The sequence below is a fragment of the Embleya sp. NPDC005575 genome, from assembly GCF_040605455.1.
In the GTDB taxonomy this organism is placed as follows: Bacteria; Actinomycetota; Actinomycetes; order Streptomycetales; family Streptomycetaceae; genus Embleya.
The window spans coordinates 1-81,623 of sequence record NZ_JBEXCV010000022.1 but is presented as its reverse complement, the minus strand read 5'-3'; the positions used below and the strand labels follow the sequence as shown (position 1 = coordinate 81,623).

Below are 81,623 nucleotides of genomic sequence, written 5' to 3'. Positions count from 1 at the left end.
CCCGCGGCCGCCGGCGCGTCGGGCGCCCCGCCGCCGGCGGCGATCCCCGTGACCGGCGACGTGACCGGGCTCGACCTGCCGATCGCGGCCTACCTGCCGACCCGGGAGCAGCGCGCCCGGCGGGCCTCGGCCGAGGCGGTGCTGATCCGCGACTGCCTGGCCCGGCTGGGCCTGACGTACCAGGCGCCGCCGGCCGCGGACGGCGGACCGGTGTTGAAGTCGCGCACCGAGCGCCGGTACGGCGTGGGCGACCCGGTCGAGGTGGCCACGTGGGGCTTTCGGCCGCCGGGCGCCGTCGGCGGCGGTACGGACAAGCCGAGTGCGCCGGCCCCGAGCCGGGAGCTGGCCGTGGCGCTGTACGGCGCGGCCGGGGCGGACGGTGTACCACCGGCGCCGAACGAGGGCATCGATCGGCCGGGGCCGGGCTGTCTGGGCGAGGCACGGTTCGCGCTGGGCGTGGATCCGGCGCTGGAGCGCGCGGCGCTGCCGAGTCGGCTGGACGTGGAGTCGTTCGAGCGCTCGCGGGCCGATCCTCGGGTGCGGGGGGTGCTGGCCCAGTGGTCGGCCTGCATGCGCGCGAAGGGGTTCGACTACCCCGACCCGTTGGCGGCCGGCGGCGATCCGGCCTGGGACACGCCCGCGCCGAGCGCGCGCGAGATCGCCGCGGCGAGCGCGACGGTGGCCTGCAAGGCGGAGCACAACGTGGCGGGCACCTGGTACGCGGTCGACGTCGCCTACCAGCGGCAGGCGATCGAGCGTGAGGCGGCGGCGCTGACGCGGGTGCGGGCGAACGAGGAGGAATCCGCGCGCCGGGTCGCGGCGGTCCTGAGCGGCTGAGCGGGCGGCCGGCACCGGGCCGACGCCATCCGGCGGATGGCGCGAAACCGACGCTCAGCGCCCGACCAGGCGGGTCCGCGCACGGTACTCGGGCACCGTCGCCATCGGCGGCCGCTCCCGGGCCGCGACGTCGTGCGTGCGCAGCCGGAAGCCCTGCTCGTCCCGCTCGAACTGGGTCAGTGCGGTGCTGAGCTCGATTGGGTGCGCGCCCGTGGGGCCGCGGCGCAGCCGGCGCTCGACGGCCTGGAGTATCTCCGCCGCCATCCGGCCGAGTCCGGCCTCGTCCTGGTGGCTGTGCCGGCGCACGCCCACGTCCACCTGGGCCATCGCGTCCAGGCCGACCAGGCGCAGGGTGTCCACGAGCATCGCGGTCTCGATGCCGTAGCCGCACGGGAAGGGCAACTGTTCCAGGAGCGAGCGCCGGGCCGCGTACTCGCCGCCCAGCGGCTGGACGAAACCGGCCAGCTCGGGCCAGTGCAGGTTGAGCAGCGGGCGCGCGACCAGCTCGGTGACCCGGCCACCGCCCGCGGGCACGATCGTGTCGCCGATCTCCAGCGGCCGGTCGTACATGGCCTTGACCAGTTGCACCGAGGGGTCGGTGAGCAGCGGGCCCAGGATGCCGGTGACGAAGTCCGCCGAGAAGTCCTTCAGGTCGGCGTCCACGAACGCCACGATGTCGCCGTCGGTGACCAGGAGTGAGCGCCACAACACCTCGCCCTTGCCGCGCACGGTAGCCAGCGCGGGCAGGATGTCGTCGCGGTGCACGACCCGTGCGCCCGCGTCGGCGGCGACCTTGCCGGTGTCGTCGGTGGATCCGGAGTCGACGACCACGAGCTCGTCCACCAGCGGCGCGCGCTCGATCAGCTCGGTCCGGATCACCTTGACGATGTCCCCGACGGTCGCCGCCTCGTTCAGCGCGGGCAGGACGACGCTGACCCGGGTGTCGCGTTTGGCGTCAAGAAGCGTGTCGACGGGCCAGTCCGCGGCGACGGAGGACCGTCGTCGAAGCCAGGCGCTCACCTCGGGCTGCACGTTCGAAATCCCCTGTCGTCGCCGGTGTTCCGGCCTCGGTCGCGGCCACCCTTTATCGTCTCGCGAGGTGGACCGGATGATCGACGCGGCACCGGTTCGGTTACAGTCGTCGTCACCGGTTACGACGATCGCACGTCGGGCCGGACAAACGCGGACCGGCCACCCGGCGAAGGGTGTGTCCACCGCCATAGCAGCTCATCCAGAGGGGCAGAGGGAACGGCCCGTTGAAGCCCCGGCAACCATCCGATCGTCATTCCTCGTGACGCGCTTTCGGCGCGAGCGAGCACCGGCGGGTCGGACAGGTGCCAAGTCCGGCCCGTGGGACCCCACGGGTAAAGATGAGGACAGAAAGGCCCTCGCCATGGCGACACCCACCGCCACCCGCTCCACCGACGCCACCTCCGCCTCCTTCGGTCCGGCCGCCGCGCTGTCGTGTCGCGAGTGCGGCGAACGCACCGAACTCGGCCCGAAGTACGCTTGCGAGTCCTGTTTCGGCCCGCTCGAGGTCGCCTACGACTTCGGCACCGTCACGCGGGAGCAGATCGAGGCCGGCCCGCAGAACATCTGGCGGTACGCGCCGCTCCTGCCGGTCGCCGCGGACGTCGCGTCCCGGCCCAACCTGAACCCCGGATTCACCAAGCTCGTCCGTACCGAGAACCTGGGCCGTGCGCTGGGCATTCGAAACCTGCACGTCAAGGACGACTCGGGCAACCCGACGCACTCCTTCAAGGACCGCGTGGTCGCGATCGCCGTCGAGGCCGCACGCACCTTCGGCTTCACCACCCTCTCCTGCTCCTCCACCGGCAACCTGGCCGGCGCGGTGGGCGCCGCCGCCGCTCGGGCGGGCCTGCGCAGCTGCGTGTTCATCCCGGCCGACCTGGAAGCCGGCAAGGTCGTCACGGCGGCCGTCTACGGCGGCGAGCTGGTCGCCATCGAGGGCACCTACGACGAGGTCAACCGGTTCTGCTCGGAGCTGATCGGCGACCCGGCCGGCGAGGACTGGGGCTTCGTCAACGTCAACCTGCGGCCGTACTACGGCGAGGGTTCCAAGACGCTCGCCTACGAGATCGCCGAACAGCTCGGCTGGCGACTGCCGGAGCAGATCGTCATTCCGATCGCGTCCGGTTCGCAGCTGACCAAGATCGACAAGGGATTCCGCGAGCTGATCGCACTCGGCCTGGTCGAGGACGCGCCGTACAAGATCTTCGGCGCGCAGGCCACCGGGTGCTCCCCGGTGGCCGCCGCGTGGAAGGCCGGCCACGACGTGATCCGTCCGGTGCGCCCGGACACGATCGCCAAGTCGCTCGCGATCGGCAACCCGGCCGACGGCCCCTATGTGCTGGACGTGTGCAAGCGCACCGGCGGCGCGGTGGAGGACGTGACCGACGCCGAGGTGGTCGAGGCGATGAAGCTGCTGGCCCGTACCGAGGGCATCTTCGGCGAGACCGCCGGCGGCGTGACCGTCGGCTGCCTGCGCAAGCTGCTCGCGTCCGGCGCGCTGGACCCGGACGCCGAGACGGTCGTGCTCAACACGGGCGACGGCCTCAAGACGTTGGACGCGGTCACGCCGACCACCGGCGCCACCGCGACCATTCGACCCACTCTGGATTCCTTCCGAAAGGCCGGCCTGGCATGAGCGTCTCCGTTCGCATCCCGACGATCCTGCGCACCTACACGGGCGGGGCGGCCGAGGTGTCCGTCGAGGGGGCGACCCTCGCCGAGGTCCTGGATGCCTTGGAAAAGGACCACACCGGAATTCGCGCGCGCATCCTCGACGACGAGGGCAAGCTGCGTCGCTTTGTGAATCTGTACGTGGACGACGAGGATGTGCGCTTCGCGGACGGTCTCGCCACGGCCACCCCCGACAAGGGAACCGTTTCGATCATCCCGGCGGTCGCCGGCGGTTGCTGACGCGATAGGCCGACGGTCCCGATCTTCATCGACCGGGACCCGAAACGGAACCGAGAAATCCGCTGCCCGACAGCCCGGGCAGCGGATTTCTTCGTCACCACGGCGTTGGTGGGTTACACGTGTTTAACCGGGTCCATTTCCCGACTTTGACGGCGACGCGTCGGTAAACCCGTGGTCGGGATCACATCCGTTATGTGTGAAAAGTCGCCTTCCTGGCGGATTGAAATACAGCTTTCCTGGCGACTCGCGAAGAATGCGAACTTTATTCACTCGGGAATTCTCGTCCGATTGACCTGTTGCTCCGGGCATCCGTCCGGATACATTCAGCCGCGGTCGTAGCGGAAGGCCGGGTCCTTCTGGATACGAACCCGGAGCTGCGGCGTGCAGTATCCGTGAAAGGGCCAGTAACAGGGGAGTTAGGAATGGCTCAGGGCGCCGTCAAGTGGTTCAACGCGGAGAAGGGGTACGGCTTCATCGCGGTCGACGGTGGTGCGGACGTTTTCGTCCACTACAGCGCGATCCAGATGGACGGGTACCGGACGCTCGAGGAGGGGCAGCGAGTCGAGTTCGAGATCTCGCAGGGGCAGAAGGGGCCGCAGGCCGACATGGTCCGCGTCACCGCCTGAACCAGGGGGCAATCCGCTCCTCTGCTTGAAACGGTCCACACCACGGACTGCACGACACACCGCAACACACATCATGTCCGATCCCCCGACCCCTGCCGATCCCTCGTCGGATCGTCGGATCGGGTTCGATCGGTGACCGGGGCCCGGCCTTCCCGCCATGCGGGGGCCGGGCCCCGGTCGTTGTGCGTCCGGGGCCTCGTGCGGCCGATCACGGTCGGTCGGGCCCGTCGACGCCCCCCGCCGCGTGCGACACGCGCGGGTGTGCGCACGGACGGGTCGGGACCCGCCGTTGCGCTTGCACTCGGCATGGCCGAGTGCTAATCATTGGCGTTAGCACTCTGGATGTGAGAGTGACAGAAACGGACCGAGCCGGTGAGGCTCGACGCCCGTGAGGGAGGGATCCTCGCGGTGGTCGAGTCGTCCGTCGCGGGCGCCAGTGCGGTCCGGCACTCACCCCCGTTCTGGGAGGACTTCACCACATGGCCAAGATCATCGCGTTCAACGAGGAAGCGCGCCGCGGCCTCGAGCGCGGGATGAACCAGCTCGCCGACGCCGTCAAGGTCACGCTGGGCCCCAAGGGCCGCAACGTCGTGCTCGAGAAGAAGTGGGGTGCGCCCACCATCACCAACGATGGTGTGAGCATCGCCAAGGAGATCGAGCTCGAGGACCCGTACGAAAAGATCGGTGCCGAGCTGGTCAAGGAGGTCGCGAAGAAGACGGACGACGTCGCCGGTGACGGTACGACGACCGCGACCGTCCTCGCCCAGGCGCTCGTACGCGAGGGCCTGCGCAACGTGGCCGCCGGCGCGAACCCGATGGCCCTCAAGCGTGGCATCGAGAAGGCCGTCGAGGCCGTCTCCGAGCAGCTGCTCGCGCTCGCCAAGGACGTCGAGACGAAGGAGCAGATCGCCTCCACCGCCTCGATCTCCGCCGCTGACCCCCTGATCGGCGAGATGATCGCCGAGGCCATGGACAAGGTCGGCAAGGAAGGCGTCATCACCGTCGAGGAGAGCAACACCTTCGGTCTCGAGCTCGAGCTCACCGAGGGCATGCGCTTCGACAAGGGCTACATCTCGCCGTACTTCGCGACCGACATGGAGCGCATGGAGGCCGTCCTCGAAGACGCCTACGTGCTCATCGTCAACTCGAAGATCACCTCGGTGAAGGACCTCCTCCCGCTGCTGGAGAAGGTCATGCAGTCGGGCAAGCCGCTCATGATCATCTCCGAGGACGTCGAGGGCGAGGCCCTGGCCACGCTCGTCGTCAACAAGATCCGCGGCACCTTCAAGTCCGTCGCCGTCAAGGCTCCGGGCTTCGGCGACCGTCGCAAGGCCATGCTCGGCGACATCGCCATCCTCACCGGTGGCCAGGTCATCTCCGAGGAGGTCGGCCTCAAGCTCGACACCGCGGGTCTCGAACTCCTCGGCCGCGCCCGCAAGGTCGTCGTCACCAAGGACGAGACCACCATCGTCGACGGCGCCGGTGACTCGGACCAGGTCGCGGGTCGGGTCAACCAGATCCGCGCCGAGATCGAGAACTCCGACTCGGACTACGACCGCGAGAAGCTCCAGGAGCGCCTCGCGAAGCTGGCCGGCGGCGTGGCCGTGATCAAGGCCGGTGCCGCGACCGAGGTCGAGCTCAAGGAGCGCAAGCACCGCATCGAGGACGCGGTGCGCAACGCGAAGGCCGCCGTCGAGGAGGGCATCGTCGCCGGTGGTGGCGTGGCCCTGCTCCAGGCGTCCACCATCGCGTTCGACAAGCTCGAGCTGGACGGCGACGAGGCCACCGGCGCGAGCATCGTGCGCCTGGCCGTCGAGGCCCCGCTCAAGCAGATCGCGGTCAACGCCGGCCTCGAGGGCGGCGTGGTTGTGGAGAAGGTGCGCAACCTGACCCCGGGTCACGGCCTCAACGCCGCGACCGGCGAGTACGTGGACCTCATCGCCGAGGGCATCATCGACCCGGCGAAGGTCACCCGTTCCGCGCTGCAGAACGCCGCGTCGATCGCCGCGCTGTTCCTGACCACCGAGGCTGTCATCGCCGACAAGCCGGAGAAGAACCCGGCCCCGGCCGGCGGCGCTCCGGACATGGGCGGCATGGACTTCTGATCCGCTGAGGATCGGTCGACCTGACGCACGGTCAGTGGTTTGAGCGAGAGGCGGTCCCCTTCGGGGGGCCGCCTCTTTCGCGTCGTAACCAGGGCCTTCCGGCGCTGTTCGAAACGTTCGCGGATGAACTCCATTGGCAACTGCGTCGGGCCGCTCCCGTTGGATGCGGTGCGTTTCAGCATCTCGGTGTGGAGCGGCGGATCGGTCGTCATCCCCGAGCCGTTCGGGATCGAGCTGGACACCTCGGGTTTGCCGCCGAGGTGATATTCGCCGGCATCGGCGGCCGCTCGCTCGTAGGCTCGTAACGCGACTCCGGGAACTACGCGTTCCTTCCGTCTTGGTGTACAAACACTTTCGAAGTGTTTGGGGTTCGAATCCCTGTCCGGGACCCGTGACCTGCCCGGAGTCGCATGCCATTGCACCCGGGGAACTGCGCGTTCGTACAGAGCCGTTTCCCAAGGGTTGGAAGCGGTCCCACGGCTCGTCCAGGGACCCACACCGGACCCGCGACATGCCCCGGGTGCCCACGGGGGAGCCTTTCGATGACCGAGATCACGCGCGCCCTGAGCGCCGAAAACCCGGCCCGCGCCGAGGCCGCCGCCACCGTCGTCCGCTTTCTGGACGTCGCCGTGGCCGCGACCGGGCGGGCCTCCTTCTACAACACCCGCGACGAGCAGCTCGCGCTGGAACGGGACGCCCACCGCGCGATGGCCGCGCTGGATCGTCGGCTGTACGCGGGTCTCGTGTGCTCCCCTGGAGCCACCGACCGCAGTCGACAGCTCGGCGTGCTCCAGCTGCTCGATACGCCCGCACACGAGGACGACGGCACCGCCGTGTACAACGCGGTCGCCACGCTGACCGTGCCGCGCCGGCTCAAGCTGTTCGGCCTGCTGGCCGAGCGGCGGGTGAACAACGCTCGGGTACGCCGGCTGATCCTGCGCACCGTGCTCGGCTCCGGCTCGCTGGAGCTGTGGTCGGTGCGCTACCGGGACAAGCTCGCCGGCGCGCTGCGGCACGCGTGGGGCCTGCGGCTGAGCGGCATCCTGCGCTCGATCCTGACCAAGCGGCTCGGCGGCGCGGAACTCGATCCGAAGGAACGACGCATCCTGGCCCGCGAGATCGACCGCTGGGCGGCCGATCCGGCCCTCGCGCACGAGTGCGTCGCGTTCGTGCTCGGCGCCGACGGCCCGTACACGCTGCCGCTGCCGCTCGCGTATCGGGCCGCCCGCACCGACCTGGCCGCGGGCGCCGCGCTGCCGTACGAGACGCTCGAAGGGCTGCGCGGCCGGTTCCACCCGGACGAGAAGCCCGCACGCGCGCTGGAGCTGACCGCCGATCGACTGACCGTCGGACAGCGGCTGGCCGGGCAGCGGCAGGCCGAGCGCGCGGGCGTAGCGGTCGAGGTCGACCTCGACCGCTACGACGCGGTCCGGCTGTACCTGTACGCGTACGCCACCGGAATGACCGACGACGTCGCTGCGGCGCTGGATCGGCGGGCCGCCGCCGGTGCGGCCGGGCTCGACCTGGCCGGCCGCCGGATCGCCCTGGTGCTGGACGGGTCCGCCTCGATGCGCGGCGGTACCGATCAGCCGCTGCGACCGATCGCGACCGTGCTCGCGCTGCGCGACGCGTTGCGGGCGGCGGCCGGGCAGTGCCACGAGGTGTGGATCGGCGGCGTCCCGGACGGCCGGCTCGTGCGGCCCGCCGGGGCGACCGCGGCGGCCGAGGGCCTGGTCGCCGCGCTGCGCACCGGGCCCGAGCTGATCGTGGTGATCGGCGACGGCTACGAGAACGCGCCCGCCGGGCGGTTCGCGCAGGTGCTCGACGCGGCCCGCACGCTCGGCATCGCGGTGCCCGTGGTCCAGCTCTCGCCCGTGCTCGCGGCCGAGGCGGCCGGCCTGCGCGGCTACGCGCCGGACCTGCCGCTTGCTCCCGTGCATCGTCCCGAGGCTCTCGAACTCGCCTGGTGTCGGCTGATGTTGACCATCGACCCGGCCGCCGCCGTACCCGCCCTGCTGCGCCTGGCCGACCTGGAGGTGACCGGATGAACACCCTCACCCATGCCCCGCTGCCGATCGGCGACCTGCTGGCCGGCTGCACCCTCGGTCGGGTGCAGAGCGTCGGCCGGATGCAGGTGCTGCCGCTGCTCGGCGACACGTGCGACGCGCCCGCCGTCACGCTCCCGACCGATCTGTGGATCGGCACGAGCGGCTACGGCACGCTCACCTTCGTCAACCACACGCCGAACGTCGCGCTGGTCCCGTGTCACCTCGCGGTGATCGTCGAGCACAGCGCGCAGGACCACGCGATGCCGCGGGCCGCCCTGGTCGAGCCCTCGGACCGACTCGCCTTCGACGCGGCGATGTGCGTCCAGCAGACCCAGTCCGGCCTGATCACCGAGGCGGCGCAGCCGCTCGCGGTGCTGCCGCTCGCGCTGCGCGCCGCCGCCTCGGCGAGTGCGGACGCGGACGGGTACAGCCGGCTGTGGCCGGCCGTCCAGCGGTTCAACGCGTCCTCCGGCCTCGCCGAGACCGGGAACCTGGTGCTGTTCCTCAAGCACTTCGCGGTCGAGCTCGAACGTTTCGTCGCCGAGTTCGAGTGCGTCGAGGACCAGGTGGGCGCGGTGGTGCTGCTCGACGGCGAGATCGCCGGGATCGAGCGGGCACCTTCGCGGGCGTACTGGTCGGCGATGTGGGAGCCGCTGATCAGGTTCTGCTACGGCGCGGAGGCGGTTCGCTACGGTCTGCACGACCCGGGGGATCCGCCGCCGAGCCGAACCGTGCTGAACCTGCCCGGCGGCGACGGGGCGGCGGCCGGTGATCCCTACGACGTGCTCGCCGAGGCGCTGCGGGCCGCCGACGCCGAGGAGCAGCGGCGCGCCGAGCGCACGCTGGACGACGCCGGCGCCCACCCGGTGGCACCGGCCCCGGAGCACACGCACGCCGGTGTCACGGTGGGTCGGGTCGAGAGCGAGCGGTTCGTCGGCGCGTATGCGATGGGCGGCGATCGGCCGGTCTACGCGTCGTTGACCGCGCGCTCGTTCGGCGGCTGAGTCCGGGTGAGGCCGCCGAGCGGGGCGATCACCTCGGCGTCTCGTTCGCAGACCCAGTGCGGGTCCTCGCCCAGCTCGGGTTCGAGGTAGAGCGGGTGGTCGTCGTGCCGTGGGCACGACGGCCACACCGTGCCCTGTTCGGTAAGCGCCTCCTGGACGTCCTGCCCGATCAGTCCGGGGACGTACGCGGCGCCGTCAGGCCACTGCTCGACCCACCACTTGCGCTCGACCAGGGCGTGCTCTACCACGGTCACGGTCTCGGGGGTCTCGACGCCGTGCGTGCGCAGGTCGGCCAGGACCAGGGCGCGGGCGGTCAACAGGGCGACGTCGGTCGGATCCTTGCTCATGGTCGACAAGTGTGCGCGATCGCGGCGTATACGAGAATCGAGCGTGTGGCACTTCTCATCGATCCCCCGGCCTGGCCCGGACGCGGGCGGCTGTGGTCGCACCTGGTCAGCGACGTCTCGCATGCCGAGCTGCACGCGTTCGCGCGCGAACTCGGCGCACCCGAACGCGCGTTCGATCGGGATCACTACGACGTCCCGGCCGACCTGTACACCCGGGCGCTGGCCCAGGGGGCGGAGCCGGTCTCCAGTCGGGAACTGGTGGTCCGGCTGACCGCGGCGGGCCTGCGCCGGCGCAAGCGGTACCGACCACGCTGACCGGTCGGGGGCGGGTCAGGACTGCTGGCGCGGGATGGTGCCCTCCAGCCGCTCCAGCTCGGCGCGCATGTTGTAGCGGGCCGCCTCCTCGTACCGGGCCGCGCCCAGCCGGGTGTGGAACAGCCGGGGCAGCGACATCAGGTCGCGCAGCACCGCGGCGCGGGCGGCCCGGAACGCCTCGTCCGGGACGAACGCGTACTCCTCGCGGACCGCCGCCGTGTACGCCTCGTAGCGCTCGCGGTCGGCGGCCAGGATGGCCAGGTCCGCGTCGCACAACACGTGCGCGTTGTGATCGGATTCGCCGGGCGCGTGCTCGGCGGTCACCCGGACCAGGCGCACCGTCTCGGCCACCAGGGCCGGGGCCACGCCCGCCTCGCGCAGGCCGCGTTCGGCCAGCCGCGCGCTGCGCTCCTCGTTGTCGGCCCGGGCCGGGTCGTAGACCGCGTCGTGGAACCACGCGGCGAGCATGACGGCGTCGACGTCGTCGGCCTCGTAGGCCAACTCGCCGATCAGGTCGAGCACGGTGCGCAGATGGTCGGTGTCGTGATAGCGGCGGTGCGGCTCGGCGTAGCGCGCCAGCAGGCTCTCGACGACGGCGCCGGCCTCGGCGTGCTCACCGACGAGCCGGGCCCACTGGTCCCGCAGCGTCACAGTCGCGGACTCCTGGATGCGTTCCACCCGGCCAGCATGGCAGAACGAGCGAGCGAAGCCGACCACCAACCGGTCCGACACACGCGGTTCACTCGTATTGGATGCCGATCGCACGGCGATCACTTGCCGATCGACCGGCAACGGCCGACGCGGCCAGCGGCCCCGGGAGCGGGCGCGCGTGCAGCACGATCAGTCCGGACACCGCGCGGGTGAGCACCACGTAGAGCCGGCGCAGCCCCTGGGCCTCGGCGTCGACGATCTCGGCCGGTTCGGCGACCGCGACGTGGTCGAACTCCAGACCCTTGGCCAGAGACGCGGGCACCACGCTGATCCGGGCCTGTTCGGCGTCGCCGTCCGCGCCCAGGACCCGGTGCGCGACGCCGCCCGCGCGCAGCGCGGTGGCCACCTCCGGCACCCGCGCGTCGGCGCAGATCAGGCCGATCGAGCCCTCGTGGTCGAGCAGTTCGACCGCCGCCTCGGCGGATCGCGCAGCCAGTGCGTCGGCCTCGACCGGACGCAGTTCCAGTGCGCCCGCCGCCTGCCGAACCGAGGACGCGGGTGCCAGGCCCGGCGCGATCAGCGGCAACAACCGACTGGCGAACTCCAGGATCTGCAGCGGCACTCGGAAGCCCCGGGTCAGCTCCTCGATCCTGGCCCCCTCGTGTCCCAGGTGATGCAGCGTCTGCCGCCAACCGGGGGTGGCCCACGGCGTGGTGCCCTGCGCGATGTCGCCGAGCACCGTCGCCGAGCCGGTGGAGCAGCGCCGGCCCACCGCGCGCAACTGCATCGGGGACAGGTCCTGCGCCTCGTCGATCACCACGTGTCCGTAGCCACCGGTGCGGTAGAGCAGGTCGGCGGTCTCGTCCACGAGCACCGCGTCGGCCACGGTCCAACGCGCGGATCCCACCCCGCGCGGCGGCGTGGCCCAGCCGATCGCGGCCTGTTCCTCGGCGGTCAGCACGCCGTCCGCGCACGCGGCCCGGAAGTCGGCGTCGCCCAGCAGCCGGAAGACCAGCTTGAGCGGATCCACCGCCGGCCACATCGCGTCCACCGCCGCCTTGACCGGTCGGCTGCGCGCGACCGCGTCCTGGACCCGGTCGTCCGGGGACTCGCCGCGCTCCTCCATCTTGGTCAGCAGCGCGTGTGCGATGCGTTGCCGGAGCATGTCGCGGGCCGCGCCGTAGCGCACGTCGCGCGTGCGCAGCGCGGCGACCAGTTCCTCGACCTCGTACACCGCGAGCCGCCAGGTGCGCGAGTCGCGGACCACGGCCACCGACTCCGTCGGCGCCCTCAGTCCCGACCACACCGCACGGCGCAGCACGTCGGCCATCCGCGCGTCGCCCTTGATCGTGCCGGACACCGCCTCGTCCAGCGCCCGGACCTTGATCTTGGAGGTGCGGGTGACCAGGTCCTCGACGGTGGTCTGACCGACCTCGATCTCACCGAGGGCGGGCAGCACCTGCTGGATGTAGTCGAGGAAGGCCCGGTTCGGGCCGACCACCAGGGTGCCGCTGCGGGCGAGGCGGTCCCGGTAGGCGTACAGCAGCCAGGCCACGCGGTGCAGGCCGACGGCGGTCTTGCCGGTGCCGGGCGCGCCCTGTACGCACAGCGTGTGGCCCAGATCGGAACGCACGATCTCGTCCTGCTCGGGCTGGATGGTCGCCACGATGTCACGCATCGGGCCCATGCGCGGGCGCTCGATCTCCGCCGCGAGGATGCCACTGGCGGTGTCGACCTCGTCCGGGTCGGTCAGGTGCTCGTCCTCGAACGCGGTCAGCTCGCCGGTCGTCCAGCCGAAGCGGCGGCGCAGCTCGACACCGAGCGGTTCGGCCCGGTTGGCGCGGTAGAACGCGCGGGACAGCGGCGCGCGCCAGTCCACCACCATCGGGTCGCCGAGTTCGTCGTGTACGTGCCGACGGCCGATCCAGAAGGATTCGACGGGCTTGCTCGGGTCGGCGCTCACCTCGACCGGTTCGGCGTCCTCGACGCCGTCGGCGAATCGGCCGTCGACCCGGCCGAAGAACAGCGGTGAGCCGGCGTGGTCGGCCAGTGCGGCGATGCGCTTGGCGATCAGGTGCTGGGCGGTCTCGTTGGCGACGGCGGTGGCGCCGACGTCACGCAGGTCGAGCGCCTCGGTCTCCTCGCGCATCCGGCGCAGCGCGGCGCGGGAGGCGTCCAGGTAGGCGCGTTCGACGGCGAGCGCGTCGGGAGTGGGCAGGGCGGAGCCGGTGGTGGCGGGCGCGGACATGTCTCTCCGGTTCGTGGCGGCGACAATTCGGAGCCCGGCCGTGTGCGATGCCACGTCCTGGTGCGCCCCTGCGGAGGGCGCGAGCCGGGTGCCCGAAGGCGGCGGCCCGCGCGGCCCACCGGTGCCGGGCGCCGAGGACGATTCCCGATCACTGCACTGGGTGGGGCAGCGGAACCAGCGAGCCTAGGCCAGTCCGCCTCTGCCATCAACTCCCTTTGCCGGGCCATGCTCGGTCGCGGGCGCGGAACGGGCCGGCGCGGACGCCCGACGGGCCGGGCGGACGCGGTGCGGCAGGGGCGGTGCGGCAGGCGGGGTGGAGCGGGGGCGATCGCCGCGTTGCTGCTGGACCCGCGGGCACGCTTCGCGGTCGCGGCGGCGATCCCCGAACCGTGCGCGGGAAGTTCGGGGATCGCCGGCGCGTCCCGACCGTGCGCGCGTACGTCCGGGCCAACCGGCGGCCGGGTGTGCGGACGGTGCCCGGCGGCACGGTCCCGTCGGATCCGTCGAACCGGACCTACCCGGCCGATTCGACGTGGTCGGCGAGGGCGGTGAGCAGATCGGCGACGCCGTCGGGGCCGGCGACGACCAGGTCGGCGCGTTCGGCGAGGGCGTGCACCTCGGCCGAGCCGCTGCACACGGTGAGGCCGGCGGTGCCCTGGTCGCGCACCTCCTCGACGGCCTCGAACGCGGCGAGGTCGCCCAGGTCGTCGCCGGCGAACAGGACCGAGCCGGCCTGCATCTCCTTGAGGAAGCCGGTCAGCGCGCGGCCCTTGTCCATCCCGCGCGGGCGCAGTTCGAGCACGTAGCGGCCGGGCTCGACGGCCAGGTCGTGCCGCGCCGCAAGCTCGCCGAGCGGGTCGCGCAGCAGCGCGAGCGCGGCGTCCGGGTCCGGTGCGCGGCGGGTGTGCACGGCGAGCGCGCTGCCCTTGTCCTCGACCCAGGTGCTGCTCCACAGGTCGAGCGTCTGGAGCAGGCCGGGCAGTGCGAGGCGTACCTCCTGCACCCCGCGCGGCGGCTCCGGCGCGCTGACCCGGCCGGTCGCCGCGTCCCAGCGCTCCAGGCCGTAGTGGCCGAGCACGACGAGGCGTTCGAGTCCGGGCACGCCGCGAAAGCGGCCGTACTCGACGGCGACCGCGGCCGGGCGGCCGGTCACGATCACCACCGCGGCCAGGTGCGGGGTCAGTCGAGACAGCGCGGTCACCGCGCGCATGTCCGCGCGCGCCTGGTCCGGGTGGTCGACGATCGGAGCCAGGGTGCCGTCGAAGTCGAGGGCGACGACGGCTCGGGCCGGCTCACCGAGCAACGCGGCAAGGCCCGCTCGGCCGGCCGGCGTGATGGGTTCGGGCAGCGTGGACCGGTTCGTGGTCATGGCGTCCAACCTACCCAGTGGTCAGTGAACCGAGCAGACGGTCGGCCAGCGGGACCACCTGGTCGTCGACCACGATCACGGTGAGTCGACGCTGCGGGATGCCACCGAAAACCGGCTTGATCCGGCCGATCCCGGGCAGTGCGGCGGCCAGCGCGCGGGCCTGTCTCTCCTGCCCGGCGGGGTGGTAGACGGTGGTGGCCGAGACCGAACCGCGGAACACGTCCGTTCCGGTGACCTCCCAGCCCGCCGCCTCCAGCCGCCGGGCCATGCGCTTCGCCAGCGCGGGCACCTTGCTCTGATCGAGGAGCACCACCTTGCCCTGCGCACCCCGAGGCGTCGCGGGTGCTCGGGCGGGCGGCACCGGGCGGGCCGGTGCGGCCACGCTCGCCACCGGCGCCGGCCCGGACGCGTGCCGGGCACGGTCCGCGGCCACCCGGGAGGCGGGCTCGCCCCGGCCGATCGTGAGCACGCCGGCCGCGACGCAGATCGCCAGCAGCACGGCCACCGGGATCAGGCCGCGCCGCGAGCGCTCCCACACGGGTTCGACCTGGGCCCGCAGCCCGCCGATCAGGTCGCGCCCGGCCGCCGCGCAGTCCGAGTCCGCCTCGGGTTCCTCGGCCTCAAGGCCCTCGTTGAGGCCCTCGTTGGTCCAGATCAGGCCGTACCGACCGAAGCCGTCGAAGACGTCGTACTCGTCCCTGCGGCGCGAGAACACCGGGGCCGCCCCTCAGCGCCCGGGACGACGCACGGTGGATCGGGCCTGCTGCCGGGCCTCGCGCAGCCGCCGCAGCCGCTGGACCAGCATCGGATCGTGCTCCAGGGCCTCCGGCCGGTCGAGGAGTGTGTTCAGCACCTGGAAGTAGCGAGTCGCGGAGAAGCCGAAACGATCGCGCACGGCGCGTTCCTTCGCGCCGGCGTGCTTCCACCACTGGCGCTCGAATTCGAGGATGTCCCGGTCCCGGTCGGACAGCCCGCCCGTGGGAACCCCTTCGGGCGAGCGCGCCGCGGCGCCCTGCCCGGGAATCACGGGCGACTCGGGCCGCGCGTCGTGTTCCTCGCCCATCGGTCACCCCTTCGGTACCTCACCCGGGCCCGTCGACCCGCCTTCGGCATTGTGCCCGCCCGCGCCGACGGACCACCGCACCGGCGCGGTGATTCGCCGGAAAAGCCCATGCATCACCCGCGGGAGGGGATCGGCGGGGGGACCTATATGCTCCGCCGCATGTCTACTTTTGCCGTCCATATCCCCGCCGCCGAACTCGAAGCCGACCCGCTCGACCCGGCCCAGATCGTCTCCGGCACGCCCGAGGTCTCGGGCAAGGTCCTGTGGGAATCCGAGGACGGCAAGCAGATTCGCGGCATCTGGCAGATCACCCCGGGCGTGGTGACCGACACCGAGGCCAACGAGCTGTTCGTGGTCGTCTCCGGTCGGGCCACGATCGAGATCCGCGGCGGCACGACGATCGAGGTCGGCCCGGGCGACGCGTGCGTGCTCCAGGAGGGCGACGAGACGGTGTGGACGGTGCACGAGACGCTGCGCAAGGCGTACCACATCACCCTGCCGTAGCCGCCGGATCCGGACGCGGCGAAGCCCACAGGCCCCGAGACCTGTGGGCTTCGCGCTCCTTGGAGTCGGCCGGACCTACTTGACCGACCCGGCGGTCAGACCCGACACGACGTGCTTCTCGATGTAGGCGAACAGGATCACCACGGGCACGATCGCCACCACCGAACCGGCGAACAGGTACTGCCATTCGACCCGGTAGGCGCCCAGGAAGCTGTTGATGCCGACCGTGAGTGGTTGCTTGTCCGGCGTGGTCACCAGCACCAGTGCGACGGTGAACTCGTTCCACGCCGCGATGAAGGTGAAGATCACCGCCGTGACGATGCCGGGCATCGCCAGCGGCAGGGTGACCCGACGCAGTGCCCCGAGACGGGAGGCACCGTCGATCATCGCGGCCTCCTCCAGCTCGACCGGGATCGCGCTGAAGTAGGCGGTCAGGATCCACACCGAGAAGGCCAGGTTGAACGCGCCGTTGACGAGCACGAGCGCCCAGTACGAGTCGAGCAGATCCAGGATGTAGAACTCCCGGTACAGCCCGACCAGCAGTGACGTCGGCTGGAACATCTGGGTGACCAGCACGAGCAGCAGGAAGACGCCCCGGCCGCGGAATCGCTTGCGCGCGGTGTAGTAGGCCGCGGGCAGCGAGACCACCAGCACGAGCAGCGTGGACATGCCGGCGACCAGCAGCGAGACCTTGAGGTTGTCGCCGAGTGTGGACTTGTCCCACACGTCGACGAAATTGGCCCACTCGAACTTCGACGGCACGTAGCCGTCGCTGGTCAGTTCGTCCTTGGGTCGCAGGGCGGTGATCGCCATCTCGACGTAGGGCAGGACGAACACGATCGCGATCACCCAGGCGAGCGCACCGAACCACAACTGCTTTTGGCTGTACTTCGAACCCCCGCGCACGGACTTCTTGCGCCCGGGACGATTCCCGCCGCCCGATGTGCCCGCAGGCTGCTTCGCGGCGGCGCCGGCGCCCGGCTTGCGGCCGGCGGCGGTGCTCGTGCTCATCGGTCGGTCTCCTTGTTACGGCTGACAACGAGGAAAAACGCGACCAGGATGATGATCATCGCGAAGTTGGCCACCGACATCGCGGCGCTCTCCCCGATGTCGGACGCCTTGAGCTGGTACATGAACACCGTGGTCGTCGCGGTCTCGTAACCCGGACCACCGTTGGTCATCGCCCAGATGATCGGGAACGAGTTGAAGACGTTGATCAGGTTGATCACCACCGCGACCAGGATCGCGGGCTTGAGCAGCGGCAGCGTGATCGACAGGTAGGTGCGCCACGTGGACGCGCCGTCTATCTTGGCCGCCTCGTACACCTCGCCGGGCACCGTCTGGAGTCCTGCCAGCAGCGTGTACGTGGTGAACGGCAGCGAGACGAAGACCGCGACCGCCATCATCCACGGCATCGCCGTGGAGGGCCTGCCGAGCCAGTCCTTGCCCGCGTCCATCAGGTGCAGGTCGACCATGAGCGTGTTGATCGCGCCGTGGGTCTCGTGCAGCATCCACTTGAAGACGACGGCGGTCATGAAGACCGAGGCCGCCCACGGCACGATCATCGCCCAGCGGGCGAACCGCCGGCCGGGGAAGTGCTGGTTGAACAGCTGAGCCAGGAACAGCGACAACACGAGCGTGATGGCGACGACCACCAGCACCCAGACCACGGTGTTCCACAGCACGGCCACGAAGTCCGGCTCGTCGAACAGCTTGGTGTAGTTGTCGGTGCCGTTGGATCCCACCACGACGCCGGTGCGGCGGATGCGCTGGAAGGAGCTCCAGATCATCACGACGACGGGCCACAGGACCACGACACCGATGAGGAGGACGGCCGGGCCGATCCACGGCAGCGGGGCCAGCGCCTTCTTGACTCTGGTGACGACGGTAGGCGCTCTGCGTACGGCGGTTTCGGCCACGGGGCCGTCCTCCTCCTTCGGTACTCGGACGTATCTGTGGTGCGTCAGCTCTTCTGCTGCGCGACCGCCGCTTCGGCTTCCTTCTGGAGCTGGTCCAGCACGTCCTTGGGCGACTTGCCGGAGACCGCGCTACCGAGCTGCTCCTTGATCTTGGGCGAGAGCACGTCCCACGCGACGTCGTTAAGCGGGTAGAACTTCGCCTTGGGCAGCAGGTCGATGTACGGCTTGAGACCGGCGTTGGCGGGGTTGGCCGTCATCTTGGCCATCACCGACTTGGTCACCGGCGGGAAGCTGTACTGCTCCTGGAACTTGATCTGCTGGTCGGTGCTGAACGCGTGGTCCAGGAACGCCTTGATCTGGTCCTTGTGGCCGTTCTTCTTGAACGCCATCATCCAGTCGCAGACCCCGAGGGTCTCGTTCAGCGGGCCCGTCTTGCCGGCGATCGGCGCGGTCGCGTACTTGAGGTTCGGGTAGTCCTTCTTCAGCGTGGCGATCATGGTGGGGTTGCTGTTCACCATGCCGACGCTGCCGCCGTAGAAGTCCGTGTAGACGTCCTTGCGGTTCTTGGTGCCGGGGTTCGACTCGGTCAGACCGCCCTTGACCAGGTTGTCGTTGACCCAGTTCAACGCCTCGACGTTCTGCGCGCTGTTGACCGTGTACTTGCCATTGGTCTGGTAGCCGCCGCCGTTGCCCAGCGCCCAGTTCATGAACTCGCCCTGGGCCTCCTCCTTGCCCAGCGGCAGACCGAAGGGCGTCGGCACCCCTGCGGCCTTGAGTTTGGTCGCGGCGGCCTTGAGTTCGTCCCAGGTCTTCGGCGGGTCGGTGATTCCGGCCCTGGCGAACAGATCGGTGTTGTAGATCAATTGCCGGGTGCTGGAGGTGAAGGGAATGCCGTACTGCTTCCCCTTGACCGTCGCGGCCGGGGTGAAGGAGTCCACGAAATCGGCCTTGGTGGCGGGCGACATGACGTCGTCGACCGGGTAGAGCAGGTCGTCGACGACCTTGTCCGCATAACCGCCGGTCTGCAGAAGGTCGGGCATGTCGTTGTTCTGGATCATGGTCGCGACCTGCTTGTCGATGTCATCCCAGTTGATGACCTGCAGGTTCACCTTGATCCCGGGGTTCTTCTCGTTGAAGGACGAGATCACCCCGTTCCAGTACTTCTGCATGCTGCCGTCGCCGCTGCCGTAGTCGGCCACGACCAGCTTGATCGACCCGTCGCCGTTGTCCTTCTTGTCGTCCGAGCCACCACACGCCGACAGAAGCAGTGCGGCCGACAGTCCTGTCGCCGCCAATGCCATCTGGTGCCGCTTCATCGCAGTACCGCCTTCATGCCTTCGGGAAAACAGGACCGTTGGTGAGGGTTTGGTCGCACTAAACCCATGCACGTGCTTGCGCAAAACTGTTCGCAACGCAGATTTGAAGAAAACTCTTGAGCAGCATCGAGCATTTTGCGGACTCGCCGTGTCGGCAGTCAACACCTCGCCGGAAGAAAGGTCTACACCAATCTTCGGATTCGGAGGAGAGATCGAGGAAGTTTGCAGAGCAATTCGTTACCCACGCGGGCGCGCATGGAGAAGAACCGGCACCAAGGGCGCCGGCTCGATCCCGCGAATGGTCCATCGAGTTGGTTGATCAACAAGTACGCGAATGCCCCGAACGCGCGGACGCGCCCGCCGGGAAGGCGGGCGCGCGGGGTCCGGGCAGGTCGTGCGCGACGGCCGGATTCAGACCCGGATGACCCGGACGCCCGCATCGGAGAAGGCCGCCGCGGTCCCCTCCGTCGCCGAGGTGTCGGTGACCAGGACGTCGATCCGATCCAGCGGGCAGATCCGGGCAAACGCTCGGCGGCCGAGCTTGGAGGAGTCCGCGGCCACCACCACCCGGCCCGCGCCGGCGGCCATCAGCTGGTTGATGCTGGCCTCGCCCTCGTGGTGGGCGCTCGCGCCGTGCTCGACGTCGATCGCGTCGACGCCCAGGATCGCCACGTCCAGGGCCACCTCGCGCAGGATGCCGGTGGCCAACGGGCCGATCAGTTCGTAGGACTGGGTGCGCGCCACACCGCCGGTGACCACGATCTTCACGTGCCGGCGCACGGCGAGTTCGCCCGCGATGTTGAGCGCGTTGGTGACGATCGTGAACGCCTGCGCGTTCGAGTCGCCCTCGGTGTGCAGGTCGGCTCGGGCGACCAGGGCGCGGGCCACCTCGGTCATCGTGGTGCCGCCGTTGAGCCCGATCGTCTCGCCCGGCTTGACCAGCGCCGCGGCGGCCTGCGCGATGCGCTGCTTCTCGGACGCGTGCCGGGCGGTCTTGTAACGCAGCGGCAGGTCGTAGGAGACCGCGTGCGCGACCGCGCCGCCCCGGGTGCGGGTCAACATCTGCTGCTGGGCGAGCTGATCCAGGTCGCGGCGGATCGTCGCGGGTGAGACGTCCAGCTCCGCGGCCACGTCCTCGACCTCCAGCCGGCCGTGCTTGGCCAGCAGCTCCAGGAGCGCACCCCACCGCTCGTAACGGCTCACCCGTGACCTCCCGCCGTGTCCGACAGCCCTGTCCGACTCGCGTCGGATCGTTCGGGACATCCTCGCGGGCGCCCCGCACGTGTCGAGCATCGGGGTTTCCGGGAACCGCCGCTCACTCGACGATGCTGTTGCATGTTCATGTTTTCAACTGCTATCCAGTGAGCACAAACGCGCATTCTCGGATCCACCCGCCCTCGGGCTCACAATCTGCCCCATCTACCAGACTTGAGACGCCGATGCCGCACGTGAACACCCCGCCGTCCGAATTGTCCGGCGCGGACTGCGTCGTCGCACTCGATGTCGGCGGCACCGACATCAAGGGCGGCGTGGTCGACGCGGGCGGCAACCTCGTCTACGGCGAGCGGCGGCCCACCGGCCGGACCGCGGGCCCCAACGCAGTGGTCGCGGGCATCGTCGACTTCGCCGCCGCACTGCGCGAGCGGGCGGTCGACCTCGGTGGCGTGCCGCGGGCGGCGGGCGTCGTGGTGCCGGGGATCGTGGACGATCCGGCGGGGGTCGCGGTGTGGTCGGCCAGCATCCAGTGGCGCGAGGTGCCGCTGCGCTCGCTGATCGCGGACCGGCTCGGCCTACCGGCTGCTTTGAGCCACGACGTGCGCACCGGCGCGCTGGCCGAGGGCCGGCTCGGCGCGGGACGCGACTGCGACAACTTCCTGTTCGTGGCGATCGGCACCGGGCTCGCCTCGGTGCTCGTCCTGAACGGTCGCCCCTACCCGGGCGGACACGGACAGGCGGGCGAGATCGGCCACATCACCGTGCGTCCGGGCGGCGGCAGATGCACGTGCGGGGCGGTCGGCTGTCTGGAGGCGCACTTCTCCGGACCCGCCATCGCGCACGCGTTCGCGGAGGCCGCACCGGGCGACGACCCGCCGCTGAGCGCGGCCCAGGTGGTCGCCCGGGTGGCGGCCGGCGACACGGTCGCGGCGGCCGTGTGGGGCCAGGGTCTGTCCGCGTTCGCGGACGGCCTGCTCACCGGTCTGGCGCTGTACGACCCGAAGTTGCTGGTGATCGGCGGCGGGCTCTCCCTCGCCGGGGAACAACTCTTCAACCCCTTGCGGACGTTGCTCGCCGAGCGCGCCGTGGTCCAACACGTGCCGCCGCTGGTGACCGCGGCGCTCGGGGACGAGGCCGGTTGCCGAGGCGCCGGCCTGATCGCGTGGGACACCTTGGAGGTGCGCGGGTGACGGTACTCGGCAATGCGCGAGTGGTGCTGCCCTCAGGGGTGGTCGAGGGCGCTTCGGTGGGCGTGGTCGGTGATCGGATCGCCTTCGCGGGCCCGGGCCTGCCGGCCGGTCCCGAGCCGGTGGTCGACGTCGCGGGCGGCTGGATCGTGCCCGGCTTCGTGGACATGCACGTCCATGGGGGCGGCGGCGGTTCGTACACCTCCGGCGATCCCGACGAGGCGCTGCGGGTGGCCGAATTCCATCGCTCGCACGGCACCACGACCACGGTCGCGAGCCTGGTCACCGCGTCCCCGGCGGACCTGCTGCGGATCGTCTCCGAGCTGGCCCCGCTCGTGCACGACGGCCGGCTGGCCGGGCTGCACCTGGAGGGCCCGTACCTGAGTGCGGCCCGCTGCGGCGCGCACGATCCGACCCAGTTGCGCGCACCCGACCGGGACGAGGTCACCGCGCTGCTGAAGGCGGGCAGCGGCGCGATCCGGATGCTCACGTTGGCCCCCGAACTGACCGGCGGCGTCGAGCTGGTGCGCCGACTGGCCGACGAGGGGGTGATCGCCGCGGTCGGGCACACCGACGGCACCCACCGTGAGACGCGCGCGGCGCTGGCGGCGGGCGCGAGCGTGGCCACCCACCTGTTCAACGCGATGCGCAGCGTGCACCACCGCGAGCCGGGACCGGTCACCGCCCTGCTCCAGGACAGTGACGCGGTGGTCGAGTTGATCAACGACGGCGTGCACCTGCACTCCAGTGTGGTCAACCTGGCGTACGCGAGCGCGGGCCCGGACCGGGTCGCGTTCATCACCGACGCGATGGGCGCGGCGGGTATGCCGGACGGCGTGTATCCGCTGGGTGTGATGACCGTGGACGTGGTCGACGGCGTGGCCCGGCTGGCCGACGGCGACTCGATCGCGGGCAGCACGCTGACGCTGGACCGGGCGCTGCGCAACGGCGTCGCGGGCGGCCTGCCGATCGCCGACGTGGTCCGCTCGTTGTCCGCGACTCCCGCCCGGGCACTGGGCATCGCCGACCGGGTCGGCACCCTGGAGCCGGGCAAGCGGGCCGACCTGGTGGTGCTCGACGACGCACTGCGGGTGCGCGCGGTGATGGCCGGCGGCACGTGGGTGGACCACCGCCGACCCTGATCGCCGAGCTCCGGCCGCCTCGAAGTAAAGGCGGCCGGGCCTCAGTTGGGCGGGTAGCGCTTGGCCCAGGAGGTCTCGCCGGCCTCGGGGCCGTGCAGCGTGGTGCCCTGCGTCATCTCCATCGCGAAGTCGTCGGCCAACTCCAGGATCGCGCCGCGACCCTCCAACTCGGCGACCAGGTCGGCGGGCAGCACGGTATCGCCGTGCATCGCGCCCAGCAGGTTGCCGCAGATCGACCCGGTCGAGTCGCTGTCGCCACCGTGATTGACCGCGAGCAGCAGCCCGGTGCGCATGTCCGGCGCCACCAGCGCGCAGTACAGCCCGATCGACAGCGCCTCCTCGGCCGTCCAGCCCTGGCCCAGTGCCTCCACCCGCTCCGCCGACGGCACCCCGGTGCGCACCGCGGCCAGCGCCGCCTCGATCGCGCGGGCCGTCTCGGTGTGCTCGGGACGGGCCTTGACCAGATCCAGCGCCACCCGCACGCCCTCCTCCAGCGGCGCACCCTGCATGACCGCGTGCACGATCACCGCGAACGCGCCCGCCGAGAGGTAGCCGGTAGGGTGACCGTGCGTCAGCACCGCGCATTCCACCGCGAGTTGGAAGACCAGCTCGGGACGCCAGCCGACCAGCAGGCCGAACGGCGCCGAGCGCATCACCGCCCCGCATCCCTTGGAATCGGGGTTCTTGGGCCGCTCCAGCGTGCCCATCACGCTCTCGTCCTCCAGACCGCGCAGACAGGCGGACCCGGGCGCACGCGAGCTGTACAACCACTCCTCGCGGACCAGCCAGCCCTCGTCCTTGCGCTCGTCCGGCCCCCACTCGCTCTGCGTCGCCTTCCAGCGCAGATACGCGCCGTGCAGGTCGGTCGGCGGATGCCAGGCCCCGGTGTCGCGCCGCACGTGCGCGCGGATCAGGCCCTCCACCGTGAACAACGTCATCTGCGTGTCGTCGGTGATCGCGCCGTGCCGGTGATACGCCGTCACATAGCCCACGACGCCGTCGGCGCCGTGTTGTGCGCGGATCTCCGCGAGACTGAGGAACTCGATGCCCGCGCCGAGCGCGTCACCGATCGCGCCGCCGACCAGGCACCCCCGTACCCGTGCCCGAAAGTCCTGCAACCGGTCTCTGGACCACAGTGCGGCCATGTGTGTTCTCCCTCCCCCGACACCCCACCGCAGCGTACCGGCGGCGGGTCACCCAGGGGTCGTACACGCGTCCGGCATCGTGTGGTCAAGGTGTTCTCGGCCGGCGGGAAGCGGGAGCGGGCCCGATCGGCCGGCGTCGTCCGCGCGGGCCCGGGGACGACGTGCCGTCCCCGGGGCCACGCGTGCTCAGTTGGTCAGGATCGGGAGCATGATCTTCTCGACCTCGGCGTCGTGGCGACGGGCCACCTCCTGACGCTCGGCGCTCACCTCGCCGTAGGTGGTCGTGCGCTGTCGGGCGCGCCGGCCGAGCGAGGCGGCCATCGCCTCCAGTTCGGCGATCGACTTCTTGGAGCCGTTGTCGGCGCCCGCCATCCGGGAGATGGTCTCCTCCATGAGCGTGCCGCCCATGTCGTTCGCACCGCCTTCGAGCATCAGGTTGGTGCCCTCGACGCCGAGCTTGACCCAGCTGGTCTGAATGTTGTCGATTTTGCCGTGCAGCAGGATCCGGGCCATCGCGTGCACGGCCCGGTTGTCCCGCAGCGTCGGGCCCGGGCGGGCGATGCCGGCCAGGTAGACCGGCGCGTTGGTGTGCACGAACGGCAGCGTGACGAACTCGGTGAAGCCGCCCGTCTCGTCCTGGATGCGGCCGAGCAGGCGCAGGTGGCCCAGCCAGTGCGAGGGCGTGTCCACATGCCCGTACATCATCGTCGACGAGCTGCGGATGCCCAGCTCGTGTGCGGTGGTGACCACCTCGACCCAGGTCGCCGCGGGCAGCTTGCCCTTGGTCAGGATCCAGCGCACGTCGTCGTCGAGGATCTCGGCGGCGGTCCCGGGAATGGTGTCCAGGCCCGCCTCCTTGGCGGCGGTCAGCCAGTCGCGGATGGACATCCCGGTCCGGGTCGCGCCGTTGACCACCTCCATCGGCGAGAACGCGTGCACGTGCATGTCCGGTACGCGCTTCTTGACCTCGCGCGCGATGTCGAAGTAGGCGCTGCCGGGCAGATCGGGATGGATGCCGCCCTGCATGCACACCTCGGTCGCGCCGACCGCCCAGGCCTGTTCGGCCCGCTCGCCCACCTGGTCCAGGGAGAGCGTGTACGCGTCCGCGTCGGTGCGCCGCTGGGCGAACGCGCAGAAGCGGCAGCCGGTGTAGCAGACGTTGGTGAAGTTGATGTTGCGGTTGACGATGTAGGTGATCGCGTCGCCGTTCACCGCACGCCGCAAGTCATCGGCGATCCGCGCGAGTTCGTCCATCGCGACGCCGTCGCAGTGGAACAGCGCGAGGGCTTGGTCGTCGGTCAGCCGGCTCGGGTCGGCGGCGGCCTGGCCGAGCGCCGCCTTGACGTCCGAGTCGAGCCGGACCACCGATCCCGTGGCGCTGTCGGCGACCTGTTCGCGCAACGACTCCCAGTCGCCGTACACGTTGTCGAAGTCGTCCCGGCGGTCGGTGGTGCGGCCGGTGGTGTCGATGCTCACGTGCAGGTCGGTGCGGCCGGTCGCGGCGGCGAAGATGTCCTCGGGCTCCTGCCAGGGCAGCCCTTCGGGGCACTTGCCCTCGATCGCGAGCCCGGTCCGCGGGTCGGACAGCGCGCGCACGTGCGGCAGCACCCGCGGGTCCACCCACGGCTCGCCGCGCTGGATCACCTCGGGGTAGACGTTGAGCCGCTCACGCAGCGTGAAGCCCGCTTCGGCGGTCCGCGCCGCGAGGAACTCGATCTGCGGCCAGGCGAGTTCGGGGTTGACGTGGTCGGGAGTCAGCGGCGAGACACCGCCCCAGTCGTCGATGCCGGCCGCGATCATCAGCGCGTACTCCTCGCCGATCAGGTTCGGCGGGGCCTGCACCCGGACCTTGGGGCCGATCACGATCCGGGAGACGGCGATCGCAGCGGCCAGCTCGACCAGGTCGGCGTCCGGCGTCGAGCGCATCGCGGTGTCCGGCTTGGCCCGGAAGTTCTGCAGGATGACTTCCTGGATCGAGCCGTACTGCCGGGCGACCTTGCGCATCGCGAAGATCGACTCGGCCCGCTCGGTCATGTTCTCGCCGATGCCGATCAACAGGCCGGTGGTGAACGGGACGTTCGAGCGTCCGGCGTCCTCCAATACCCGCAGCCGCACGGCCGGTTCCTTGTCCGGCGAACCGTGGTGCGGGCCGCCGGGCTCGGACCACAGCCGGGTCGCGGTGGTCTCCAGCATCATCCCCATCGACGCGCTGACCGGCTTGAGCCGTTGGAAGTCGGTCCAGGAGAGCACCCCGGGGTTGAGGTGCGGCAGCAGACCTGTCTCCTCCAGGACCCGGATCGACATCGCCCGCACGTAAGCGAGCGTGTCGTCGTACCCGTGCGCGTCCAGCCACTCGCGCGCCTCGGGCCAGCGGTCCTCGGGCCGGTCGCCGAGCGTGAACAGGGCTTCCTTGCAACCGAGCGCGGCGCCGTCGCGAGCGATCTTCAGCACCTCGTCGGGGCTGAGGAACATCCCGTGGCCCTCGCGCCTGAGCTTGCCGGGGACGGTGACGAAGGTGCAGTAGTTGCAGCGGTCACGACACAGCCTGGTCAGCGGGATGAACACTTTTCGGCTGTACGTGATCACCCCGGCGCGGCCGACCGCCTCCAAGCCGGCGTCGCGCACCCGCGCGGCCGACCGACTCAGGTCCGCCAGGTCCGCGTCGCGCGCGTGCAGCAGCACGGCCGCTTCCGAGACGTCGAGCATGACCCCGTCTCGGGCTCGCCGCAGCGCTCGCCGCATCGAACTCTCGGTGGGACGTCCCTCGTTGGGGGTCGGGGTCATGCGACACCTCACTGTCGTCGCTGTTGCTCGGGCTGGATCGGCGGGCCGACCGCACCTTGTACGCTCCGTCCAACCGACAAACGGGAGCCGACGCGACGTCGCCCCCCGAACAGACCAAGGGTAGGCGCGCTCGATCGAGGGCATTGCGACTCGTGTCGCACGTCACGTGGCCGGCGGGCGACCCGATCGCAAGTCGTCGGCCGTTACGGCAACAAGCCGGTGACCCGGGCCAAGGCCTGCCCGGTGACCTTCGCAATCGCCTCGAAGTCGTTGTCGTCGTGCAGCAGCGCCAGACGGTGCCGCTCGGCAGTCGCGGCGATGATCAGATCACTCGGCCCGGGCGCACGATGCGAGCCGGTGTGCATCAGCTTTTGCTGCACGGTCCGAGCTCGCCGAATATCGCGCTCGTCCGTCTCGTACGGCAAGTAGGCATTGCCGAGCCAGTCGTCCCAGTCGGCGGCCTCGCTCGGACTGCGAGCGCTCCGCAGGATCTCCAGTTCGGACATCGGGCAGATGCCAACGAGTCCCGCGTCAATGGCGGCGTGCCACGGCAACACGAGGTCGGTGTCCCGCAACAGGCGCCACACCGCACTCGTGTCGATCAGGTAGTCGGCGACGATCAACTGCGGTAGTTCCTCTTGTCGCTCAGGAACTCCAGGTCGATGCCACCCTCGGCTGCCGATCGCTGCATGTCGGCCATCGCCTGGCGACGCCGGCGACGCATGGCGACCTCTCGCAAGGCCGTGTTCACCGTGTCCTTCTTGGTCTTGGTGCCAAGCAGGACCATGGCCTCTGCCAGTGCCTCATCGTCTATATCGATCACAGTGTTGGTCATACATACCTCCCGTATATATCCCATACAGCATAGGAGACACTCGGGCAATTCACCCGGTATTCCCGAGGGATCACCCCAACGGGGACAGCCGGGTTCCGGGTTTCCGAACCGTCCACCGATGCGAACGGATCTCCGCCCGGACATGGAGCGGCGGCGTACGGGAGGACCCCCGCACGCCGCCGAGTCTTGCGGTGGGTCAGACCGAGACGGTGACCGTGTCCTTGCCGGAGCGCAGCAGCGTGCCGTTGGCGGCGCCGGTGGTCCGGCCGTCGCGCACGGTCTCCACGCCGTTGACCCGAACGCTGACCACGCCGGTGGACTCGCTGGTCAGTCGCGGGCTGTCGCCCGGCAGGTCGTGCATCAGCCGGGCCGGGCCGGAGCCGACGGTGGCCGGGTCGAACAGGACCAGGTCGGCGTGGAAGCCCTCGGCGATCCGGCCGCGGTCCTTGAGGCCGAACAGTTCGGCCGGCTCGGTGGTGAGCATCCGCACCGCGCGCTCGAGCGAGACCAGCTTGCGGCCGCGCAGCATGTCGCCCAGGAAGCGGGTGGTGTAGGTGGCACCGCACATCCGGTCCAGGTGCGCACCGGCGTCCGATCCGCCCAGGATCACGTGCTCGTTGTCCCACACCTGCTGCCGCAGGTCCCACGACGCCTGATCGTTGTCGGTGGGCATCGGCCACAACACCGTGCGCAGATCGTCGTTGATGCAGATCTCCACCAGCGTCCAGAAGTCGTCCTGGCCGCGCTCCTTGGCGATGTCCGCGACCACTCGGCCGGACAGGCCCTTGTTGGCCTCGGAGTAGGTGTCGCCGATCACGTAGCGGCCGAAGTCGGCGAGCCGGCGGAAGACGCCCGCCTCGGGGCTGTCCGCGTTGCGCAGCATCTCCGCGCGCACGTCCGCTTCGCGCAACTTGGCGATGCGCTCGGGCACCGGCAGCGACAGGATCGGGCCCCAGCCCGGGATCAGGTTGAGCGCGCAGTAGGTCAGGAAGGACATGTTCATCGGGACCAGGACCGGCATGGTCAGGATGACGATCCGCCCGCCCGCCTCCTTGGCCTTCTCCGACGCGTAGATCTGGCGCGGCGCGCGGTCGGGCGCGGCGGCGTCGACGGTGAGCACGTTCCAGTTCATCGGCCGACCGGCCGTCGTGGTCATCTTGACCAGCAGGTCGATTTCCTCGTCCGAGAACTTGTCCAGACAGCCGGCGACGATGACCTCCAACTGGGTGCCCTCGTGCTTGCCGACCTCCTCGCACAGCGCCAGGATCTCGGCCGGCGTCGCGGCCCGGGACGGGACCGGGTTGCCGTCGCCGTCGGTGTGGTTCGACTGACCGGTGGAGAAGCCGAGCGCGCCTGCCTCCATCGCCTTGCCCAGTTCCACCACCATCGCCGCGACCTGTTCGGGCGAGGCCTCCTTGCCGACCGAGTCGGTGCCCATCACGTAGCGGCGGATGGCGCAGTGCCCGGCCATGAAACCGGCGTTCACCGCGATCCGGCCCTCCAGCTTGTCCAGGTACTGGGCGAACGTCTCCCAGCTCCAGTCCACGCCGTTCTCCAGCGCGGGCAGCGCCATGCCCTCGACCTTGGCCATCATCCGCCGGGTGTAGTCGGCGTCCTCGGCCTTGAGCGGCGCGAGCGTGAAGCCGCAGTTGCCGCCGATGATCGTGGTCACGCCGTGGTTGACCGAGGGCGTGGCGTACGGGTCCCAGTGCAGTTGAGCGTCGTAGTGGGTGTGCGGGTCGACGAACCCGGGAGCCAGGATCAGGCCCTCGGCGTTCTCGGTGCTCGCGGCCTCTTCGGTTATGCCGCCGGCGGGGGTGACGGCGACGATCCGCCCGTCTCTGATGCCCACGTCACCCAGGAAGGACGGCGCGCCCGTCCCGTCGACGACGGTGGCTCCGGTGATGACGTGGTCCAGCATGGCGAAGCTCCTTCTGCCCTCGGTGTTGCCCGCGAGCGCGGCCGACCGCATGCCTGCGCATGCCCGGCCCCGCCCACCCACGAAACTGATGGTACGTCAGATGTACCAGCTCGCCAGGGGTCCGCGCGGGATGAGACGGGACTCACCCGAGTCATGCCACTGTGGCATATCTCGATGGCGGATCGGGACGGCCCGCAAAGGCTCGAAACCGCTCAGAAGAGCTTCACACCCGCCATCCAACCGCCGTCTACCACGATGTGGGTGCCCGTCATGTACGAACTGTCGGGGCTCGTCAGGAACAGCGCGGCGGTCGCGATCTCGTCCGGCTCGCCGATTCGGGCCAGAGGTATGCCGCCGAACACCTCACTCACCGGGTCCGGCTCACCCGGCGCCGGGGTTGGTGCGGTCAGGCCGTCGATGTCGCCCGGGTTGGTCATCGGCGTACGGACGCCGCCTGGGCAGATCGCGTTGACCCGGATTCCCGGTCCGGCCTCCAGAGCGGCCACTCGGGTCATCGCGAGCACCGCGCCCTTGGTGGAGGCGTACGCGACCAGGCCCTCCATGCCGGCCAGGCCGGCGTAGGACGCGATGTTCACGATCGTGCCCGGGCCACCCGCCGCGCGGATCGCGGGCAGTGCGGTCTTCATGCCCAGGAACGTGCCGAGCTGGTTCACCTCGACGATGCGCAGGTATGCCGCTCGGGACATCTCCTCGATCGGGTCGAAGGCCAGGATCCCGGCGTTGTTGACCAGCCCGTCGAGCCTGCCGAACGCCCCGACGGCGGCCTGCACCGCGCGTTGCCAGTCGTCCTCGTCCGACACGTCCAGGTGTACATAGCGGGCCGCGTCGCCGATCTCCTTCGCCGCCGCCTCGCCCGCCTCGTCGAGGATGTCGGCGAGTACGACCCGGGCCCCCTCGGCCGCGAACAGGCGGGCCTCCACGACCCCCTGACCACGTGCCGCGCCGGTGATCAGGACCACCCTGCCGTCCAGCTTGCCCATGCGAACTTCCCTTCGGAGAACGGAGACTGATGGAGCGTCAGCGCAAGGTGTGCGGTGCGTGTGTGCACGTTGAGCGTGCGGTGCACGTTGGGCGCGTTGGGCGCGTTGGGCGCGGGCGGTGCGCACGGTCTGCGTAATGCGCTCGTGCGCGATGTACGTGTCGTGCGCGTCGCGTCGTGCGGGTGATGCCCGCGGGTGCGCGCCGCGCCGCGATCAGGAGAGGTTCGGCGCGACCTCGGCGGCGAACCGTGCGATCTGGTCGAGCAGCTCGGCCAGGTCACGGCTGCGGAAGCGGACCTGGATCTGGTTCGCGCCCTGCTCGCCGTACCAGCGCAGCGACTCGGCGAGCTTGTCCGGGCTGCCGGCGAGGGTGTTCGCCCCGACGTCCCAGCCGGCCTCGCCGACGTAGAGAATCTCGGTGATGGCGCCGATGTCCAGGCGCTCGTCGGCGCGGCCGACCTCCTCCTGGTAGCGCCGCAGTTCGGCCAGCTGATCGGGGTAGGTCGCCCGCGGGCTGCCCTGCGGCAGCCAGCCGTCGCCGTACTTGGCCACCCGCTTGAGCGCCGCGCTCGCCGAGCCGCCGATCCAGATCGGCGGACGGGGGGTCTGCACCGGACGCGGCAGCGCGCCCATGTCCTCGACCTGCCAGCGCTCGCCCGCGAAGGTCACGTACTCGTCGCGCAGCGCGAGGTCGAGCAGTTCCAATGCCTCGTTGAGCGCCTTGCCCCGGGTCTTGAAGTCCACCCCGAGCATCTCGAACTCGGCCTCGACGTGTCCCGCACCCGCGCCGACGATCGCCCGGCCCTTGGAGATCCGGTCCAGCGTCGCGAACGCCTTGGCCGACATCATCGGGTGCCGGTAGGCGAGAACCGACACGTGACTGATCAGTCGGATCCGCTCGGTGATGCCCGCGAGCCAGCCGAGCGTGGTCATCGTGTCCCACCACTCGGTACCCATCGCGCCGGCGTGGCTGCGCGGGATCGCGGTGTGGTCGCAGACCGCGATGTACGCGAAGCCGGCCCGGTCACAGGCCTGCGCGATCGCGGCCAGCTCGTCCGGTCCCGAGGTCTCCTCCCATGCCTCCGCGTACAGCTTGCTCTGCGACTGGATGGGCAGCTGCATGCCGACGTGCAGGGTGCCCGGGGGCAGGATCGCGGCCATGAAAGTGCCTCCGAGGGATCGAGGGAGATCGTTGGACTGTGGCGAACGCGTGTCACATACTCCGATCTAACGGGTCGTCAGACAAGGCCGAAGTACCGCTCCTGGAGGAACCGGACCGTGATCAACACCACCGACCCAAGCGTCGACGAGGCCGAGGTGCGGATGCGGCTGGAGATCGAGGAGGCCACCGGCATCGCGGTGCTGACGCTGTGTCGACCGGACAAGCTGAACGCGTGGAGCTGGGAGGCGACGCGACAGTTGGGCATCATGGCCGACCGGATCCGCTTCGACGAGCGGGTCCGGGTGGTGCTGCTGCGGGCCGAGGGGCGCGCGTTCTGCGCGGGCATCGACGTCACCGCGCCCGGCGGCGCGATCACCGGCCGCTCCGGCGCCGAACGCACCCGCAACTACTACGAGGGCCTGCGCTGGGTGCACGAGCGCTTTCGCACCTTCGCCCGGTTGCCACAGCCCGTGGTCGCCGCCGTCCAGGGATACTGCCTGGGCTTCGGCTTCGAGCTCGCGTTGATGGCGGACATCCGGATCGCGGCCGACGATGCCAGGTTCGCGCTGCCCGAGGCGCAGATCGGCGTCGCGGTGGACGCGGGCGGCGACATCCGGATCGCCCGGGAGGCGGGCGCGGGCTGGGCCAAGCTGCTGTCGCTGACCGGCCGCCGGATCGACGCGGCCCTGGCCGAGCGCCTGAACCTGGTCCAGGAGGTGGTGCCCGTGGCCGACCTGGACCGCGCCGCACGAGCCTTGGCCGAGGAAATCGCCGCCAACGCCCCCTTGGCCGTCCAGGGCATCAAACGCAGCATCGACACCTTCGCCGACGCCAACCTGGACACGGCCCTGGGCCTGACCGCGATGTCCGCAGCCCTGACCCTGGTCTCCGACGACTCGGTAGCAGGCTACGCAGCCAAAGCAGCCCGCAAATCAGCAGACTTCGAGGGCAGGTAACTCCCCGCCCCAACCGGATTCGCCCTCAAACGCCGGCCGGACCAACAGCCCGGCCGGCGCATGAGGCCACCCAGCCCCGCCGGCGCTTGAGGCGAACCCAGCCCGGCCGGCGCATGAGGCCACCCAGCCCGGCCGGCGCATGAGGCCACTCAGCCCGGCCGGCGCATGAGGCCACCCAGCCCCGCCGGCGCATGAGGCCACCCAGCCCCGCCGGCGCTTGAGGCGAACCCAGCCCGGCCGGCGCATGAGGCCACCCAGCCCCGCCGGCGCTTGAGGCGAACCCAGCCTGGCCGGCGCTTGAGGCCGCTCAGCCCGGCCGGCGCTTGAGGCCAAAAGCAACCCCAACGCCCCGCCCTCAACGACGCGCCGCCTCCTCCGCAGCCCGCGCCCGAAGCTCGAACTTCAACACCTTCCCACCCGGATTCCGCGGCAACTCGGTGACGAACTCCACCGCCCGAGGCACCTTGTAGTTCGCCATCTCCTGCCGGCAGAACGCGATGACCTCCTCGGCCGTGACCTCCGCCCCCGGCCGCAGCAGCAGGTACGCCTTGCCCACCTCGCCCATCCGCGCGTCCGGCACACCGACCACCGCGGCCTCCGATATCGCCGGGTGCCCCGCGAGCACCGACTCGATCTCCGCCGGGTAGGCGTTGAAGCCGCCGACGATGAACATGTCCTTGATCCGGTCGGTGATCCGCAGGTTGCCCTGCTCGTCCAGCACGCCCACGTCGCCCGTGTGCAGCCAGCCGTCGGCGTCGATCGCCTTGGCGGTCTCCTCCGGGTCCTCGAAGTAGCCCTTCATCACGTTGTACCCACGCACCCACACCTCGCCGGACTCGCCGACCGGCGTCGGCTTGCCGTCCGCGTCCGTGGTGATCACCTCCACGCCGGGAATGGCCCGCCCGGAGGTGGACGAGATGACCTCGGCCGAGTCGCCCTGCCGGCACATGGTGGCCGTGCCACACGACTCGGTCAGCCCGTACGCGGTGAGCACCGAGTCGAAGCCCAGTTCCTGCGCCATCCGGGTGACCAGGGACAACGGCACCGCCGCCGCGCCGGTGACCGCGAGCCGCAGCGAGGACAGGTCGTACTTGCCGGCCCCCTCGCGCGCCACCGCGTCCAGGAGCGAGGTGTAGATCGTCGGCGCGCCCGGTAGCACGGTGACCTTCTCCTGCTGGATCACCGCCATCGTGGCGTCCAGGTCGAAGACCGCCTGCGGAATCATCGTGGCGCCCTTGATCAGGCTCGCGATGATCCCCGCCTTGTACCCGAAGGTGTGGAAGAACGGGCTGACGATCAGGTACCGGTCGCCCTCGGTGACGCCGACCACCGACGCCCACGTGTCGAACACGCGCAACGTCTGCGCCTGGGTGGTCATCACGCCCTTGGGCTGCCCGGTGGTGCCGGAGGTGAAGATGATGTCGCCGATGTCGTCGGGGGTGACGCTCGCCTTGCGGGCGTCCACCTCGGCGGCGGAGATCCGGTCGCCGCCGGCCAGGAAGTCCCCCCACGCGACGCAGTCGTCCGGCGCGGTGTCGGCGAGCACGACCACCCGTTCCAACTCGGGCAGGTCCGCGAACGCCCGGCCCTCCGCCGCCCCGCCGGCCGCCTGGCGAAGCATGCCGACATAGGACGAACCGAGGAACGTGCCCGAGACGAACAGCAGCCTGGCGTGCGTCTTGGCCAGTACGTACTTGGCCTCCGCACCCTTGTACCGGGTGTTCATCGGCACCACGACCGCGCCCGCGGTCAGCGCACCGAGCGCGGACACGATCCAGTCCAGCGAGTTCGGCGCCCAGATGCCGACTCGATCGCCCTTGTCCACACCCGCCGCGATGACGGCACCGGCGGCACGCCGGACGCGGTCCCGCAGTTCCGCGTAGCCGACCCGTACATTGCCGTCCACCACGGCCTCACGGTCACCGAAGCGGTCCGCCGCACTGTCGACGAGAGCAGGGATGCTCCCCCACTCAAGGTCCCCTTGCATGATCGCTCCCGGAGAGGCCAGAGGTTGATTGAACCTGACGGTACGTCAGATCATGGCGGCCTGGGAAGCGGCATCACGGCGATCGAGACGCAGACCACCGCGACGTGGTGGTCACCGATGATTGAGGGCTGAGGCATGCGCAAGTTCGAGACGCTGGGCTACGAGCAGGAGAACGGCGTCGCGTGGGTGACGTTGAACCGGCCGAACCGGCACAACGCGTTCGACATCACCATGATCGACGAACTGCACTCGCTGTGGCGTGAGCTGCGGCACGACGACGACGTGCGGTGTGTGGTGCTCACCGGCGCGGGCGACAAGGCGTTCTGTACCGGGATCGACCGGGGTGTGGACATCCCGCAGCCGTCGTCGCCGTACATGATGGACGACCCGATGCTCAAGGTGGGACCGAAGTTCTCCGACCTGTGGAAGCCGGTCATCGTCGCGGTGAACGGGATGGCCTGCGGCGGCGCGTTCTACCTGCTGGGCGAGTGCGAGTTCGTGATCGCGGCGGAGGAGGCGACCTTCTTCGACCCGCACACCACATACGGCATGGTGTCCGGCTTCGAGTCGATGCACCTCGCGCAGCGCATGCCGCTCGGCGAGGTCATGCGGCTCACCCTGCTGGGCAACGCCGAGCGGATGAGCGCCAAGCGCGCCTACGAAACGGGATTGGTGTCCCAGGTGGTACCGGCCGCCGAGTTGCTCGACACCGCCCGGTGGGCCGCCGAAACCATCGCCTCCTACCCTCCACACGGCGTCCAGGGCTCGGTGCGCTCCATCTGGGCAGCCCGCGACCTCACCCGCGCCCAGGCCCTGAGCATGGCCCCCCACATGATCGAACTGGGCAACCTCGACTGGTCCGACCAGGCCGGCCTCTTCCAGACCCGCACGAAGGACTACCGGGTCCGCTGACCGCGCCGAGGGCCCCGACCCACCGAGGTGGGTCGGGGGCTCGGTCGGACGACGGCCGCCTCTTGCGTCGTCCGGGTCTCGGGTGTCAGTACGAGGGCGTCGTGGGCGCCGGCGCGGCGCCGAGCAGGTCGGCTGCGACGCGGTCGCGGTGTTCGCCCGCGTCGCCCCACGCGGCGCCCAGTGCCCAGGCGCGCTTCATGAACAACTGGAGATCGTGCTCCTCGGTGTAGCCGATCGCGCCGTGCACCTGGAGGCAGTTGCGGGCCGCCAGGTCGGCCGCCTCGCCCGCGTAGATCTTCGCCATCGACACGTCGCGGTCCGCCGAGGGCAGGTCGCGGGCGAGCGAGTAGGCCGCACGCAGCACCACCGGGCGGGCGAACTCCAGCTTGATCAGCACGTTGGCCAGGTGGTGCTGGACCGACTGGTGGGTGCCGATCCGCACGCCGCGCTGGACCCGCTGCTTGGCGTAGTCCACCGTCATGTCGAGCATCCGCCGGGTCAGCCCCAGCAGTTGCGCCGCCGCGCCGAGCGCGCCGCGGTTCGCCGCGCGGGCCAGCGCCCGCTGTGCGCCGGAGGCCACCAGGGTCTTCGGGGTCGGCTGGAAGCCGACGGTGTAGAGCTTGCGGCTGCGGTCGACGGAACGTTGTGCGGTGAGCTCGCAGTCGCCCGGGGTGGTCACATGCAGGTCGCCGTTGGCCAGCCCGATCACCAGCACGTCGGCGGCGGCCGCCTCGACCGCGAGCCGCCGGCCGGGCAGCAGTACCGACGCGGTGGCCCGACCGGCCGCGATCTCGGCCAACCACCCGGCGTCGGCCGCGAACTCGGCGAGCAGGCCGACCGCGACCGCCGATTCGAGCAGCGGTTCGGGCAGCGCGGCGTAGCCGGTCTCGACGAGCACGGCGGCCAGTTCCTCGTCGCCCATGCCCAGGCCGTCGTGCTCCTCGGGGACCACGATGCCGGTCACGCCGACCTTGGCGAGTTCGGCCCAGCGCGCGGAGATCGCGCTGTCGGCGGCCCACGCGGCGCGTACGTCCGTGCCGGTGCACCGGTCGGCGAGGAAGTCGCGGACCGTGTCGCGGAACAGTTCCTGGTCTTCGGTGTATGCGAGGCGCATCGTCGGAATCCTTCTACTTCGCTCGGGGCAGGCCGAGGATGCGTTCGGCGATCGTGTTCCGCTGGATCTCGTTGGTGCCGGCGTAGATCGGGCCGCCGAGCGCGAAGAGGTAGCCGTCCAGCCAGCCGCCGTCGCCGTCGTCCAACTCACCCGCCTCGCCGAGCAGGCGCAGTGCGGTCGCGTGCAGCTCGACGTCCATCTCGGACCAGAAGACCTTGTTGATCGAGGAATCCGCGCCGATCGCGCCGCCCGCCTGGAGTTTGGTGACCGTGCCGAAGGTGAAGAGCCGGTACGCCTCGGCGTCCATCCACGCGCGCACCACCGCGTCCCGCTCGGCCGGGCGTGGGTCCTGCTTGTACAGGTCGATCAGCTTGTTCGCGGGCGCCACGAAGCGGCCCGGGCTGCGCAGGTTGAGGCCGCGCTCGCTGCCGGTGGTGGCGATCATGATCTTCCAGCCCTCGTTCACCCCGCCGAGTACGTCGGCGTCCGGTACGAAGACATCGTCCAGGAAGACCTCGGCGAAGCCCGGCTCCCCGTCCAGCTGTGGGATCGGCCGTACGGTCACGCCCGCGGCGGCGAGGTCGACCATGAAGTAGGTCAGGCCGCGGTGCCGCTGTGCCTCGGGGTCGGTGCGGAACAGGCCGAACAGGCGGTGTCCGTACGTGCCGCGCGAACTCCAGATCTTCTGCCCGTTCAGCAGCCACCCGCCGCGCTCGTCGTCGCGGTCGGCGCGCGAGCGCACGTTGGCCAGGTCGGAGCCGGCCTCCGGCTCGGACCAGCCCTGGACCCAGATCTCCTCGCCGGAGGCCATTTTCGGCAGGTAGCGGTCCTGCTGCTCCTTGCTGCCGAATTCGAAGACCGTCGGCGCGAACAGGAAGATGCCGTTCTGGCTGACCCGGCCCGGGGCGCCGGCGCGGTAGTACTCCTCCTCGAAGATCAGCCATTCGGTCAGGCCGGCCTCGCGGCCGCCGTACTCCTTCGGCCAGGACACCACCGCCCAGTGCGCGTCGAAGAGCTTGCGCTCCCACGCCTGGTGAGCCAGGAAGCCCTCCCGCGTGTCCATCGACGGCAGTGGTTCGGCGGGCACGTTGGCGGTCAGCCAAGCACGCACCTCCCGGCGGAACTCCTGCTCCTGCTCGGTGAATTCGAGATCCACTGGGCGACTCCCTCGACGGGTGTGAGACCGAGGACACACAGGTCGAAACCCGGTCGGACACGGGTAGCATAACTGACGGGTCGTCAGGTTAACCGTTCCATGCGGTGTGGCGACACCGTGGGCGGCGTGCGATCGGACACGCGGGCGAGGGAAATCGTCAGTCGAACAATCGAGGATCAAGGGGGCCCCAGTGGCCGAGGCATACATCGTCGACGCGGTCCGCACGCCGGTCGGCCGCAAGAAGGGCAGCCTGGCCGGGGTACACCCGGCCGACCTGGGCGCCCACGCGATCAAGGCCCTGGTCGAGCGCAGCGGGATCGACCCGGACGTGGTCGAGGACGTGGTGTTCGGCTGTGTGGACACCATCGGCCCGCAGGCCGGCGACATCGCCCGCACCGCGTGGCTGGCCGCGGGCTACAGCGAGGCGGTGCCCGGGGTCACCATCGACCGGCAGTGCGGCTCGTCGCAGCAGGCGATCCACTTCGCGGCGCAGGGCGTGATGTCCGGCACCCAGGACGTGGTCGTGGCCGGCGGCGTGCAGAGCATGAACCAGATCCCGATCGGATCGGCGATGACCTCGGCCGTGCCGCTCGGCTTCTCCGACCCGTTCTCCGGCTCGAAGGGCTGGGCGGCGCGCTACGGCGACGAGCCGGTCGACCAGTTCCACGGCGCCGAGCTGATCGCGAAGCGGTGGGACATCTCCCGCGAGGAGATGGAGCGCTTCGCGCTCGCGTCGCACGAGCGCGCCCTGCACGCGATCGACAACGGGTGGTTCGAGAAGGAGATCGCGCCGATCGACGTGGACGGCACGCTGGTCTCGGTCGACGAGCCGCCGCGCCGGGGCACCACGCCGGCGAAGATGGCCGAGCTGAAGGTGCTGATGGAGGGCGGCCGGATGACCGCGGCCGTCGCGTCGCAGATCTCCGACGGGGCGGCGGCGCTGCTGATCGTCTCCGAGCGCGCCCTGAAGCAGTACGGCCTCACCCCGCGCGCCCGGATCCACCACATGAGCGTGCGTGGCGCGTCCCCGATCGAGATGCTCTCCGCCCCGATCCCGGCCACGGAGTACGCCTTCGCCAAGTCCGGCTTGGGCATCGACGACATCGACGCGGTCGAGATCAACGAGGCGTTCGCGCCGGTGGTGCTGTCCTGGATGAAGGACATCAAGGCCCCACACGAGAAGGTCAACCCCAACGGCGGCGCGATCGCCCTGGGCCACCCGCTCGGCGCCACCGGCGCCCGGTTGATGACCACCCTGCTCCACCACCTGGAGCGCACGGGAGGCCGCTACGGCCTGCAGACCATGTGCGAGGGCGGCGGCCAGGCCAACGTCACCATCATCGAACGCCTGGGCTGACCCGGCGTCGGACCTCGCGAGGCGAACCCCGAAGGGCGCGATCACCGGGTTCGGTGGTCGCGCCCTTCGGGGTTCGCGGACGGCGGTGGCGCCGTGCGATCAGAGTTGGCGCTGGTAGACGTGCGGCTCGTGGTCGGTGGGGTACTGCGGCGCCGCGTGCTGCGGGGCGTGGATGCGCGGGATCCGGCTGGGCCACCAGTTGGCCCTGCCCAGGAGCGTCATCAGCGAGGGCAGGATCACGATGCGGACCACGATCGCGTCGATCAGGACCGCGGCGGCCAGGCCGATGCCCATCTGCTTCATGTCCAGCATGCTCAGCGTGCCGAAGACCACGAACACCGAGACCATCACGAGCGCCGCGCTGGTGATCACGCCGGCCGAGCCGGTGATGCCCTTCTCGACCGCGGCCTTGGTGGACATCCCCTGCATGGCCGCCTCGCGGATCCGGCTGACCACGAAGACGTGGTAGTCCATCGAGAGGCCGAACAGGACCACGAACAGGAACAGTGGCAGCCAGGAGATGATCGCGCCGCTGGAGTTGAAGTCCAGGATCCCCTCGGCCCAGGTGTGCTGGAAGACCACGACCAGGAAGCCGAAGGAGGCCAGCGCGGAGAGCAGGTTGATCGCGATCGCGGTGAGCGCGACGACCACCGAGCGGAAGGTCACCGACATCATCACGAAGGTCAGCAGCAGCACGAAGCCGATCACCAGCGGCAGCTTGTCCTGCACATGGTCGGCGAAGTCCTTGTTCTCGGCCGTCTCACCGGAGACCGCGAACTCCGCGCCCGCCACCTTGCCGACGGTGTTCGGCAGCACGCTCTCGCGCAGTTGCTTCAGCGCGGTCTTGGCTTCCTCGGAGCTGGAGATGTGCGGGGTGATGACGTCCGCCTTGAACGCGCGCCCGTCCTTCGAGACCAGCACCTCGACCGGGTCCTGGGCGAACAGCGGGTTGTCGCGGGTCTGCGCGACCGCCTTGTCCAGCGCGGCGCGGGTCTCCTTCTCCTTGCCGAGCGGAGCCAGCGCGAGCAGGTTGTACGGGTTGTGCTTGCTCGGGTAGGCGTCGGTCATCCGGTCGTAGGTCTGCATCGTGGACATCGAGCGCGGGAAGTCGTCGCTGGAGGTGTTCTGCAGTTTCATCCCGAAGGCCGGCAGGGCCAGCGCGCCCAGGGCGAGCACCGAGACCGCGAGGGTGATCGCGGGGTGGTTCAGCGCGGGACGCAGCAGCGCCTTCCACACGCGCGGCTCGCGGTCCTCGCGGGCGGTCAGCCGCCACAGGATCGGGATTCGCGGCCGGTCGATCCGGTTGCCCAGCTTGGCCAGCAGCGCGGGCAGCACGGTGAGCGAGCCGATCATGGCGACCGCGACCACGATGATGCCGCCGGTGGCCAGGCTGGAGAAGACCGCGTCGTCGGCGATGTACATGCCGGCCATCGAGACGGCCACCGCAATCGCGGAGACCACCACGGCGTGCCCGGAGGTGGCGGCGGCGATCTCGATCGCGTCGATCCGGCCGCGGCCCTTGGCCCGCTCCTCGCGCTCACGCTTGACGTAGAAGAGCGAGTAGTCGACGCCGACCGCCATGCCCATCATGGTGATCACGCTGGAGACGGTGCCCGAGTCCGGGAAGACGGCGGAGGCGAGGCCGTACAGGCCGATCGAGGCGCCGACCGCCGAGATGGCCAGCAGCACCGGCACCGCGGCCGCGATCATCGCGCCGAACGCGACCATCAGGATGATCAACGTGACCGGCAGGCTGAACAGTTCGGCCCGACCGAGGTCCTTGCCGATCTGGTCCTGGATGCCCTTGCCGATCGACGCGTCGCCGATCTCCTCGACCCGCAGCTCGGGGTGCGCCTTCTGCACACTCGCCGTCGCCTTCAGCAACGGGTCGATGTGGTCCTGGGCCTTGTCGGCGGATCCCTTCATGGTGAGCGGGACCAGCAGCGCGCGGCCGTTGCCGGCCGGGACCGGCGCGGCCACGTCGGCCACCTCGGGCAGCGCCCGCAGCTTCGTGGTGACCTCGGCGGCGACCTTGTCCGCCGCGGCCCGGTCCAGCGTGCCGTTCTTGGCGGTGATCAGTACGTTCTCGCTCGCCGCGCCGTCGAGGCCGTACTGCCGGGAGATCTCGTCGGCCCGGCCGGACTGGCCGGTGCCCATGTCCGCCGCGGTGGTCTTCTCGGTGCCCACCATGCCCCCGACGACCAGGCAGATGGCGACGAAGGCGATCCACATGGTGATCGCCCGCCACGGGTGGGTGGCGCTCCATCGTGCGACGCGAACAGTCGCCGGCTGCTTGGTCATCGTCAGGTCCCCTCGTGATCCACTGTGTCCCGCTGACAGTTCGAGTCTGTCGGCGCGACGGTCGCGGAACACTGCGTCGAACCCCCGATCAGGGGTGGGTCCAGCCCCACCCCTCGGGTGCGTGCGGACGCAGCGGGGACCCGGCGCGGACGCGGCGCCGGCACCGCCCGGAAGGGGCGATGCCGGCGTTCGGGTAAGGCGCGGAGCGGTCAGACCCGGGCGGACTCCAGGTCGTGGAGGATCCCACTGGCCTGCTCGGTGATCCGGGTGATCAGCTCGGCGCACGAGGGCAGGTCCTCGATCACGCCGACCACCTGGCCCGAGGCCATCACACCCAGGTCCGGACGCCCGTCCACCATCGCGGCCTTGAGCAACATCGGGGTGTTCGCCGCCATCAGCACCTGCGGCCAGCTCAGCCCCTGCGACTTCTTCATCGCCAAGCCCTCGCGGACCATGTCGGTGAGCTTGGTCCCGCTGAGCTTTTGGAACCTCAGCGCGTTGGCGATCGAGCGCGGATAGCGGGCGACCACGGAGCGCTGTTCGAGCCTCTTGACGAAGTCGGTGGCCAGCACCCGGTGCGGGACGCCGTCGACCTCCTTGGACACGACCGTGCCGTTGACATCCGTGGCGAGATAGACGTCCTTGACCGCGTTGCCCACCGGGCTGTCCGAGGTGAGCAGGAAGCGGGTGCCCATCGCGATCGCGTCCGCGCCGTACGCCAGCGCGGCGACCAGACCGCGCCCGTCGAAGAAGCCGCCGGCCGCGATCACCGTGACGTCGCTGCCGCGCAGTACGTCGGTCACCTGCGGCAGCAGCAGCGTGGTCGGGATCGAGCCGGTGTGCCCGCCGCCCTCGCCGCCCTGCACGATCACACCATCGACGCCCCACTCGGCGACCTTCTGCGCGTGCCGCTTGGCGCCGATCGATGGCACCACCAGCATGCCCAGGTCGTGCGCGCGCTTGATCAGGTCCTTCTTCGGCGCCTGTGCGAACGAGGCGACCCCGATGCCCTCGCGGCCCATCAGGTCGATCCGCTCGGCCGCGTCCGGTGCGTCCGCGCGCAGGTTGACCGCGAACGCCTTGGTGGTGCTCTTCTTCACCGCCGCGATCGCCGCGACCAGTTCGTCGTAGGTCATCGTGGCCGAGGCCAGGATGCCCAGACCGCCGGCCTCGGCGGTGGCCGCGACCAGCCTGGGGTAGGACACGTAGCCCATGCCGGTCTGCACGATCGGGTAGTCGACGCCGAACTTCTCGGTGAACCCGTTGCGCAGCGCCGGGTGCAACCCGCCCTCGGCGCCGGTCACGCGGGCACCTCGCGCAGCCGCATCCCGCGCGGGTCCAGGACGTCCCGGATGATCCGCAGTTCCTCGCCCGAGGGCACCCGCGAGGTCGGCACGTCGGCCGGGATCACCAGCTCGAAGCCGGTCGCCTCGACGACCTCCTCGACGGTGACGCCCGGGTGCAGCGAGCGCAGCCGCATGACCTTCGCCTCGGTCTCGAAGTCGAGCACACACAGGTTGGTGACGACCCGTCGGACCTCGTGGAAGCGTCCGGCCGAGCCCACCGCGGCGGCCCGGTCGTACCCGACGCAGGAGACCATGTCCACCTTCGGCGTGAGCACGCGCGCCGAGTGCTTGGGGATCCAGTAGCTGGTGGTGTGGTTGATCGTGTTGCCCGGCCCGCCGCGCGAGCCCAGCACCTGGCGCTTGGGTTTGGCCCAGTCGCCGATCGCGGAGATGTTGGCGTTGCCGTGTGCGTCGATCTGCACCGGGCCCATCATCACGTGCCGCCGACCCGAGGCGAGCACGTCCAGCACCTGGCGGTAGGGAATCCAGCCGACCACGGCGAACTCGTCGGGTCGGGCGCCCAGTCGGGCGTCGCCCTCGAAGAAATACGACTCCCCGTTGGAGAGCATCAGGTCCGGCTCGAACGTCGCACGGGCCAGCCGGGCGCCGATCGTGGGCACGGCACCCATGGGGCTGCCGATGATCTCGCCGTCGCCGCGGAAGCAGTCCGCGACGGCGGCGACGCACACGTCGGCCCGGGTGGCCTCGGTCAGGGTCTCGGTCACTTGGCCGTCTCCTTCTTGAACTCCTCGACGGCGGCCTGGTATGCCGCTTCGCTCTCGACCTTGAGGAATCGCTGCTCGAACGCGGCCCATGCCTCGGGGTCGGCGGCAGCGGTGACATACGCCTTCTGGAACGCCTCGTCCCGGCCGTACTCCGGCGGGCACTCGGTGAAGTGCGCGCCGTTCGGCGCCTCGACCACGCCGTGCGTCATGTACCGGTGCACGGTCAGCGTGTGCACGCAACCGGCCGCCTTGAGCAGTTCCTCGCTCGGCACGATGCGCTCGGCCGAGACGTACGCCTTCTCGGCCGCGAGGCAGAACAGGTCGTCCATGAACTGGTCCGGGCCGGTCAGCGCGGCATTGCCGCGCTCGTCGGCGACATTCGCGTGGATCAGCGCGACGTCCAGGTTCAGGGCCGGCATCGCGACCAACGTCTCGTCACCGTACGGCGATTCGATCGTCTTCAGGTGCGGCGAGACCTTGAGGATGTCCGAGCCCAGACCCGCGCGGGTGGGCAGGAACGGCAGCCGCTGGGCGGCGGCGCGCAGGCCGGTGAGGAACATGCCCTCGTCGTACTCCACCGCCTCGACCAGGCCGTTCTCCCGGACGTGGCGGAAGTTGGGCTCCAGCGGGATCGAGTCGAGCGACACGAACGCGTAGACGAGTTTGCTCGCCTTGCCGGCCCGGGCCAGCAGCCCGACGTCGGGGCCGCCGTAGGAGACGACCGTCAGATCCTTGAGGTCGGATCGCAGGATGGCCCGGACCAGGGCCATCGGCTTGCGCCGCGAACCCCACCCGCCGATGCCGACGGTCATCCCGTCGGAGAGCTGTGCGACGACCTGATCGGGCGTCATGCGCTTGTCAGCCATGGATGGTTGCTCCGTCTCTGCTTCGAGGTGTCCGCATCACTTGAGGGTGCCCGCTTCGCGGCCCTCGGTACTGTGCTCGCCCGGGGGCAACCCCCGGACCCCCGGCAGGGAGGCGGTGGCGCTCACTTGGAGGTGTCCGCTTCGCGGCCCTCGGTGAAGGCGTCGCGCAGTTCGTCCGACACGCCGGTCAGGTTCAGTTCGAACGTGAAGCCCTGCTCGTAGCGGTACGAGCGCTTGACGTCGACCGGGTCGATGCCGTTCAGCGACGCCTTCGCGGCGCGGATGACGGTCGGGCTCTTCGCGGCGATGGCGCGAGCCACCTCGAACGCGGTCTCGACCAGCTTGTCCCGGTCCACCAGCTTGTAGATCGAGCCGTACGCGTGGAGTTCGGCCGCGGGGGCGTTCTCCGACGTGTAGACCATCTGTCGCATCCGGTGTTGCGGAACCAGCCGGGCCAGGTGGGTGGCCGCGCCGAGCGCGCCGCGGTCCACCTCGGGCAGGCCGAAGAACGCGTCGTGCGACGCGACGATGATGTCCGCGTTGCCGACCAGACCGATCCCGCCGCCGACGCAGAACCCGTGCACCGCGGCGATGACCGGCACCTCGCAGTCGTACACCGCGGCGAACGCGTCGAAGCAGCCCTTGTTGGCCGCGACCAGCGCGTCGAAGCCCTCGGTATTCGACATCTCCTTGATGTCCACGCCGGCGTTGAAGCCGCGACCCTCGGCCCGGAGCACCACGGCCCGGACCTGCGGGTCGCGGCTCGCGTCGCGGAGTCGGTCCGCGAGCTCGAACCAACCGGCGACGGTGAGCGCGTTGACGGGGGGTGCGTCCAGCACCACCTCGGCGATGCCCTCACGCACCTCGTAACGGATAGCCATGGCAACCAGATCCATTCGGCCGCGTGCGTCGGATCGGCCGGCGACGTCCCATGTACCGGCGGGTGCGGCCGACGCGGCCGTCCGGTCGTGAGAGGCACATCACCACCCGATCTGACTGATCGTCAGATTTCTGCCACCATAGTTGACCCCGAGCGACCCACGCCAGACGAAGCGAGCGTGGCGCCCACGACACCGCAGCCCGTCAGGAGCAGGCCATGACGTCCTTGCCCAACCCGCTCGACATGAGCGGACGCGTCGTACTCGTCACCGGTGGCGGCAAGGGCATCGGACGGGGCATCAGCGAGCGTTTTCTGGCGGCCGGCGCCGACGTGGTGGTGTGTTCACGCCGCGAGCCGGAGACGCTGCCCACGGCCGGCGCACGCACCGCGCTGTACACCCCCGCGGACGTGCGCGACCCCGACACGGCCTTCGCCGCCGTGGAGTTCGTCGAGGAACGCTTCGGCCGGCTGGATGTGCTGGTGAACAACGCGGGCGGCGCGCCGCAGACCGACGCGGCCACCGCGTCGCCGCGGTTCTCCAAGGCGATCATCGAACTGAACCTGCTCGGCCCGCTGTATTTCGCGCAGGCCGCCCACCGCTTGATGCACCGTCAAGAAACCGGCGGGGTGATCGTGAACATCTCCAGCGTGAGCGGCGTGCGCCCCTCGCCGGGCACCGCGGCCTACGGCGCGGCCAAGGCCGGAATGAACTCGCTCACTCGCTCGCTGGCCGTCGAATGGGCACCGAAGATCCGGCTCAACTCCGTGATCGTGGGCCTGGTCCGGACCGAACAGGCGCACCTGCACTACGGGGACGAGGCGGGCGTGCAGCGTGTGGCGGACACGATTCCGCTCGGTCGGATGGCGGACCCCTCGGACGTCGCGGACGTGTGCCTGTTCCTCGCGTCGCCGATGTCACGGTACGTCAGCGGAGCGGAACTGCTCATGCACGGTGGCGGGGAAATGCCCGCTTTCCTCCGTGCGGCGGACAGCGAGACCGATCATGCGCCCGTAAACTGACGGCATGACAGGACAAGTTCGCACCGTCGACGGCCGCGTCGCCGGGCGACGCGGACAGGCGACGCGGCAAAAGCTGCTCGACTGCCTCCGCGAGATGCTCGACACGTCTCCGTACCGGGACGTCAAGGTCATCGACGTCGCCCGTATGGCAGGCACCTCTCCCGCCACCTTCTACCAGTACTTTCAGGACGTCGAGAGTGCGATCCTCGAAATCGCGAACGACATGGCCAAGGACGGCCAGCGTCTGAAGACTCTCGCCGAGGACCAGAACTGGGCCGGCAAGGGCGGCTTCGCCGCCGCCGAGGCCCTGGCCGACGGCTTCCTCGAATTCTGGCGGGACTACGAGCCGATCCTTCGCGTCGTCGACCTGGCCTCGGCCGAGGGCGACAAGCGCTTCTACAAGGTGCGTCAGAAGATTCTGACGGCGGTCACCGGCTCGCTCACCGAGGCCATCGAGAACATGCAGGCCAAGGGCAAGGTCGGCGACGAGGTGCAGCCGAACGCCATGGCGGGCACCCTCGTCGCGATGCTGGCGGCGGTGGCCGGGCACCAGAAGGGCTTCGAATCCTGGAACATCAAGATGAAGGACGTCCGTCCGGCGCTGTCCACGCTGGTCTTCATGGGTGTCACGGGGAAGAAGCCCCCGACGCGTTAGCACCACCCTGCCCCGGACGCCGGACGGCCGACATCGAGCCCGTCCGGCGTTCGAGGACACGCCTTTCTAGATCCCGGCCAACTCCGCGATGCGCTCGCGCTGCGCACCCCGGTCACCGAACAGGTGCGCGGACGTGATGGCCCGCTTCAGATACAGATGGCAGTCGTACTCCCAGGTGAAGCCGACGCCGCCGTGCAGTTGGATCATCTCCTCGGCGACATGGCGGTACGCGGCGGTCGCCGTCGTCATCGCCAGCGGTGCCATCACCGCCAGTTCGCCGGGCGTCGCAAGTCCCGCCGCCTCCGCCTCCGTGGCCGCCCACGCCGCGTAGTACAGCGCCGAACGGGCCGTCTCGACCTCGACATACAGGTCCGCGCAGCGGTGCTTGATCGCCTGGAACGAGCCGATCGGCCGGCCGAACTGCACCCGCCCCTTGGTGTACTCGACGGTCGCCTCCAGGCAGCGCGCCGCACCGCCGACCGCCTCCGCGGCCACCGCGATCTCGGCGAGCGCCAGGACCCGCTCCAGGGCCGCGTCCGCGCCGGGGGTGCCCAGCAGCCTGGCGGGGGTGTCCGCGAAGGTCAGCCGGGCCTGCTTGCGGGTCTGGTCCAGGGTCGGCAGCGCCGTCCGGGTCAGCCCGGCGGCATCCTTGTCCACGGTGAACAACGCGAGGTCGCCATTGACCCGTGCCGCCACCACGATCAGATCCGCGATCAAGCCGTCGATCACGTGCGTCTTGACGCCGTCCAGGCGCCACCCGTCGCCGTCGGCCCGCGCGGTCGTCTCCACCGCGCGCACGTCCCGACGCCCCGGCTCGGCCAGCGCGAGCGCGCCGAGCGTGCCGCCCGCCGCGATGCCCGGCAGGTAATCGGCCCGCGCACCCTCGTCGCCCGCGTGCACGAGCGCGTACGCCGTCAGCACCGACGACGCCAGGAACGGTGAGGGGAAAAGCGACCGGCCCATCTCCTCCAGGGCCACGACCAACTCGGTGAAGCCGAAACCGACCCCGCCGTACTCCTCCGGAATCGCGAGACCGGCCAGCCCGGTCTGTTCGCACACGCGCCGCCACACCGTGGCGTCGTAGCCCGTCTCGGTCGCCATCACCGCCCGGACGGCGGGCGAGTCGCTGTGCTTGTCGAACACGTCCCGGAGTGCTCTGCGGATCTCCTGCTGCTCATCGCTGAACTCGACGTCCACGTACCGCAACTCCTTGGCACTCATGTCGTGCGGGTCGGGACGGTTGCCCGACCCGAGTTCCGGTCGGCCCCATTGACGATCCGGCAGCCCGCGAGCACCAGTATCTGACACACCGTCATACCCTTGGAACATTGCTTTCGTCACACCTCCGAAACGTCGCCTTACCCCGGGCGTGTCGTGTTGTGTGGCATACACCACCCCCACGCCGATACTTCGCGCGCAGGCCGAAGGGACCCGTTGTGACCGTTCTCGCCCAGGTGCTTCGTGAGGCCGCCCGACGCTTTCCCGAGCGCCGGGCCCTCGTGCACGGCGGAAGCGGGTTCACCTACGGCGGGCTGGACGCGGTGACCGATCAGGTCGCCGCCGGGCTGGCCCGGCGCGGTGTCCGGCCCGGCCACCTGGTCGCACTCGTGCTCCCGTCCGGGCTCGAGTATGTGGTCGCCTACACCGCGTTGGCCCGGCTCGGCGCGATCACCACCGGCGTGGGACCGCGCTACACCCCCACCGAGCGCGCCGCGATCCTGGACCGGGCCGCGCCGGACCTGGTGCTGGCCACCGAGGACCTGGCAGAGGGCATCCCAACCGGCCCCGAACACATCCGCTGCGTTCCGGCCGCCGGCGCGCACGACGTCTGGGCCGAACTTCGGCGCGACGAGATCCCGCCCGCGCCACCGGTGACCGGAGACCGGGACCCGGACCTGCCCGAGACGGTCGTGTTCACCTCGGGCACCACGGGCACCCCCAAGGGCGCCCTGTTCACGTCTCGGCAGATCACCGCGATCACCGCGATGGACACCGGCGGTCGCTGGGGCGAGGGCGGTCCGCAACTGATCGCCACCGGCCTGCCGCACGTCGGCTTCATGACCAAGCTGGCCGGCTACCTCAAGATGGGCGCGACCCTGCACCTGCTCGGCCGCTGGCGGGCCCAGGACGCACTGCGCCTGGTCGCCCGCGAGAGGATCCCCTACCTCGGCGGTGTGGCCGCGCAGGTCTCCCTCCTGCTCGGCCGACCCGAGTTCGACCGCTACGACCTCACCCACGTACGCGGACTGATCGTCGGCGGCGGGCCGTCCCCCGCCCCGCTCGTGCACGAGGCCCGGACCCGATTCGGGGCGGGCTACTCGATTCGCTACTCGTCCACCGAGTCCGGGGGGTTGGGCACGCTCACCGCGTTCGACGCCCCCGACTCGGAGGCGCTGCACACGGTCGGCCGTCCCCGACCGGGCACCGAACTGGAGATCCGCCACCCGCGGACCGGCACCGTCCTGCCGGTCGGCGAAGAGGGGCAGATCTGCCTGCGCTCGCCCGCCGTGATGGCGGGCTACTGGCGCGACCCCGAAGCCGGCGCCGCCCTCGACGGCGACGGTCGGCTGCACACCGGCGACCTCGGCCGGATCGACGAGACCGGCTGCCTGCGGATCACCGGGCGGATGACGGAGATGTACATCCGCGGCGGATACAACGTGTATCCGCAGGAGGTGGAAGCGGTGCTGCTCGACCATCCCGACGTGGCCTCGGTGGCGGTGGTCCCTCGACCCAGTCGGGTGATGGGCGAGATCGGCGTCGCGATCGTGGTGTCACGTGCAGCATCCGAGCCGTCACTCGCCGCATTGCGCGAGTTCGCGGCCTCGCGGCTGTCCGCACACAAGCTCCCCGAAGCGATCCGGATCGTTCCGGAGCTGCCGCTCACAGGGATGGACAAAGTGGACCGCAGATCCTTGACCGAACGCGAGAAGTCTTTCGGGGACGTTTAGTAACCGCGCGATGACCAGCCGATATCCGCAACATGTTTGACCAAGTCAGCAAATGTCCAGGTGATCGGACAGATGCGTCGGGACCGGGCCGGTGAGACAGTGGACAGCCCTGACGTCCCATCAGCAAGCTAACTGACTAACCGTCAGCTCGATTCCAGTGTCGATCGGATCTGGCGGCGACGAAAGATCGAAAAAGGGACGGGCGCGATGATGCTTCACGACAGCAGAGGACACCACTTCCCGGGGCACACTCGAACCAGCGTCACCGTGAACGCGGATCCGTCGGCCGAACTCGACGTGACCGGCCGACCACTCGCGCTCCGCCCCGCCGACCTGGACCGCTTCTTCCGACCTCGCACGGTCGCCGTGATCGGCGCCTCGGACACCGAGGGCCGACCCGGCGCCCGCATCACCGCGCAACTGATCGCGTGGGCCGATCGGGTGGGCGCGCGGTTGTTCCCGGTCAACCCCAAGCACGAGCGCATCGCCGGCCGACCGTGCTTCGCGGACATCTCGGCCGTGCCCGAGCCGGTCGACCTCGCCGTCGTCCTGGTCGGCGATCCGGCCGAGGTACTGGAGCAACTCGCGGGCGCCGGCGTGAGTTTCGCGGTCGTGTTCGCGGCCGGCTTCGCCGAGGCGGGGGCCGCCGGAGCCGCGGCCCAGGCCCGGCTGGCCCAGCTCACGTCGGGCGGCTCGCTGCGCCTGCTCGGGCCGAACACCAACCTCAACGCGTTCGAGGAGTTCCGCACCGACCTCGAAGGCCCCTCGATCGCGCTGATCACCCAGAGCGGGCACCAGGGTCGCCCGGTCTTCGCCGCCCAGGAGATCGGCATCCGGGTGTCCCACTGGGCCCCGGTCGGCAACGAGGCGGACCTGGAAATCGCGGACTTCGTACGACACTTCTCCGATCAGGAGGAGGTCGGCGTGATCGCCGCGTACGTCGAGGGGTTCAAGGACGGCCGCACCTTCGCGCTGGCGGCCGACCACGCGGCGCGGCAGGGCGTACCGGTGGTCGTGGTCAAGGTCGGGCGGACCGAGACCGGCGCACGGATGGCCCAGTCGCACACCGGCAAGCTGACCGGCGGCGACCGCACCGCGTCGGCGGTGTTCCGCCAGTACGGGGTCACCCGGGTCGACGGCCTCGACGAACTGATCGACACGTCCCAGCTGTTCGCGCGCACCAGGACCCCGCTCGCGCAGGGGGTCTGCGTGTACTCGATCTCCGGTGGCACCGGCGCGCACATGGCCGACCTCGCCGCCGCCGAGGGCCTGACGGTGCCTCAGCTGGACCGGTCCACGCAGGAGAGGCTGCACGCGTGGATACCGCCGTATCTGACCGTGTCCAACCCCGTGGACAACGGCGGCCACCCGGCCGGCGACGAGCGTGGCCGCAAGATCATCGACGCGATCCTGGCCGACCCCGCGATCGGCGTGCTGGTGTGTCCGATCACCGGCGCGTTCCCGCCGATGAGCGACCGCCTCGCGCAGGACCTGGTGGACGCCGCAGAGGCGAGCGACAAGGTGGTCTGCGTGGTCTGGGGCTCGCCGGTGGGCGACGAGAGCGCCTACCGCGAGATCCTGCTCAAGTCGAACAAGGTGGTGGTCTTCCGCACCTTCGGCAACTGCGTGCGGGCGTTGCGGGCGTACTTCGACTACCACCGCTTCCGCACCCAGTACTCGTCGCCGTTCGAGGACGTCCCGCGCACCGCGTCGGCGGCCGCGGCGAAGGCCAAGCGGCTGCTGTCCTCGGGCAAGCCGCTGTCCGAGCACTCGGCGAAGCAGCTGCTGCGCACGTACGGGATCCGGGTGCCGCGCGAGCAACTGGTCACCTCGGCCGCCGCCGCGGTGCGCGCGGCCGGGCTGATCGGCTATCCCGTGGTGATGAAGGCGTGTGGCCCGCAACTGCCGCACAAGAGCGACCTGGGCCTGGTCAAGCTGGGCCTGCGCTCGGCGAGCCAGGTGCGGGACGCGTACCGCGAGATCACCGACGCGGCCAAGGAGGCGGGCGCGGGTCGACTCGAAGGCGTCTTGGTGTGCCAGCAGGTCGATCGCGGCGTCGAGATGGTGGTCGGCATCTCGCACGACGACCTGTTCGGACCGACCGTCTCGGTCGGTCTGGGCGGCATCTTCGTCGAGGTCTTCGACGACATCGCGATCGGGGTGCCGCCGTTCGGTGCCTACGAGGTCAAGCGCATGCTCGGCGAACTCCGCGGCCTCAAGTGCCTCCAAGGCATGCGCGGCCAACCGCCCGCCGACCTGGACGCACTCGTCGACGTGGTCATGCGGGTGCAGCGCATGGCGCTCGAACTGGGCGACGAACTCGCCGAGTTGGACATCAACCCGCTGATGGTGATGCCCCGCGGCGGCGGCACGGTCGCACTGGACGCGTTGGCGGTGGCGCGGTAGGGCCGGCCTCCGGCCGGGTTGGCCTCAAGCGCCGGCCGGGCTATTGACAGCCCGGCCGGTGTTTGAGGCCAACCCGAGTCGACCAACGCCCACATCGGACGAAACCCTTCAGCCCGGCCGGCGCTTGAGCCAACCAACCCCAGCAAGGAGCCGACACACATGACCATCAACACCGAGCAGGAACTGCTCCACCGCATCGAAAACGGCGTGCTCTGGCTCACTCTGAACCGCCCGCAAGCCAGCAATGCCATCACCTGGGCTCAACGCGAACTCCTCATCGAGCTCCTCACCGAGGCATCCGCCACCGAATCGGTCCGCGCAGTCGTCCTCACGGCCGCGGGCCAAAAGCACTTCTGTACCGGCATGGATCTCCGCAGCTCCCCCGGCACCAAGTCGCTGCTTGCCGCAGCCGCCGAGACGCCGGACGACGACGCCGCGCCCAAGCCTCCGACCCGGCCCACCGGCTACGCCACCCGGATGATGAAGACCGGCGTACAGCGCCTGACCAACGCCGTCCTGGACTGCGAGAAGCCGGTGATCGCGGCGGTCAACGGCACCACCGCCGGCTACGGGATGAGCCTCGCGCTCGCGTGCGACCTGGTGATCGCCGCCGACAGCGCCCGCTTCATCCAGATCTTCACCCGTCGCGGCCTGGTGCCGGACGGCGGCAGTGCGTACCTGCTGCCGCGCCTGGTCGGCCCGCAGAAGGCCAAGGAGCTGATGTTCTTCGGCGACGACCTGCCCGCCGCCGAGGCACTGCGGATCGGCGTCGTGAACAAGGTGGTCGCCCCCGACGAGCTGGAGGCCGTGGCCAGGGAGTGGGCCGAGCGGCTGGCGGCCGGGCCGACCCGGGCGTACGCGTTCACCAAGCAACTCGTGAACCGTTCGCTGGAGAGCGACCGGGTGGCGGCCTTCGACGAGGAGGCGCAAATCGTTGAACTCAACATGACCTCCCGCGACGCCAACGAAGGAGTGGCCTCCCTCATGGAACGCCGCAAGCCGGAGTACTACGGCTGGTAGCCAAGGCCCCTCCCGCGGACGCCGACGAACCACCGCCACGGCCCGCCGACGGGCGGATGTGCCTTGCACCACAAGGCAACTGACGAGTCGTCAGATGTGACGAAGGACCCCCTCTCCTTTGATTGACGCAAGGAAATCGGGTGACGTAGCGTCACAGACCCGACGCCCCAAGACACCTGCGAGGAAGTCCACCATGGGCCAGATCGACGCAGCGAGCACGAAGCCCGCGGATCCCGCGGCCATCGCCCTGCCGGAGGGTGAAGGCATCGTCGAGGCCGCCACGTTCCGGCACGTCCTCGGTCACTTCGCCAGCGGCGTCACGGTGATCACCGCGCTCGACGGCGACACCCCGGTGGGTTTCGCCTGCCAGTCGTTCGCGTCGCTCTCGCTGGACCCGCCGCTGGTGACCTTCTTCGTGGCGAAGACGTCCACCACGTGGCCGCGGATCCGGCCGGGCGGCCGGTTCTGCGTGAACGTGCTCGCCGAGGACCAGGAACAGCTCTGCCGGGGCTTCGCGGTCAGCGGCGCGGACAAGTTCGCCGGCGTCGCACACAGCCCGGCGCCGACCGGTTCGCCGAAGCTGGACGACGTACTCGCCTGGATCGACTGCACACTGGAGAGCGTGGTCGACGGCGGCGACCACGAGATAGTGATCGGCCGGGTCCAGGCCCTGGACGCGCCGCGGGTGGAGTGTGCTCCGTTGCTGTTCTACAAGGGCCGGTTCGGCCACCCCAGCGCCAACGCGTGACGCCGATCCGGACCCGGGCCGAGGCCGGGTCCGGATCGGTGCCTGCCGCGTCCGCTCAGTGCGCGCCGGCGCCGGTCAGTGCCCTGACCTCCAACTCGGCGAACTTGCGATCGTCGTCGTCGGTTCGGCGACGCCGTGCGGACATCGCGCCGATCGCGGCACACGCGAAGCCGACCGGGATCGAGATGATCCCCGGGTTCTCCAGCGGAATGGGTGCCGGCGTCGTACAGCTGAACAACGCCGTCGCATTGCCCACGTCCTTGCGGTCCTTCGACACGTTGCAGTCGTCGGCCTGCTTGGCGCTGAGCTGCTTGATCGCCGGCTTGGTGTCGGTGGCCCCGCCCCAGCAGATCGGCGACAGCGCGACCACCAGGACCGAGGTGACCAGGCCGCCGTAGATGCCGAACACCGCACCGCGCGTGTTGAAGTTCTTCCAGAACAGCGAGAACACGATGGCCGGCAGGTTGGCCGAGGCAGCGATCGCGAACGCGAGCGCGACCAGGAACGCCACGTTCAACTCGCGGGCGAACACCGACAGGACGATCGCCGCCGTGCCGATCACCAGCGCCGCGATCCGGGCGACCTTGACTTCCTCGGCGTCCGTGGTTCGGCCCTTGCGGAACACGTTCGCGTACAGGTCGTGCGCGAACGACGAGGACGAGGCCAGCGTCAGGCCCGCCACCACGGCCAGGATGGTCGCGAAGGCCACCGCAGCGATGAAGGCGAGCATCAGCGCCCCACCGGTGGTGCCCGCGCCGCCGCCCAGGTGTTCGGCGAGCCGGGTCGCGGCCGTGTTGCCGGTCGGGTCGGCCTTCTTGATCTCCTTGCTGCCGATCAGCGCGGCCGCGCCGAAGCCGAGGATCAGCGTCATCAGGTAGAACACCCCGATGATGCCGATCGCCCAGGTGACCGACCTGCGCGCGACGCGGGCGTTGGGCACGGTGTAGAAGCGCACCAGGATGTGCGGGAGGCCGGCCGTACCCAGCACCAGCGCGAGTCCGAGCGAGATCAGGTCGATCTTCGACCAGCCGTCCGTGGCACCGTACTTGAGCCCCGGCTGGAGGAACGACTCGCCCGAACCGGACTTGCTCGCCGCGGTGCCGAGCAGGTCGGCGATGTTGAAGTGGAACTTCGCCAACACCCACACGCACATCACGAACGCGCCGACCATCAACAGTCCGGCCTTGACGATCTGCACCCAGGAGGTGCCCTTCATGCCGCCGACGGTGACGTACACGATCATCAACGCGCCCACCGCGGCAATGACCGAGATCTGCGCGGTGTCGCTCTTGACGTCGAGCAGGAGCGAGACGACCGAGGCCGCGCCGACCATCTGGGCCAGCAGGTAGAAGATCGACACGACGATCGTGGACACGCTCGCGGCCATCCGTACCGGGCGTTCGCGCATGCGATTCGCGAGTACGTCGGCCATGGTGAACCGGCCGGAGTTGCGCATCGGTTCGGCGACCAACAACAGGGCCACCAGCCAGGCGACCAGGAAGCCGATGGAGTACAGGAAACCGTCGTAGCCGGACAGCGCCAGAATGCCGGCGATGCCGAGGAAGGACGCGGCCGACATGTAGTCGCCGCCGATCGCCATGCCGTTCTGGAGGGCCGAGAACGAACGGCCACCGGCGTAGAAGTCCGACGCCGTCCGGTTCTTGCGACCGGCCCAGAAGGTGATGCCGAGGGTCACCACGACCAGCACGGCGAACATCGCGAAGGTCCAGCCTCGATTGCTGGACTTCGCGGCGAGTTCGAGAGAAAGGTTCACGCTTCGAGTTCCTCTCGCAGTTCGGTGGCGACGCGGTCGAGTCGGGTGCGCGCGAATCGTGAATAGGCCCAGGCGATCACGAACGTCGAGACGAACTGGAGGAGCCCGAACACCAGCGCGACGTTGATGTGGTTCATCACTTCCTTGGCCATGAAGTCGCGCGCGTAGGCGGACAGCACCACGTACAGCAGGAACCACGCGAGGAATGCGGCGGTGACCGGGAAGATGAAGGATCGCTGGCGCTTCTTGAGTCCCCCGAACCTCGGATCCTGTTCCATTTCCAGATATCCGGTGCGGTCGTCGACGTACGGAGCGCGCGGGGCCGGGACGGAGGCATCCCTGCTCTTGGACGCGAGGTCGGACTCGGATTCGGGCTCGGGAGGACGATCGTGCGGGTCGACGTGCGGAGTCGGCATGGGGCGGTAGGGCTCCTCTCCAGCGGACACCCCGCGCGTGGCCCGAGGCGCCGATCGGGTACCTGACCGCGGTCCGTGGGACCTGGGGCCGCAGCGGAGCGAGTTTAGAGGTGCCGCCGGGACGCGCGGAACCTATCCGATCAACTGAAAGCGGGACTGACGGGTTACGCGGATAACCCACGATTTCCCACCCACCACGGAATTGATCAAAACCGCCCACGAGTTCATCATTCTCGACCGAACCACCGTCGAAGTCGCCCGTACAAGTCCGCTACGACCAATCCTCACCACACCCGAAGCAACTCGATCACCACCGCTCCGGGCCGGATTCGCGCCTGACGCCGAATCCACGCGCACTCGACCGGCCGGGTGGCCCTACATACATGGCCACGATCCATGAGGCCGCGCTCCGCATCGAGGTTGGCGGTCGCACCGTTCTGCGCGAACAACTCGCGCACCTCCTGCACTTGGCGGACAAGCGCAACATCACCGTCCGGGCCATTCCGTTCTCCGCAGGAGCGTTCCCCGGCTCCGGTCAGTCCTTCCTGTACGCCTATGGCGAGGTGCCGAGCCTGGACACGGTCCAGCTGGATCGCACCAGCGTCGCCGAGTTCCTACACACGAGCACACAGCTTCGCAAGTTCAGCCTCCAACTCGACCAGATGGAGCGGATCGCACTCAGCGAATCTCGGACACGCGATCTGATCCGGTCGATCATGCAGCAGCTCTAGGAGCGCACGTGCCTGACATCACCTGGGAAGACCCCTTCTGCCAGGACTCCGGAAACTGTTTCCGCCTCGGCACTGACACGGACGGAAACGCCTACATCGCCGTCAATGGCCGGGAAGACCACTACCTCACCGACACCATGGACGCTCTCCACACCCTCATTCGCGACATCAAAGCCGGCAAAGCCGACCACTTGCTCTAGGGCCGTCGGAGCTTGCCGGATCGCGCCGTGAGGCGTCCCACGTCCGCTCGTGGGCCGAACACGCACCACCGCACGCCATCCGGCGGTCAGCCGATCCGAAGGAAACGGCCTCCGGCGTGTAGCGAAAGTGCCGACGGGAGCCCGAGCCATGTACGCGAAGAATGGCGCAACCCCGTGGCGTTCGGCGTCGAGATCGGGAAGGCTCACGCGCATGGTCTCGGTATTGCAGAACGTGGCGATCGACTGTGCGGATGCCTACGAGCTGGCTCGGTTCTGGAGCAGTGTGACAGGCCGTCCGCTGCATCCGGAGGACAGACCGGGTGACCGGGAAACTCAGGTGCTGCTGCCGGACGGCCCGGTGCTGTACTTCAACCAGGTGCCCGAGGCCAAGACGATCAAGAACCGGATCCATCTGTGCTTGCGCCCTGAGACCTCGCGCGACCTGGAGGTGGAACGGCTGCTGGGCCTCGGTGCCACCTTTGTCGCCGATCACCGCAATCCCGATGGCTCGGGCTGGGCAATCCTCGCCGATCCCGAAGGCAACGAATTCTGCGTCCTGCGCAGCGAGTCCGACCGAGCGACCACGAGTTCCTGAGACACGACCCAACAAGCCTCGGGGTGCGTCCGGTCGTGCCGCGAGCCGCTCCGGGGCAACGGATCACTCAGCCCAGGGGAGAGGGATCTTCGCGTCGCTGCCGGGCATCATGGCCTTCCCGCCGACCACCATGCAGACCAGTGCCTCGGCCGGACCACCGGTCGCTTTGAGTCGGCGAACGACGCCCGCCGGGACGATCACCGCCCGGCCGGCCTCGACCTTCTCGCTTCTGCCGTCGACCGTGACCTCGAATGCGCCGGACAGCGGCATCCAGACCTGCTCCCGGTCGATGATGTGCACAGGGGTGGAGATGTCGGCGCCGATCTCCACCCGCCAGGTGCTCACCTCCGCACTGCCCTGGCTCGGCCCGGCAAGCGCGAACATCGCAGCCGCGGCGGTCCTGGTGGTGCGCTCCTCGGTCTCACCGACGACGTACATGATTCCTCCAGTGTAAACCAGCTTTACTCATCGTGAGTAAAGCTGCTTTGGATAGGTGTGTCAACATGGATCGATGGAGATCGAAGACCCGCTCGAACGCGCAGAGCTGACCTTCCTGCTCGGGATGGCCTTCCAGCTGGTCCTCTCCGAGTTCGTGAGCCGCCTGGACAGCGCCGGCTACTCCGACCTGCGCCCGATACACGGGCTCGTTTTCCAGGCGCTGTACGGACCGGGCTCGACCAGCAGCGAGCTGGCCGAGCATCTGGGCGTGACCAAGCAAGCGGCCGGCCAGATCGTCGACGACCTGGAGAAGCGTGGCTACGTCCGGCGGACGCCACACCCCGAGGGCGGACGGCGCAAGCTGATCGTGCTGACCGACAAGGCCCTGGAGCACCTCGCGGTGGCCGGGCGCATCCTGCACCAGCTGGAGGCCCAGCTGACCGAGCAGCTGCACGCGGCCGGCCGCGAGGTGCCGCGTGCCGAACTCGCCGGGATGATCCGCGGTCTCGCAGGTGCCTCGGTGCCACCCCTCCGCCCCATCTGGTGATGCCTGGCCGAACTGCCGACCGATGAGCGCACCAGCCCGCGAGGCTGCCGGCTAGTCGCCGTCCGGCCACATCCGCGGCGGTGCGGCCTTGGCCAGGTACGCCTCGGTCTCGGCGCGGTTCAGGACCGCTTCGAGGGTGAGTTCGCCGGTGATGTGCGGGTGGAAGCGGCCCGCGTTCCAGGTCCTTTCGTACGTCGGCGGGTCCAGTACGAGCACGCGCTCGCCGTCCACGACCGGGATGTCCGCGGGCAGCCCTCGCTCCAGAGCCACGCGCCGTCCACACCTGCGACCCGCAGCGTCATCCGCCGCAGGGCTGCCTCGACCCGTCTTGCCGCAGCCCGGAAGCGGCCCGTGGGCGGCCTCAATTGAAGGCGTCGACATACACGGAACACTTTCCGGAGCCCAGCGTCTGCACCATGGCCGTGGTGTTCCATACTCGCGTATCGCCAACGGCGGTCGTAGCACCCGCCTCCGGTCGCCAGCCATGGCTCTCGGCGAATCTGCGGACCTTGTTGTCGATGCTGTCCACGGCAATCGGAACCGTGAGTTTCGCGGCTGACATGATGGCCGGAACAGAATTACACGGAACCTGATAGGAAAGCTGCAGAAGCGTTCCCATCATGTTTCCCTTGACATAGTAGCGAACATTGCCCGCATCGGCCGGCAGGGTGGCGCCGGTCAGCTTCAGAGATTCCTTCAGGGATATATCGCTACTCCCGGGATAAGCACGGGAATCATGATGAGAGGGCGACCAAGGATGCCGAACATAGAGATACACGGCCCCGAGCGTCACCCCGCCGAGGACCAGCATGCCGACCAGGAAGGCGAGCACCAGGAAGAGAAGCCTGCGAACGCCTGCCGTGGCCACACTCGTGGCGCCGGGGGAGTTCACGGAGTCGGGGCCGGAGCGGCGTAGAACGTCGTACTGCCCACGATGTCGAAATCGTGGGCCAACCCGGTCTCATTGAGACGAGCCAAGTCGTTCTGCGGGACGCCTTCGATGTCGTTTCTGTGCCCGCCACCCTCGGGATTACCCCAGTTGTATCGCTTGTAGATGTCGACTCGGACCTGCCCGACCGGTTGACCATCGACCATCGTGATATCCGACCCGACTATCCGATATTGATAGCCGTTCATCGTGTAATAGAAATCCTGCAGCTCGCGCGGCACTTTGCCGTTCTGCATGTCATTCGCCACCGTACCGCTCTTCCAGCCGGTATCAAAATTCCCTGCCGCCCCGTTGGCCCTCAAGGTTTCATTGATCGTCTGCTGGAAAGCGGGGTTGGCGTTCACGAATTCACTTGCATCGAACTGGACATCCTGCCCGTTCCCCTCGAGCCAATTCTTCATGTAGCTCGCCGCGCGATCATTGTCGAAGTACGCGTCCTGGCCTGCCACCATCGCCATGGCGGCCAAGCGCGTTGCCTGGTCCTTCGCGGTGGGATCGCTCACGTCGAACTCGCGCTTGGGACCCAGGTCTTCGGCGCTGGCCGGCGGCTTCGTGAAGTACGGCGGGATGAGCTTCGACCCCGCCGGGGTCATCGTATCCGCGTCCGGAAGATGGTCGGCGAAGCCGCGGATCTGCTTGGCGAACGTCCCTGCGGATTCGTCGTGTTGCTTCTTCAGGGCCTCGGCGGCCCCGATGATCCGGTCGAGTTCCTCCTCGGCCTGGTTCACCGCCTGCTTTGCGATGTCATGGCGCTTGAAGAGGTCTTCCCGCTCCCGGCCCGATCGAGCGACGATGTCGGTGAACCCGATGTCCGCATCGGGATCGGCCTTCGCCTGCTTCAGCCGCGCCCGGGCCGCGACGGCCTGGGCCTCCAGACTCGTCCGGGAGCGCTGGTACTCCGTCAGGAGGTACGACCATTCGCCGAGTGTGTGCTCGACCCCGGACAGGGCGTCGTGCATGGTCCAGACGTCCGGATAGATGTGCTGAACGGCGTCGTGGCACAAACCGCCGGCCAAACCGGTCCAGGCCCCGGCATCACGCAGAGTGGTCTCCAACTCTGCTCGCACGTTGCCCAGTTGCGTCGCCGCTTGACGTACCTTCTCAGCCAGCGCACCGAGTGCCGGCACCAATCCCGGAGCCGGATCGAAGCGCAGTCCGGGGAACTCCTTCGATGCGGAGCTCATCCGAGCACCTCACCGATCCGGCTCGGCGCGGGAGCCGTGGGCGAGGCACCCGACGGCGTGGCCGAGCCGGTGGGGTCCAGAACGGCGCGCAGCGAGGATTCGACACCCCCCGGCGATGCGGCGGCCGGCTGACCCGGTGCGGGGGCGCCGCTCGTGAACCGAGCCATGGAGGTGGCCACATGTTGCTCGGTCACGCCGTACATGGACTTGGAGTTCTCCACCACGGCTCGGAATTTGGCGATGTCGCCCCGGAAATCCTTGACCCGTTTCTCCCACTTCCCATTGAAGTGGTCGCATGCCTTGTCGAGATCCTTGTGCCCGGTCCGGATCGGGCCGGTCTCGTGCAGCGCGTCGAGCGCCGCGTCCGTGGCACGGGTCGAGCCGTCGAACGCGGCTATCAACGCGTCCAGCCACCCGAAATCCACCGAAAACCGTTCTGCCATCACACATCCCCCGGTCAGTGCGAAGAGCCGATTGTATCCCGTCGATTGCAGAGGGCAACAAGATCCGATCGGGAGAGGTACGGACTCCGTACGCCAAAGCGCGCCCCTCGGCGTGAGGAGCGCGCTTCGACCGGAAGATGATCCAACGAATACTGCGTCAGAAGACGAAGACGCCTCGCGCGATCTTGCCCGCCTCGGCGTCCTCGACCGCGTGGTGGAAGTCGTCCAGGGCGTAGGTCCGGGTGACCAGTTCGTCGAGCTTGAGGCCGCCGGTCTTGTACAGGTCGGCGTAGCGCGCGATGTCGTACTGCGGGCGCGACGACCCGTAGCGGCAGCCCATGATCGACTTGTCCAGGAACATCGAGGACACGTGGAAGGACGCCTCGGCGTCCGACGGCGCGACGCCCAGGATGATCGCCTGACCGGCCCGCCCGAGCATGTCGATCGCGTTGCGGATCACCGCGACGTGCCCGACGCACTCGAACGCGTGGTCCACACCGCCCGGCACCAGGGCCTGGACCGCCTTGACCGAGTCCTCGACCGCACGCGCGTCGACGAAGTCGGTCGCGCCGAACTCCCGCGCCACCTCCTCCTTCGCCGGGTTCGCGTCCACGGCCACGATCCGCACCGCGCCCGCGAGCTTCGCGCCCTGGATCACGTTGAGGCCGATGCCGCCGGTGCCGATCACCGCGACGGTGTCACCGGGTTGTACCTTTGCCCGGTTCAGCACCGCACCCACGCCGGTCAGCACACCGCACCCGATCAGCGCGGCGGACGCGAGCGGGATGTCCTTGGGGATCTTGACCGCCTGGACGCCCTTGACCACGATCTGCTCGGCGAATACCGACAGACCCGCGAAGTTGTAGACCGGCTTGCCGCCGCGCGTGAACGGCTGGTTGAGCTGGCCGAAGCTCTTGGCACACATGGTCGGCCGGCCGCGGTCGCACTCGCGGCACGCCCCGCACGAGGCCAGCGTGGACAGGGCCACGTGGTCACCGGGCTTCACGTGCGTCACCAGCTCGCCGACGGCCTCCACGACACCGGCGCCCTCGTGCCCGAGGACGACCGGGGGCGGGAAGGGAATGGTGCCGTTGATCACCGAGATGTCGCTGTGGCACAGACCGGCCGCGCCGATCTTGACCAGGACCTCGTTGGCCCCGGGTGCACGCACCTCGAGGTCGTCGACGACCGAGGCTTCCTTGCCATCGAAAAGAACGCCCTTCACCGGTTCCTCCTCCATCGGAAAATGGGCTGACGAGCCGGGGCGCTCGACGGCTTACCGGCCGGACCGGCTCCGGAGCTCAAGCGCGCACGCGTACCCGCGCGGCACTCTAGCCCGGAACTGATGAGCAGTCAGCCGGTTGTGACAGTCCTCTCGTCACCCCCCGAAACCACCTCTGAGCCGCCCGTCGATCACACACGTGTCGCATCGACGGACGGTTCACCACCCGTGCCACCGGGGCGACTTCACGCCCCGCGCGGCACCCCGGCGGCATCCAGGATCCGATGCATGGCCTCGACCGGAAGCGCCGGATTAAGCGCCGCATCCGGCCCGAGTTCGGCATCGTCCAGCAGTACAAGCAACCGATCCACCGGCACCGCCGGATGCCGAGCGAGCGCGGCCCGCACACGCCGCTCCGGATCCGCGAGCAACCCGACCACCACATCCACCGGCGCGTCCGGATCGCGCAGCACAAGCTCGCGCATGCCGGAATCCGGGTCGTCCGCGAACCGCGCGAGCCCGTGCGTCGGAAAGCCGGGACGCCAGGTCAGCCGACTCCGATGCCGACCACGGAAGTCCCGATACGCCCTCAACAGCAACTCCGGCGCGACACCCGCCTGGTGACGACAGGTCAGCACCCGCACCCCGAGGTCGGAATCAACCGCCAGGGCATCGCGCGACTCCGCCGAAAGCCCGACCGAGCCCGCCGCGATCCGTCGCAGCCCGGGATGCGCCGAGCGCGCCCACTCGTCCGGCGTACCCGCGGGGGGACGTGGCGAGTACCGAATCGCGTCGTCCAGGTCCTCCACCGCCGGCACCTCGTAGTCGATCGCCGCCCGCTGATCCTCCGTCAATTCCGGTCGGATCGACACCCGATAGCGCACGCGCGGATCAAGATCGCGCGCCAGAACGGCCACCAGATCGGCCGGGAGATGTGGATTCCCGGCGGCGTAGTACCGGTAATGCGGCGGGGCTTCGCCCCAAATGATCCGCTCGGCGTCGGCGCGCGTGAGCAGGCGGTTGTAAATGGCCGACTCACTGCCTCGGTTGGTCGGTGTCCAGTCGATGTCGGTCAGGCATCGGCGTACCTCGATCGCTTTCCTTCTGGCCCGTCCACGGACCCTGCGCACCGGGTCGAGCGTCAGAGCCACCCGATCGGCAAAGGGGAGGTTCTCCCACCATTGGCAGGCCGTCAACCGCAGTTCAGCCTCCGGCCGGGTAACAAACGATCGGTATATGTGCTGCGGCGTGTCGCCGGAGGACAAGAGCAACTGCAGCACCTCGTCGCGGGTCAACATCTGATCGCCAAAAGCGCTCTCCGCCGACATCGCATGCGAAAGAAACCGCGCGTAGCCGTCATCCGGCAGCGGACGCGGATCCCCGTCCGGATGGCGTTTCCCGTCGACCGTACGCGCAGCCACCACCCGGTCCGGATCGGCGACCAACCGCGACCGCTGCACCGGATCCACATGCGGATTACCGCCCAACGCCATCCGCACCCGGCGATCGGGGTGCCCGACCATCACCTCGATCACGTCCTGCGGCAAGGCCGTCGCCTCGGCAAGCCCGTTGCAGGCCACCCGCCCCAACTCGCCCGTCAACGCCCGTAACAAAACCTCCCCCGGTACCGCCGGATTCCCGAGCACACCCGCAACCAGCCCATCGATCCCCGACATCGCCCGTCACCCCCGGCCCGGGACGCCCGTCGCGTCCAGGATTCGGTGCATCGCCTCGATCGGGAGGGACGGGTTGCGGGCCGCGTACGGCGCGAGTTCGGGATCGTCCAGCATCGTGAGCAGGCGTTCGACCGGCACCGCCGGATGTTGCGCGAGTGTGGTGCGTACGCATCGCTCCGGGTCGGCGAGCAACCCGACCACCACTGCGGCCGGCGCCTGCGGGTCGAGCACGACAAGCTCGCGCATGGCCGGGTCCGGGTCGTCCGCGAAGCGGGCGAGCCCGCGCGTGGGGAAGCCGGGCCGACAGGTCAGTCGCCACCGATGGCGGCCTCGGAACTCCCGGTACGCACGCAACAGATCCTCGGCCGGCACGCCGGGCTGGTGACGGCACGTCAAAACCCGTACGCCCGGGTCCGGATCGCCCAGCAGCGCATCCCGCAGGTCCTGCGGCAGCCCGGGAGCGCAGGCCGCCTGCCGCCGCCGCACCGGGTGCGCGGAGCGCGCGTAGTCGACGGGCGATTGGGATCGGGCCAGGTACGGATACCACGCGACCTCGTCGAGGTCGGTCAACTCCGGCACCCGATAGTCGATCGCGGCGCGCTCCTCCTCGGTCAGCTCGGGCCGAAGCGAGACCATGTCCCGGACGTCCGGATCCCCGTCCCGAGCCAGCACGGCCACCAGGTCCGGCGGCAGGTGCGGGTTCCCGGCCAGCGCGCTGCGGTAGTGGGCCGGGCAGTCGTTCCCTCGAACCACCCGCTCCATCGCCTCCCGTTCCACGAGCCGGCTATTGAAGACCCAACTGTGGCCCCAGTTCTCGGGATTCCAATCGATATCGATGCCGGTGTGGATCTCCGCGTCGTCCTCGGCCACCTGCCGAGCCTCCGCGCGCACGTCCGGGTCCGGGTCGCTCGCCAGCGCGGCCCGATCCTCGGCCGACAGGCCGCCCACGAACCGGGCCGCGAACCGGCGCAGCCCCGGCTGGGGATGCCGGGCGAGAGCCTGTCGCAACCGATGCGGCATGCTTTCGCACCGACTCATCTCCTCCAACAGCCGCAGTTCATCCCAGGGTTGGTCCTGCCGCGCGACGTTCGCCCATTGCCGACCGGCGAAGAACGCCGCGTAGGCGGCGTCCGGCAGCGGTCTCGGCTCGCCGTCGGGGTGCGTCCGGTATCCGAAGAGATTGGCGAGCACCGCCCTGCTCCGATCGTGAACCAGCCGGCCCCGTTGCTCGGCATCGATGTACGGATTCGCGGCGACCGCGGCCCGCACACCCTGATCCGGGTGCACGAGCATCACCTCCACCACGTCCCGGGGCAGGCCCGGCGCGGCGCGAAAGGCCCGCCGCAGTTGTTCGTCCTCGGCGCTCAGGAGCACCCGAAGCAGCACCGCGCTCGGTACCGCCGGATTCTCGATCACGCATTCCGCGAGAGATCGTGTCCCGAACATTCAGTCCCCCATCACCCCACACGCCGAAGGAACAGCCTGCCGGCTCGGGCCGTTTCGGAACTTCGGTTCATCCGCCTCAAGCGGTGTGCGGCGTGAAGACGACGGTCGATGTGTCCCCGTCCAGGGCGATGTTCAACGATGCGTCGAGCGCCTTCGCCAGGCGGGCGAGCAGCGGGAGGGTCGGCACCGTGCCGCCGAGTTCGAGCTTGGAGATCTGCGGCTGCGTCATATCCGCCCGCTTGCCGAGCTCGCTCTGCGAGATGCCCAGTTCGGTACGCCGGTCATGGACCGCTTGGCCGAGAACCGAAGCCATGCGGATCTCCACGCGCATGGCCTGGACCTCGGGCGATTCGGTTTCGCCGGCCACAAGCCTCCAGTCCCGGGTGAGTTTCCAGCGTGTGTGGCTCATGAGGATTCTCCCTTCGCGCGAGGATCATCCATATATTCAAGTATATGGTCTGGCGTCCGAAGCGCGGCGGCCCGCGGAGATGCCGACCTCCGCGGGTGGTGGCGCGACACCCGCGCTACCCGAGTTCGGTGGGGCGCAAGTGGCCGATGTGCCGCGGCAGCCCATGTGCGGACGAATCGTGATCCCGGCGACGAAATCGATGTCCGAAGGGTGTTGACGCCTCGTCCGACACTGATCACCCTGAGTGTGGCGGTCGTTCGCGAGGGGACGACGAGGCGCCCGGGAAGTGCCCCGGGTTTCCTCGACGAAGTGGGACCGTCATCGTTCCGGGCCTCGTCGCGGTGCCCGGAGCGCACGCGGGCCCGGGGCAGGGCGATCCTGTCCGGGGCCCGCACGCCGTCCGATCCACGCGTGTTCGAGGGCCGCGCCCGACCCGGGCCGGATGCCGACCCGATCCGCGCCGCCCCGGACCACCCGCGACTACTTGATCGCCACCGGGTTCACCGGCGTGCCGACACCGCCCACGAAGGGCTCCGGCGATGCCTCCAGGAAGAACTCGTACACGCCGTCCGCGGCGCAGTCCTCGGACAACTCCTCCAGGTTCCAGTTCTGCCCCTGGAGCATGCCCATCTCCACCAGGTGCAGCGCGTGCACGGCCATGAAGCAGTCCTCGATCTCCGGCGGGAAGACCTCGAACGTCACGGTGTCGTTGGCCACCGCCGCGACGTCGCGCGCGTGGAACCACTCGGGCGTGCGCACCGACAGGCCCGGGCCGTAGAAGTACATGTCCTTCTCGCCCGCGAAGTACTGCCGGATCTGCCCGGTACGCACCAGCACGATGTCGCCCGCGCGCACCTTCACGTTGCCGAAATCCTCGGCCACTTCCAGGTCCGCAGGGGTCACCGCGTACTCCGGCGGCAGGATGTCCACACCCTTGGCCCGGGCCACGTCCAGCAGCACCCCGCGCGAGACCAGCGTCTTCACGTTGTGGATGCCCAGCTTGCGCGCGCCGTCCTCCGCGGTGACCGTCTCCTTGGCCGAGTGGCCGTTGTACAGCCGGTCGTCGTACGTCGCGTGGGTCAGCCCGTCCCAGTGCGTGCCCGCCTGAATGCCCATCACCACCGAGTCGTCGCTGGTGGCCACCGTGCCGGGGCCGAAGACCTCGTGGTTGACCAGGAACGTGGTGCGCTTGGGGTTGTCCCGGCCCGGGATCATCCCGTTCTGGATGCCGTCCTCGCGCAGCTCTACGGCCAGCGAGAAGCGCTTTCCGGTGCGCACGCAGCCCGCCGCGGCCTTGACCACATCGGCCGTGATCAGGTTGACCGTCCCGATCTCGTCGTCCTGGCCCCACCGGCCCCAGTTGTTCACGCGTGCGGCCAGTTCATGGAACTCGGGGGGCAGCGACATAGGGGAGCCTCCTCCAGGCGGTGGTGACACGTGCCGATGGGCACGAAGTACCGACAGGCGCACTCTCGGAATCCGACGACCGCGCTGTCAAGTGCTGTCAAGAACTGTGCATGGTGCTGTGTGCTGCGGCACTCTACCCAGGAAAACTAACGGATCGTCAGATAATGTCGAGAGGGCGTTCTCACAGGCCGCGCACCTTGCGTCCGCAAGGCTGCGAGGCTGCGCACGCCTGCGCGGGTCCCCCCGCACAGGCGGCCGAAGCAGGCGTTCGAAGCGGCCCCGGCCGCAGCGACCGCGGAGCGCGCCACGACCGACCCGACCTGGGCCTCGGCCCTCGATTTCCGGGGCCTACCGACGAGGCCACCGACAAGGAGCGGACAACACATGGGTGACTTCCTCACGGGCAAGGTAATCGCGGTCACCGGCGCCGGCCGGGGCATCGGCCGCGCCGTCGCCCTCGCCGCCGCCGCACACGGCGCCAAGGTGGTCGTGAACGACTACGGCGTCGCGATGGACGGCAGCGAGCCGACCAGCGAGGTCGCCGACGCCGTGGTGAAGGAGATCGAGGCGCTCGGCGGCGAGGCCGTCGCGGTCGCCGACTCCGTGGCCACGATGGAGGGCGGCGCCCGGATCGTGACCGCCGGCGTCGAGAAGTGGGGCCGGATCGACGGCGTCGTCACCGTCGCGGGCAACCTGCGCGAGCGCATGTTGTTCAACATGACCGAGGACGAGTGGGACAGCGTCATCGCGACCCACCTCAAGGGCACCTTCACCGTCGTGCAGGCCGCGTCCAAGGTGATGAAGACCCAGGGCTTCGGCTCGATCGTCGGCTTCACCTCCGGCGTGTACGCGCTCGGCTCGGTCGCCCAGGCGAACTACGCCGCGGCCAAGGGCGGCATCGTCTCGTTCGTGCGCTCCGCCGCGCTGGGCCTGAACAAGTACGGCGTCAACGCCAACTGCGTCGCACCGGTGGCCCGGACCCGGATGTCCGAAGGCGTCCCGCAGACGCTCAAGGAGATCGGCGACCCCGAGGACGTCGCCGAGCTGGTGGTCTTCCTGCTCTCCGACCACGCCAAGAACATCACCGGTCAGGTGTACACGACCGCCGGCCCCAAGATTGCGCTGTGGGACCAGCCGCACGAGATCAAGACGATGTACGCGGCCGACCGCTGGACGGCCGAGGAGATCGCCGAGAAGCTGCCCACCCAGATCGGCCAGGACCCGATGCCGGTGCTCGCGCAGCTCAAGGAGTACGCGGCCGCCGCGGCCAAGAAGAAGGCCGCCGAGGCCGCTGCCGCCGCCGGCAACTGACCCAGCCCTCGGCACGCACCACGCGCGCGGGGTCCGGTGACCGTGACCCCGCGCGCGTGGCCGCCGACCCTCGGAAGACGAGATTGGACACGCGGTGGATTTCCGGTACAGCGCCGAGGACGAGGAGTTCCGGGCCGAGGTCCGCGAGTGGCTCCGGGAGAACCTCTCCGGTGAGTTCGCCGCGGCCGTCGGTACCGGCGGTCCCGGCAGCGAGCACGAGCACTTCGAGATCCGTCGGGCCTGGGAACTGCGCCTGGGCGAGGGCGGCTGGATCGGCCTGGACTGGCCCAGGAAGTACGGGGGTCGCGAGGCGTCCCTGATGCAACAGGTGATCTTCGGCGAGGAGTACGCCCGTGCCCAGGCGCCCGGCCGGGTCAACCACATGGGCGAGAACCTGCTCGGCCCGACCGTACTCGCGTTCGGCACCGACGAGCAGAAGGCCCGCTTCCTGCCCGCCATCGCGCGTGGCGAGGAACTGTGGTGCCAGGGCTACTCCGAGCCGGGCGCCGGCTCCGATCTGGCCAATTTGCGCACCACCGCGACCGTCGACCCCGAGTCCGGCGACTGGCTGATCACCGGCCAGAAAGTGTGGACCTCGCTCGCACACGAGGCGAATTGGTGCTTCGTGCTGGCCCGCACCGACCCCGCCTCGCAGCGGCACAAGGGCATCACCTTCCTGCTCGCGCCGATGGACCAGCCCGGCATCGAGGTCCGCCCGATCGTCCAGCTCACCGGCACCAGCGAGTTCAACGAAGTGTTCTTCGACAACGCCCGGGCCGGCGCCGAGCACGTGGTCGGCGAGGTCGGCGCGGGCTGGGGCGTGGCGATGGGCCTGCTCGCGTTCGAGCGCGGGGTGTCCACGCTGGCCCAGCAGATCGGCTTCGAGATCGAGTTGGACCGAGTGGTCGCCGAGGCGAAGGCCAACGGCTCGATCGAGGACCCGGCACTGCGCGATCGACTGCTACAGAGCTGGATCGACCTGAAGGTGCTGCGCTGCAACGCGCTGCGCACGCTCGGATCGCCCGACCCCGGCGCGGCGTCGGTGGCCAAGCTGGTGTGGGCCGGCTGGCATCAGCGCCTGGGCACGCTCGCGATGGACGTGGCCGGCGTCGAGGCCACCCTGGCGGCCGAGGCCCCGTACGAACTGTCCGCCGCACAGCGCCTGTTCCTGTTCACCAAGTCCGACACCATCTACGGCGGGTCGAACGAGGTGCAGCGCAACATCATCGCCGAGCGCGTCCTCGGCATGCCCCGTGAACCGCGAGGAGACGCCAAGTGAGCCCCACCCCCGCCCCCGCCTACGTCGAGGGCCACGGCCTGCTGGCCGGCAAGACCGTGCTGATCACCGCTGCCGCGGGCACCGGGATCGGCTTCGCGGCGGCCAAGCGCGCCGCCGAGGAGGGCGCCGTGATCGCGATCAGCGACAAGCACGAGCGCCGACTCGGCGAGGCCGCCGACGAACTCGCCAAGCTGATCGGGTCCCGGCCGCTCGCCGTCCCGTGCGACGTCACGGTCGAGGAGGACGTACAGAACCTGATCGACACGGCCGCGCGCGAACTCGACGGCATCGACGTGCTGATCAACAACGCCGGGCTCGGCGGCGAGGCCAACCTCGTCGACATGACCGACGCGCAGTGGGACCTGGTCATGAACGTGACCCTGAACGGCACCTTCCGCTGCACCCGGGCGGCGCTGCGGCACATGCAGCCGCGCGGCAAGGGCGTGATCGTCAACAACGCCTCGGTGCTGGGCTGGCGAGCGCAGAAGGGCCAGGCGCACTACGCCGCGGCCAAGGCCGGCGTGATGGCGCTGACCCGCTGCTCGGCCGTGGAGGCAGCCGAGTTCGGCGTCCGGGTCAACGCGGTCGCGCCGAGCATCGCGATGCACGCGTTCCTGGCCAAGGCGTCCTCGGAGGAGCTGCTCGAAGAGCTGTCCTCGCGCGAGGCGTTCGGCCGTGCCGCCGAGCCCTGGGAGGTCGCGAACGTGATGGTCTTCCTCGCCTCGGACTACTCCTCGTACATGACCGGTGAGGTCGTCTCGGTCAGCTCGCAGCGCGCCTGACGGCACGGCGCGCCCGACGGCACGGCGGCCTGAAGCACGGCGGGCCCCGAGGACACGCCGGGCCCGACGACACCGCGGGTCCGACGGCACAACAGCGCCAACCCACTCACCTGCATGACGGCGCGTCATCTCGCCAACACCGCGCGCCAGAGCGCATCCTGACGACACATCACCCTCATGCGGCGGCTCGATCGGGCCACGCACGGTGGCCTGACGCGTCGTCAATACCGGCGCCTGGGCCCGGGTATCAGTCCCCGCAGGGACCGACCCGGGCTTTCGCGCGCATCGGCCCGACCGGGCCCATACGCACCGGACCGATCCGGCCGCCCGCGGCTGCCGCGGGCGAGGAAATCGAGGATGTCGGGGAGCAGTTCGCCGACCCGATACGGCGGCCCCTCGGCGTCACCGTCGACCGGCTCCGGATGGTCCGCGTCGTCCGGCTCGTACGCCGACCACTCGACCTCGCACCATGGGTGTTCCCGACCACATTGCGGGCAAGCATTTCCGCTCATGTCCACCTACGATAGGTGGTCGATCGCGGACGCGCCGTAACTTTTCCGGACTTGTCCAGAACCGGTCCGTCGGTCGCGCCCGGACCGCGCCCGGCGCGCACGCGGGAGCGAGACGGGGCCCACACATCTATTGCCGACCGCCACTCGAAATGAACCCGGGCCGGTGTTACTTTGATCTGACTAACCGTCAGGTTCTGTGCCGGCTGCCTCACCTGCACGTACACAGGTGAGGCTGCCGGCATGGGCGCGCCCCGAAAGGCGACCCGTGGACTTCGACTTCTCCCCCGACCAGACCGCGTTCAGCGAGACGGTCGAGCGGTTTCTCGACGCCAATCCCGACCCTGAAGTGTTCGATGTCACCCGGGAGAACATGGCCCAGGTCGTCGACACCCCCGCCCGCCGCGCATACATGCGCAAGATGGCCGACCAAGGCTGGCTCGGCATCACCTGGCCCGAGGAATGGGGTGGCCAGGACGGCGACGGGGTCTACGAATACCTGCTCAACGAGGCCCTGGCCGGCCGCGGTGGACCGCAGATCGGCAAGGGCGTCGGCATCATCGGCAAGACCCTGCTCGCGCACGGCAGCGACAAGCTCAAGGCCGAGTTCCTGCCGAAAATCCTGAACAACGAGGTCGAGTTCGCGGTCGGCTACAGCGAGCCCGAAGCCGGTTCCGACGCCGCCTCGATGAAGCTGCGCGCGGTCCGCGACGGCGAGGGCTGGCGGCTCAACGGCCAGAAGACCTGGACCACCTCCGCGCACTTCGCCGAGTGGTACTGGGTCGGCGCGCGCACCGATCCCGACGCGCCCAAGCACCACGGCATCACGCTGTTCCTGGTGCCGATGGACCACCCGGGCATCACCGTCCGAGGCATCTGGACGATGGGCGACGAGCGCACCAACGACGTCTTCTTCGACGACGTCTGGGTCTCCGACGAATACGTGGTCGGCGAGCTGAACAAGGGCTTCCAGTACATCTCCCAGGCACTGGACCTGGAACGCTTCACGATGTTCTCGTTCGCCCCCATCCAGCAGCGGCTGAACGTGCTCACCGAGTACGTCAAGGAGGCCACCCGCGACGACGAGCCGCTGCGCGAGGACCCGATCGTGCGCAAGCAGCTCGCCACGCTGGTCACCGAGGCCGCCGTCGCCCGCCTGCTCGGACTGCGCGTGGTGGCCGCCGCGTCCGGTGGCGGAAAACCGCCCACGGTCGAGGCGTCCGGCTACAAGCTGTACGCCACCGAGTTGTCCAAGCGGCTCGCGAACGCGTCGATGGACATCGCCTCGCCGGGCACCCAGCTGCGGGTGGGCACCGAGGACGCGCCGATGACCGGTCGCGCCGACTCGACCTACCGGTACACCGTGCTCGACACCATCGGCGGCGGCACCTCCGAGGTGCAGAAGAACATCATCGCCCGCCGCGGTCTCGGCCTTCCCAAGAACTTCTGACGGGGCCGCGGTCATGTTCGGAGAGTTCCTGGAAGGCGTCACGGTATTGGACCTCGCGAGCGTGGGCCCCGCCGCCCGCGCCTCGCGCTGGTTGGCGGACTACGGGGCCGAGGTGATCAAGGTCGGCCCGGTCCCGGCCAAGAGCGGCGTGCAGATCGCGCCGCCCTACTACTCGTACAGCGCGCATCGGCGGATGAAGCGCGTGCTGGTCGACATGAAGGCACCCGAGGGCCGCGAGGCGTTCCTGACCCTGGTCGAGGGCGCCGACGTGGTGATCGAGAGCTTCCGCCCGGGTGTGGTGGACCGGCTGGGCATCGGTCCGGAGGCGGTCGCGGCGCGCAACCCACGAATCGTCTACTGCTCGACGTCCGGCTTCGGCCAGGACGGTCCGCACGCCCAGCAGGCCGGACACGACCTGAACTACCTGGGCGTGGGCGGCTTCCTGCACATGTCCGGCCCCGGCGCGGACGGCGGTCCACCGATCCCGGGCGCGACCGTGGCGGACAGCGCGGGCGGCGGGATGCACGCGGTCATCGCGATCATGGGCGCGCTGTTCCGCCGGCAGCGCACCGGCGAGGGCGCTCGCCTCGATGTCTCGGTGGCCGACGGCATGCTCGCGCTGATGGCGCTGGGCGTGGACGAATACCTGGCCACCGGCGTCGAACCGGAGCCCCGGCACGGCATCCTGACCGGCCGCTACGCGTGCTACGACACCTACCGCGCGCGGGACGGCAAGTGGCTGGCGGTGGCCGCGATCGAGGGCCGCTTCTGGGCGAACCTGTGCCGGCTGACCGGGCTGGACAAGTGGGCCCCGCGTCAGCTCGACGACGACGCGCAGGACGCGATCCGGGCCGATCTGGCGGCGGCCTTCGCCACCCGTGACCGGGACGACTGGGTGGCCGAGCTGGCCCCCGCCGACACTTGCGTGTCGGCGGTGCTGTCCGTACCGGAACTGCTGGCCGACCCGCAGTACCTGGCCCGCGGCGCCTTCGCCACCGCCGAGCACCCGGTCCAGGGCGAGTTCCGCCAGGTGGGCCCGGTGCTGGCCGGCCAGCAGGCGCCCACGGACCCGTACCCGGTCCGCGAATCCGGGATCACCGACACCGACGAGCTGCTCGCCGCGGCCGGGCTGGGCCCGCACCGCATCGCCGAGCTTCGCGCTTCAGGAGTGGTCGCATGACGGCACAAGACACCGCGCTGCCCGAGGATGTGGCCGCGCTCATCGGCAAGTTCCAGTACGAGAAGCGGGGTGACTTCCCCGCCGAGCGCGGCTACATCTGGACCTCGTGCGCGTCGGTGCAGAACGGCAACCCGCTGTTCTGGGACGAGGCGGTCGCCGAGGAACTGACCGGCGGCCCGATCGCCCCGCTGAGCCTGCTGTCCGCATGGGCCCGCCCGCACTACTGGGCACCCGGCGCGGAGGGCGAGCAACTCTCCCTCCAGGTGCACTTCGACCTCAAGATCCGCTTCGAACTGCCCGAGGCGATCATGACCGACAACACCAACGTGTTCTACGAACCGGTGCGCCTCGGCGACATCGTGACGTCGCGTCAGGTGCTCCGGTCGGTGAGTGCGGAAAAGCGCACCAAGCTCGGGATCGGCCGCTTCTGGGTGATCGACGTCGAGTACCACAACCAGGACGGCGCCCTGTTGGGCACCGAGTCCTACACGGGCTACGGCTACCGGCGGGAGGCCACCGGATGAGCGACCTGATCCTCGATCAGCTGGCCAAGGGCGACGCGCTGCCCACGTTCGGCGTGGACGTCACCGCGACCACGGTCATCCTGGGCGCACTGGCCAGCCGTGACTGGCGGCCGATGCACCACGACTACAAGTTCGCGGTCGAGCGCCAGGGCGTGCAGGACATCTTCCTGAACACCCCGAACCAGGCCGCCTGGTTCGAGCGCTACCTCAACGACTGGACCGGCCCCAAGGGTCGGATCGGCCGGATGGTGTTCCGGATGACCAAGCCGGTCTTCCCGGGCGACCACATGCTGCTCACCGGCACGGTGGACGACGTCTCGGTGGACGAGGCCGGTTGCGGCTGGGTCCGCGCCGAGATCTCGCTGACCGTGGACGGTGCGGCCCGCACCACGGCCACCGCGCGAATCGCGTTGCCCACCACCCCCGACGACAACCCGTGGGACCGGCGCGGCGAGCGCTGGAAGCCCTAGAGGAGACGCGCGATGGACCTCGATTTCACCCAGGAACAGGACATCCTCCGGGAGACCGTGCGCGGCCTGACGGCTCGGCACGCCGACCTCGGTGTCGTTCGCGAGCTGGAGAACGACCCGGTCGGGTACCCCAAGGACTTCTGGAAGAAGCTCGGCGAGTCCGGCCTGACCGGCCTGACGCTGCCCGAGAAGTGGGGCGGGTCGGAGATGACCACGCTCGACGCGGCCGTGGTCTACGAGGAGTTCGGACGTTCGCTCGCGCCGACTCCGCACTTCGTCAGCTCGGTCCTGGTCGGCGGCGTACTCGCCGCGGCCGGGTCCGACGACCAGCGGCAGAAGTACCTGCCCGGCATCGCGGCCGGCAGCACCATCGCGAGCGTGGCGTGGCTGGAGCCGGACCGCGGCTTCGGCGGCAAGGGCGTCGCGCTGGCCGCCCGCGCGGACGGTGACGGATACCTGCTGTCCGGCACCAAGCGGCACGTCGCCTACGCGGCGGCGGCCGACGTGCTGCTCGTGCTCGCCCGCACCGGCACCGCGGGCACTCCGGGCGACCCGGCCCAGGGCGTCTCGCTGTTCCTGGTCGACCCGAAGACGGCCGGGGTCACCCTGACCCAACAGACCACGATCGCCTCGGACACCCAGTACCGGGTCGACCTGGCGGACGTGCGCGGCGAGTTGGTCGGCTCGGCCGGAGCCGGCTGGCCGATCTGGTCGGATGTGCTCCACGACGGCCTGATCCTGCTCGCGGCCCAGGCCGTGGGCGGCGCCAAGCGCGCGCTGGAGATCACCGTCGAATACGCCAAGCACCGCAAGCAGTTCGACAAGCCGCTCGGCGCCTTCCAGGCGATCGCGCACAACCTGGCCGACGCCTCGACCGCCGTGGACGGCGCCGAGACCCTGGTCTGGGAGGCCGCCTGGTCCCGGGACAAGGGCCGCGACACCGCGCGCCTGGCCCCGATGGCCAAGCTCTTCGCAGCCCGCACCTACCGCGAGGTCACCGACCTGGCGGTGCACGTGCACGGCGGCATGGGCTTCACCCTGGAATGCGACGTACAGCTGTACTTCCGCCGCGCCAAGTCCCTCCAGCTCAACTGGTGGGACGACCGCTACCTGGAGGACCTGATCGCGGCCGACGTCCTCGACAAGGGCTGAGCCCAACACCAGGCACCACGGCACCACCCGAAGGCGGCTCCCGGCCCACTCGCCGGGGCCGCCTTCGTCGTGGGGGGACGACTCCGGGCGCTCCCGTGGTCGGGCAACAGACCGCTGTCCACAGGCGGGACACCCGCGTCGATCCGTGTACCCGCACCCCCCGCACCCCGGCTCGAATACCACCGGCCCGGGACCCCACCACCCCGAGCTGCGCACCCCGACGACCCACCCCCAACCCACCCGACCGCGTAGCGGACGAGCAACCCGGCGCGCAGCGAACGGACCCACCCCGGCCGCGAAGTGGACGAGCACCAAAACCCCGACCCACCCCCAACCCCCTCCGCCCGCGCAGCACACCGCACCCGCCGTCGATCACTCGAAAGAGGGGTTTCGAGGCATTCGTCCGAACGTGTCGCCCCGGCGTCGACACCCTGATGCCATGGGCAACTCTCGGCGTTCGGTTCGGTGCGCGGCGCGGTGTCTGTTGGTGGCGGCGTGCGTCGGCCTGCCGGCCGTGGCCGGCTGCGCCGACGCCTTCGCCGACGAACGCGTCACGGTGACCGTGCAAACCGGTTCCGGACCGACCCCGCCCGTCGGCCCACGCACGGAGGTGGACGTCGGCCGGGTGCATGTGGTGTACCAACCCGGGGTGCTGACCTTCGTCCGGCTCGGCGACGACGTCGCGGTGATCGTGCGTCCGGGCTGCGGATGCCCGACCTGGTCGCCGCCGCCCACCGCCACCCGGCCACCCTCGCCACCGCGGCCACGCCCGCCGGCTCCCGCACCGGCGGTGACCAAGGCGACCGAACGAGCCCCCGTCGCGCCGCCCCCGACCCGGCCGCCGCCGGCCGTGCCTGCCCGCCCGTACCTGCCCGTCGTCTTGGACTCGCTGCCCAAGCCTCCGAGCGTGCCCCCTTCCGAAATCGAACGGCCGCCCGCCCCACGGCCGTTGCGTATCGTCGCCGCGCCACCCGACGACGACGATCCGTCATCCCCCGGCTTCGCGGACGGGATCGGACCGGCTCTGATCGTGTCGATCCTCCCCGCCGCGCTCGCGGCCCTGCTGCCCCATCCCGGCAGAAGAGGAGTGCGCTCGTGATCACCTGGACTCTCGGCGCCCTGCTCGGCGCCGGCATCGCGGCGGGAGCCCTCGTCCTCCTCAGCCGCGGCGAGAGCACCAAGGCGAGCGGATTCGACGGTCAACTGCTGTCCTTCTGCGGCGGAGCCGTGCTGTCCTCCTTCGTATTGCTGACGAGCTTTCAGATCGTCGGGACGTGGGAACTCCGGTCCGCGGTTCGCCAACACGCGAGCGACGAGGCGCGCGTGCTCACCAAGACCTACGCGGCGGCCGGCAGGCTTCCGGCGCCGGACCGCGAAGCGGTCCGCACCGGGCTGCGCGACTACACCCGCACGGTGATCGACAAGGAATGGCCGGCGATGGCGGACAAGCACGACACCCCGCTCGCGTGGCGGCAACTCGACCTGCTCGCGGCCCGCGTCGCCGCCGTCTCCGCCACGGCGCACGACACGGCCGTCGACACCGAGGCGGCCGTGGCCGACCTGTACGTCAAACGCCACGTACGGCTCGCCGATCCGGGCGCGATCACCCCGATCGTGCTACCGGTCGCCATGATCGTCGCCGGCGTGTTCGCGATCGTCTTCCCGGCGCTGGTCGGCCCGACCACGGATCGCCGGCACGTCGTCGCACTGGCCTTCGTCGGCGCGATCGTCGCCTTCGGCATCCTGTTCGTCCTGCAACTGCGCAACCCGTACACCGACCCGCTCGCCGTACACCCGAGCGCCTTCCGCGCCGCCTTGACCCGCTACACCCAACTGAGCTGACCTTCGACGCACGCCGAGCATCCCGACTCCCCGGCCGCCCACCGTCCCGAAACCGTCGACCGGAACCGGTCTATCCGACCGGGGGCTTCAGCTCGATCGGCTTGTCGAGTTCGGCTGTGGGAAGGGGATGCGACGACAGGGCGCATGGATCGGATCGATTCGCGGGTGGGGAGGGTCCGCGCGTGCGTAGGGTGGATGCGAGACAGGCGAGGGACGCGCGGTGATCACCGGCCCCGGCTGCCGGGGCGTGGGGGCGGACGGTGGAGGGCTCCGTATCACGCGGCGCAGGTGAAGGCCGACCACGACCCGCCAGGAAGCGGAGCTGGAAGTCTGCCGATTCGACTGGAAGCTCGTCTCTGCTCGGCACATAGGGCACGAAGTCACCGGCAGGCTCCGAGACGTGCAGCGGGACGTTCCGCAGTTGCTCGCCGATCAGACGTGCGGTCTGCTGAGCTCGGGGCAACGGACCGTGGTGAACGGCGGCGAAGGGGACGTGCCGAAGCCGTCGGCCCAACAGCACGGCCTGCCGACGGCCGCCCTCCGTCAACCCACTCTCGTCCGGCAACGCCTCGCCATGGCGGACGAGATAGGAGTATTCGGCAACGTCCTACAGCGACCACTCACCGAGTTCCTCGCTGAACCGCAACCCCCGCTCCGTCCGAGCCGGCCCGGATCGTCCGGCCGGACCCCTCACCGCGCCGCGTAGTGCAAAAGCACGACCCCGTTCCCGAAGGCCCGGGTCTCCACGAGCCGCAGGTCGGTCGTCCCATCCGTCGGCCGGAACATCGGCCTGCCGCGCCCGATCAGCACCGGATGCACGTAGACCCGGTATTCGTCGATCAGGTCGAGTCGCCTGAACGTCGCGGCCAGGTCGGCGCCGCCGAGCACGAGATCCCCACCCGGCTCGGCCTGGAGCGCCCTGATCTCCTCGACCACCACGTCCCGCTTGATCGTGGTGTTCCAGTCCGCACGCTCCAGGGTCCGGGAGAACACGATCTTCGGCATGTCCCGCCAGATCCCGGCGAACTCGACCATGACCGGCGTACTCGCCGGATCCGCATCCGCCGTCGGCCAGAAGTCCGCCATGAGCTGATGGGTGACCCTCCCGCTGAGAAACGCACCCATCGTGCCGAGCCACTCATTGAAGTGCCGATGCAGCTCGTCGTCGACCAGGTGCCAGCCGATCTCGCGGTTCGGCCCCTCCATGAAGCCGTCCAGGGACACCGACATGGAGAAGACGATCCTTCGCATCCCACGCACCTCATCGAACTCGTCCGAGACCGGGCGGCCTCCCCCGAACGACTCCCCACGGCCCGCACCGGTTATGCCGCCCCCGGTCGTACGTGACCCTGGGTGGCGCCGATCCACCCGACCGAGTCGGGCACAGAATGTCGGGTCCGACAAGCGTGCCCCTTCCTAACGTGGTGCTCACAAACAAAGGAAGGAGTCCGTGGTGCTGGAGCGGTTGAACCAGGCGCTGGATCACATCGAGGCGCATCTCGACGAACAGCTCGACATCGGCGAGTCGGCCCGGATCGCGGCGACGTCGCAGTACCACTTCCGCCGGCTGTTCTCCGCGCTGGCCGGGATGCCGCTTTCGGAGTACGTGCGACGCAGGCGGCTCACGCTGGCGGGTGCCGAGGTGCTCGCCGGCGAGCGAACCCTGTTGGAGATCGCGGTGCGCTACGGCTACACCTCGGGCGAGGCGTTCGCCCGGGCGTTTCGCGCCGTGCACGGCGTGGGTCCCGGCGAGGCTCGGCAGACCGGTGCGGCGCTGTACTCCCAGCCACGGATGTCCTTCCGTCTCATCGTCGAAGGAAGCAGCAGCATGCGATATCGAATCGTGCGCAAGGACGCGTTCCACGTGGTCGGCAAGAAGGCCCGTGTCCCACTCGTCCACGAGGGCGTGAACCAGGCGATCGCCGAGTTCGTCCAGGGCATCGCCCGGGAGACGACCGACCGCATCAAGGCCCTGTCCGACCAGGACCCGGACGGGATCGTCGCGGTCACCGACGACCTCGACCCCAGCCGCGCCGAGGGCACCGAACTCGACTACTACCACGCCGTCGTGACGAGCACTCGGGTCCCCGTACCCGAGGACCTCGACACGTTGACCGTCCCGGCCGGCACCTGGGCGGTGTTCGAGAACTCCGGCCCCTACCCGCAGGCACTCCAATACCTGTGGCGCGACATCTTCACCCAGTGGTTCCCGTCCAACCCGTACCAAACCCGCCCGGGGCCGGAGATCCTCCGGGTTCGCCCGTCGCAGGACGCCACCACGGCGGACGCGGCCTTGTGGATCGCGGTGGAACCAAACGCGTCCTGACCCGGGTTCGTCGGTGGGACCGCAGGGCGATGCCAAGGGACGGTGTTGCACTGCCGGTATGCCCGGCGATCTCGTGTCGACCCGGCCACCGGTCGGGCCGACAGTCGAGCGGAACACGTGTGGCGGGGCGGTGTGTTACCGAGCCGTGGGTGGGGACGGCGGTTGGGTCGCCGGCCGGCAGGGCTGTTGTAACACTCTCCTTCGGGGCGCCCTGTGATGGCTGTGACCAGGGAAAACGCGGTGTTGTCGGGGTATCGGGCGGGGCGGGTCGGGGTGGTTCTCGTTCCTTCTCGTGACCATGTCACCGGTCTGCGACAGCGGTGTCGTGGTGCGACGACTCGGGTATCGCCCGGGCCGGCGGCTTGGCCATAGTGGTGGGGCAGGCACCGAGGGGCCGAGAGTGTTTCGGCTCCAACCACCAGCTAGCAAGGGGTCGTTCATGTTCCGCAACCGTCGCACCGCCCTCCTCGTCTCCGCAGCCGTCCTCGGCGGCGCGATGTTGACGACGGCGTGCCAGGGCACGGACTCGAACTCGAACTCGAACGCGGGGGCCGCGCAGGGTTCCTCGTCCGTCGCACCGCCGGCCGCCCCGCCCGGGGCGTCGACCACCGGCGGCAACGCGGGAGGCAGCGGAGGCGGCGGCGGGACCGAACCCGCCGGGAAGGTCTCCTCGGGGAAGGACTCCGCCGGGAAGAACTCCGGCGGACAGAGCGCGACCACCGGAGGCGCCGGCGGCGCGGGCGACAACAGCTCGATCGGCAAGTGCCGCACCGACGACCTCAGGGCCACCGCGCAGGACGCCACCATCGGCGGCGACAACGAACTCACCGTCATGGTGACGTTCAAGAACATCGGCCACAACTGCACGATGTCCGGATTCGCGGGCGTGGACCTCCAGACCGCCAAGGGGCCCCTGTCCGCGAAGCGCGTCGGCGCCCCGGCCGATGCGTTCGTCCTCAAGAGCGACACGTCGGTGTCCTTCGGCGTCACCTACCCCAGCGGCGCCACCGGCGACTACGGCGTCGCGGTCACGGGCCTCCAGGTCACCCCGCCCGGAGAGACCAAGACCATCACCCTGCGCTGGCCCGGGACCCCCACCGTGCCGGTCATCGACGGCGCCGGCTCCCCGATCAACGTCGGCCCCATCGGCAGCGCCGGCCAGGGCGGCTGACCCACACGACTCGGCAGACCGATGAAAACCTCGGGCGCGGCCCCACCACGTGAGTGGTGGGGCGCGGCCCCCCCCCCGCCCGGGTGGGTATGTGGCCCGGGTG

The 81,623-nt window shown here is 69.9% G+C and carries 77 protein-coding genes, 1 pseudogene and 1 riboswitch; of the genes and pseudogenes, 37 read left to right on the top strand and 41 right to left on the bottom strand.

Translation table 11 applies throughout. The features are described 5' to 3' along the window. A partial coding sequence (locus ABZS54_RS10760; RefSeq protein ID WP_355533276.1) for a hypothetical protein occupies positions 1-837 on the top strand: 837 nt, incomplete at its 5' end. A 54-nt stretch (positions 838-891) separates the two neighbouring features. Here the strand turns inward: ABZS54_RS10760 and ABZS54_RS10755 are convergent. After that, positions 892-1,869, bottom strand: coding sequence for a glucosyl-3-phosphoglycerate synthase (locus tag ABZS54_RS10755; protein ID WP_355533275.1), 978 nt, complete (start codon positions 1,867-1,869; stop codon positions 892-894). A 192-nt stretch (positions 1,870-2,061) separates the two neighbouring features. After that, a riboswitch (SAM riboswitch) is annotated at positions 2,062-2,214 on the top strand. A 16-nt stretch (positions 2,215-2,230) separates the two neighbouring features. Between ABZS54_RS10755 and thrC the strand changes: the two genes are divergently transcribed. From thrC to ABZS54_RS10720, 7 genes are all read left to right on the top strand, one after another. Continuing rightward, positions 2,231-3,505, top strand: coding sequence for a threonine synthase (thrC, locus tag ABZS54_RS10750; protein ID WP_355533272.1), 1,275 nt, complete (start codon positions 2,231-2,233; stop codon positions 3,503-3,505). Then, on the top strand, positions 3,502-3,780 hold the full coding sequence (locus ABZS54_RS10745) for a MoaD/ThiS family protein (RefSeq protein WP_355533269.1): 279 nt from the start codon (positions 3,502-3,504) through the stop codon (positions 3,778-3,780). Before thrC ends, ABZS54_RS10745 begins: the two co-directional genes overlap by 4 nt. A 422-nt stretch (positions 3,781-4,202) precedes the next feature. Continuing rightward, the gene (locus ABZS54_RS10740) at positions 4,203-4,406 is read left to right on the top strand and encodes a cold-shock protein (protein WP_020557826.1); all 204 of its coding nucleotides are present in this window, start codon (positions 4,203-4,205) and stop codon (positions 4,404-4,406) included. A 479-nt stretch (positions 4,407-4,885) separates the two neighbouring features. Continuing rightward, positions 4,886-6,511: a chaperonin GroEL gene (gene groL / locus ABZS54_RS10735; RefSeq protein ID WP_355533265.1), complete on the top strand. Its 1,626-nt coding sequence runs from the start codon at positions 4,886-4,888 to the stop codon at positions 6,509-6,511. Between the two features lie 123 nt (positions 6,512-6,634). Then, on the top strand, positions 6,635-6,775 hold the full coding sequence (locus tag ABZS54_RS10730) for a hypothetical protein (protein WP_355533263.1): 141 nt from the start codon (positions 6,635-6,637) through the stop codon (positions 6,773-6,775). A 278-nt stretch (positions 6,776-7,053) separates the two neighbouring features. Then, complete coding sequence (locus tag ABZS54_RS10725) at positions 7,054-8,559, top strand: hypothetical protein (protein ID WP_355533261.1); 1,506 nt, start codon at positions 7,054-7,056, stop codon at positions 8,557-8,559. Continuing rightward, entirely contained in the window at positions 8,556-9,563 is a 1,008-nt protein-coding gene (locus ABZS54_RS10720) for a DUF6569 family protein (protein ID WP_355533258.1), read from the top strand. Before ABZS54_RS10725 ends, ABZS54_RS10720 begins: the two co-directional genes overlap by 4 nt. Here the strand turns inward: ABZS54_RS10720 and ABZS54_RS10715 are convergent. Then, on the bottom strand, positions 9,527-9,910 hold the full coding sequence (locus ABZS54_RS10715) for a hypothetical protein (protein ID WP_355533255.1): 384 nt from the start codon (positions 9,908-9,910) through the stop codon (positions 9,527-9,529). The genes ABZS54_RS10720 and ABZS54_RS10715 overlap by 37 nt on opposite strands. A gap of 45 nt (positions 9,911-9,955) precedes the next feature. Between ABZS54_RS10715 and ABZS54_RS10710 the strand changes: the two genes are divergently transcribed. Beyond that, positions 9,956-10,225 carry a DUF4031 domain-containing protein gene (locus ABZS54_RS10710; RefSeq protein ID WP_355533253.1) on the top strand — a complete coding sequence of 90 codons (270 nt, stop codon included), beginning with the start codon at positions 9,956-9,958 and terminating at the stop codon, positions 10,223-10,225. Between the two features lie 15 nt (positions 10,226-10,240). On the opposite strand, the gene ABZS54_RS10705 is transcribed toward ABZS54_RS10710, so the two are convergent. The 5 genes from ABZS54_RS10705 to ABZS54_RS10685 form a co-directional block, all read right to left on the bottom strand. After that, on the bottom strand, positions 10,241-10,870 hold the full coding sequence (locus ABZS54_RS10705; RefSeq protein WP_355533293.1) for a metal-dependent phosphohydrolase: 630 nt from the start codon (positions 10,868-10,870) through the stop codon (positions 10,241-10,243). A 94-nt stretch (positions 10,871-10,964) separates the two neighbouring features. Further along, complete coding sequence (locus ABZS54_RS10700; RefSeq protein WP_355533250.1) at positions 10,965-13,124, bottom strand: AAA family ATPase; 2,160 nt, start codon at positions 13,122-13,124, stop codon at positions 10,965-10,967. Between the two features lie 514 nt (positions 13,125-13,638). Then, positions 13,639-14,493 (bottom strand): trehalose-phosphatase, encoded by an 855-nt coding sequence (gene otsB, locus ABZS54_RS10695; protein WP_355533247.1) that lies wholly within the window; start codon positions 14,491-14,493, stop codon positions 13,639-13,641. A gap of 10 nt (positions 14,494-14,503) precedes the next feature. Next, positions 14,504-15,208, bottom strand: a complete 705-nt coding sequence (locus ABZS54_RS10690; RefSeq protein ID WP_355533244.1) for a LytR C-terminal domain-containing protein — start codon at positions 15,206-15,208, stop codon at positions 14,504-14,506. Positions 15,209-15,220: 12 nt separating this feature from the next. Continuing rightward, entirely contained in the window at positions 15,221-15,556 is a 336-nt protein-coding gene (locus ABZS54_RS10685; RefSeq protein ID WP_355533241.1) for a DUF3263 domain-containing protein, read from the bottom strand. Positions 15,557-15,715: 159 nt separating this feature from the next. Here ABZS54_RS10685 and ABZS54_RS10680 point away from each other — a divergent pair, with 159 nt between their 5' ends. Next, a complete protein-coding gene (locus ABZS54_RS10680) occupies positions 15,716-16,060 on the top strand; it encodes a cupin domain-containing protein (protein WP_355533238.1) in 345 nt (114 codons plus the stop codon). Positions 16,061-16,135: 75 nt separating this feature from the next. Here ABZS54_RS10680 and ABZS54_RS10675 read toward each other — a convergent pair whose 3' ends face one another. From ABZS54_RS10675 to ABZS54_RS10660, 4 genes are all read right to left on the bottom strand, one after another. Beyond that, entirely contained in the window at positions 16,136-17,071 is a 936-nt protein-coding gene (locus tag ABZS54_RS10675; protein ID WP_355533235.1) for a carbohydrate ABC transporter permease, read from the bottom strand. Beyond that, positions 17,068-17,979 carry a sugar ABC transporter permease gene (locus ABZS54_RS10670; RefSeq protein ID WP_355533232.1) on the bottom strand — a complete coding sequence of 304 codons (912 nt, stop codon included), beginning with the start codon at positions 17,977-17,979 and terminating at the stop codon, positions 17,068-17,070. Before ABZS54_RS10670 ends, ABZS54_RS10675 begins: the two co-directional genes overlap by 4 nt. A gap of 44 nt (positions 17,980-18,023) precedes the next feature. Further along, positions 18,024-19,295 (bottom strand): extracellular solute-binding protein, encoded by a 1,272-nt coding sequence (locus ABZS54_RS10665; RefSeq protein ID WP_355533229.1) that lies wholly within the window; start codon positions 19,293-19,295, stop codon positions 18,024-18,026. A 411-nt stretch (positions 19,296-19,706) separates the two neighbouring features. After that, entirely contained in the window at positions 19,707-20,498 is a 792-nt protein-coding gene (locus ABZS54_RS10660) for a DeoR/GlpR family DNA-binding transcription regulator (RefSeq protein ID WP_355533226.1), read from the bottom strand. 245 nt (positions 20,499-20,743) lie between these two features. On the opposite strand from ABZS54_RS10660, the gene ABZS54_RS10655 reads away from it, so the two are divergent. Together ABZS54_RS10655 and nagA are read left to right on the top strand one after the other, a co-directional pair. Then, positions 20,744-21,700: an ROK family protein gene (locus ABZS54_RS10655; RefSeq protein WP_355533223.1), complete on the top strand. Its 957-nt coding sequence runs from the start codon at positions 20,744-20,746 to the stop codon at positions 21,698-21,700. Then, positions 21,697-22,839: an N-acetylglucosamine-6-phosphate deacetylase gene (nagA, locus tag ABZS54_RS10650; protein ID WP_355533220.1), complete on the top strand. Its 1,143-nt coding sequence runs from the start codon at positions 21,697-21,699 to the stop codon at positions 22,837-22,839. The genes ABZS54_RS10655 and nagA overlap by 4 nt, the downstream gene beginning before the upstream one ends. A 41-nt stretch (positions 22,840-22,880) precedes the next feature. Here the strand turns inward: nagA and ABZS54_RS10645 are convergent, their stop codons facing one another. The 7 genes from ABZS54_RS10645 to ABZS54_RS10615 all read right to left on the bottom strand — a co-directional run bounded on the left by ABZS54_RS10645 (position 22,881) and on the right by ABZS54_RS10615 (position 31,686). Then, positions 22,881-23,984 (bottom strand): ADP-ribosylglycohydrolase family protein, encoded by a 1,104-nt coding sequence (locus tag ABZS54_RS10645; protein WP_355533217.1) that lies wholly within the window; start codon positions 23,982-23,984, stop codon positions 22,881-22,883. Positions 23,985-24,170: 186 nt separating this feature from the next. Beyond that, positions 24,171-26,768 carry a bifunctional FO biosynthesis protein CofGH gene (locus ABZS54_RS10640; protein WP_355533214.1) on the bottom strand — a complete coding sequence of 866 codons (2,598 nt, stop codon included), beginning with the start codon at positions 26,766-26,768 and terminating at the stop codon, positions 24,171-24,173. Between the two features lie 203 nt (positions 26,769-26,971). Next, on the bottom strand, positions 26,972-27,391 hold the full coding sequence (locus ABZS54_RS10635) for a PIN domain nuclease (protein ID WP_355533211.1): 420 nt from the start codon (positions 27,389-27,391) through the stop codon (positions 26,972-26,974). Next, positions 27,388-27,603 carry a type II toxin-antitoxin system VapB family antitoxin gene (locus tag ABZS54_RS10630; RefSeq protein ID WP_355533208.1) on the bottom strand — a complete coding sequence of 72 codons (216 nt, stop codon included), beginning with the start codon at positions 27,601-27,603 and terminating at the stop codon, positions 27,388-27,390. Before ABZS54_RS10630 ends, ABZS54_RS10635 begins: the two co-directional genes overlap by 4 nt. Before the next feature lie 196 nt (positions 27,604-27,799). Then, positions 27,800-29,575: a D-aminoacylase gene (locus tag ABZS54_RS10625; RefSeq protein WP_355533291.1), complete on the bottom strand. Its 1,776-nt coding sequence runs from the start codon at positions 29,573-29,575 to the stop codon at positions 27,800-27,802. Positions 29,576-29,736: 161 nt separating this feature from the next. Beyond that, positions 29,737-30,525, bottom strand: a complete 789-nt coding sequence (locus ABZS54_RS10620; RefSeq protein WP_355533205.1) for a glucose 1-dehydrogenase — start codon at positions 30,523-30,525, stop codon at positions 29,737-29,739. 213 nt (positions 30,526-30,738) lie between these two features. Then, positions 30,739-31,686 carry a TIGR03619 family F420-dependent LLM class oxidoreductase gene (locus ABZS54_RS10615; RefSeq protein ID WP_355533202.1) on the bottom strand — a complete coding sequence of 316 codons (948 nt, stop codon included), beginning with the start codon at positions 31,684-31,686 and terminating at the stop codon, positions 30,739-30,741. A 117-nt stretch (positions 31,687-31,803) separates the two neighbouring features. On the opposite strand from ABZS54_RS10615, the gene ABZS54_RS10610 reads away from it, so the two are divergent. Next, positions 31,804-32,643, top strand: coding sequence for an enoyl-CoA hydratase/isomerase family protein (locus ABZS54_RS10610; RefSeq protein ID WP_355533199.1), 840 nt, complete (start codon positions 31,804-31,806; stop codon positions 32,641-32,643). A 355-nt stretch (positions 32,644-32,998) separates the two neighbouring features. On the opposite strand, the gene ABZS54_RS10605 is transcribed toward ABZS54_RS10610, so the two are convergent. Continuing rightward, positions 32,999-34,630: a FadD3 family acyl-CoA ligase gene (locus tag ABZS54_RS10605; RefSeq protein ID WP_355533196.1), complete on the bottom strand. Its 1,632-nt coding sequence runs from the start codon at positions 34,628-34,630 to the stop codon at positions 32,999-33,001. Positions 34,631-34,765: 135 nt separating this feature from the next. On the opposite strand from ABZS54_RS10605, the gene ABZS54_RS10600 reads away from it, so the two are divergent. Further along, complete coding sequence (locus tag ABZS54_RS10600) at positions 34,766-35,542, top strand: enoyl-CoA hydratase/isomerase family protein (protein ID WP_355533193.1); 777 nt, start codon at positions 34,766-34,768, stop codon at positions 35,540-35,542. 85 nt (positions 35,543-35,627) lie between these two features. Here the strand turns inward: ABZS54_RS10600 and ABZS54_RS10595 are convergent, their stop codons facing one another. Together ABZS54_RS10595 and ABZS54_RS10590 are read right to left on the bottom strand one after the other, a co-directional pair. Beyond that, the gene (locus tag ABZS54_RS10595; RefSeq protein WP_355533190.1) at positions 35,628-36,656 is read right to left on the bottom strand and encodes an acyl-CoA dehydrogenase family protein; all 1,029 of its coding nucleotides are present in this window, start codon (positions 36,654-36,656) and stop codon (positions 35,628-35,630) included. 13 nt (positions 36,657-36,669) lie between these two features. Beyond that, the gene (locus ABZS54_RS10590) at positions 36,670-37,812 is read right to left on the bottom strand and encodes an acyl-CoA dehydrogenase family protein (protein ID WP_355533187.1); all 1,143 of its coding nucleotides are present in this window, start codon (positions 37,810-37,812) and stop codon (positions 36,670-36,672) included. 190 nt (positions 37,813-38,002) lie between these two features. Here ABZS54_RS10590 and ABZS54_RS10585 point away from each other — a divergent pair, with 190 nt between their 5' ends. Beyond that, a complete protein-coding gene (locus ABZS54_RS10585; protein WP_355533184.1) occupies positions 38,003-39,169 on the top strand; it encodes an acetyl-CoA C-acetyltransferase in 1,167 nt (388 codons plus the stop codon). Between the two features lie 99 nt (positions 39,170-39,268). Here the strand turns inward: ABZS54_RS10585 and ABZS54_RS10580 are convergent, their stop codons facing one another. The 5 genes from ABZS54_RS10580 to ABZS54_RS10560 all read right to left on the bottom strand — a co-directional run bounded on the left by ABZS54_RS10580 (position 39,269) and on the right by ABZS54_RS10560 (position 45,288). Beyond that, positions 39,269-41,470, bottom strand: a complete 2,202-nt coding sequence (locus tag ABZS54_RS10580; protein ID WP_355533181.1) for an MMPL family transporter — start codon at positions 41,468-41,470, stop codon at positions 39,269-39,271. A gap of 209 nt (positions 41,471-41,679) precedes the next feature. Then, entirely contained in the window at positions 41,680-42,774 is a 1,095-nt protein-coding gene (locus tag ABZS54_RS10575; RefSeq protein ID WP_355533178.1) for a nitronate monooxygenase, read from the bottom strand. Then, positions 42,771-43,541 carry a CoA-transferase gene (locus tag ABZS54_RS10570; RefSeq protein WP_355533175.1) on the bottom strand — a complete coding sequence of 257 codons (771 nt, stop codon included), beginning with the start codon at positions 43,539-43,541 and terminating at the stop codon, positions 42,771-42,773. Before ABZS54_RS10570 ends, ABZS54_RS10575 begins: the two co-directional genes overlap by 4 nt. After that, the gene (locus ABZS54_RS10565; RefSeq protein WP_355533172.1) at positions 43,538-44,407 is read right to left on the bottom strand and encodes a CoA-transferase; all 870 of its coding nucleotides are present in this window, start codon (positions 44,405-44,407) and stop codon (positions 43,538-43,540) included. The genes ABZS54_RS10570 and ABZS54_RS10565 overlap by 4 nt, the downstream gene beginning before the upstream one ends. A gap of 122 nt (positions 44,408-44,529) precedes the next feature. Continuing rightward, complete coding sequence (locus tag ABZS54_RS10560) at positions 44,530-45,288, bottom strand: enoyl-CoA hydratase family protein (RefSeq protein ID WP_355533169.1); 759 nt, start codon at positions 45,286-45,288, stop codon at positions 44,530-44,532. Positions 45,289-45,503: 215 nt separating this feature from the next. On the opposite strand from ABZS54_RS10560, the gene ABZS54_RS10555 reads away from it, so the two are divergent. After that, the gene (locus ABZS54_RS10555) at positions 45,504-46,307 is read left to right on the top strand and encodes an SDR family oxidoreductase (protein WP_355533166.1); all 804 of its coding nucleotides are present in this window, start codon (positions 45,504-45,506) and stop codon (positions 46,305-46,307) included. A 4-nt stretch (positions 46,308-46,311) separates the two neighbouring features. Further along, positions 46,312-46,962: a TetR/AcrR family transcriptional regulator gene (locus ABZS54_RS10550; protein ID WP_020549710.1), complete on the top strand. Its 651-nt coding sequence runs from the start codon at positions 46,312-46,314 to the stop codon at positions 46,960-46,962. Between the two features lie 66 nt (positions 46,963-47,028). Here the strand turns inward: ABZS54_RS10550 and ABZS54_RS10545 are convergent, their stop codons facing one another. Then, on the bottom strand, positions 47,029-48,183 hold the full coding sequence (locus tag ABZS54_RS10545; RefSeq protein WP_355533163.1) for an acyl-CoA dehydrogenase family protein: 1,155 nt from the start codon (positions 48,181-48,183) through the stop codon (positions 47,029-47,031). 215 nt (positions 48,184-48,398) lie between these two features. Here ABZS54_RS10545 and ABZS54_RS10540 point away from each other — a divergent pair, with 215 nt between their 5' ends. The 4 genes from ABZS54_RS10540 to ABZS54_RS10525 all read left to right on the top strand — a co-directional run bounded on the left by ABZS54_RS10540 (position 48,399) and on the right by ABZS54_RS10525 (position 54,087). Continuing rightward, the gene (locus ABZS54_RS10540; RefSeq protein WP_355533160.1) at positions 48,399-49,913 is read left to right on the top strand and encodes a class I adenylate-forming enzyme family protein; all 1,515 of its coding nucleotides are present in this window, start codon (positions 48,399-48,401) and stop codon (positions 49,911-49,913) included. Between the two features lie 210 nt (positions 49,914-50,123). Next, on the top strand, positions 50,124-52,319 hold the full coding sequence (locus tag ABZS54_RS10535) for an acetate--CoA ligase family protein (RefSeq protein ID WP_355533288.1): 2,196 nt from the start codon (positions 50,124-50,126) through the stop codon (positions 52,317-52,319). Between the two features lie 159 nt (positions 52,320-52,478). Beyond that, positions 52,479-53,339 (top strand): enoyl-CoA hydratase-related protein, encoded by an 861-nt coding sequence (locus tag ABZS54_RS10530; protein WP_355533157.1) that lies wholly within the window; start codon positions 52,479-52,481, stop codon positions 53,337-53,339. A gap of 193 nt (positions 53,340-53,532) precedes the next feature. Continuing rightward, positions 53,533-54,087 (top strand): flavin reductase family protein, encoded by a 555-nt coding sequence (locus tag ABZS54_RS10525; RefSeq protein WP_020549705.1) that lies wholly within the window; start codon positions 53,533-53,535, stop codon positions 54,085-54,087. A gap of 55 nt (positions 54,088-54,142) precedes the next feature. On the opposite strand, the gene ABZS54_RS10520 is transcribed toward ABZS54_RS10525, so the two are convergent. Continuing rightward, on the bottom strand, positions 54,143-55,804 hold the full coding sequence (locus tag ABZS54_RS10520) for a cation acetate symporter (protein WP_355533285.1): 1,662 nt from the start codon (positions 55,802-55,804) through the stop codon (positions 54,143-54,145). Positions 55,805-55,857: 53 nt separating this feature from the next. Beyond that, positions 55,858-56,277 (bottom strand): DUF485 domain-containing protein, encoded by a 420-nt coding sequence (locus ABZS54_RS10515; RefSeq protein ID WP_355533154.1) that lies wholly within the window; start codon positions 56,275-56,277, stop codon positions 55,858-55,860. A 335-nt stretch (positions 56,278-56,612) separates the two neighbouring features. On the opposite strand from ABZS54_RS10515, the gene ABZS54_RS10510 reads away from it, so the two are divergent. The 3 genes from ABZS54_RS10510 (at position 56,613) to ABZS54_RS10500 (ending at position 57,803) form a co-directional block, all read left to right on the top strand. After that, positions 56,613-57,008 carry a DUF5753 domain-containing protein gene (locus tag ABZS54_RS10510; protein WP_355533282.1) on the top strand — a complete coding sequence of 132 codons (396 nt, stop codon included), beginning with the start codon at positions 56,613-56,615 and terminating at the stop codon, positions 57,006-57,008. An 8-nt stretch (positions 57,009-57,016) separates the two neighbouring features. Continuing rightward, complete coding sequence (locus ABZS54_RS10505) at positions 57,017-57,208, top strand: hypothetical protein (RefSeq protein WP_355533151.1); 192 nt, start codon at positions 57,017-57,019, stop codon at positions 57,206-57,208. A gap of 211 nt (positions 57,209-57,419) precedes the next feature. Then, positions 57,420-57,803, top strand: a complete 384-nt coding sequence (locus ABZS54_RS10500; protein ID WP_355533279.1) for a VOC family protein — start codon at positions 57,420-57,422, stop codon at positions 57,801-57,803. Positions 57,804-57,866: 63 nt separating this feature from the next. Here the strand turns inward: ABZS54_RS10500 and ABZS54_RS10495 are convergent, their stop codons facing one another. After that, a complete protein-coding gene (locus tag ABZS54_RS10495) occupies positions 57,867-58,241 on the bottom strand; it encodes a cupin domain-containing protein (protein ID WP_355533148.1) in 375 nt (124 codons plus the stop codon). Between the two features lie 73 nt (positions 58,242-58,314). Between ABZS54_RS10495 and ABZS54_RS10490 the strand changes: the two genes are divergently transcribed. Then, complete coding sequence (locus tag ABZS54_RS10490) at positions 58,315-58,788, top strand: MarR family transcriptional regulator (RefSeq protein WP_355533145.1); 474 nt, start codon at positions 58,315-58,317, stop codon at positions 58,786-58,788. A 51-nt stretch (positions 58,789-58,839) separates the two neighbouring features. On the opposite strand, the gene ABZS54_RS10485 is transcribed toward ABZS54_RS10490, so the two are convergent. The 9 genes from ABZS54_RS10485 to ABZS54_RS10445 form a co-directional block, all read right to left on the bottom strand. Beyond that, the gene (locus ABZS54_RS10485; protein ID WP_355533142.1) at positions 58,840-59,058 is read right to left on the bottom strand and encodes a hypothetical protein; all 219 of its coding nucleotides are present in this window, start codon (positions 59,056-59,058) and stop codon (positions 58,840-58,842) included. Between the two features lie 91 nt (positions 59,059-59,149). Further along, a complete protein-coding gene (locus ABZS54_RS10480) occupies positions 59,150-59,620 on the bottom strand; it encodes a hypothetical protein (RefSeq protein WP_355533139.1) in 471 nt (156 codons plus the stop codon). A gap of 56 nt (positions 59,621-59,676) precedes the next feature. Beyond that, a complete protein-coding gene (locus ABZS54_RS10475; protein WP_355533137.1) occupies positions 59,677-60,921 on the bottom strand; it encodes a hypothetical protein in 1,245 nt (414 codons plus the stop codon). Further along, the gene (locus ABZS54_RS10470; RefSeq protein WP_355533135.1) at positions 60,918-61,364 is read right to left on the bottom strand and encodes a hypothetical protein; all 447 of its coding nucleotides are present in this window, start codon (positions 61,362-61,364) and stop codon (positions 60,918-60,920) included. The genes ABZS54_RS10475 and ABZS54_RS10470 overlap by 4 nt, the downstream gene beginning before the upstream one ends. Positions 61,365-61,521: 157 nt before the next feature. Further along, a complete protein-coding gene (locus ABZS54_RS10465) occupies positions 61,522-62,589 on the bottom strand; it encodes a Zn-dependent alcohol dehydrogenase (protein ID WP_355533132.1) in 1,068 nt (355 codons plus the stop codon). A gap of 242 nt (positions 62,590-62,831) precedes the next feature. Next, complete coding sequence (locus tag ABZS54_RS10460; protein WP_355533129.1) at positions 62,832-64,262, bottom strand: hypothetical protein; 1,431 nt, start codon at positions 64,260-64,262, stop codon at positions 62,832-62,834. Between the two features lie 6 nt (positions 64,263-64,268). Beyond that, positions 64,269-65,678 carry a hypothetical protein gene (locus ABZS54_RS10455; protein WP_355533126.1) on the bottom strand — a complete coding sequence of 470 codons (1,410 nt, stop codon included), beginning with the start codon at positions 65,676-65,678 and terminating at the stop codon, positions 64,269-64,271. 106 nt (positions 65,679-65,784) lie between these two features. Further along, positions 65,785-66,117 carry a helix-turn-helix transcriptional regulator gene (locus ABZS54_RS10450; RefSeq protein WP_355533123.1) on the bottom strand — a complete coding sequence of 111 codons (333 nt, stop codon included), beginning with the start codon at positions 66,115-66,117 and terminating at the stop codon, positions 65,785-65,787. A 480-nt stretch (positions 66,118-66,597) separates the two neighbouring features. Next, positions 66,598-67,524 carry a cyclase family protein gene (locus ABZS54_RS10445; RefSeq protein ID WP_355533121.1) on the bottom strand — a complete coding sequence of 309 codons (927 nt, stop codon included), beginning with the start codon at positions 67,522-67,524 and terminating at the stop codon, positions 66,598-66,600. A 384-nt stretch (positions 67,525-67,908) separates the two neighbouring features. Here ABZS54_RS10445 and ABZS54_RS10440 point away from each other — a divergent pair, with 384 nt between their 5' ends. The 10 genes from ABZS54_RS10440 (at position 67,909) to ABZS54_RS10395 (ending at position 78,023) form a co-directional block, all read left to right on the top strand. Next, positions 67,909-68,835, top strand: coding sequence for an SDR family oxidoreductase (locus ABZS54_RS10440; protein ID WP_355533118.1), 927 nt, complete (start codon positions 67,909-67,911; stop codon positions 68,833-68,835). Between the two features lie 94 nt (positions 68,836-68,929). Then, positions 68,930-70,114 carry an acyl-CoA dehydrogenase family protein gene (locus ABZS54_RS10435; RefSeq protein ID WP_355533115.1) on the top strand — a complete coding sequence of 395 codons (1,185 nt, stop codon included), beginning with the start codon at positions 68,930-68,932 and terminating at the stop codon, positions 70,112-70,114. Continuing rightward, positions 70,111-70,896 carry an SDR family oxidoreductase gene (locus tag ABZS54_RS10430; protein WP_355533112.1) on the top strand — a complete coding sequence of 262 codons (786 nt, stop codon included), beginning with the start codon at positions 70,111-70,113 and terminating at the stop codon, positions 70,894-70,896. Before ABZS54_RS10435 ends, ABZS54_RS10430 begins: the two co-directional genes overlap by 4 nt. Before the next feature lie 777 nt (positions 70,897-71,673). Beyond that, positions 71,674-72,855, top strand: coding sequence for an acyl-CoA dehydrogenase family protein (locus tag ABZS54_RS10425; protein WP_355533109.1), 1,182 nt, complete (start codon positions 71,674-71,676; stop codon positions 72,853-72,855). Positions 72,856-72,868: 13 nt separating this feature from the next. Further along, entirely contained in the window at positions 72,869-74,035 is a 1,167-nt protein-coding gene (locus tag ABZS54_RS10420; protein WP_355533106.1) for a CaiB/BaiF CoA-transferase family protein, read from the top strand. Beyond that, positions 74,032-74,559, top strand: a complete 528-nt coding sequence (locus ABZS54_RS10415; protein WP_355533103.1) for a MaoC family dehydratase N-terminal domain-containing protein — start codon at positions 74,032-74,034, stop codon at positions 74,557-74,559. Before ABZS54_RS10420 ends, ABZS54_RS10415 begins: the two co-directional genes overlap by 4 nt. After that, entirely contained in the window at positions 74,556-75,029 is a 474-nt protein-coding gene (locus ABZS54_RS10410) for a hypothetical protein (RefSeq protein ID WP_355533100.1), read from the top strand. Before ABZS54_RS10415 ends, ABZS54_RS10410 begins: the two co-directional genes overlap by 4 nt. 12 nt (positions 75,030-75,041) lie before the next feature. Next, a complete protein-coding gene (locus ABZS54_RS10405) occupies positions 75,042-76,181 on the top strand; it encodes an acyl-CoA dehydrogenase family protein (protein ID WP_355533097.1) in 1,140 nt (379 codons plus the stop codon). 439 nt (positions 76,182-76,620) lie between these two features. Beyond that, positions 76,621-77,280, top strand: coding sequence for a hypothetical protein (locus ABZS54_RS10400; RefSeq protein ID WP_355533094.1), 660 nt, complete (start codon positions 76,621-76,623; stop codon positions 77,278-77,280). After that, positions 77,277-78,023, top strand: a complete 747-nt coding sequence (locus ABZS54_RS10395; RefSeq protein ID WP_355533091.1) for a hypothetical protein — start codon at positions 77,277-77,279, stop codon at positions 78,021-78,023. Before ABZS54_RS10400 ends, ABZS54_RS10395 begins: the two co-directional genes overlap by 4 nt. A gap of 304 nt (positions 78,024-78,327) precedes the next feature. Here ABZS54_RS10395 and ABZS54_RS10390 read toward each other — a convergent pair. Together ABZS54_RS10390 and ABZS54_RS10385 are read right to left on the bottom strand one after the other, a co-directional pair. After that, a pseudogene (locus tag ABZS54_RS10390) lies at positions 78,328-78,618 on the bottom strand (histidine phosphatase family protein); the annotation flags it as partial. Positions 78,619-78,713: 95 nt separating this feature from the next. Then, positions 78,714-79,274: a dihydrofolate reductase family protein gene (locus tag ABZS54_RS10385; protein ID WP_355533088.1), complete on the bottom strand. Its 561-nt coding sequence runs from the start codon at positions 79,272-79,274 to the stop codon at positions 78,714-78,716. A gap of 202 nt (positions 79,275-79,476) precedes the next feature. On the opposite strand from ABZS54_RS10385, the gene ABZS54_RS10380 reads away from it, so the two are divergent. Together ABZS54_RS10380 and ABZS54_RS10375 are read left to right on the top strand one after the other, a co-directional pair. After that, entirely contained in the window at positions 79,477-80,349 is an 873-nt protein-coding gene (locus tag ABZS54_RS10380; RefSeq protein WP_355533085.1) for an AraC family transcriptional regulator, read from the top strand. A gap of 439 nt (positions 80,350-80,788) precedes the next feature. Next, positions 80,789-81,520: a DUF4232 domain-containing protein gene (locus ABZS54_RS10375; RefSeq protein ID WP_355533082.1), complete on the top strand. Its 732-nt coding sequence runs from the start codon at positions 80,789-80,791 to the stop codon at positions 81,518-81,520. Positions 81,521-81,623: the final 103 nt, after the last annotated feature.

Excerpts from the sequence above, each read along its gene's own strand:
- ABZS54_RS10675 (WP_355533235.1), bottom strand. The coding sequence starts at position 17,071 with ATGAGCACGAGCACCGCCGCCGGCCGCAAGCCGGGCGCCGGCGCCGCC.
- ABZS54_RS10630 (WP_355533208.1), bottom strand. The coding sequence starts at position 27,603 with ATGACCAACACTGTGATCGATATAGACGATGAGGCACTGGCAGAGGCC.
- ABZS54_RS10620 (WP_355533205.1), bottom strand. The coding sequence starts at position 30,525 with ATGGGCAAGCTGGACGGCAGGGTGGTCCTGATCACCGGCGCGGCACGT.
- ABZS54_RS10415 (WP_355533103.1), top strand. The coding sequence starts at position 74,032 with ATGACGGCACAAGACACCGCGCTGCCCGAGGATGTGGCCGCGCTCATC.
- ABZS54_RS10640 (WP_355533214.1), bottom strand. The coding sequence starts at position 26,768 with ATGACCCCGACCCCCAACGAGGGACGTCCCACCGAGAGTTCGATGCGG.
- ABZS54_RS10550 (WP_020549710.1), top strand. The coding sequence starts at position 46,312 with ATGACAGGACAAGTTCGCACCGTCGACGGCCGCGTCGCCGGGCGACGC.
- ABZS54_RS10605 (WP_355533196.1), bottom strand. The coding sequence starts at position 34,630 with ATGCAAGGGGACCTTGAGTGGGGGAGCATCCCTGCTCTCGTCGACAGT.
- ABZS54_RS10520 (WP_355533285.1), bottom strand. The coding sequence starts at position 55,804 with ATGTTCGCCGTGCTGGTCGTGGTGACCCTCGGCATCACCTTCTGGGCC.
- ABZS54_RS10720 (WP_355533258.1), top strand. The coding sequence starts at position 8,556 with ATGAACACCCTCACCCATGCCCCGCTGCCGATCGGCGACCTGCTGGCC.
- ABZS54_RS10615 (WP_355533202.1), bottom strand. The coding sequence starts at position 31,686 with ATGGCCGCGATCCTGCCCCCGGGCACCCTGCACGTCGGCATGCAGCTG.
- ABZS54_RS10600 (WP_355533193.1), top strand. The coding sequence starts at position 34,766 with ATGCGCAAGTTCGAGACGCTGGGCTACGAGCAGGAGAACGGCGTCGCG.
- ABZS54_RS10595 (WP_355533190.1), bottom strand. The coding sequence starts at position 36,656 with ATGCGCCTCGCATACACCGAAGACCAGGAACTGTTCCGCGACACGGTC.
- ABZS54_RS10515 (WP_355533154.1), bottom strand. The coding sequence starts at position 56,277 with ATGCCGACTCCGCACGTCGACCCGCACGATCGTCCTCCCGAGCCCGAA.
- ABZS54_RS10475 (WP_355533137.1), bottom strand. The coding sequence starts at position 60,921 with ATGAGCTCCGCATCGAAGGAGTTCCCCGGACTGCGCTTCGATCCGGCT.
- ABZS54_RS10535 (WP_355533288.1), top strand. The coding sequence starts at position 50,124 with ATGCTTCACGACAGCAGAGGACACCACTTCCCGGGGCACACTCGAACC.
- ABZS54_RS10530 (WP_355533157.1), top strand. The coding sequence starts at position 52,479 with ATGACCATCAACACCGAGCAGGAACTGCTCCACCGCATCGAAAACGGC.
- ABZS54_RS10565 (WP_355533172.1), bottom strand. The coding sequence starts at position 44,407 with ATGGCTGACAAGCGCATGACGCCCGATCAGGTCGTCGCACAGCTCTCC.
- ABZS54_RS10495 (WP_355533148.1), bottom strand. The coding sequence starts at position 58,241 with ATGTACGTCGTCGGTGAGACCGAGGAGCGCACCACCAGGACCGCCGCG.
- ABZS54_RS10375 (WP_355533082.1), top strand. The coding sequence starts at position 80,789 with ATGTTCCGCAACCGTCGCACCGCCCTCCTCGTCTCCGCAGCCGTCCTC.
- ABZS54_RS10400 (WP_355533094.1), top strand. The coding sequence starts at position 76,621 with ATGGGCAACTCTCGGCGTTCGGTTCGGTGCGCGGCGCGGTGTCTGTTG.
- ABZS54_RS10490 (WP_355533145.1), top strand. The coding sequence starts at position 58,315 with ATGGAGATCGAAGACCCGCTCGAACGCGCAGAGCTGACCTTCCTGCTC.
- otsB (WP_355533247.1), bottom strand. The coding sequence starts at position 14,493 with ATGACCACGAACCGGTCCACGCTGCCCGAACCCATCACGCCGGCCGGC.
- ABZS54_RS10410 (WP_355533100.1), top strand. The coding sequence starts at position 74,556 with ATGAGCGACCTGATCCTCGATCAGCTGGCCAAGGGCGACGCGCTGCCC.
- ABZS54_RS10450 (WP_355533123.1), bottom strand. The coding sequence starts at position 66,117 with ATGAGCCACACACGCTGGAAACTCACCCGGGACTGGAGGCTTGTGGCC.
- ABZS54_RS10545 (WP_355533163.1), bottom strand. The coding sequence starts at position 48,183 with ATGAGTGCCAAGGAGTTGCGGTACGTGGACGTCGAGTTCAGCGATGAG.
- ABZS54_RS10525 (WP_020549705.1), top strand. The coding sequence starts at position 53,533 with ATGGGCCAGATCGACGCAGCGAGCACGAAGCCCGCGGATCCCGCGGCC.
- ABZS54_RS10725 (WP_355533261.1), top strand. The coding sequence starts at position 7,054 with ATGACCGAGATCACGCGCGCCCTGAGCGCCGAAAACCCGGCCCGCGCC.
- ABZS54_RS10700 (WP_355533250.1), bottom strand. The coding sequence starts at position 13,124 with ATGTCCGCGCCCGCCACCACCGGCTCCGCCCTGCCCACTCCCGACGCG.
- ABZS54_RS10460 (WP_355533129.1), bottom strand. The coding sequence starts at position 64,262 with ATGTCGGGGATCGATGGGCTGGTTGCGGGTGTGCTCGGGAATCCGGCG.
- thrC (WP_355533272.1), top strand. The coding sequence starts at position 2,231 with ATGGCGACACCCACCGCCACCCGCTCCACCGACGCCACCTCCGCCTCC.
- ABZS54_RS10625 (WP_355533291.1), bottom strand. The coding sequence starts at position 29,575 with ATGCGGTCGGCCGCGCTCGCGGGCAACACCGAGGGCAGAAGGAGCTTC.
- ABZS54_RS10685 (WP_355533241.1), bottom strand. The coding sequence starts at position 15,556 with ATGGGCGAGGAACACGACGCGCGGCCCGAGTCGCCCGTGATTCCCGGG.
- ABZS54_RS10385 (WP_355533088.1), bottom strand. The coding sequence starts at position 79,274 with ATGCGAAGGATCGTCTTCTCCATGTCGGTGTCCCTGGACGGCTTCATG.
- ABZS54_RS10500 (WP_355533279.1), top strand. The coding sequence starts at position 57,420 with ATGGTCTCGGTATTGCAGAACGTGGCGATCGACTGTGCGGATGCCTAC.
- groL (WP_355533265.1), top strand. The coding sequence starts at position 4,886 with ATGGCCAAGATCATCGCGTTCAACGAGGAAGCGCGCCGCGGCCTCGAG.
- ABZS54_RS10405 (WP_355533097.1), top strand. The coding sequence starts at position 75,042 with ATGGACCTCGATTTCACCCAGGAACAGGACATCCTCCGGGAGACCGTG.
- ABZS54_RS10715 (WP_355533255.1), bottom strand. The coding sequence starts at position 9,910 with ATGAGCAAGGATCCGACCGACGTCGCCCTGTTGACCGCCCGCGCCCTG.
- ABZS54_RS10420 (WP_355533106.1), top strand. The coding sequence starts at position 72,869 with ATGTTCGGAGAGTTCCTGGAAGGCGTCACGGTATTGGACCTCGCGAGC.
- ABZS54_RS10680 (WP_355533238.1), top strand. The coding sequence starts at position 15,716 with ATGTCTACTTTTGCCGTCCATATCCCCGCCGCCGAACTCGAAGCCGAC.
- ABZS54_RS10745 (WP_355533269.1), top strand. The coding sequence starts at position 3,502 with ATGAGCGTCTCCGTTCGCATCCCGACGATCCTGCGCACCTACACGGGC.
- ABZS54_RS10580 (WP_355533181.1), bottom strand. The coding sequence starts at position 41,470 with ATGACCAAGCAGCCGGCGACTGTTCGCGTCGCACGATGGAGCGCCACC.
- ABZS54_RS10560 (WP_355533169.1), bottom strand. The coding sequence starts at position 45,288 with ATGGCTATCCGTTACGAGGTGCGTGAGGGCATCGCCGAGGTGGTGCTG.
- ABZS54_RS10645 (WP_355533217.1), bottom strand. The coding sequence starts at position 23,984 with ATGGCCGCACTGTGGTCCAGAGACCGGTTGCAGGACTTTCGGGCACGG.
- ABZS54_RS10740 (WP_020557826.1), top strand. The coding sequence starts at position 4,203 with ATGGCTCAGGGCGCCGTCAAGTGGTTCAACGCGGAGAAGGGGTACGGC.
- ABZS54_RS10665 (WP_355533229.1), bottom strand. The coding sequence starts at position 19,295 with ATGAAGCGGCACCAGATGGCATTGGCGGCGACAGGACTGTCGGCCGCA.
- ABZS54_RS10445 (WP_355533121.1), bottom strand. The coding sequence starts at position 67,524 with ATGTCGCTGCCCCCCGAGTTCCATGAACTGGCCGCACGCGTGAACAAC.
- ABZS54_RS10730 (WP_355533263.1), top strand. The coding sequence starts at position 6,635 with ATGAACTCCATTGGCAACTGCGTCGGGCCGCTCCCGTTGGATGCGGTG.
- ABZS54_RS10470 (WP_355533135.1), bottom strand. The coding sequence starts at position 61,364 with ATGGCAGAACGGTTTTCGGTGGATTTCGGGTGGCTGGACGCGTTGATA.
- ABZS54_RS10440 (WP_355533118.1), top strand. The coding sequence starts at position 67,909 with ATGGGTGACTTCCTCACGGGCAAGGTAATCGCGGTCACCGGCGCCGGC.
- ABZS54_RS10555 (WP_355533166.1), top strand. The coding sequence starts at position 45,504 with ATGACGTCCTTGCCCAACCCGCTCGACATGAGCGGACGCGTCGTACTC.